We start from the raw sequence: 115343 nt of genomic DNA, 5'->3' as shown, positions 1-115343 counted from the left end.
ATTCAGACAGCGGAGACCGGGAGCGCTCGGTCACGCGACGCGTAGACGAGCTTCTCGAACGGATGACGTTGGAAGAGAAGGCGGCTCAACTCGGCTCGGTGAACGCCGAGAAGTTGCTCGACGAGGAGGGTACCCTCGACGAGTCGGCCGTCGAAGAACATCTCTCGTCGGGTATCGGTCACCTCACCAGAATCGGCGGCGAGGGGAGTCTCCCGCCACGGCAGGCGGCCGAACGGACGAACGAGCTTCAGTCGTATCTCCGCGAGGAGACACGTCTCGGCGTTCCGGCGATCCCGCACGAGGAATGTCTCAGCGGCTACATGGGTCCCGAAGGAACGACGTTCCCACAGATGATCGGAATGGCGAGCACCTGGTCGCCGGAGCTCCTCGAAGAAGTCACCGGCACGATTCGTTCCCAACTGGAGGCTATCGGCACGACGCACGCGCTCTCGCCCGTCCTCGACGTCGCACGCGACCTCCGCTGGGGCCGCGTCGAGGAGACGTTCGGCGAGGACCCGTATCTCATCGCGGAGATGGCCTGTGGCTACGTCGGCGGCCTCCAGGGCGACGGAGACGGAATTTCCGCGACGCTCAAACACTTCGTGGGCCACGGTGCCGGTGAGGGCGGGAAGAACCGCAGCTCGGTCGACGTCGGACGGCGCGAACTCCGAGAGACGCACCTGTTCCCGTTCGAGGCAGCCGTCCGGACGTCGAACGCCGACTCGGTGATGAACGCCTACCACGACGTCGACGGCGTCCCCTGCGCCAGCGACGAGTGGCTGCTCACCGACGTGCTCCGCGGCGAGTGGGGTTTCGACGGAACGGTCGTCTCCGACTACTACAGCGTCGAGTTCCTCCGGAGTGAACACGGCGTCGCCACCGACGAACGCGAAGCGGGCGTCGCCGCCGTCGAGGCGGGGGTCGACGTGGAACTGCCGTACACCGACTGTTACGGCGAACACCTCGTCGAGGCCGTCGAGGAGGGCATGCTGGCCGAAGCGACGCTGGATAGGGCGGTGGGGCGCGTGCTCCGCGCGAAAGCTGAGAGCGGTCTCCTCGACGACTCGACCGTCGACGCAGACGCGGCGGACGAACCGTTCGGCACCGACGAGGCGCGCGAACTCACGACGCGCGCCGCCCGCGAGTCGATGACACTCCTGAAGAACGAGGGCGACCTGCTCCCGCTCGTCGGCGACGAAACCGACTCCGTCGCCGTCGTCGGCCCGAAGGCGGACGACGCACTGGAGCTCATGGGCGACTACGCGTACCCCGCCCACTACCCCGAGGAGGAGGTCGAGTTCGAGGCCACGACGCCGCTGGACGCCGTCCGCACGCGAGCCGAGGAGTCCGGGTTCGAGGTCCTGTACGAGCGAGGTTGCACGACTACCGGCCCGGAGACGGACGGGTTCGACGCGGCGACGACCGCAGCCGCCGCCGCCGACGTGACAGTCGCGTTCGTCGGTGCGCGCTCAGCCGTCGACTTCTCCGACTCCGACCGAGAGCGCGTCAACGTGCCGAGCGTCGCCACCAGCGGCGAAGGCCGCGACGTGGTCGACCTGGGACTTCCCGGCGTCCAGCAGGAACTCGTCGAGACGCTCCACGCGACGGGGACGCCGCTCGTCGTCGTCGTGGTGAGCGGCAAACCCCACTCCATCGAGTGGATCGCGGAGGAAGTTCCCGCAGTCGTACAGTCGTGGCTCCCCGGCGAGCGGGGCGGCGAGGGTATCGCGGCGATCCTGTTCGGCGAACACAACCCCGGTGGCCACCTTCCCGTTTCCATCCCCCGCACCGTCGGCCAACTGCCGGTCCACTACAGCCGAAAACCCAACACCTCGAACGAGGAGTACGTCTACACAGAGAGCGACCCGCTCTACCCGTTCGGCCACGGGCTGAGCTACACCGAGTTCGAGTACGACGACCTCTCGCTGTCGACGGGGGAACTGCCGCCTGCCGGAACGATCACCGCGACGGTGACGGTCGAAAACACCGGCGACCGCGCGGGCCACGACGTCGTGCAACTCTACGCCAGCGCGGAGAACCCCGATCAGGCCCGTCCGGTTCAGGAACTCGTCGGCTTCGAGCGCGTCTCGCTCGACAGAGGCGAGTCGAAACGCGTCAGTTTCGAGGTCGCCGCTTCGCAACTCGCCTACTACGACCGGGACTTCGACCTCACCGTGGAGGAGGGTCCCTACGAGTTCCGCGTCGGCCACTCCGCCGCCGACGTCGTCTCGACTACACGGTTCGAGGTGACTGAGTCCAAAGAAGTGCCGTCGACCGGTCGGACGTACTTCACCGAGACGACGGTCTCGGACACCGACTGATCGGACGATAGCTAGTTTTCCCACCGGATCCCGACGACACGTTTCCTCGTGCGACGACTCGGTGGGTGCGACGATTCGGCTGCTTCACTACCCTAACTCGGGTAATGTCTGTGTCTTCGCCGCGGCGCGTCGTCGGTTCCGACGTGTCGTCGGCGCGTCGAACGACGACATCACGCGCGGCGTTTGGTTTCTCGCGACCACTGGGTAAGCACCTCGCTCAGACGACGACGGTGTCGTTGACGAGTCGCCCGATGTGATCGATGTCGATGGAGACGAGATCTCCTTCTTCGAGCGTGAACGACTCGGGTGGGACGAGCGCCGTCCCCGTCAGCAAGACGAGCGTCTCCGGGAGGGTGTTGTGTCGGCCGAGGTAGTCGACGAGACTCTCGCAGGAGGTCGCCATCTCGCTGGTCGACGTCGACCCCTCGTAGACGACCTCCCTGTCGCGTTCGATAGTGAGCGACATCGTGAGGTCGTGAGGGTCCTCGACGACGGCCTCCGTCGCCACGCAGGGACCGAGCGAGCAGCAGCGGTCGTACACCTTCGCCTGTGGGAGATAAAGCGGATTGTCGCCCTCGATATCCCGGCTGGAGACATCGTTGCCGATGGTGTAGCCGACGACGTCGCCGCGGTGGAGGACGACGCCCAGTTCGGGTTCGGGGACGTCCCACTCGGAGTCGCCGCGCACGCCGATCGACTCGTGCGGCCCGACCGTCCGTGACGGCGTCGCCTTCAGGAACAGTTCCGGTCGGTCCCGTTCGTACACATCGATGTACACCTCGGGCTTCCCGCTCTCGGCCTTGCGGGCCTCTTCGCTGATTCGGTAGGTGACGCCCGCCGCCCAGACTTCGTCCGGGACGACCGGTAAGAGCGCGTTCTCCCCGACGTCGCCCAGATTTCGGCGCTCCGCGTCCGGGATTCGGTCGCGAGCGATGGCGTCGACCGACCGGCCGCTCGCGTTCGCCGCGCGGGCGAGGTCGGTGAACGAACTCAGGTCTTCGGAGGCCGTCGTCAGGTCGTACGCGTCTCCTTCGTCGTCGATGACGACTAACGATTTGGAGAGCGATCGATGCTCCCCACCGGGAATTCGATAATAACGCATAATCAGTGATGAACAGAGGTCGTTAAAAGAGTATCGCCGCCAAGCGAACGACGCTCGAACGTCCGGACGTCGACGTGCCTTGCGTGGTGTCGTTTCGTTCAGTCGGACTGTACGCCGCGGTGCGTCACGTACCCGACGAAGCTACGCTCCGTCGAATACTGCCGAGCCTTGCTCGGCGAGCCCGATCCGGCTCATGCCGGATCGAACAGTTCCTCGCCGTCGACCATGTGCGCCTCGACGGCGTCCAAGTCGAGCGTCAGCCCGAGGCCGGGTTTCTCGGGAATCTCCATGCGACCCTCTTCGATGAGGCCGTCCTCCTCGACGAGGTCCTCCCACCAGCCGAGTTCGTAGGAGTGGTACTCGACGGCCAGCGAGTTCGGGATGGCCGCGCCGACCTGCGCGGACGCCATCGTCCCGATAGGCGAGGAGACGTTGTGCATCGCCACGGGGATGTAGTACATATCCGCGAGATCGGCTATCTTGCGCGTCTCGCGCATCCCGCCAACGCGCGGCAGGTCCGGCGCGATGATGTCGACCGCCTGCGGTTGGAGGAGAGTTCGTTGCCCGAACTTCCGGTAGACGTTCTCCCCGACGGCGATCGGCGTCGTCGTGAAGTCGGTCACCTTCTTCTGGACATCGTGGTTCTCCGGCGGCACGGGGTCTTCGAGCCACCACACGTCGTACTCTTCGAGAGCGACGGCGAGGCGTTTCGCGCTCCCGCCGGTGAACGACCAGTGACAGTCGAAGGCGACGTCCGCGCGGTCACCGACGGCCTCGGTGACGGCCTCGACGATCTCGACTTTGTGGTCTATCTCGGGGCCGCGGAGGTGGCGGTTCGCGCGGTCTTTCTCGTGGCCCGAGGGGACGTCGAGGTCGAACTTGATGGCGTCGTAGCCGAGTTCCTCGACGACGCGAACGCCCTCCTCGGCGCAGGCCTGCGGGTCGGCCTCGTTCTCGGTGTGGAGGTCGCAGTAGATGCGAACCTCGTCGCGGTACTTACCGCCGACGAGTTGGTAGGCTGGCACGTCGAGGAGCTTCCCGGCGACGTCGTGCAGTGCGATCTCGATACCGGAGATCGCGGAGATGACTTTCCCGGAGACCGAGCCCTCGCCGGACATCTTTTGGACGAGATGTTCGTAGAGCCGGTCGATGTCGAGGGGGTTTTCGCCGACGAGGAACGGCTTCATCCGCTCGATGATGGCCGCGTCGCCGCCGCCCCAGTAGGACTCGCCGGTGCCGACGACGCCCGCGTCGGTGTAGACGCGGACGAGAATCCACGGGTAGTTCCCGTCGACCATCGTCGTCTGGACGTCGGTTATCTCGGCGTCTCTGACGCCGCCGCGACTGTTCGTCAGCCCCATCGTCTCCGCGGAGAGGTCCCGCATCGTATACTCCGCGTTCGGGTCGCGGAGCTTCGCGTAGTCAGCCATTTGCATCCGTATATTCTGAAACTCGATAGTAAATCTTGCGCATGGACGACCGTCGGCCGAGCGGCGCCGGCGTATCGCTCGTCGTCGGTGTCTCGTTCGTCGTCGACACGGCTCGTATTCGTTCGTCGACAACGCAGGCGATCGACTGGCAGCCGTCGGACCTGCTGCTTCAGGAGAGGCCGAAGCCGAACGTATCTCGACAACGACACGTACCGTACGGCTATGTCCCCGATTTGTTGAAGCCGCTCGACGGTATCACGCCCGAGTCAATCAGTTCCGCCGATGTCGACAAGGCGAAGGCACGAGCCGCCCTGACTGCCTCGAGCCCGCTGGAGACGGCTCCGCGCAGCGACAACGCTATTAGTGAGCAATCGGGTAGAGTCGATAGTCATGAGCAAGAAACGGTACAAGCACGAGTGCGTGGACGGGACACTGGTGCTCGTCGCTGGGGACGACCGCGTCGAAGTCAGGACCGTCGACGACGTCGTAGCCGCCGTCGGCGGCGAGACGTACACTATCGAGTACGACGAACGCCAGCGGACGCAGCCGTGTCTGGAGATCGACGACGGGACTCTGGAGGTCGACGTCCGCGAGACGGCGACGACACTGTCTCACACCGAAGAGACGGTCTCGGAGCTCCGTGCGGCGACCGACGACGCGACAGCCGGCGGCTACTGGATCGACATTTCTTCTCCCATCTCTGCGGCCTCGTAGATGGCTGCGAGCGTGCGCATGTCGACGAGCCCGTGCTCGCCGTCCGGACCGAGCGGCTCCCCGCGCAGGACGCGGTCGGCGAAGTAGTCGAACTCCTCGGTCATCTCGTCGCCGAACAGGTCGCGGCGACCGTCGTCTATCACCGCCTCGCGCCCGTCGAGCGTCCGGTAGACGAGCCGCTGGGTCGGCTGCCCGAGGAACGTCTGGTCGAGCGAGAGTTCGCCCTCGGTGCCGACGACGCGGAGGTGCCCGGAGAGATAGCCGTGTTGGCTGGACGTGCAGGCAGCGTACGTGCCGTCGTCGAACCGGAACGAGAACGTCGCGTACTGGTCGGGGACGTCCCGGAACGCCTCGTCCTCGGAGTGCATCTGCGCGGTCACGCTCACCGGGTCGGCGTCGAGAACGAACCGCGCGGTGTTGAGCGGGTAGATGCCGAGGTCCATCACCGTCGCGCCGTAGCCGGCGAGCTCGGGGTCGAGACGCCACTGGTCCGGGTCGCCCGAGACGACGTCGAGCAGCTGCTGGCTCATGTGTCCGTGGACGGCCACCGGGTCGCCGACGGCACCGTCCGCGACGAGTTCGCGCATGCAGCGCACCTGCGGGTCGGTCTGCATGCGGTAGGCGACCATCAGCGGTACGTCCGCAGCGGCGGCGACGAGCTCTTCGGCGCGTTCGACGGTCGCCTCCATCGGCTTCTCGCAGAGAATCGCCTTCCCGTGTTCGGCGGCCGTTCGCGCGTGCGTGAGATGTCGTGCGTTAGGCGTGCAGATGTAGACGGCGTCGTACGCCTCGGTCTCCTCGCCGTCGGCGAACTCGTCGTACGTCATCGCCGCCTCCGCGTTCGTTAGCTCCGCCGCTAACTCCGCGGCGCGGTCACCGGAACTACTGACGAGCGCCGTCGTCTCACAGAACTTCGACGCCTCGACGGCGGGTATCGCCTGCTCGCGCGTCCACCATCCGAGACCGACCATCGCGAGGCGGAGCATCCCCGACTCCAGTTCCTCCCAATCGGGCTCTCGGACGCTGCGTAGGTAGTCATCGACTGACATGGTCTGAGGTTCAAGACGACCGGCAAAAGTGTAGTGGAGTGTCAGGGACGGAGCGGGCCGTGGCAGTTCTTCACAGAACCGTAAGAATAGTAAGCGAGAACCGAGAAGATTGCGTCGATGACGGAGACTAACGAGAACTACGTCCACGGAGAGTGGGTACCGTCCGAGACCGGCGAGACCATCGACGTGACGAACCCCGCGAATCCGAGCGAAATCGTGGCGAGTTACCAGCAGTCCAGCGCCGCCGACGCGACCGAAGCCGTCGACGCCGCGGTGGCCGCCGCGGAGGAGTGGCGGACCACTCCCGGCCCCGAGCGCGGGAGCATCCTCCGCGAGGCCGGGACGCTACTCGGCCAGCGCAAGGAGGAACTGACCGACCTGCTCGTCGCCGAGGAGGGGAAGGCACGCGCGGAGGCCGCCGGCGAGGTACAGCGTGCCATCGACATCTTCCACTACTTCTCGGTCAAGGCGGCGGACCTCGGCGGTACCGTCAAAGGCCCGAGCGGCCGGAACACGACCCTCTACACCCGGCGGGAGCCGGTTGGCGTCGCGGCGCTGGTCACGCCGTGGAACTACCCCATCGCCATCCCGGCGTGGAAGCTCGCCCCGGCGCTGGCGGCTGGCAACACCGTCGTTCTCAAGCCCGCGTCGCTGGCTCCGGGGGTCGCCCTCGAACTCGCGAAAGCACTCGACGAAGCGGGACTGCCCGACGGCGTCCTCAACGTCGTGACCGGCCCCGGCAGTTCGGTCGGTAACGAGTTCATCGAGAACGAGGGCACTGACGCTGTCTCCTTCACCGGCAGCAGTCAGGTCGGCGAGATGGTGTACGAACAGGCCACCGACGCTGGCAAGCGCGTTCAGACCGAACTCGGCGGCAAGAACCCGACGGTCGTCGCCGCCTCGGCGGACCCCGCGGAGGCCGCCGACATCGTCGCGACCGGCGGATTCGGTACCACCGGGCAGTCCTGCACCGCCTGCTCGCGCGCCATCGTCCACGAGGACGTGTACGACGAGTTCGTCGCCGAACTGGTCGATCGCGCGAAATCGATCGACATCGGCCCCGGGAATGACCACGAGATGGGGCCGCAGGTCAGCCAAAGCGAACTGGAGTCGACGCTCGAATACGTCGACATCGCCGAGGACGAGGGGGCGACGCTCGCGGCAGGCGGCGGCGTCCCCGAGGGCGACGACGTCGAGGAGGGGTACTTCGTCGAACCGACCGTCTTCACCGACGTCGACCCGGAGATGCGTATCGCCCAGGAGGAGGTGTTCGGTCCCGTCGTCGCCGTCATGAAGGTGAGCGACTTCGACGAGGGGATCGACGTCGCAAACGGCGTCGAGTACGGCCTCTCGGCTAGCGTCGTCACCGACGACCACACCGAGGCCAACCGCTTCGTCGACGAGGCCGAGGCGGGCGTCGTGAAGGTCAACGAGAAGACGACCGGTCTGGAACTGCACGTTCCGTTCGGAGGGTTCAAACGGTCGTCCTCCGAGACGTGGCGCGAGCAGGGCGACGCCGGGCTCGACTTCTACACCATCGAGAAGATCGTCTACGACAACTACTGACGACTCGGCTCCGACCGACCTGCCATAATTTTCTTCGACACCCGGCCTCGGACGCGCCGTCACCCGGTACCCCGCAGATGAGGAGCCGTACTTCCACGTGTCGAACGACCCCGCGGGCGACGCGGCGTTCGTTCGCGTCGTCGGCGACACGGTTCGGGGCGTCCACCCCATCGACGACCTCGATGGAGGTGTCACCCAACTTCCCTACAGGTTGGACGTCACCCTCCCCCCGGAAGCGGAGGCAGGGAACAGGCCGTCGTCGGTGGTGAGATCGGTGGACCTGACGGACACGAATGGGACGCGTACGAGTCGTTCGCGACGACGGCGCCGTCTCTCGTCTGAGGGCCTATAGCCGGCCGTCGTGACGGAGAGAGATGTGGACTGAGAACCGACCTCATCTCCGCGCGAACAGTGGGGATGAACGCTCCACGTTCGTCGAAGTTCGATTCGGGAGAACGAAGCCAGATGGACGGTCGATCGGCCGATGCTCTCACAAGAGTAATTGAATCGATGGAGACACAGAATGACAAATGATTTATCATTTCCGTCGTTGGAACTGTTCCTCCTCGTCGATCCGCCTCGGCGCTCCATCTCAGATGTGAGAGCGGACCTGTAGTGTTCATTCCCGTAGCTCTTCCCGTTCGAAAGGTCACTGACCGCTGGTCTCAGAGTCGTTCCGAGAACCACTCAGAGACTACCTCAGTATGACTCTCAGCGATTCTACAGCGGCCTCTACGCCGAGACATCGAACGGACACCGGAAGCGGGTCGAAAGCGCGAATATGAAAAAAGTGACAGTTACCCGTCTATTGAATAATCACAGGGCACTCGTCGCGAAGCCGCCGTCGACGGTCACCACCTCGCCAGTGACGTACGACGCGGCGTCGCTGGCGAGGTAGACGGCCGCGCCGACGATCTCCTCGCGGTCCGCGACGCGCGCGAGGGGCGTCCGCTCGTCGATCCGCGCGCGCTTTTCGGTCCCCTCGGCGTAGGTGTCGGCGTTCTGTGGAGTGATGACGAACCCGGGCGCGATGGCGTTGACCCGCACGTCGGGGGCGAGTTCTTTCGCGGAGGCGCGCGTGAACGCCTCGACGCCGCCCTTCGCGGCGCTGTACGCCGGCAGGTTCGCCATCGAGAGCCGCGCCGCCAGCGAGGAGATGTTGACGATTGACCCCCTATCGTCCATCGCGGGCGCGAACGCCTGAGTGACGCGGCGTACCCCGTCGAGGGCGACGTCTGTGACGAACTCCCACTCGTCGTCGGCTATCTCTAGGACCGACGCCCTAGAGATGGCCCCTTGGGAGGCGACAACGACGTCAACGCCGCCGAGTTCCTCGACCGCCGTCTCGCGGACGCGCGCGAGGGAGCCGGCGTCGGACACGTCGCAGGTGACGCGCGCCGTCTCGACGCCGCGTTCCTCGACTGCGACCGCTGTCTCCTCGACCTTCGCCTCGTCTCGGCTCGTCGCGATCACGTCCGCCCCCTCCGCGGCGAACCCGAGGGCGATGGCCTGTCCGATACCGCTCGTCCCCCCGACGATGACTGCCCGCTTGCCGTCGACAGTCACTGGCGAGTGCGAGTACGTACCCATACAGATGTCACGCTCGTCCACCGGCATGAGTGTTTTCATGGGGAGAGACGGCCGAACACCGGGGATGCCTCACCTGCCGCCCCCGACGATAGGCTCCCGTTGGTTCGCTCATGGGCCGTCTACGGTTTGTCCCGGGCGAGGACGAGGCCTTCCCAGTCGATGCGGACACGCAGTTCAACGACGTCATCGCCGACCCGAAGGGGCGGGTGTTCGGCGGGGCGATGCTGGAAGCCGACGAACTGGGCGACCGCTACCTTACGACCGCGCTCACCGACGGCGATCGCTCCGCAGAGGGCGCGCTCATTCGGGCCCCCGAGGTTGGCGTCGCGAGGGTCCCGGAGTTTCACTCGCAGATCGTCGTCGACTCAGCGGCGGCGTTCAGCCGTCTCGGTCGACGAGCGGAAACTCGGCGACCGCTCCGTGCGGCAGGCAGTCCCTTCGACGCCGCTCGTCCGGACGACGAATCCCACAGAACTATGCTTGCAGACGACCGAAACGAGCGCATGCGAGGACTCACCAAAGTCAGTCGTAGCCGTGGAGCCATGGAACTCGTCGACTTGGAGCGACCGTCGCCCGGACCGGACGAGGCGCTGATCGAAGTGGACTACGCGGGACTCTGCGGGAGCGACGCTGGCATCTACGAGTTCGAGTCGGCGTTCGAGCGAATGGAGTTGCCGACGGTGATCGGCCACGAGTACACCGGGCAGGTCGTCGAGACCGGTCCAGATGTGACGCGCTTCGCTGTGGGTGATCGGGTCGTCGAGCGCCCCATCCGGGGTTGCGGTCACTGTTACCAGTGTCAACTGGGGGAGGAGAACGTCTGTCAGAACGCCGTGATCACGGGCGTCGACCACGACGGTGCGTACGAGGGGTACGTCGCGGTCCCCGAGACGGCTCTCCACTCCGTTCCCGAGGGGATGGACCCCAGACACGCGGCGCTGGTCGAACCGACGAGCATCGGTGCCCGCGCGGTGATCGAGAACTCTCGCGTCCGGCCGGGCGACCGCGTGTTCGTCGCCGGCCCCGGTCCTATCGGCCTCCTCACCGCACAGATCGCGCGATCGCAGGGCGGGGAGGTCGTGGTGGCCGGCGTCGGCTCCGACACCGCCTATCGCCTGCCGCTGGCCGACGAATTCGGCTTCCAGACGGTAAACGTCGAGGCCGACGACCTCGACTCGCGTCGCGACGAACTCACCGACGGGGTGGGTTACGACGTGGTGTTCGACACGACCGGCCACCCCTCGGGGCTGACCTCCGCCGTCGAGGAGGTTCGCAAGGGCGGGCAGATCGTCCTCGTCGGCCAGACCGGCGAGACCACGATGCCGTACTCGCCGCTCGTGCGTGCGGAGATCGACCTCCAGTGCTCCTACGCGTCGATGTTCGAGGACTTCGAGCGCTCACTCCGGCTGATCGCCTCGGGCGACGTCGACCACGCGACGTTCCTCGACGACCGGTTCAGCCTGCTCGAAGCCGACGAGGCGTTCGAGGCGTTCCTCGCCGGCGAAACCTGCAAACCAGTCTTCGACGTCTCCGTCCTCCGCGACTGAAAGGAACAGTGCGCGTCGGTCGCGCGAACTCGCTGGCCATCGAGTCCCACTCCTACGAACTCGGCTGGTGGGAGGACCTCGTCGAGGAGGACCTGGCGGAGGGTGCGCGATGATCGACGAGGCGTGAGACACCCCGGAGCTGCGAGGCTCGACTTCGCGCCGCCTCCCGACGTGTAGTCTCGTCGAGTCAGCGAACCCCGGTTCGGGCGGTTCGAGCCAGCGACTCTCGTTCTCGCGGTGGTGCGTCGCGCGACCGCGTGCGTCACGTGACCGCGTGCGCCCAAGCGACGAAGGACGGCGTTCGCCACACGGCGGGAGTGACTCTCGGCGGTCGATCGACGCGTTCGAAAGAAGACCAGCGGCGAGGCGTCTTCAGGCCAGCGGGAGGATCGACGAGAAGATCAGCGTACTCAGCAGGCCGCTGATGCCGATGAGAGTCGTCGCGACCGTCCACGTCTTGAGCGTCTCCGCCTGCGTGAGGCCGCCGATTTCCTTGACGATCCAGAAACCGCTGTCGTTGTACCACGAGCAGAACGACGCGCCCGCCCCGATGGACATCACCAGGTACGCGAGGTTGACGTCGAGACCGCTCGCGAGGGGAGCCATGATCCCCGCGGTGGTGACGATGGCGACCGTCGCCGACCCCTGGACGAGGCGGACGCCCGCCGCGATCAGCCACGCCGTCACGAGGAGGCCGAGGCCGACCTGCTCGAGACTGCTCGCGATGTACTCGCCGGCACCGGCGGCTTCGATCATCACACCGAACGCTCCACCGGCCGCAGTGATCGCGGCAATGTTACCGCCGCTCTTGAGCGCGTCGGTGAGTTCGTCGGAGAACGTGTCGCTGTCGATGTCGCTCATGCGGTAGTACGTGATCGCCGCCGCCATCGCGGCCACCGTCAGCGCGAGGTTCGGATCGCCGAAGAAGCCGGTGACCGAAGCGACCGCAGCGTCCTCGCCGAGGAACGTCGTCACGCCCGTGTCGGCGGTGACGAGGACGACCGCGAGCAGGATCGGCAGCAGCGACTCGAACACGCCAGGAAGTGCGCTGGTCGGGACCTCGTTCTGCTCTTCGAGTTCCTCGACGGTCGTGCCCATCGCGTCCCGGAGCGGGATGTTGAGCCGCCGGTTGATCCAGTAGCCGTAACCGAGCCCCGAGATCAGCGCCGTCGGCAGGCCGACCATGAGCCCGATAGCGATCGTCTCGCCTAAGTTGGCGCCGAACTCCTCGACGGCGAGGAGCGGTCCGGGCGTCGGCGGGACGAACCCGTGCGTGACGACCCCCGCGGCACCCACCGCGACGATGAACAGGGTGTAGTTCTCCCCCTGCCGCGACCGGGCCGAGCGGGCCAGCGGCGCGAGCAGGTAGAACACGTTGTCGAAGAACACGGGGATCGACATGAAGAAACTGCTACTGAACAGCGAGATCTCCATGTTGTCGTCGCCGAAGAGACTCGTGAACCCCCGGACGATGCGATTCGCCGCCCCGCTCTCGACCATCGCCTTCCCTATGATCGCCGCCATCAGGATCGGGATACCGATGCCGGCCATCCCGTCCCCGAAGGCCGTCGCGAACTCGGCTGGTACCTCCGCGAACGGGATCGACGGCGCGACGATTCCGACCACGAACCCGGCGATCACGAGCGAGACGAACGCTGGGAGGTCGAGGACGACCAGCAGCAAGACGATCGTTACGATCCCCGCGAACAGTGCGAGGAGCGGTGCCTCTCCACCCGTCTGTAGTAGTGTTGGAACGAACATCGCATCACTCTCTATCATTAGTTGGAACGAACATCGCATCACTCTCTATCATTAGTTGGAACGAACATCGCATCACTCTCTATCATTAATGTATTTTATTTTTTCTCTTTATTGCCCGTCATATCTGATGGTGTGTAAAGAAGCGAGGGGAGCGAGCGCACCCGGCCTCGGCTCACACCTCGACGACCGGGTTCGAGAGCTCACCGATCCGTCGATCGCGATCTGGACCTCGTCGCCGGGCCGGAGCGTGAAGTCGTCGTCGGGGACGTGCGAGGTGCCGGTGAGCGAGACGCCCAGTTCGGGGACGGCGTCGTGGGCGCAACCAGTACTCGACCAGTTTGTCGCACGTCTAGGCCATCTCTCCGATCGACGTCCGGCCGTCGTAGACGACCTCGCCGTCGCGCGGATCGATATTGACATCGACATCGATCGATCCTGGGGGTCTCCGAACCCGTCGAGTCGGGGTTTGACCGCCGTCAGATCGTACGCTGTCTCCCCGTCGACGGTGCCGCTGCGCCAACCTATATTACGGGTCTCTCCGAAGCACTAGCCATGGACATGACGTTGATGCTCCCACCGCACCCTGACCGTCGGTGGACTATCGCGAGCCAGCTCGGACTCTCGACGGCGGTTGTCCGCTTCTAGGGCGAGACGGAGTGGTGGACGTACGATTCACTGCGCAAGACGCGAAACCGCTTTGCCGACCACGGCCTCTCGCTGGACGTGGTCGAAGACAGGCCGCCGATGACGAAGACCGTGCTCGGCGAACCGGGACGCGACGCGGAGATAGAGACGGTCAAAGAACTGCTCCGGAACATGGGCCGGGCCGACATCGGCGTCTACTCGTGAGTCTGGACCGAGAACCCCGTCGGCGTGATTTGGATCGCCGACTCGTGCCGCTCAGAGGCGACTCGCGGACGACGGCGTACAGCCACGAGCAATCAGAGCGGGCGCCCGACTACCCAGTCGACGTCACCGAGGACGAACTGTGGGAGAATCTGGAGTACTTCCTCGACGAAGTGATCCCCGTCGCTGAGGAGGCGGGCGTCGACCCCGCGCTCCATCCGGACGACCCGCCCGTCGACTCCGCTCGGGGCATCCCCCGCCTCGTCAACTCCGTCGAGAACGTCCGACGCATCCTCGACCTCCACGACAGTCCGAACCACGGGCTGACGTTCTGTCAGGGGAACTTCTCAGCGATGGGCGCGGACGTCCCCGAGACCATCCGTCGATTCGGCGACCGCATCCACTTCGTCCACTTCCGCGACGTCGACGGAACCGCCTAGGAGTTCGTCGAGACGTGGCACGAGGAGGGCCAGACCGACATGCTCGCGGCGATGCGGGCGTACCGCGCCGCCGGCTTCGACGGGCCGATTCGCCCCGACCACGTCCCTAGGATGCTCGGCGAGGCGGATCGCGAGAACACGATGTCGGGATACACTAACATGGGACGGCTGTTCGCCGTCGGCTAAATGAAGGGACTGCTTGAGCAGACGGAGCAGTCGTAGCGGCCGACCCGAACTCGTCGTCGAACGACCAGAGACGAACTTTTAGTACGAAATCCAAACAGCGTTGTGTATGGGATTTCTCGACAGCAACTATCTACTGAAGTCAGCGGCGGCGGTCGACCTCGTCGGTACCTTCGTCGGCTGTCAGGCCGCGGCTCGGCAGATGATTGACCAGAGCGACGGCGGGGCGATTTTCAACGTTTCGTCGCTATGGGGGGCCACAGCCTCCAGCTGTGGTCGCCGTACTGCGCGTCGAAGGCTGGCGTGAACAACCTCACGCGGACACTCGCCGTCGAGTGGGCCGAACACGGCATCCACGTTTGCGCGCTCGCGCCCAGGTTCATCTGGACCGGGATCGCCGCCCAGACGTAGGGTCGGCCGGGTACACCAACGACGACATCCGTGACCGCACGCCACTGAATCGGTTCGGCACCGTCGAGGAGATGGCCGAGTGTGTACTCTTCTTGGTCGGACGAAACAACTTCGTCACCGGTGAGGTACTGTACGCCGATGGCGGCTGACAGGCGTACGGGTGAGGCTCGAGCGACCAGTGGGGGAAGAACCCGACCGCCGTACCGAACGCCGTCCTCGAAACACCAACTTCTCGGGGTGTCGCCTCTCTCCCCCGTGGATAGCCGATTCCACGCGTTCTCGACCTTCTCACTCGGGTCGACGACCCCGCTCCATACCGACTCGGTGCCACCAACGGCGTTCTCTATATAAGAATAAATTGTCGGGATTTCCGCCATAGTATTACGAACATAGTAATGTAAGGAAAAAAAGGTGACAGGCGCGAAAGTGGACGCGGTCCGGGGGTTCGAACGGGTAGCTTCATTCCATCCCGTTCCAGTATAGAGAATGAAAAGAATCAGTAGTTGATGTTGAGCTCTACTACGTTCGCCGCGCTCAGGACCCTGTCGGCCAGTTCGCCGTGGAGATCGTCGTCGCTGACGCGACTGGCGGGCGCGGAGACGCTTATCGAACCCAGCACCGTCCCCGAAGACGTCTTGACGGGGGCGGCGATGCAGCGGAGTCCCTCCAGGCGCTCGCCGTCGTCGATGGCGTACCCCCGTTCGCGGACGGCTTCGAGCGTCTCGAACAGTTCGTCGCGCGTCTCGATACTCTTGGACGTGATCGGTTCGAGGCCGCGCTGGTCGATTATCTCGTCGACCCGGGATTCCGGCAGATACGCGAGAATCGCTTTCCCGAGCGCCGTCGTGTGGAGGTACGTGCGGAGTCCCGCGTACGTGTCGAGGTTGACGGCTTGCTCACCTTTCGAGCGCATCAGGTAGACGCCCAGCCCCTGTTCTTCGACCAGAAGGTTAGCGAGTTCGCCGGTCTCGGCGGCGAGCGACTTGACCTCGGGTTCGGCGACCTGATAGAACTCCATCGACTTCCGAGTGCAACCCCCGATCTCGAGGAACTTCAACCCCACTCGGTACTCGTCGCCCGTCTTCAGAACGTAGCCGTGTTTCCGAAGCGTTGTCAGGTGGTTGTGCACGGCGCTCTTGCCCATGTCCAGGTTCTGCGCCAACTCGGTCACGCCGCACGGACCTTCCTCCATCAACGCTTCCACCAAGGCGAGCGTCTTCTCGGTGGTTCGCACCGGGTGTTTGGCGTCCATGATTGGTCGTTAACTATCTTTCAGGATAAGCGTTCTGGTCTAGAGAACACGGATGGGTGATTGGCGGACAGTAGTCCGCAGTCGACAGTCGCAAAACGCTGGTGCCTGTCGGACGTGACCAGTTGCCATGGAATCCTCGAAACCCATGCTCCCCGGCTTTTCACCGGGATTCGAGTGTCTGTCGCGTCGGCGGTAGTAGTCAGTTCATCGCAACCGCGACGACCTGCGCGGCCGTTCCGCGCCTACACGGACACCTCGTCCGGCGAGAGATCTCTGAATCGCGCACCGAACTCGTCGTTCGCGTGGCCGTCCAGTGCCGTGACCGCGTCCGTCATTCCGGAGCAGTGTGCGTCGTCATCCTTGATTCGTCCGGTAACGTATGTCCGGACGAACGATTCGGCACCGGTCACCCTGGACGGGTAGAGCACCGGTGCGAGTGCAGCCGCCGTCTCGACGACGGCGGTACGCCCGTCGTCGATCTCACCGCCGTCGTTCGAATCAGTCCCTCGATCACCGTCAATTGCGACGAGATACGTGCCACTACCGACGACACCCGTGGCTGCGAGCGCCGCTATAGCGTCTCGCCGTGTCAGCTCCATAGCCAACTCGTTAGACGAACTTATCGAGGAACGGGAGTAGCGGATGTACTACGCCTACAAGTATCGTCTCAAGCCGTCCGACGCCCACCGCGAGGAGTTGGACCGTCACCGCGATATTTGCAGGCAACTATACAACCACGCTCTCTACCGCTTTAACCAAATCCCCAAGGACGTAGCCACGCTCAATCAACGCGTTCGGTCCATCCGAGACGAAATTCCGGCCCTGAAAGACTGGTGGGATGGACTCTCGGACGTGTACTCGACAGTTCTGCAAACAGCGGTCATGCGAATTGAGCAGAACGTCAAAGCACTCGGGAAACTCAAACAGAACGGGTACGGCGTCGGTCAACTCAAGTGGAAGCCACCACGCGAGTTCCGTAGTTTCACGTACAGTCAATCCGGCTTCAAGCTCGACAAGAAGGGCGGTCGGACGCTACTGTGCCTCTCGAAACTCGGCGACATACCGATACGGCTCCACCGCGAGATCCCCGACGACGCGACGCTCAAGCAGGTCACGCTCAAGAAGGAACCGACCGGCGAGTGGTTCGCTACCTTCGGCGTCGAACGCGACCGTGAGCCGCCGAAGAAGCCCGAGAATCCCGAGCAGTGCGTCGGTATCGACGTGGGGATTCTCACGTACGCTCACGACACGGACGGTCACGCCGTCGGGTCACTCGACCTTTCCGATGAACGCGAGCGACTTGAACGCGAGCAACGGAAGCTCTCTCGAAAGGAATACGGGTCGAACAACTACGAGAAGCAACGGGTGGTCGTCGCCCGCTGTCACGACCGTATCAAGCGAAAGCGCCGCGACTTCCTGCACAAGCTTTCGGACTACTACGCTCGGGAATACGACCTGGTAACGGTCGAAGACTTGAACGCGAAGGGGTTGATGGAACTCCCATCCAACAGCCGCAACCGGGCGTCGGCGTCATGGGGGACGTTCCTTCGGATGCTCGAATACAAGTGCGAACGCGAAGGCACGCACTTCGTCGAAGTCGATCCACGTGGAACGACCAAAGAGTGCGCGTCTTGTGGCGTTTCGAGCGAGAAACCTCCGTGGGTGCGCGAGCACTCGTGTCCGTCGTGCGGGTTCGAAGCGGACAGGGACGCGAACGCTGCATGGAATATTCTTTTCCGCGGACTCGCCGATATAGGAGTGGATCACTCCGAATCAACGCCTGTGGAGACTGCGCTCCCTGTGGACACCGTTGTGTCTGCAAAGGGCGTCTTGGAAGCAGGAAGCCCCGCCCTCAAAGAAGCCGCGAAGCGGCTGAGTAGGGCGGGGTAGTTCACTGAGGAGCATTGAACCAGGCAGCGAAGGATTGGAGCCAATTTTCAGCGGTTTGTGGCTCAACGTAGCTGAAACAGTTTGAGAACGAGGAGGTTCGTCGCTTGAACTCTCGAAAGATTCGTTCGATGGCGTCCCGATTTCCCGTTCGTTCGGGATGAAATCGAAGTCCAGATCTGGTCAACGCGGTTTGGAGGTGTTGAACGCCATCGACCAGAAACACGGCGGATTCGACATCGTGTTTCTGGCGGAGTTCGTGCAGAAAGATCTCGGTTAACGCGGTCGTTGTTGTGGGAAACAGCCGGAGATGCAGTCGTTCTCAGACAGACGGTCGTACGTGGGTACCGATCCGTCTCGACACTGGGTCATTTCACATGTTTGCCTACCGAAGACAGCTTCCACGCAGAAATAGTACGATCGACGCTATCAGTCGTCGGCGACCGGCTGGGCGGTGCGCTGGGCCTCGGCGAGGATGTTCGTCCCGTCCTCGGGGTGGAAGAGGTGGAGGTTCTCCTCGTCGAACGTGATGAACACCTCCTTGTTCTCCTCGGGCTTGACGTCGCCGGGGACTCGAACGCGGCACTCGTCGTCCCCGACCTGGAAGTAGAGGTAGTTGTCGGAGCCGACGGGTTCGAGCACGTCGAGGTACGCGCTGATGTCGTTGGGACCGCTGCCGTCGGCCAAGTAGATGTCCTCGGGACGGATACCCATCACGAGTTCGTCACCGTCGTCGACGTACTGGCGGACGCGATTGATGATCTCCGAGGAGAGTTCGTACTCGAAGTCAGGACCGACGAGCGTCGACCCGTTGAACAAGACGTTGAAGGTGTTCATCGACGGACTTCCGATGAAGTCGGCGACGAAGAGGTTGGTCGGGTGGTTGTAGATCTCGTCGGGAGTTCCCACCTGCTGGATCTCGCCCATGTCGAAGATAGCAACGCGGTCGGACATCGTCATCGCCTCCTCCTGGTCGTGGGTGACGTAGATGATCGTCGTTTCCAAGTCCTCGTGGATGCGCTGAATCTCTGTCCGCATGTGCATCCGAAGTTTCGCGTCAAGGTTGCTGAGCGGCTCGTCCATCAGGAACACCTCAGGGTCGCGGACGATGGCGCGCCCGGTCGCTACGCGCTGTTGCTGGCCGCCGGAGAGGCTGCCGGGCTTCTTGTCGAGCTGGTCGGAGATGCCCATCATGTCGGCGGCCTCCTCAACGCGCTCGTTGATCTCGGCTTTCCCCAGGTCCGTCGTCAGTTTCAGCCCGTAGGCCATGTTCTTCCGGGCGGTCATGTGGGGGTACAGCGCGTAGTTTTGGAACACCATCGCCGTTCCGCGGTCCTGCGGGCTGACGTCGTTGACCACACGGTCACCGATGCTGATCGTCCCGTCGGTGATACTCTCCAGCCCGGCGATCATTCGCAGCAACGTCGACTTCCCCGAACCCGAGGGACCGACGATGGTCATGAACTCGCCGTCCTGGATGTCCAGATCGATGTCGTCGACGGCGAGAATGTCGTTGCCGCCATCGTCGTAAACCTTTGATACGTTCTCGATGGTAACCTTACTCATACCCCAACTATTGCCGAGGTGATTTAAAAACGTTTTCGTGCTTGGGAACCGATCGCCGGAGCCACAGGTCATAAGTAGGAAATCATGAATCCGCGCCACTCCGCCATCGCTCGAAGACGTATGCAGGGAACGATCCGACGGGAACCAGAGGCATATACATTAGTTGCGGTATAGTACTAGTCTATTTTACGAACTTCCCAAGCTTCCATGCCACAACGACAGCAACCTTTATTAACATTAGGGCTAATCCGGTAGTGATGCCAACTAGTAGCAGTGACAGTAGTAGTGGTCCTAACCGTGAGTCGAACCGGCGAACGACTAAAGAGAGCCGTAGCCGTCGTCGATTCCTACAAGCAGCGGGCGTGACTGGTATCGCAAGTCTCGCCGGCTGTTTCGGCCTCGGCGGCGGTGGCGGCGGTGGCGGTAACGGCGGCAGCGGCGGCGACATGGAGCTGTCGTACTGGACCATGTTCGGGGGAGGCGACGGGAAGGTCATGAAGGCGATTATCGACCGGTTCAACGAGGAACAACCCCTCGGCGACAAGATCACGATCAACCGGCAGCGGGCCCCGTGGGACGACCACTACGACCGGCTGTTCACATCCATGACGGGCGGCGAGGCGCCGGACATGGTCATCTCGCACGCGACGTACCTGCGTCGCTTCCAGGATACGCTGATGACCATCGACGACTACGTCACGTCGGACGACTACGTCCAGTCGATCCTCGATTCGTGCATGCTCGACGGTAGTCAGTACGCAATCCCGATTGACTCACACCCGCTCGGGCTGTACTACAACATGGACGTTCTGAACGAGGCCGGCGTCAAGCCCCCGTTCGAGAACTTCGGTGAGTTCGAGGAGGCCTGCAACGCGATTCTCGAGAACACCGACGCCAAGCCGTTCAGTCCCGACCCGTACTGGGGTAATGGCGGCGGTTTCCGCCAGTACTTCATGGCGCTCAACCAGATGGGCGGGAGCATGTTCAACGACGATTACACCGAAGCCACCTTCGGGGACGACGTGGGACTCGAGGCGCTCGAGTACATCGTCAGCATCTCCGGCGAGCGCGACTGGGACGAGCCCGACATCTCCGATGACCGGGTCGAGCAGAGCTTCCGGAACGGAAACATCGCGATGACGGTCAACGGCACCTGGTTCGTCACCGTCTTGGGCGACCAGGACTACGAGTGGGGCTTCCAGAAGCCGCACTGGGTCCCGAACGCGGAGCAACTGGTGACGACGGCCGACAGCCACACGATCGTCTTTCCGAATCAGGAGGGCGCTAGCGAAGAGCGTATCCAGGCCTCCGTCGAGGCCGCGGAGTGGATCGCCCAAGAGAACCCCGAGTGGGGCGCGGAGGCGGGTCACCTGCCGGCGTACAACCCGATTCTCAACGGTGACGAACTACAGGAGGCCGACATCTGGGACAAGACACTCAAGAAATTCATGGAGATGGCGGAGGACGACCAGCTCGCCTACTGGCCCCAGCTTCCGAATGCGGACATGTTCGCCCAGAGTAACTGGACGTGGTTCACCGACGCTTACTCCCACAGTACTGCGCCCAAGGACGCACTAAAGCAGGGCGTCGAGACGTGGAACAACCAGCTGTCGTGAGCACACCAGTTTACGTACACAATGTCTGTTACTGACCGATTCGACGGGATAAAGGGGGTAATCAGTTCTGACAATCGCTCGCGCAAGGAGCTAATCGAGGGCATCCTCTTCTCGCTTCCCTATCTCGTCATCTTCGGCGTCTTTCTCCTGTACCCCCTGGTAATGGGCGGGTACATGAGCCTGTTCGACTGGAACGCCATCGATCCGACCCAGTCGGTGTTCATCGGCTTCGAGAACTACCAGCAGCTCATGAACGATTCGGACTTCTGGAACGCCCTGCGGAACACCGGGTACTTCACACTGCTCACCGTCCCCTCTATCGTCGTGGTCGCGCTGAGCCTCGCGCTCGGCGTCAACCGCGACATCAAGGGGAAGGGCCTGCTCCGGGCCATCTTCTTCAGCCCGTACATCCTGACCGTCTCCGTGACGGCGGTGGTCTGGGTCGACCTGTACTCGACCCAGTACGGGATGATCAACCACTACCTCGGGATGGTCATGGAGAACCCGCCCCAGTGGCTCCAGACTCGGCTCACTGCGATGCCCGCCATCGCGATGACGACCGTCTGGTGGCTCGTCGGGTTCAGCTTCGTCATCCTGCTGTCTGCCCGCCAGAGCGTCCCGGACTACCTCTACGAGGCGGCCAAACTCGACGGCGCGGGAACCTGGCGACAGTTTAGGGACGTCACCGTCCCCCAGATCAGACACGCCATCTTCTTCGTCGTCATTATCAACATCATTTGGGCGTTCCAGGTGTACGGACAGCCGTACGTGATGACCTCGGGCGGTCCGGGCAGTACGACGGAGACGCTCGTCATGTACCTCTACGAGTCGGCGTTCGCCCAGCGGAACTTCGGCTACGCCGCCGCCATTGGGTACGTCCTGACGGGCATCCTCGTGATGGTGTCCATCGCGAACTACTACCTCCTCGGAGGCGACAATGAGTGACTCATCAGCCACGGAAAATCGGTTCGAATCGTTCACGGTCGGCGACGTCTCCCTGCGGAACGTCGGCGTCCACGTCGTCATGTACGGCGCGGCGCTGCTGTTCGTGGTGCCGTACCTCTACATGATCACGACGTCCTTGCAGACCCAGCAGCAGGCCGTCGCCGAGGGGATGCACTGGATCCCGGACCCGATTACGTTCGCCGCGTTCACGGACCTGTTGACCCAGTCACTGATCGCGCAGTGGGCGATCAACACGCTCATCATCGCGTCGGTGACGACGCTGCTCGTGTTGCTCGTCGACTCGATGATCGCCTTCGCCCTGACCAGGCTCGACTGGCCCGGACAGCGTTACGTCCTGGCCCTGATCATCGCGAGCTTCATGGTCCCGGGCTTCGTCAACATCATCCCGCTGTACATCCTCATCTCGGATCTCGGGCTGTTGAACAACTACGCCGCCGTCATCCTGCCGTTCGCGGCGGGACCGCTCGGCGTATTCCTCCTGGCCCAGTTCTTCCGGGACCTGCCCTATGAACTTCAGGAGGCCGCACAGCTCGACGGCTTCTCGAACCTGCGGATCTACACCCACCTGATCCTGCCGCTCTCGAAGTCGATCCTGACGGCGCTCGCGCTGTTCATCTTCGTCTGGAGCTGGAACCAGTTCCTCTGGCCGCTGATCGTGCTCCAGAGCGAGGCAGCCTACACGCTGCCCATCGGGATCGTCGTGCTCCGGGACAACTTCACCTACCAGCCGGCGGTGACGATGGCGTCGGCGCTGATCGCGTCCGGACCGCTGTTCATCCTGTTCCTGTTGCTACAGGACCAGCTCATGTCCGCCGTCGAGATGCAAGGGGTAACATAGTTAACGCCCCGTCCCATTGCTCCGCGTCATGAGGGACGCGGACTCGAAATCGGTCTATCGCTCGTTCATCGCCGCGACGCGCTTCTTCTACGAGTACGGTCCGCGAATGGTCCTGCTGAGCGTCGCCTGGTTCGTCTGCTCGCTCCCGCTGATCACGGTCGGGCCGGCGACGCTCGGAGCCTACGCCGCAGTCGTCTCACTCCGGGAGACGTACGCCTTCGACCGGGAGCGGGTCGTCTCGGTCCTGAAGCGCCACGGCGTCTCGACGGCGCTGCTCTCCGGCGTCCCGCTCGTCCTCGCGGTCGTCTCCGTGCTGTACGCCCTGGAGTACTTCGTGAGTCCGTCGACGTTCTTGCTCGTCCTCTCGGTCGGATCGGCCTACGCCGCCGCGTACACGGCGCTCGTCCTCGTACCGACGTTCGTCGGCCTGGCCACGGGCGGTGATCTCGAATCGTCCGTCCGGGCCGGGTTTCGCTGGACGAGCGCGAACGCCGTTGGCGCCGTCACGCTCGCGATGGCGACGGTCGTCGCCTTCCTCGTCGCCGGCCTGCTGACCATCGCGTTCGCGCTCGTCTTCGCCGGATTCGCCGCCGCGTTCCACGTCCACGTCCTCCTTGAACCGCCCGAGCACGAGCAGGCAACCGAGCAAGACCAGTCGATCTACGCGTCAGCCGACGGCACCCGGGGTGCGAACTGACTAGTCTCGGTCGCCGGACCACCCGTCGCCGGACCGCCTGCGCCGGATCACCTGCCGCCAACCGCCGCGACCGGTTATTTTATAATCTGCCTGGATCAGTTCTACCTGTATGACAGACGCGAGCGTCACTGTCCACACAGAGGCTGGTATCGACCGGATCGAACCCGAACTGCACGGTCACTTCTCCGAACATCTCGGACGGTGCATCTACGACGGCATCTGGCACAGCCAGTCCGCGGACGGTGACGGGTTCCGCGAGGACGTCATGACACTGCTCTCGGACCTGGAGATGCCGGTGCTGCGCTGGCCCGGCGGCTGTTTCGCCGACGACTACCACTGGGAGGACGGCGTCGGTCCCCGCGAGGACCGTCCACGCCGCCGCAATCTTTTCTGGTCCCAGGACCGCTCGGAGGCACCTGAAGAGCCCAACACGTTTGGGACCGACGAGTTCTTGGAGTTCTGCGAACGCGTGGGGACGCAGCCGTACCTGGCGACCAACGTCGGCTCCGGCGACCCGCAGGAGGCGGCCGACTGGGTCGAGTACGCCTGCTACGACGGCGACACCGAACTCGCGAATCGCCGTCGCGAGAACGGACGCGACGAACCCTACGAGGTCCCCTACTGGGGTATCGGGAACGAGAACTGGGGCTGTGGCGGCCGGATGTCGCCCGAGCAGTACGCCCGCGAGTACCGTCGGTTCGCAACCTACGTCGGGTCCATGGACAACCTCATGGTCGACGACGACCTCGAACTGATCGCGTGCGGATTCAAGGACCACGAGTGGAACCACCGCTTCATGGAGGAGGTCGGCCAGTCGAGCTGGGGCGTCGAGTTCCCCCTCGACCACCTCACGCTGCACCACTACTACGGCCGGACGATGTCCGTCGCGGAGGCAGACGAGAACGACTACGACCAGTTCCTCGTCGAGGCCCTCGAGATGGAGGACCACATCGAGCGCATCGCCGCGACTATCGACGCCTTCGCCACCACCCGCGACATCGGCGTCATCATTGACGAGTGGGGCGCCTGGCACACCGAGGCCGTCGCCGAGAGCGGGCTCGAACAGCCGGGGACCGTCGTCGACGCCTTATCGGCCGCGGCTGTCCTCGACGTCTTCAACGACCACGCCGACGTGATGACGATGTCCAACATCGCCCAGACGGTCAACGTCCTCCAGTGTCTGGTTGAGACGGAGGGTGACGAGGCGTGGGCGCGCCCAACTTACCACGTCTTCGACCTGTACGCGCCCCACAAGGGTAACGAGGCCGTCCAGACGTCCGTCGAGGCGCCCACCCGCAACGTCGGCGATGACGAACTGCCGCTCGTTGGCGCCTCGGCCTCTGTCAGCGATGACGGCGAGACGTACGTCACCGTGACGAACCTGGACACCCGCAGTACGCACACCGTCGAAATCGGCATCGGGGGCGACGACGTGGCTGACGTGGACGCGAAAGTCCTGTTCGAGGATCAGGAGCCCGACCTCGTCGTCGACGCCGACAACGCTGACGAGTTCACCGCCGCCGACCTCGACGTCAGCGTCGAGGACGGCGTCCTGACCACGGAACTGGAACCGTCAACGGTTGCCGGCATCTCGATCCAGTAACCCGACCGACATCCGACCTCCTTTCGCACGCATTGACGTCCACTTTTCCGTCGACATTCGACCGTTCGCGGCGCCGCAGTTGCGGCCGGCAGGTCGAATTAACTAACTCGATAGACGAATGGCGCGTGACATCGACGTATCCGACCGCCTCGCACTCGTAATAGGTACCGGAGGCGATAACGGGAAGGCGCTTGCCGGAAAGATCGCGGACAAGGGGGCGACCGTCATCGTCCGCCAGCGACTACGCCAACGGACACGAACTCTGGGTCGATGACGGACAGTTTCTCATTGTCAGCGGATAAAATGACTCCCGGTAGCGACGACCTCATCGGTTCCGTTCTACCAAGTGTACCCACGACGGTAGCGATGATGTTTTCAGGGGTCCCGAGAACGTACGGGAGACCATGCCCCAGTTCGACGAGCAGCCGAGGGTGACAGCCCGGCTTGACGGCGAGTGGACGTTCGTGACGGACCCCGATGGCGCCGGCGACGAACGCGGTTTCCAGGGTCCGGACACGGACTGGCCGGCCGATGCCGAGGTGGTGTCCGTCCCCCACGCCTGGCAAGAAGAGAGGACCTATCGTGAGTACACCGGGACGGCGTGGTACCGAACGACCGCCGAGTGCGACGGCACCGGATAGCGCACCTTCCTTCGGTTCCGGGCCGTCGTCTACGTCGAGGGCAAACTCGAACAGACGCTCCCGCCGTACTCGCTCGTCGGCGTCGCTATCTAACTCGGGCGGATACTCGGCGGAGACCGCGGCACACGCGGCGGTACCGCTCGGATCGAACGAGAACGGATGTCCTTTCTCGTCCCGTCCGCCCGGGACCGCGGTCCCGGGAGATGTTTCCGAGGTGAGAACGGCGCGTCGGTTCGGGATCTCGTTCGAGGACGCGCCCGCACCGACCGGTTCTCCCACGAGCAGCGCGACCGGCCTCCAGATCGCGGGTGGAGATCCAGGGCGATCGAGGCGGCGATCGGAGGAAAACCGATCGATCCGAACGCGCGCCGGACGACGAATTCGAACGTGCCGAGACCACCCACGCCTCGTCGGGGCGCGATAGGGACGACGCACTCGAGGCGCTCGCTGCGCGCGCGGAAGTCGATCGGTCCACGCGTCCGGCGAGCGATCCGTTCTTCATATGAGAACGAAAAGCGAGGCCACGGCGGGACGAGACGGCCGTAGAACGGACGGCCGCTCGTCCGGATTCCTGTAAGGACGCGAAAACGGAACAGTTGACGATGTTTCGTTCCGCGAAAGCGGTTTTGCGACGCCACCGCCTACCCGTGACAGGCCCAATTCTGTAAGCCACGCCGAACGAATGGAGCGAGCGTCGCCGACGAACGACCGACGTTACCTTGCGATGGGCCGCTGCTCTCACCTGACGAACGAAGCGCTCGATCGATCGGAACGGAGCCACCCGCCTTCGAGTTCTGTGTGTCAGAACAAAGGGGACGAACCGAGCGTTCGGATTCGGGGGATGTACGAGTCCGTGACAGAGATAGCGCCGTAATATGACAGACGATCGGTCGCCGAGGGCCCTCAGAAGCGCGAGTAGCTCACGTTCAGCTCCAGTTCGTTCGAAATGTCGAGCAGCAGGTCGGCGATCCGCGTCTCGCGGTCGACGTTCTGGAGCCGATACGTGGGCCCGGCGACGCTCAACGCGCCGAGGACATCGCCGTCAGTGTCCGTAATCGGGACGGCGATCGCCTTAAGTCCCTTGATGTAGCCCTCGTCGGCGGCGAGATACCCGGTGGTCGCGGTCGACGACCGCGGCGAATCGGTGTTCGAACCGCAGTGGTACTACGAAACCGCGCCGGATCAGGCCGAGCGGCTGCTCGATCTCGACGTCGCGGACGAGCTGTCGGCTAAGGGCGTCCCGCTGTCGGCGGCGAGCCCCCTCGCGAAGATACTCGCGCTACGCGAGCGGCACCCTGGGCGCTTCGACGAGATCAAGTGGATCCTGGGCCCCGCGACGTGGCTCCTCTACCGTCTCCGGTACCCGGGCGGAGAGCGGTGGACCGACCTCGAAACCGACTGGACGAACGCGCTCAAGTTCGGCGCAGACGTCACCGGAACGACGCCGGGCTGGTTCGAGCCGTTCTTCGACGCCGTCGACGTGTCGACAGACCTGTTCCCGACGATTCGACCGCCCGGAACGTCCATTGAACGCGCGGAAAACGAGACGGCGGCGGACGTCGGTCTGGCGGACGCGGAGCTGTATCAAGGGCTCACGGACGGCAACGCCTCCGTGCTCGCTGCCGGCTGTCTGCAACCCGGTGACTGCAGCATCGTCTGCGGCTCCACGAGCGTCGTCAAGTACGTCTCCGATCGCGTCAACCCCCACGAGGCGCTGTACTACCACCGGCACCCGATCGAGGGCTATCTCCCCGGGGCGGCGTTCGACACGGGCGTCGTCCTGCGTTGGTTCTGCACGCACGTGCTCGGCGTGAGCGAAGCGCGCGGGCTCGAACTGGCGCGATCGATCGACGCGGGCGACGAACCGCGCGCGTACCTGCAGGGGAATCGGAGCCTCTTTTTCGACCCCGAGATGGGGACGGCGGTGTTCGACCTCTGACCGACGGGCGACCACTCGCCGGAGGTGACGCGTGGTCGCCTCGTTCGCGGGATCGCGACCGCGATCGCGCTCTCGGAGTACACCTACTTTCCGCTCCTCGAAGAGCACTTCGGGCGGGACCTCGACCGGATTCGCCTGGTGAGCGGCGGGGAGCTGGGAAGCGACGACCCGTTCAGCTGGTGGAACACGCTCAGGGCGTCGGTCTGGGATCGCGAGGTTGTGAAGATGGAGCCGCGGACGACGGTCGGGGCACTCGTTCCGGCCGCGCTCGCCGCGTCCGTGTACGCCGACGTCGACGAGGCCAGTGATCGGTTGTTGCGCTCGCACGGACAGGTACCGCCGGACGAGCACCTCCGCGATGCGTACGCGCCGGCCAAAGACGAGTTCGCGGACGAGTGACGGGCGGTGAACGACCTGTATCGGCAGTTGGGTCGGTGACGAACGCTTCGCCGCGTCAGCGGAGGGTCGAAGTCGCCGTCGCGGAGTCGCGCCGCGTTAGTGATTCTGGCCGTAACCCGCGAACTTGGCCTGGAGGCGTTCGATCTCCTCGTCCGGGATGACAGTCGGTTCGCCGATCGCCCGCGCCTGAAAGTGAATCCGCGCGCAGTATTCGACCATCAGCGCCGTTTCGAACGCCGACGCGACGTCGTCGCCGACGGCGAGGACGCCATGGTTTTCCAGCAAGCAGGCGTCGTATTCGTCGCCGAGCGTCTCGACGGCGGCTGCGCCGAGCGCTTCAGTGCCGTAGGTCTCGTACGGCGCGACCGGCACCCGATCGCCGGCGAACGCGATGAGGTAATGTGACGCCTCGATGGGTTCGCTGATGCTCGCGAAGGTGCTCGCGTACGGCGAGTGGTTGTGGACGACGCCGCCCACGTCGTCGCGCTCGCGGTACACTTGCGCGTGCATCGAGTGCTCCGCCGACGGCTTCAGCGAGCCGAACACCTGCGTGCCGTCGAAATCGAGGATCGGAACGTCGTCGTCGGCGATCTCCTCGTACGGGACGCCCGAAGGACTGATCGCCATGTACTCGTCGTCGACGAGGGCGCTGATGTTCCCACCGGTTCCCTTTGTGAGCCCCTGATCGAGCATCTTCACGCCGTAGTCGCTTATCGATTCGCGCGCGTTTCGCCCGTCGGATGGATCGAACTCCTGATTACTCATGTGTCGTGTGGATTGGTGTGGTGTCGTACTGCTTTCGTCGATTCCGTCGGTTGTGGCCGCAAGACGTCGTCATGGGAGCGCCTCGTTGTTCGCGACGTGGATCGGCTCTTCCCCCGAGAGCAGCGCCTCGATGTCGTCGACGAGCATCTCCGAGTGTCGTTCGACGACCTCCGCCGCCGCCCCGGCGAGGTGTGGCGTCGTGACGACGTTGTCGAGTTCGAGCAGCGGGTGGTCGTCCGGAATCGGCTCCATGTCGTACACGTCGAGCGCGGCACCGCCGAGTTTCCCGGAGCGGAGCGCTTCGAGCAGCGCGTCCTGATCGACGATGGCACCGCGCGCGTTGTTGATGAAGTACGCGCCGTCTTTCATCATCTCGAACTCGTCTGCCCCGATGAGACCGCGCGTTCCGTCGGTGACTGGGACGTGAAGGGTCACGATGTCACTTTGCCGGAGAAGTTCGTCGAGATCGACCTTCTTGGTATCGTACTCTGCCATCGACGCCGCGTCGATGTAGGGATCGTACCCGAGAGGGTCAACTTCGAAGCCTCGCGCGCGCTTTGCGACCTCCCGTCCGACGGCGCCCATGCCGACGATTCCGACGGTCTTCCCGCTCAATTCGCGCCCCTTGAGCGTCACGTACGGCGAGTCTCGTCCCATCCCCCACGTGACGTCTTCGCGATTTCCGCCGGTCGCCGCGTCGGCGCGGGGGCTACCGGTGTACGTCCCGGTGTGGAGCAAATGGTGGCCGAGCGCGATGTTTCGCATCACGCCGAGAATCTGTCCCCACGTGAAGTCGCCGACGCTGACCGCATTCCGGCCCGGCGCGTAGAGAACCGGGATGCCCCGCTCTGTCGCGGCGTCGATGTCGACGTTCGCGTCAGGTCCGCCGCGGGGACAGGCGATGATCTTCAAATTCTCGGCTTCCGCGACGACACGCTCCGGGACACCCTCGTACCCGACGACGAGGATGTCGACGGGGCGAACGAGTTCCAAGAACTCATCCTCGGGAAGCCGCCCATCGCGATTGGCGATGGGCGCGTACTCGACGTCGATCCCCAGATCCTCTCGCAGTCGATCGAGCGCTCGTGGATCGAAGTTCGCTGTTACCAGTGCTTTCATAGTGTCGTGTATCAGTCGTCGTACGGCCGAGGCGATCGTCGTCTCTCGCGAACCGGACGGCTTTCCCGTCTCTCCGAGGCCGCAGACGGCGATTGCCGCTCGCCGTGCCGGCCGGTCCCGTGATCGAGACATGCAGTACCACACCGCATGATGCGTCGACCGGGGTCATATATTTATCGGGGGTGCAGAATACCGGGGATATTCTCCGATTCAGGCGAATTCAATACTGGGATGATTGATCATCATCAATCATGGAGCAGGTACTCATCGGCGTAGACGCCGGTACGACTATGATCAAGACCGTCGCCTTCTCGCCCGACGGCGACGCGATCCACCGGAGTAGCGTTGCAAACGCGGTGAAACGCCCCGAGTCGGGGTGGGCGGAGCAGTCGATGGTGACGACGTGGAAGAAGACCGCCCAGACGATAAGCGAGGTCGTTGACGAGCTGGACGACTCGTCCAAGGTCGCCGCGCTGGGCGTCACCGCCCAGGGCGACGGCTGCTGGCTCGTCGACGCCGACGGAGCGCCCGTTCGGCCGGCGATCCTCTGGTCTGACGGCCGCGCGGGCGAGTACGTCCGGGAGTGGCAGACAGAAGGGATCACGGATCGGGTGTACGACGTCTGTGGAGGCACACAGTTCCCGGGGAGTAGCCTTGTCATCCTCCGCTGGCTCCGAGAGCACGACCCAGAGAGCTACGAGGCGGCGGACACCGTCTTCTTCTGCAAGGACTGGCTGAAGTACAAACTCACGGGCGAGCTCACGACCGACCTCAGCGACGCGTCCCTCCCGTATCTCGACGTCGAGACGGGCGAGTACGCCGACGAGGTACTCGACGCCGTCGGGATGCCCGAGGTGGCCGACATGCGGCCGCCGTTAGCGGAAGGGACGGCGGTCGTCGGCGAGATCACGGACGCCGCCGCCATCGAGACGGGACTCGACGTGGGAACGCCGGTTGTCTCCGGGTTTATCGACGTCGCCGCGTCGGCGTTCGGGAGCGGCGCGGCCCTGCCAGGCGACGGGTCATCCGTCGTCGGGACGACGTCGCTGAACCAGACGATCCTCGACGAACCGCCGTCGGACGGCGCGCGGGCCGGCATCACGCTCGCGCTCGGGGAGGGCCTGTGGACGAAGTTTATGGCCTCGATGACCGGGACGCCGAACCTCGACTGGGCCATCGAGGAGATCATGGACAAGAGCGCCTTCAACCTCGTCGAAGAAGAGGTTGAGTCGATCCCGATCGGCTCCGACGGCGTCCTCTACCACCCATTTCTCAGCTCGGCCGGCGAACGTGCGCCGTTCATCAACCCGAACGCCCGCGCACAGTTCATGGGCCTGACCCAGGAGCACACGCAGGCGCACCTCGTTCGCGCGGTGTACGAGGGGATCTCGCTCGCCATGCGCGACTGCTACTCGCACCTCCCGTACGACGCCGACGAGATCTACCTCAGCGGCGGCGGGGCCAACTCCGACTTCTGGTGTCAGATGTTCGCTGACTGCCTGAACGCCACGATCGTCGTGCCGCGGGGGTCAGAATTCGGCGCGAAGGGTGCGGCGCTACTCGCCGGCGTCGGCGTCGGCGCGTACGGCGACCTCCCAAGCGCCGTCGAGGAGACGTCCGCCGTCGAGCGGTCCTTCGAACCGCGACCGGAGAAGGTCCAACAGTACCGCCGGTGGTACGACGTATACAGAGACGCCTACGAGGCGACATTCGACGTGTGGGACGAGCGGTCGGAGGCCCTCGCCGACCTGCGGTACATGTCCGGGTCCGGCCCCTACCAGCCGAAGAAGAAGTCTGTGACCGGGAAGGACACGGCCGGTGGTGGCTGAGCGCCGTCCCGTGGATTATTTGTCTTCGCCGCTCCACGCCCATGCATGGAGAGCAGAGACACAGTCGCGATCGAGGCCGTACGGACAGGGGCAGCGTACGCGAGCGAGCACTTCCGATCGGATCTCGCTGTCGAGCAGAAGTCAAGCAAGACGGATGTCGTCACGGAGATCGACCGATCAACCCAGCACCGAATCATCTCGGCAATCGACGAGTACTTCCCCAACGACGCGATCGTCGGAGAGGAAGAAGACGAGCGCAAAACCGTTCCCGAAGATGGATACGCGTGGATCATCGATCCGATCGACGGGACACAAAACTACGTCCGGGGCATTCGGGCATGGGTGACGAGCGTCGCGGTCGTCCGTGATGGTGAACCAATCAATGCAATCAACGCTGCTCCAGCGCTTTGCGACCATTACCGCGCTACGCCGGACGGCACGACGCGTAATGGATGGTCAATCTCGGTTAGCACCCGAACCGACCCGGAGACGTTCGCCGTCGCACCAACACTTCGGTGGACGCGCGCGAACAGTGCAACCGTCGGTGCGCTCGCCGACGAGATCGTTAATCGATTCGGTGAACTCCGGCGGATCGGCTCTGCCCAACTTACACTTTCCCTCGTCGCGAGCGGTGCTATCGACGCCGTTGTCGCGTTCGATCCGGAACCGAATCCGTGGGATACCGTCGCCGGTGCGTACCTCATTGATCGGGCGGGCGGTACCGTGACCGATGTTCACGGAGACGAGTGGACCCCACATAGTCGCGGCCTCGTCGCTTCGAATGGCGAGGCGCACGACGCCCTGCTCGACGCGGTGCGCACCGCGACCGATCGGTCGTCCGTTGACGAACAGTAACCGGCGAAAGTCCAATTATTTCCCTTATCGGATCGTGCGTCATCATCGTTCATACCGTTGAATAGAAAACACACGCTTTCAGAATGATGCTTTCGGCCCCCAAATCATTGGGTTTTTATCGTTCACTAGCAAGACAATATACAGGGGTCAAGACGACCAGAAGTACTTGGTCAGATGAGTACCAATCGTTCGATCGATAACGGAGATTTTCGTTTACCGCATTCCGTGATCGATCGCTTATGATTTCTCTAGAGAAAAAGCAGCGAGAGTTCCACGGGTCACCTGACCCGTGGATGAATCGCGTCCGCTCACCGCCCACCCGCAAGGATTACGGGATTGCGCGCCGGTATTTCGTACGGAAGCCACCGTTACCAACCTCTCAAAATCCCGCTGCAACAAACCGGGTGAGACGAGTGGTGTCGGGTGGTGAGTGAAGCCGCCGACCCTCACGGGTTGGTGAGGTCGCCGTCGGACGGAAGTGGCGATACGACCGACCACACCAAATCGGGTGTTCTCGATCCCATGCAACCGCCGAACGGCGGAAGCGCGAGGGGAAGTACATCCGCCTGCGGTGATGTAGTCCGCATTGGACCCACAGCCAAGATGGCAAAGCCACGGGTCACCAGACCCGTGGTACTTCACGCGGTGCCTCTCTTATCACTCTAAAAGTAGGCGGGCGACGCCGTCGGCAGGGAGATGAGCCAGAGGCTGATCGCTGTATAAGCGATCATCACCGCCACGAAGGGGTACTGACTCCGAATCGCTTGCAAGCGACTGGGGAACAGGTCGTATGCGGCAGAGTGGGTCACCCAGACCGCGAGAAAGTGACCCATGAGGACGAATGCGATACCCAGCGCGCCGAACCAGCCGGGCAGCGTCAGGACGAGCGGATTAGATGGCGGCTGAAACGGCGACACGAGCGCCGCGGCGAGAGAAGGGCTCAGTGAGACGAAGAAGCCGAAGTAGTGCGCGAGGTGGTAGCCGGCGGCGATCGCGAGAATCGAGGGGGCGAACCGGAGCGCGAGCGTCTCGGCCGTGAGGTACGTCGCAATCGACCGGACGGCGACGCGCGAGGCGGCAACGTACGCCGCGAGGAAAGCCGCGTAGCCGCCGAGAAAGAGCGCGAGGTACACCGCGATCGGCGGGAGACCGACGTCGACGAACGCGTTGACGAAGGCGACACCGACCGTCGTCGTGACGAACCCGCTGAACGTGAGTTCCCAGACGAGCGCGATGACGAACGCGATGTCGTCAAACCCGTCGACGACGCCGTCTTCGACGAGTCGCATCCCCGGGAGGCGAAGCGAGAGCCCCCGTTCGTCGCGGACCAGCAGGGCGACCTGCCCGTACAGCCGGAAGAGAACGGCGATCGGATCGGCATTTTCGAACCAGGGCCTCGGACCGAACGCCAGCGCGCCGACCATCGTCAGGATGGAGTATCCGACGATCGCCCAGGCGAGCGCGGCGGGGCGCGTCGTGACCCCCGTCGTCGTCTCGACCCAGACGAGCGCGAGCAGTCCCGCGACCGCGGGCCACCGGCCGACTCGTCGGGGGTATTCGACGAATCCGTGCGGGAGGCGCTCTGTCAGAGCGCGCCACGGGTTCAGCGCCGGCCAGACGTTTCCGAGCAGATATGTCGCCATCGTGAGCCCCGCACGGAGGCCGACGAAGACGAAGACGATCGCGAAGTTCACCGTCGGCACTTGCGGACCAGCGATGCCCCAGTAAACCACGAGACCGAGAACGACCAGCGCGAACGCGCGGAGGACGGTCACCGCCGTCCGCGGCGCGCGATCCGCGGTAAGGTCCCGTCGCCAGCCGTGGACGCGTCGGATGAACGCCCGATCCGTGACGAAGCTCGCGAGCAGCGCGGACACGCCGATCGTCGCCCCGCCGGTGGTGACGTACAACCACCGCGGCACGTCGAGGGAGCTACCCGACGCGTCTTGCAGGCCGACGGCGGCGTTGCTCGCGGCGACTACTTCGATCAAGGTCAGAAAACCCATGCCGAAAAGCGCGTACAGAAAGAACCGTCGAAAAGCCCGAACGAGACACGTTCTGGCGTGGGACATCACGTCGATAGCTTCGCGAGGATGGGTTATGTAGCCGTCGGAACCGTCCCGCGATCCGACTCGCGACGCGCATCGAGTGACACTAACATAAAATTTTGTATTACATTCTACCGGTCAATATAAGAACGAGTTATTAAATATTGCCTATTAAAGACGTCATAGATATTATCTCCCGACGTTTACCATCTTCATTATAACGACGGGTACAGCCGTATCCGCCCCGAAGGAAATGAGAGAAATAGTCAATCGACGTAAGTTTATCGCAGCGCTCGGTGCCGCGGGCGCGGCGTCGTTCGCGGGATGCGCCGGGTCGGGAGGTGAGACTCCATCGAACGAGGAGACGCCCGGTTCGGACGACGACTCGACGGGGACCGATGGCGAGCAGCCAGGAGGGGAGTCCCCGTTCACGCGCGGCGAACTCGTCGAGGACTTCGAAGACTTCGAGAACGCCAACTGGGGGATGATCCGCGGCGATGCCACGTCCGATTCGAACGAGGTGTACGCCGGCTCCCAATCGCTCAGTCTCGAGAACAAGAACGGCGAAGTCGCCGGAATCTACAAAGCATTTCCGGAGGGCTTGGATCTCACGAAGCACGATCTATCGCTCGCGGTTAAACTCGACAAGCCAGCCGCCGGCTACGTCGCGGCTGAAATCATCGCCCCCGCGCGCAGCGACATGCTCACCAGTCGGCGCTACATCCCTCAGGAACTGAACGGCTGGGTCCGCATCGACTTCGGATACACCGAGCGTCGGGGCGAGCCGATTATGAGGGGCGTTCAGGAACTCCGCCTCATGGTGCTTTCAGACGAGGGAACGGCGATCCAAGCTCGGATCGACGATCTACGGCGGATCCCCAAGCCAGAGAAAGGGAAGGTCATCTTCCAGTTCGACGACAACCACATCTCGCAGTACGAGACCGCCTTCGACATCCTCAAAAAGGAAGATATGCCCGGAAGCGTCGGCGTTATCCCCGACTCGGTCGGCTACACCGACAAGCTCACGGACGGCCACATGCGCGAGATGCGCGACGCGGGCTGGGACATGATGGCCCACCCGCAGTCGAGCGAACCGCTCCCGGCCTACCCGGCGGACAAGCAGCGCGAGATGATTCAGAGCGCGAAGCGCTACCTTGAGCTCAAGGGGTTTCCGGACGGCGCGCGACACTTCGTCGCGCCGTACAACCGCGTGAGCAACGAGACGCTCGACATCGTGAGCGAGTTCCACGAGACCGGGTTTCTCCAGGGCGCGTGTCCCAACAACGCCGTCGCGCCGAGTTCGATGCACACGATCTCGCGCGTGAACGGCGAGGACGTCGAGGGCGTCCAGCAGATCCTCAACATCGCCGAAGATACCGGGCAGATGGTTGTCATCGCGTATCACGACATCGGCGACGGCGACGACTACGAGACGACGACCGATCAATTCGAATCCATCGTGAACCACGTTGCCGGGCAGGACATCGACGTCGTTACGCCCACCCAGTTCCTCGACGGCGAGTAACGTACTCGCTGACGACCCGCTCGATTTCTGAGGCGACGTCGGTTCCGACACAATGTCGATTCCAACGTGACGTACCGCACCGGCGAAACGAGGTTCGAACGCGATCAGACCGCGAACGTCATCGGCGGCATGTCGAGGAACGCCGTCTCGTACCCGTCGTGGCGCGCGATCTGCGGCGGGGCTTCGACGGCGAGCCGAAGTTTGTCGCCCGACCGGATGGAACCGATCTCGATCCCGTAATGGTATCCCAATTCGGGATCGAGCGTCCGCCGGAGCCGACCGGCGAACGTCCGCTTCCCGTCGCGCACGATCTCGGCGCGCAGCCCCATCGCGGGGAGGACGAAGCCGTTGTGCGGCGACCGTGCCGTGACGTAGAGGTACGTCCGATCCGGCGCGGCAAACCGGGACGCATCCGAGAGCGAGTAGGCGTGGAATATGGCATCACCGCTTGTCTTCCGCCCGAGTCGCTCGCCGGGCAACGACTTGGGGTCCGGCGCTCGTCCGACCGGGTGCCCCATGTCCATCGGTTCGACCGCGCCACGCGTCCCCGCTCGCTCCGGCAGTTCGGTGAGCGGGAGGTCGTACATCTCGTCCGAGTCGAACTCGAAGTCGAAGGTCGCCGTTTCAAGGCGGTCGAATCGACCCTCGAACGCGCCCGTCTGGCGAAGTTGCGTGCCGCCGACGCGGACGCGAGCGGTGTACTGGCCGTTCCCGTCGAGCGCGTAGTTGTCGCCGTAATGTACGCCCATCTCCTGAGAGAGCATCGGATAGGCGACCTCCTCGGTCACGAGGTCGCCGTCGCGGAGGATCTCGATGGTGACCTCAGAATCGGGGATCACCGTCTCCGAGTGGTGGTCCCAGATCGACGCCATCAGGTGGAGAGAATCCTCCGACTCGACGATGGTCTTCTCGCGTCGATCCCCGACAAGCGTCCAAAAGCGGTGGGGGTACGTGTACGAAAGCATGACGCCATAGGATTCGGTATGGGCGTGCCCGTAGTGGCCCATCCCCTCCGTGACCGCAGGAACGTACACCGCCCGCGGACGGTCTTCCACGACCGGTGGGTCGCGCCACGCTGATCGAGTGTCGAAACCGAGGTCGTCGAGACACCCCGCGAGCGCGCCTATTGCACCGACGCCGAGCACTCGGAGAAGATCCCGACGGCTCGGACTCCGGAGGGTACCAGGTCGTCGCCAGCGCCGAGCCTCGGTGGATCGTCGCTCTCGCCGGACATCGTCCGATCGGTCTCGGTCGGTCGGCGATCGGTCAGCGTCGGCAGTCGAAAGCGAGTCAGGTGTCATTGCTCATCGGGTCGCGGGTGCGGAAGCGATCGATACGGTCGCGGCGGGACGAGGAAGTTCCCGCGGTTCTGCACGAAGATGTACTCAAGAATACCGTTGTTGACGCGCGGGCTAATCGTCGGCGTCTTCCGCACGACGTCCATCCCGTTCATCGCCCGCTGGACGGCCTCGAAGTCGCTGATTCCGCGCTGGAGCGACGGGAAGTGCAGGCCTGCCTCGTCGTCGTCAGTCGACTCGATGTGACGGCGGAGCAGCCGGACGTTCCCCTCGTCGTCGCGGCTCGCCCGGGCAGCCTTCTGGGCGTGGCCGACACGGCCGTACTCTCGGGCGTCCGTCTCGATCCGTTCTACGATCTCCGCCGTGACGCCGCTGTCGTCACCGAGGTTGTCGCCGACGCCCTCGACGAGCCCCCTTCTCGCGTGCGTCGGGCTGAACAGTTCCGCCACGCGATCCTCGAAGTCCTGCTCGACGTACCAGTCGTCGAGGCGCTGGCGGAGCTTAGCGACGTGCTTTGTCGTCCCGCCAGCGAACGGTCCTTCGTCAAGGGTCACGTACTCTTCCGTCGCCTGGTTCCGCTCGAAGCCGGCTTTAAAGCCCATAAAGAGCGGCGCGGCGTCGGGGACGGGCTTCGAGCCGGGGATTCCCTTCACGTCCTGACGCTCCGCGGGCATCCCAGCGCCGACGAACCCCGTCCGCCGACTGTCGACCGACAGAATGCCTGAGAGGCCGACCTCGACTGGGACGCCGTTCGCCCGGTCGCGGTCACCTATGAGTGCTTCCTCGGCTTCTAAGACGACGTCTGCCCGGTCACTCGCAAAGTGCAGGAGCATATCCTGCGTGTCGAGCGTCGGGTGCTCAAACGGAGAAAGTGCCCGCGGTGGGGGCAAGTCAATGGCATCAGGCAGCGGCTCGTCGAATCGATCGAAGTACGTCGGGGAATAGGCAGCCGAAAAAAGGAGCCCCCGGTTACTCCGCTCGTATGCACGGTCGAGCGTAGATAGCGCAGTTTCGACTGTTCGGCGAGCGTTCGAACCCGGAGGCCCAGCGGTTTTCAATGTTAAGTAAAGAAGAATTTGATGATTGGGAAGGAGAGAGTTGCCGTGCGTATCCTTTCGGATCACATCCCGCCAAGCGTGTTGGCGCACGGGTAGTGAATTTTCATTTTTCACTCCATGAGGGACTGGATCGGCCTGTGTCTCTTGGAGCCGGTTAAGACACGCGCTAAGCGCGGCTGCACCACCAGTTGCAACAGCAGCCTTTAGAAATGACCGCCGTGGAAGTGCTGAATTCGGACCCTCCGCCATTATCTTGGGTTACGGTTCTAAGCGAAAGTCAGTTCTGGTTCAGTTGTCTCACGGCGGAGTGACCCTCGTTGTGCACTTGGTCACGAAGCTCAACCAATAATGTCGGAACACCAATTTATATTCGACTCGAAATTGTATACCATATACTATATTGTCAACAATACGGCAAAAATAAATATACAGTCTGATGATTATTTACCAAATCGAAATGCACAATCTAACTGGGTTTCAGCGAGACCTCTTATACGTAATTGCTGGCTTTGATCAGCCCCATGGACTCGCGATCAAAGATGAAGTAGAAAAGTACTATGAGAAAGAAGTTAATCATGGTCGTTTGTACCCTAACCTTGATACGCTCGTGAACAAGGGCCTTGTTGAGAAGGGTGAAATTGACCGACGAACGAATTACTACGCGTTAACGACGCAGGGACAGCGTACGATTGCGTCACGCAACAAATGGGAAGCTCAGTATACTGATCAGACAGCCAAACTTTCAGTGTCAACTATTTCATAATAAACGATCGGCGCCTTAAAAGCAGAACGCTCCTATATTATCTGGAATACAGGCGTTAAACCCCCTTCAGTGCGCGGGGAAACCCCCGCCGGTTACAGTGGGGAGGATGTCACAGATCTACCTGTTGGTAGCGGACGATCCCGAAACCGAGGGGCACGAGAAGCCACGCGAGGAGAACGGCGAGGCTGAACCAGCCGCTGAAATACACCGCGTCACTCGCGGGAACGAGACCGGCGGGGAGCTGCGCCGATCCGGGGAGAAGCTTCAGGATCGCGTTTCCGTACGCCGCGCTCGGAGCGAGTTGTGAGACGAACTGGGCCCATTCGGGCAGTTGTCCGTTCGGCGGCAACGAAAATCCGTTGGTCACGAAGACAATAGCCAGCGGCACGACTCCCCAGAGAACCTCCAGGATGACGAAGAGACTGAGTGCTCCTGCGAGCGCTTTGCTCGTGGAGCGAGTCAATGCGGATACGGAGACGATCAGCCCGACGTAGACGAACGCGAACAACACGGTAAGAAGGGTGAACCCCAGGTAGTCGACTGCGGAAAACTCCGCGTAGAGCGCGAGCACGATCGCGAGAGCGACCCCGAGGCCGACGAGGAGCGGGATGACCAGGACGGCCGTCCGCCCTGCGATCTTTCCGACGAGCACGTCTCGACGGGTGTGCGGTAAGCTGAGCAGCAGTTTGCCGCTTCCGCTTTCGGTTTCGCCAGCGATAGATTTGTAGCAGATGACGATCGCAGCGATCGAAACGAACAGCGTTACCGGTGAACTCAGGAAGACGAGGAGGCCGATCGAGTCGGCCTCCCCGGTGCCCACGCCCGCGGGGGCGAGTCGCGTGTACGCGTACGCCATGGCACCGCTGAACAGGACGAACAGGGCGGCGAGTACCCACAACCCCCACGAGAGACGCGCGTCGAGGAAATCCTTCTTGGCGACAACAGTCCACGTCATCGGGCCGCCTCCCGGGGACCAGCGGACGGCGCCCGAGTCGGAGAGGGCGAAACCACCGATCGATCAGCGCCCGTGTAGCCGATGAAGAGGTCTTCGAGCGAGGCGCTCACCGTTTCGAAATCCCGAACGCCAGCCTTGGACTCCTCGATAGCGCGAAGAACTGCGGTCTTCCGTGCGCCTTCACAGGCTACTGTGACGGTGGTTCCGTCGGCGTAGACGCTCGTTACGCCCGGGAGACGGTTGATAGAATCGAGCAGACCCGCGGGAACTGACTCGACTGTGATCGTGAGGGTCGTATCGGCACCGCGAGCGGCACGGAGGCCAGCGATGGTGTCGACGGCGACGAGTTCTCCCGCGTTCAGAATCGCAACTCGATCGCAGACGGCTTCGACCTGTTCGAGGACGTGGCTGGAGAAAAACACCGTCGCGCCGCGATCGCGTTCCTCGCGGATGATTCGGCGCATCTCGCGGGCTCCTGCGGGATCAAGGCCGGTCGAGGGCTCGTCCAGGATGAGAAGCTCCGGCTCGCCGACCAACGCCATCGCGAGCACGAGTCGCTGTTTCATCCCCTTCGAGTATTCGCCTGCCTTCCGGGCAGCAGCGTCGCCGAGACCAACGCGTTCGAGGAGCGCTTCCGGGTCATCGGCGACACCTTTTGAGGCGATCGCGAACTCGAGATGTTGTCGACCCGTGAGGCGATCGTACACGTGATACCCGTCCGGAAGCACTCCGGTTCGCCGGCGGACGGCCAGACTGTCCGTCTGTGCGTCGAGTCCAAGCACGCGAACGCTTCCGTCGGTCGGTCGGACGAAGTCAAGAAGTATGTCGATCGTGGTCGACTTTCCAGCGCCGTTTGGACCGAGGAATCCGAATATCTCTCCGCTTTCGATGGTGAGATCAAGATCTTTTAACGCAATGACGTCGCCGTACTGTTTCTGGACTCCGCGGAGTTCGATCGCTGGGGAAGACGTTCGGGAAGAAGTTCGACTCATATAATGATCAATGAACTAATGGGAGTATACTATAATAAATATATCTATATTTCGGGTTTTCGAGTATCAGGGAGACTCGCGAACAACAGAGATTTCGAGCGCATGCCCGCATCTTCATGCGCGGGAGGATGTCAATGGTCGAGCGATCGCGTCGAGCCTCGGTGTGTCGGTGGCGGCTTTTAGCTTCTGCGGTGAGGTCGCTAAGCCCCCCTTTCTCTACGGAGTGAGCGAAGCGGACAGAGTAGGGAGGGGAGACAGCGCCCGCACGGGTCACGTTCACTGTCTGCGGCATCTTTACCTGCGTCGTATTCTCTCACAGTGAGTCGGGCGGGGAAACACCCACGAGCGATAGGACGTGCCAGTTTTGGATAGCGGACTTCTCACTGTGGCAGAAGTACCGGTGTGACATCCTCCTACGACTGAAGTCGTGGGCTTCCCACGCCCACCACCGGGCGGTTCGTTGTTCTCTTCGGGTTTCCGACCCGACGTGCCGATGGGAGTGTCGCGCCCCCATTACTTCTCTCCTGTACAGGACTCGGAGGTACCTGAATATTTAACGTCGGTTCCGTTGTCCACGGGCTTACGTTTTGATGAGGCACACACCGAGTCAACTGCCAGTTTGTGGACTGCCGAGAGTCGATGGGGTCCATCGTCCCTACTTCCACAGATACGCAGTGTGGGCACTCAAACCGTGCGGGTTCGGCGTTTAAGCACTGTGCGGCGATTCACCCCACCACTGAAGTCGTGAGTTTCTCGCCTGAATCTTATAACCATGATCTACGAACGAGTTCGTTGGCACCTCCTGCATCTGTCTTAATCGTCTGTTGAACATACAACCTCAATATAACTATTTTGGCTCTTGTATGACCGAAAACTATAATTATATGAAAGAGAGTATGTATAGAAGGCATGTACGACCTGACAGGCTTCCAGCGCGACCTGCTGTACGTGATCGCGGGCCTCGACCAGCCCCACGGTCTCGCGATCAAGGACGAAGTGGAAAGCTACTACGAAAAGGAGGTTCACCACGGACGGCTGTATCCGAACCTCGACACGCTCGTCGACAAGGGACTCGTCGACAAGGGCGAAGTTGACAGGCGGACGAACTACTACGCGTTGACCTCCCGCGGACGGCGCGAGATCGAAGCGCGCGCCGAGTGGAAGCGCGGGTACATCGGCGAATCCGACGAGATTTCGGCGTAGGAGCCCACTTCTCGATCGGTTCGGCGATTCCGTGCGGTCGAGCCCAACGCGATGAATGTGCCAGTCTGTTTCGAATCCGAGAAAATCCACCCGAGTCGACGAGCACCTGACCCGGGCAAACGACGAACCGATTTTCTCGGAGCGAGTAATGTGCGTCAGCGGCCGCTTATCGCCAGCGGGAGAGGTCCGCTGCCTCCCCCTTCGGAACCGCGATCCACGCGTCATCGCGCGCGACGTCCGCGATGATCGCCTTCGCGGACGCCGTCTCGTCACCCTCGTCGACGGCGAAGACGATCTCGACGGACTCGTTGCCACCTCGCTTTCCGGTATCTGTCCTCGATTGGGTCATTATGTGTCGCCTCAAGCGTTGACCGTTGACGTTCGTTTGACCGGAACGTTACAGGTGATCCATTGGATCGATCTATAAAATGGATTCTGACCATTTCATCGAATCAGCCATCTCAGCGGTTGTACTCCTCTATTTCGGCATAAGCCATTCGAGAAGCCACGAAAAATCAACGAGACCGGATCCTATGCCGCTTCGGTTCGACCAGGGTTTGCGCGTTCACCAGTCAACATGTGACTGGCGGCGGATGGCACGTTCGGCGGCAGCGAGGACACCGCGGTCGCGCTACTCGTCGCTCACGCCGACGAACTCCGGGAGGTCCTCATTCTGTAACGCCGCACGGACGAACCCCTCGAAGAAATCCTTGTGCTTTTCAATGCCACCGTTCCCTGCAAGCTTCGATTTCGCGTCGAGTTCGTCGTATGCGCGCTGAATCTCCTCGCGGAGGTCGTCCGGGAGGTACATGGCGACCTGCTTTCGCTCGCGGACGCTCGGCTCGCCTTCGTCCGCCCGATCCGCGTCAGCGGTCCGCTCCGACGAGTCCGAACCGCCCGAATCGGGCTCATCGACGTTTGTCGAGTCAGTCACGCCGGTCGCGTCCGCTTCGTCCGCCGATCCGGACCGCGACCGAGCGCGGTCGTTGCGGCTCTTGAATCGGTCCCGGAGGCTGTTACTCGGGTCTTTTTTATCACTCATAGTAGTTCTCAATGTGGGTGACGAGTCGATCGAAGACGTCGCGCACGTCGCTCACGTCCCGCTCGTCGTACTCGTAGATCGTCTGTTCAGCCTCCCAGGCGTACTGAAGCGCGACGCGGAACGGGATCTCGAAGACGTTCTCTGAGCCGAACTGTTCGACGTACCACTCGCGCATCTGGTCCGACATCCCGTCGTTTCGAGTCTGATTGATGACCGCCCCGACCATCCCGACTGGAACGTCGTATTCGAGTTCGAGCGTCTCAATCTGATCGAACAGCATCTTCAGTGCGTCGATCGAGGAGGTGCGCGACTGGCCCGGAAACAGGACATCCTGCGCCGCGAGAATACCATTGTCCGTAAGCGGTCCAAGGTTTGGCGGTGTATCGATGACGACGAAGTCGTAGGAATGGTCGAGCCGCTCTAACGCCATACTCAGTCGTTCCTGTGTACGTGATTCGAACCAGAGTTCGCGCTCCAGCTGGAACGCGTCGATGTGCGAGGGGAGCACGTCGAATCGGTCGCGTCCGACCACGATCTCGTCGATCCTGTCGAAGGATTTCACGTCGAGGAGCACGTCGGCGACGTTCAACTCGTCGGCTAGATACGCTTCTTCCAATCCAAGCGACTTTGTCGCGTATCCCTGTGGATCAATGTCGATGAGGAGCGTCTCATGACCACGGTCGGCCAACCCGTCTGTCAGGTTGACCGCGACGGTCGTCTTGCCGACGCCGCCCTTCTGCATTCCGATAGCGAGGGTGTTCGTCATGGAGCGTTCACCGTCTCATACGGCTCATACGCATCGTTCGGATGGCATGTGATGAGCGCATAGTGCTTCGAATTCGTATGATACGTCCAGAATATAAGAAACTACGTCAGACATGAAGACGACGAATCCGTATAATTCGAACGTGTCGTTCCATACGAATCATTCGTAGTATACGGGTGGCAGAAGTGAGACATCCGTCGCGTCTTACCACAGCCCGTCGACGGCCTTCGCGTACACCGTCTCCGCGCGATCTGCCACGCTGTCCCAATCGTATCGGCGCGCGCGGGTCAGCGGATCGACGCTTGGCTGCTCACCGGCCAGTGCCCGATCGAGTGCCACGGACAGCTCGGCCTCCTTAGGGGAGACGAGAAAGCCCGCGTCGCCGATCACCTCGTCGGCCGCGGAGTCAGGGTGATCCGCGGCAATGACGGCGCAGTCGGCCGCCATCGCTTCCGCGAAGGTGATGCCGAACCCCTCGCGCGTGGACGGTGAGGCAAACACCCGCGCGGCGCGCATATGTCCGAGGACGTCCGCGTACTCGTCGAGAAAGCCCAGAAACGTGACGCGGTCTGCGTGATCAAGCCGCTCCGCGCGGGAACGGAGTCGGTCGGCCTCCGGGCCGTCGCCGATGACGCCGAGCGTGGCGTCGTGGCGCCCCGCGACCGAGTCGAACGCCGAGAGCAGCAGGTCGACGTTTTTGTGCTCGACCAATCTTCCGGCGAAAAGAACATCGTAGTGCTCTTGGCCGTTTTTTTCCGGGAGAGACACGTTACGTACTTGTCCCGCGTCGATACCGATCGGAACGACTTCGATGGAGTCGCGCGCCGGACCGATTGCGGCGAGCCGATCAGCTGTGAGCTCCGAGATAGCGACCGGATGCTGCGGAACGCGTGCCGTGAACCGTTCCGTGAGTTTGCCGAATGGGGCTAGGGAACCGAGATACTCGTCCCAGTATGCGCGCCAAACTTCCAGCCACGTCGTGACGAGAGGCGTATCGGTACCGAGCGTGGCTAGCTTCGAAGAAATGACCGGGAAGTAAGGAAAAACGGACGCGACGACCAGATCGTGATTGGAGGTGTCGAGGCGACCCCGGAGAGGCGGCACGAGGCGGGTCGAAAAACCGATGGCTTCCGTGATCGAACGACGGTCATCGGTGTACAGTTCGGTTGCCGGCGCGACGGCCCTGAGCGTCATTCCGTCGTGATCGATCTCCGGCGGTCCCTCCCAGTAGTGTCGACCGTAGACCGTAATGTCGTGCCCGCGATCGGAAAGTCGAGTACCGATTTCGTGTATCCGTTTTTCTGCGCCCCCCTTGACGAAGGGATAGATGACGTTCGAAACATAGGCGATGTCCATCTGTACGTTAGTCTTGACCGAGGCTACGTAATTAATTTTCAGGTCTTAATTTTTGGCCATATAGTAGAACCCAAAACGATTTATCACTGAGTGATTTGGTGATCAATAATGAGCGAGCGTACTCGAAACATCATCCTTCTCAGCGCTGATGCGCTGCGCGCAGATCACCTCTCTTGTTACGGATACGATCGAAATACGTCACCAAATCTCGATCGATTTGCCTCGGAAAACGTCCAGTTCGTAAACGCGTACAGTGCGAGTTCGCACACTCGCGAGGCGGTCCCTGCGCTGTTGACCGGCCGGTACCCGGACGACGCAATCGACGAGAAGTATCAACTGGACGCTCCGACGGTCGCCACTTATTTGAAATACGAAGGGTACGAGGCCGCAGGATTCCACTCAAACCCGTTCGTGTCGCGTGCATACGGGTACAATCGTGACTTTGACGTATTCGACGACGACCTACATCTGGGTAGACACAAGATCGTCGCCCTCGCACAACGGGCGCTAGACAAACTCCGTAATCGTCACTACGCTCGGGCGGCCGAAATCAACGAACGATCTCTCAATTGGATCGACTCGCTCGACGAGGGGCAGCCGTTCTTCCTGTGGAATCACTACATGGATCCGCACGGGCCCTACGAGCCGTTCGACACATACCGAGAACGGTTTCACGACGAGTCCGTATCGGACAAGCGCGCTCAGATCCTCTACAAGCGTGCGATTAGTGACCCGAAGTCGATAAGCGACGAGGAACGGAAGACGCTCGTCGACCTCTACGACGCGGAGATCCGCTACACGGACGAGCACGTCGGTGCGTTCTTCAACGCACTTGCGAACAGGGATCTCCTCGACGACGCTATCGTGATTTTCACCGCGGATCACGGTGACGCGTTCGGCGAACATGGGTACTACGAGCATCCACGCTATCTGCACAACGAACTTACTCGTGTTCCGCTGTTGTTCAGACACCCAGACGAGAGCAAAGCAACCGTAAAGTACGCCGTGAGTACTGTCGACGTGCTTCCGACGATACTCTCTTGGGTGAGCGTTGATCCGGAGGGGCTTCCCGGCGATCCGCTGGTTCCGCCCACTTCCGAAGCGTTCGAGGATCGGACGGTCTTCTGTCAAGCTCGTGGCGAAGGACAACATAGCGCCGTTCGGAGGTTTCGAGCGTGCTCTACCGCTGGATCGGCGTTCGCAGAGGCCCGATTGTCGGGCAGCGAAATCGAGCTTACGAACCAAAAGGGTAACGCGGTACTGAGCGAGAGACTGTCCGATCACATCGCTTCGCGCGTTTCCGAGTTCAAATCGGTTGAAAAGCGTGCTGAGAAACAGGAGACGAAAGCAATTAGCGATCGGCTCGAAGCGCTAGGATATAAAGAATGATTAGGGTCGGCATCAACGCAAGGACTTTTTCTGTGGACGAACCCGGAGGAGCGGTACAAGCCGGTATTAACGTGACCAAGGAGATAATCTCGGACGAGTCGGTGGAGGTAGTCCTCTTTGGACACGAGTCCGTGTCGAGCCTGTTTCCCGACACACCGGTGGACAGTAGCATCTATCATCGAGATTCTCAACTCTACGGGTTGCTCTGGGAGCGAACCGCTATCCCATATCTCGTAAAAAAACACGAGCTCGATGTGCTCTACTGTCCGAACGGCAACGGCCCCTTCCACCGCGTATCTTGTCCCGTTGTAATGTCCATAATGGACGTTAACGCGCAAAAAGGAATGTCGAGCGGCGTCCACCAGCTGTATCGGAAACTAGCCGTTCCCCCTGCCGCACGAGCGGCAAATCACATCATCACGATCTCCAATTTCTCGAAACGAGAAATCGAAAACTCACTGGACCTACCGTCGTCGAAAATACGTGTTGTGTATCCCGGTTTAAAATCCGTCTACCTCGACGACGTCTCTGCCGTTAAATGTGATCTTCCGGAAGAGTACATCCTGTACGTGGGTGCGTTAAATCCGCGAAAAAACGTCTCAGGGCTCATTCGCGCATATCAAAGACTGAAGAACGAAATTCCGCATAAGTTAGTGCTCATCGGACCTGGAAATCAGGCGATATTTAAAAATCTTGATGTTGAAGAATCGGACGATATCATTCGCCCGGGATACCTCTCCGAACGGGAGCTGAAATTCGCGTACGCTAACGCGGACGCTTTCGTTTTCCCGTCACATTACGAGGGGTTCGGACTACCACCCTTAGAAGCGATGGCGTGTGGGACACCGGTAGTCGCGTCGCGGGCTACAGCGTTACCCGAGGTGTTGGGTAACGCGGCAGAACTGGTCGATTCGACCAGTACAGACTCTATCGCAGAAGGCATCACGCGGGTCCTTGCTGACTCTGAATACTCAGAGCTGCTCGTCGAAAAGGGACGAGAGCGCGCGATGCTGTACACATGGGAGAAGGCAGGTCGCCAGACGTTGGCCGTACTAAAAGCCGCGCAAAATAAATAGGGTACGTCACTATATTTGACTTCGGGAACGAACTCTCACTCAAGGTATCCCAGGTTGCGAAGATCGCCCCACACGGGGCAGAGAGTTCGGCCGAAACCGTCGGTCGGTCCTTGCCTGCGTTTTCAGCCGCTCTATCTCACGTTTCTCTTCCTTGCGCAAACAAGGCGGAGATCCGCGCGAGAAGTACATAGGACGGTAGGACGAAACAGACGAAAGCATGAATTCGGACGAAATGACGTTTGACATCTCTCGATAGCCTATCAAGAACTCGACGGACCGTGTGAATCCGGAAGGATTGAATGAGTATTACTCTCACCCGTTATTATTCTATAAATTTATATCTAAATATATCCTAGATCTTCTAATCGTTGTTTACTTTCGTCATTTATTTTAAATGATTCGGTCTCAAGATGTCGGACGCTTTGGAATTTTTCTTCAAGTATACCACGGAACCGTTCTCGTATTTCGATATTCTTAGCGTGATCTTTGGATTCATGTTGTTCTATGGTGAGGTCAAATAATTCAATGGAACCATCAGAGTACTCAATATACTTCCATCGTTTGTTACGAACGGATTGGATACTTCGATCCAATTTTTGCGTCGGAAAATCGGTTCCTATCTTCTCCTTTAACGACTCCATAGTTGGCTGTGGTGTCACATACTGAGCAAGCACGTATTCGCGTGATCGGTTGGGGAGTGATATTTTTGAGACAGTTTCAGGCAGTGCCTCTGTTGAGACCCCGGCAACATCGAGTAACGTAGGATAAAGATCTCTTGTTTCGACCAAATTATCGCAGATATCTGCTTCGAACCGCTGGGGGTATCTGATTATTAGCGGGACGTTCAAGAGCGTTTCATAAAGACAATACTGATGGTCCATCAACCCATGTTCACCAATGTTCTCCCCGTGATCACCGACGACCACGATCATCGTCTCTTCCAGTATGCCTTTATCCTTTAAAATGCTGAAGAGACGTGAAAGTTGTGTGTCAAGATAGGATAGTTCGGCACGATAAAGGCCACGTAGAATTTCAAAATCGTGCTCCTCCATATCGATAGTTCCAGCGATGTAACCCCACGGATCTTGGTTTGTTTCAGCGATTCGCTCTAGACTTACGTTTGGTAGTTGCGTTTTTATATACTCTTGAGGGGGATCGTATGGTAGATGCGGCTCAATGTAATTAAGAAATAGAAAGAATGGTGCGCTTCCTTGGTTCACCTGCTTTATCCAATTTACCGCGCGATCAGTAATTCGCTTGGCTCCGTCATCATTTTCACTGCTCATCTTTCTCTTGACTGCTGAGAACATGACTGAAGGGAAACTCGCCATAGTTGACTGCTCCCAAAGGGCTTTAATTTTATCAACCGGTGACTCAGCCCTTACGGCAGCGGTCAAATCTACTTCGCTCCATCCGGCGTTCCACCTCATCGAGAAGTTCTCGAAACCCCGATCAAAATTAAACACGGGACTAATCCACGGATTAGCCGAAATACCAGCTGTTCGGTATCCCTCCCGAGAAAGCTGTTCCGCCACAGGAGTAACTGATGGAACAAATTCACGAGAGTTAGCGTGTGTCCCGTGATCACCTGTATACTGACCTGTGAAAATTGACGCATGAGAGGGTAGTGTCCACGGTGCAACTGAACTGGCGTTCGTATAAACCGTTCCTTCATCAGCGATGCGCTTCAATGCCGGCATTAAGCCGGATTCGATCCCTGACAGGACTGTTTTCGATCGAGCAGTGTCCAATACTATAAGTAGAACATTCGGTACAGGCATGAGTAGCCGTTCAACACCGCTGTCCTAAGTATTTTCGTTGTTGATTCTGCCCCATTGATTATTGGTGACCTAGCTTAATTTTTTAGTATCATTATTAGATTAAAAATAATATATTATTTGGATGGCTAAAGATTGAATTTGAGCTGTTCAAATCACTGCAGACAAATGCTCGATCGAGCGTGAGAAACTTGATTCTAAAATGAAGAAAAGACTAAGTGCAGAAGTCCACGAAATAGAGTAAACAGATGGTAAAGGTTTGTCTTATTAATTCGTTATTTCCGCCAGATATGCATGGAGGTGCCGAGAACTACGTTTTACGGACAGCCAAAGAGCTTCAACGGCAAAACCACGATGTATCAATAATCACTACAAAGTCATTTGAGAGCGTAAATTCGTTACAACCTGAAAAGACACAACACGAAGGAATTGTGGTTTGGAGGTTTTATCCTGCGAATCTCTCTCATCGGAGTAACGGTACTGGTAAAAGCGTCTTTGCAAAAGGTATTTGGCATCAAATCGACACACTGAATCCTCATTCAACGTACACCGTTGGCAAACTTCTTGACCGTATTAATCCAGACGTTGTTCACACAAATAATTTGGTAGGAATATCACCTAACGTAGCTCAGCCCATTCAAAAGAGAAACATTCATCACGTACACTCACTTCATGATTACAGCCTTCTCTGTCCGAAAAGCAACTTGCTTCGTGAACGCACGGCGCCCGGCGACGAACTTGTTGTCTGCGATGACCCTCCGTTGCCTTGTAAAGCACTCGCAAAAGAAAAAAAGAACGCCGTTGGATCGCCAGATGTCGTAACCGGCCCAAGCAACCACGTTCTTGAGGTTCATCAAGCACATGGTTTCTTTAAGGGTACAAAATCTGTACGTGTGAGACTCGGAATTCAAAGCGTCGAACCGAAACCTCCGGGAATGCCGGAGCGACCGTCCGTACTCTACGTGGGAAAGCAATTACGAGCCAAGGGCCTTGATGCCCTATTCGATGCCGCAAAGGAGTCACCTACCATTACAGTTCACATTTGTGGGACAGGCCCATACGACGATGTTGTTAAGTCGCGTGCAAAAGAGAGCCGTAACGTGATCTACCATGGGTTTGTTTCCGACGAGAAATTAAATCATCTCAGAAGGAACGCTAGCGCTGCAGTCGTTCCGTCGATTTGGATGGAAAATTCACCTATGACCATCTATGAGAGCTTCGCGGCGGGTCTGCCAGTTATTGGCAGTGATATTGGCGGCATTCCAGAGCTAATTTGCCAAGGGAAGACAGGATATCTCTTTGAACCCGGGAACGCTAAACAACTCGGTGAAGCAATCAACACTCTCGTCTTCGAGACAGATAAGCTTGAGGAAATGCAACTAAGTGCAATACAATGGGCACGAGATCATACAGTTGAGTCCCATGTTAAAAAGTTGGTTGATGAGATCTATGAATCTTACTGAAGATTGGTTTAGAAGAGCAAATTGTCAATAACTGTCTTGGCCTCGTTCGATTCTGGATGATAGTTGGAAGAATAACTCCTGTAGACCATTATAGATATGCTACTCTGATTGCCTAGAAAGTTCTAAAGGGAGCGCGGGATATTATTCCGTATGGGAAAAGTAACAACGTGGGCGAACGATTCAATCGTTGCAATTAGAAAGCGTGGTATCCGGGGATTAGGCGACGCAGCAAGGCCGGTCTATAGGAAGGCCCTTCATCAGACGCTACCATTATCAGGGGGAGAACCGATCTACGCTAGAGAGTGGGACCTGCTCATCGTTCTCGATGCGTGCCGTCTCGATCTGTTTCGAGAAGTTGCACATGAGTACGATTATATCCCGTATGTCGATGAGTTCCGTTCGCTTGAATCGATGACGAAACACTGGATGTTGCGAAATTTTACACCAGCTCACGCAAACAAGATGAAGGAGACCGCCTATGTTTGCGGTAACCCGTTTTCCGAAGAGGTCCTAAATGCCTCTGATTTTGCTCTTTTGGATGAAGTTTGGAGATACGCATGGAATTCTAATCTCGGAACACTGCCTCCTCGTCCGGTCACGGACCGAGCGATTAAGGTAGCTCGTGAACACGAGCCAGCCCGAATAATCGCACATTATATGCAGCCCCACTGTCCATTTATAGCGTCTGATAATGAATATCAACAAAAGAGCGTCGAGAAATGGGGTTCTCAAGGAAGAGATGTCTGGCACCAGCTTGAAGCCGGAGATACCGACCGAGAAAAAGTGTGGCACGATTACCGTCAGAATCTAAGATATGTACTAGATGACCTCAAATTATTATTAGAAAATATCGACGCTAACAAGGTGGCGATCACATCAGACCACGGTAACGCGCTCGGCGAGTGGGGACTCTACGGTCACCCAATTCATATGCCGTTTAGGTGTTTGCGAAACGTCCCTTGGGTTGAAACCACCGCTGAAGACGCAGAAACTCATGTTCCAAGAGCTTATGGTAAAGGTGAAGTCGAAGTAAGCACACAGGAACGGCTTGAGTCACTCGGATATCTCTAAGAGACCCGTGGTTTCCTATACATTCTTCTGTGATTAAAATATAATCTAAATAATTAAAATTTAAACAAAGCTGAGCAATTTGTTTTCATTCATAATTTATAGACAACAAACATGGACGCTGTTGGCCGATGCGGATAATAGTGTAAGGGAACCTCCAAGTATGCAGATCGATGGGATGACCACCACAGAGATTGATAATAGGTGGACGAGATGGTTAAGCACCAACCCATAACAGCACGAGAGAGCCCATTCATGTAACCTTAACAAGGATAATTTTAAGTATTAGAAGGACCATTCGAAATTGTGAGCGAGGAGATAGTCATACCTGACGAAATAATAATCAAAATAGAGGAAAGAATAGAAAAAACGGATTTTATGACAGTAGAGGACTACATTAATTATGTTCTGACGGAAGCAGTCTACGCAGCTGAGAGAGCTAAAAACGACAATGATCAATCCATCGAACACGCTGATATCAAGGATCGGCTAAAAACTCTCGGCTATTTGAATTAGTGATTATCAATGGAGAACAAAGAAGATCATCAGAATATTTTGTTAGTGACTACAGATAGCGTCAGAGCAGATTACTGTAGTTATTTAACTCGTGGACGTAATACTACACCTTACTTAGACTCGTTAGTGAACGAAAGTGCGGTATTCACGAATGCTATTTCACCGGGACCTCGTACCCCATCATCAATGCCAGTAATATTCACTGGAGAGCACTATAGATCTACACCGACGCAAGAAGACTTCGGCTCGCGGTATAGCAGGATAGCAGACCATATGCGCCGATACGAGACGATTGCACAACTGCTTTCCAAACAAGGCTATGCTACAGCAGCGTACACAGCAAATCCATGGACTACAGAGGCGACATTATTCGATCAGTCAGTTGATTGTTTTCGGATGATTGGTTCAAAGCACCAGCAAATAAATGACAATCTTGACGGTGATAGAAACATAAATCTATATGAAAGATTATCACACATTGGAGACCAATGGTTGAAAAAAACGGATTGGTTTTCTCAATGGCCTGCATTTTATGAAGAAATTCGGTCAGCGATTAATCAGTTAAAGGAACCTTGGTTTATCTGGGTCTTTCTTCTGGACACCCACAGCCCCTATATCGTCCCAAAGAAGTTCAGAAATGAAATATCAGGACCGGCGATGTACTACAGCGCCATACGCCATAACTACACGATTATGCGTAACGGCCATCACGAAAACCCCCCGAACCACCTCGTGTCCTTCCTAGAACAAAGCTACCGCGACTCAATACGATCAGTCGATGGCTTCATTGAAGCACTTGAAGCAGATGTGAATTATGATAATACAACGTTAATTTTTCATTCGGACCATGGGGAAGCGTTCGGAGAACACGGAACTTACGGTCATCAGCCAGAACTATTCGAAGAGAATATCAGGGTTCCGTTTCTTATTAAAGGAGGCGTAGAGCCAAGTTGGATAGATAGACCGATATCATTAATAGAACTACCTAAAATAATTGAATATATAGTAGAATCTAGAATAATTTCTCCCAATGACTTTACAGATGACTTCGTAGTTTCGAAGACAGAATTTGGTGAAGAGACTGCAGTTCGAGGAGAACGATGGAAGTACATCCAGAAGAGAGACGGCGCAAAGCTCTTCGATCTTAAAAACGATCCCGGTGAACAGATTGATCTCCTTGACCAAGAGCCGGAGATAGCCGAGAAGCTTCAAGAAACACACAAAAGACACGAACGAACGCGACGAGAAAAAACAAAGATAGGTGAAAAAATGCGTGAAATAGCTGCGAGGATTTGAGAATAATCACCTTCTATCCAGTGCTTATTACTGAAATGCAACAAACATGACCTCAATAACCGACACACTAGAGGGATTGGCCAAGAGCGCCGCCGTCATCTTCCTCGGCTCCGTCATTGGACGAATAATCGGTCTATTCGGGGAAGCTATAATCGTTCGCTCTCTTGCACCGGGGCAGTTCGGACACATCGCATTAACGTATACGATAGTAAGCTCATGTGGCAGTGTTGCACTTCTTGGTGTTCCAGAAGGAGTCACTCGTCTTTTGTCTTCAGAAACAAATTCTAAAAATCAACTAAAAATTTTAAAATCTGGATATTTAATCTGCATTTTCTCTGGGATTCTTAGCGCTATCACGATTTATTTCTTGAGATATAGAATCTCTGCCGTCATGAATGATGAGTATCTTCAGCACTATATTGTCCTGTTCTTGCCGTATCTATTGATTTTTCCATTGGCTAATGTTTCATTTGCGGCGCTCCGTGCTCAAAAGCGATCATTCGACGCGGTTATTTCTAAGAATTTAGGCGCTAGAGTGCTTGCACTGTTCTCGCTGGGGATCTTGTTGGCCGTTGGTCTTCCGTCCTTTGGGGCTGCTGTTTATTGGGTTTCTGTTCCGTTTTTTCTTGCGCTCTTGGCTACTCGTTTCGTAAATCACGACTTCAACGTATGCTCGGTTATCGACGAAAAAATCACTCAAAGTGCAATATTGAAATTATGGTCTTTTTCCTGGCCACTAGCTTTCGGATCAATGATATTTTTGCTACTATCAAACCTGGATATTTTGATGATAGGGTACTTTCTGGAGCCGTCAAGTGTAGGATATTACAGAGCTATTCAACCATTACGTCAGCTTCCAACGTTTGTACTTACTGCATTCACGTTCTTTTACCTCCCGGTAGCGACCGAGCATTTCGTTAACAATCGAACATCGGAACTCAACTCACTGTACCGCGTGTCCACCAAGTGGATAATATTAGTGACTTTTCCCCCGATCCTAGTATTCGCTCTATTCTCTTCCAGTGTTGTTCAAGTGTTCTTTACGGCAGAGTACCTCCCTGCGGCACCAGTACTAAGTATCCTAACGGCCGGTTTGTTCTTCCGTGCGATTGTCGGTTTAGACGGAGATATGGTAAAGGCGATAGACAGACCGCGAATCGAACTGGTATCGGCGTTGATCGGCATGACGGCTAATTTCCTACTTAACATCATGCTTATCCCAAGATTGGGAATAATCGGAGCCGCAGTCGCAACGGTGATTGGGTACTTCATTTACAATATGGTCGAAGTCAGCGCAATTTACTATTATACGGGAATTCATCCGTTCGCACTGAAGAATTTGAAACCAATAGTGCCGACGCTCGGGGTCGCAGTTGCGCTTATGCACATGACATCCGGAATCGATTTAGGAGCTCTTGGTCTTGTTATTGTAGGTATACTAATATCAATCGCACAGATCATTTCCCTTGTTTTAACTCATAGTGTCGAAGAAGCCGATTTATTCCTGATCGAGAAGGCAGAGAAGCAATTAGGCCGGAATTTTACCTGGGTGAAATCGACACTCGAAAATTTCTCGGGATAATGACATATGATAGAATATATACACGATAATTATCATAGTTTGGAATGAAAATGACTCGCCACTCTCACTCAGCTATTGCGCTGAGGAAAAACGAGCTAAAAAAGATCTGTAGTCCCAGAACCATCGCGGTTAGAGCGACGACGTCGCCCATCAAGAAAGGTAATTGAGTGAAATCACTCGCAATCCAGCGGATCGCTAGAACTCCAGCGAAGCCGGCACCAACGCCGAACAGACACAATCCGAACGTCGCGCCGTGTTCTAACTGAACCTTCTGCGTGAGATATTCGGTTACGGGATCCTCGGGGGCTCGAATCGGATCCCCCGCAACCGTCGCAAATGCGCCGAGGCTCACGACCTGAGTCCCGACGATGGTGAAGAGACTGCCAGCGATCACCGAGTGTACGCCCAGGGAAATCCCGTTGATTGGGACGCTGAAATAGGCCAGAGCCATGACGAATGCGCCAAACAAACTGAGTACGAACCCAGGAACTGAAAACAGATATCCGGGCGCGTTCACAAGCATGAATTTCACGTGCCGCCACCCGTCGCGGAAGCTGTCGAGCGTCGCCTCGCCCTCGCGCGGATGGTACGTGATCGGCAGCTCCTCGATAGTGAGACCGCGAGCGCCGGCGTCCATGATCATCTCGCTCGCGAACTCCATTCCGTCAGTTTTCAGATCTAGTTCCTTCAAAGCGTCTCGCGAGATGACGCGCATTCCGCTGTGGGCGTCGCTCACGCCCGCACCGTAGAAGACGTTCAGAAACTTGGTGAGGAGTGGATTGCCGATGTGCTGGTGAAGGGGCGGCATCGCACCCTTTTTAATCTCGCCGTCGAGGCGGCTGCCCATCGCCATGTCGGCGTCGCCGTTCGTCACCAGTTCGTAAAGCTTCGGCAGCTCCTCGAAGTCGTACGTTGTGTCGGCGTCGCCGATCGCGATGTACTCGCCGCGGGCGTGCTCGAAGGCGTACTGGTACGCGTACCCGTACCCCGGCGCGTCGGGCTCGACGACGACCGCACCCATCTCGCGGGCGATCTCGGGGGTCCGATCGGTTGAACTGTCGCTGACGATGATCTCGCCGGGCACGCCGAGCGCGCCGAGCGCGTTCTTGATCCGGTCTATGCACTCGGCGATGCCCTGTTCCTCGTTCAGCGTCGGCATGACGACGCTGAGCGTCGGCGTCTGCTCGCTGTCCTCCTGGAGAAGGAGCGCGTCGCCCGGGTCGGTGCCGATGACCGTGGCTCGGTCCCCGTTGGTCGACGCCGCGTTGACGTCGTCGACAGTCTGTTCAGTGGTCATACGTCGTCCTTAGTGAGGTTGCCGCGCTTCGGCCCGCTTCGGGCGACGCAGCCGTCGTCGAGGACACAGAGCGTGTCGACGCGTCCAGGGGGACTGCACTGATCGGAGGTGACCGTCCGTCTTTCCGATGAGTGACGCTGTGAAGATAGTGAGTCATCAAATAGATACAAGCACATCCAACAATAAAATTTTTACTGTATCAAATATACAATATTTTAATTAGATACGATAATACTACATCTACTGGGGTTACGTAGGTGTGTGATACAGTTGGATTATACTTTTCGTCGGAAAACGTCGTACAGCGGCACCTCAGATCACCAGATACCGTGTCCACTACGACGAAGGATCCGAAACGTTGACCCAGAGGTGAAGTTCTTGATCGGCGTTTTCCACGGTGGGATCCGCCGGCGGAGAGCCTTTGTAGAGGAGGTACGACAGCCGGAGCCGCTCGCCCTCGATCGGAGGCACGATCGTGTGCTGGATCCGCCACGTCTCGTTGTGACCCAAAGTCGGCTCGAAACGATGCAGCTCCCGCTCTTCGAGGACGCGCGTCGAGTTGTTCTCCGTCTCGACCCGCTGTAGCTCCACGACGACGATGTAATCCAATGTCTCGTGTTCCTGGTTGGTGACTCCGACGTGCAACGATTGCCCCTCGCCCTGAGTGAAGTTGGTCGGGTAGTCGTCGGCCACGAACTCCCCTTCCTCGTTTTCGGTCAGGAGGTAGAACTCGGTGAATGACTCGCCGTCCTGTGGAGTCCAGATCGCGTACGCGACGCTGCTGACCGCGAGCAGCAAGCAGACGACGAGAACGACGTTCAACACCGCGTCCGCCCGCGTCTCGGGATCGCACGTCTCCGCACGAAGTCTGGCGGCCCAGTCGCGGTACGGGACGACGAACCGCCGCGATTCGGGGACGCGCTGTCGCCGAAGGGCGGCGACGGACGTCGTCGCGAGCGTGAGCACGCTCAGTGCAACGAGAATCGGCACTAGGCGGATCCCCCACGGGGTGAAGTTCAACAGGAGTCCGACGAGCGCAACGACGGCGATGCTCGTCCCGAACGAGAACGCCACGCGTTCGAGTCCGTCGATCCCGGAACGAGCGGAACCCGCTCCCGATCCGTCGGAGCGTTCGTATTCGTCCTCGGGAAACAGCGCGGAGATGAACGCGTACCCGGGGATGAAGAGAACGAACGGAAGCCCGAGGACGACCCGAATCTGGGTGTCGCGGACAGCGGGAAGCAGAGCGGCCGCGTCAACGAGGACGACGAGACAGACGACGGCGGCGAGGTCGGGTGGAAGCCGGCGGAGGGACGCCGGAAGCAACAACCGCCAGTTCCTCTCTTCGGACATATTTCGTCCAATACTGCCAGATTATAAAAAAGGGACGGTATCACGGATTGAACAGCACCGGATGTTCGAAAAGTAGTAGTTCAATGTCGATCAGTGAAGGGGCGATCCAGACCACCCGATCCGATGGCCCCGTTCGTCACCCGAGCGTCGACGGTGCCTTCGGAGATAATTACACCTACAGATAGACCAGAACTTACAACTACTTTGGAGTGAAGTGATCCTTATGCACGTGTCACGCCGGTACTGGGCCAACGCGACCATCGCCGCGGCGCTGGCCGCGCTCTCGATCGTCACGGCCAGGCCGGTACTCCTGCTCGGCGCGGCGGGTTTGGGGGCGTGGCTGATCGCCCGCCAATACGGGTTCGTCCGGAGCGCGACGGCGGTCGACGATCGGCTCACGGTCGATCTGCGGCCGTCGCGAACGGAAGTCGTGGTGGACGAACCCGCGCACGCGACGCTGACCGCTCGCGTGACCGGTTCGGCACCGCTCGACGTCTCGATAACCGCCCCGGAGCCGCTGGCGGGACGAGCGACGTCCGAGGACGATCGGAGCGTGTCGATCACGCGAAGCGATCAGGAGGTAACGACCTTGTTCGAAGCATCGTTTCCGACGGCCGGAACGTTCCGGTTCCCGCAACCCGCGGTCACGCTCTCGGATCCGTTCGGCCTGTTCGAAGAGACGACACGGCGCGGTCCCGCACCATCGATCACCGTCGAACCGCGTGCACCGCGCGAGATCCACGTCGGTCGAGGTGGCGATCGTCTCGCGGCGGCGTACGGAGAGCACGCGACCGATCGCGGCGGATCCGGCCTCACCGTCGCGGAGATCCGCAAGTACGTCGCCGGCGACGCGGCGAACCGCATCGACTGGAAGGCGACGGCTCGGCTCGGCCGCCCGTACGTCAGGGAGTTCGAAACGGAGACGGACAGGCGGACGGTGCTGGTTTTCGACCACCGCGGGACGATGGCTGTCGGCCGCGAGGGCGAGACGATGCTCGATTACGCACGCGAGGTCGCGCTCTCGTTCGTGGACAGTGCCCGAGAACTCTCGGACCCGCTCGGGCTGTACGCCGTCGGCGACGGGGGACTGACCGTTCGGCTGCGACCGAGCACCGAACCGGCGAACTACTCGACGATCCGACGGACGCTCCACGACTTCGAACCGACACGGTCGGAGGGAGAGCCGTCGATCGGCGGTCGGGGGAGCGCGGTGAGCCCGGCGGCCGCTCACACCGCCGCCGTCCGGCTGAAGGGGGACGACGCAGCCTTCGGGACGACGCTCCACCCGTATTTTCGCGCGGGGGAGCGGTACGTCCAACGGATCGACGGCGACCCCCTCTTCGAGACCGTCCGAACCGAAGTCAACCGTCTGCGGGGAAGCGTCTGGACCATCCTCGTAACGGACGACAGTGCGCGCCGCCACGTGCGCGAGACGGTCAAGTTGGCGGCAAGAAACGACGATCGTATCCTCGTCTTTCTCACCCCGCGTGTGCTGTTCGAGCCAGGGGGGTTGGCCGACCTCGAAGAGGCCTACCGACGATACGTCTCCTTCGAGGAGTTTCGCCGGAAACTCGATCGTCATCCGCACGTCACCGCCTTCGAAGTTGGTCCTGGAGATCGTCTCAACGCGTTGCTCGGCGCGCAACGGCGACGACGGGCGCGATCTTAAAGCCGGACTCCGGACGCCCGTCGAGTTTGAGTCGGCGAGGACGTCGAGACCACCGGCGGCCAACGCGCGACGGTCGTTTTAACCCGAACTGTTGTTCACGTCGATGAGTAAGTAGAAATAAAAGGAAGCTCCACGTAGGGGGAGGAGAATGTCACGTCCAACGAACGGTGAAGCGAGCTCCCTCCGTCAGCCGACATCGCGCCGGCAGCGCGTTCTCAAGTGGGGTGGGCTCCTCTCGAGTACCGCCGCCCTGAGCGCAAGCGGCGGCACGATCGGGGGCGGCGTCGGTGCCGCGTTGCTCCTGTTCGGACTCGTCCTCTCGGAGGAACTCCTCTTCGCCGTCGCCCATCTCGGTCTTCTTGCCGTCTTCCCGGAAGGACCAACGACCGCGCAGCTCGCGCTCGTCGAACTCGGGCTCATTCCTGTGCTCGTCAGCCCGTCACTGCGAAGCCCGACGCCGGGTCGGATCGCCACGGCGACGGTCGTCCTGTTCGCCGTCCTCGGCGCGGTTACCTGGGAAACGCTGACGTGGTTAGAAGAGCCGCTGCCCGTCGCCGGTGTCCTGCTACTAATCTGTGCGGCGATCGCCTACGGTCTCCACCGGTCCGAACTCGTCGCGCTCGGCCTCGCGGAGGAGGCCGCATGAGCAGCCAGCTCTCGCGCGACGACGCCGACGGCCGGAGCGAGACGGAAGGAGTCGACGACACGGACGGGCGGATCGCCGAGGACAAGGTCGACGAGGTGGATGAACAGCCCGATCCGTCCGACCTCGTCGCCCAAGTAGACCTCCTCCGGGCGGAGAACCGTCGCCTCAGACAGGAGTACACGCAAGCAAAGCGGACACAGTACCGCCGTACTGCGCTGGGGCTCGCGTTGGTCGGCGCGCTGGCCACGGGGGCCGCCGCCGTCTTCCCGAGCGCGCAAACCGTTTTCCTCGTACTTGGCGGAACGGGGCTCTTTTCGGCGGTATTAACGTACTATCTAACGCCCGAGCGGTTCATCGCGGCCAGCGTCGGCGAGCGCGTGTACGGGGCGCTGGCGGACACGCACGCCGCGGTGACGGTTGAACTGGGCCTGCAGGACGCGCGCATCTACGTGCCGACCGGGGGCGACCCTGTCGCGCGGCTCTTCGTCCCGCAGTACGGCGATCACGAACTTCCGGATTCCGAGGAACTCGACTCAGTCTTCGTCGCCTCCGAGGAGGAACGGCGGCGCGGCGTATCGTTCGTTCCGACCGGGAGCGCCCTCTTCGTGGAGTTCGACCGGACACGGACCGGCAGTCTCGGGGAGACGCCGACGGAGCTGGCCGATCAACTGGTCAACGCGCTCGTGGAGGTCTTCGAGCTCGCTGACGGGGCGGCGGTGGACGTCGACTCGAAGGATGGACGCGCCACGTTCCGTGTCGACGCGAGCGCCTACGGCTCCGAGGTACGGTTCGACCACCCGGTCGTCTCGTTCCTCGCCGTCGGACTCGCAGTCGGGCTGTCGGAGCCGGTGACGTCCGAAGTTCACGATGCGGACGCCGCCGACTTCCTTGTCACCTGTCGGTGGGGGTCCGTGAAGTCGGAAGAGGCGGCGACGTAGCCGGATCCTGGCGGGCAGCACACCGGTTCGTGTTTAAGGCAACCGCCAGCCGTTCGGCGAAGACGGCTACGTTTGGGAGAGGTCGCTCCTGTCGGAGAGGGGAACGCCCTCCGAGGGGAGAGAAGAGCCCTCCGGCGGTTCGACCCGGTCGAGAATCTCCTCGACGACCTCAAAAACGCTCTGTCCGCTGAGCTCCGCGTCGGCGGTGAGAGCGAGCCGGTGTGCGAGGACCTTCTCGGCGAGGGACTTCACGTCGTCCGGGATGACGTACTCGCGGCCGCGGATCGCGGCGCGAGCCTTTCCCGCGTTGAGGAACGCCAGCGTCGCCCGCGGCGAAGCGCCGTACTCGACGGCGGGCGACTCGCGCGTCGCGGCCACGACGCCGAGGATGTACTCTTTCACCTTCTCGTCGACGTGGACGCGGGTCACGGCCTGTCGGGCGCGGATGACGTCTTCGGGGCGTATCACCTGTGTGACGTCGTCCGGGCCGAGATTAGGGCTCGCGTCGAACCGGTTCAGGAGCTCGCGCTCCTCGTCGACGGTCGGCAGGTCGACGGTCAGCTTGAACTGGAAGCGGTCGCGCTGGGCCTCCGGCAGTTCGAAGGTTCCCTCCATTTCGATTGGGTTCTGCGTCGCGATCACCATGAACGGGCTCGGAAGCGAAAGAGTGTTACCCTCGATCGTGACGTGCCGTTCCTGCATCGCCTCCAGCAAGGCGCTCTGCGTTTTGGGCGTCGCGCGGTTGATCTCGTCGGCGACGACCAGGTTGGCGAACACCGGACCATGCTGGAGTTCGAACTCGCTCGCGTTCTCGCGGTAGACCTGCGTTCCGGTGATGTCGGCGGGCAGGACGTCCGGCGTCATCTGAATCCGGCGGTACTCCAGTCCCGTCGCGCGCGCGAAGAGGTTCGCCATGGTCGTCTTCGCGACGCCGGGAACGCCTTCAAGCAGGACGTGACCTTCCGTGAGCAGCGCGACGGTGAATCCCTCGACGACGTCCTCGTTGCTGATGAGGACCTTCTGCGCCTCGTCGCGGATGTCAGTATAAATTTCGTTTACTCTATCCATTGCCATCACTATTATTTTCTTCGGATAAAACACCTGCTATGACGCGGTCGACTCGGCGGTCGTCCCAGTCGGGGTGCTGTCGGCGGAGATACGCCGCCAGTTCATCCCTCCGCGCCGCATCAGTCCTAACTTCCTCGCGCGCGTCCCCGCGACGAAGGCGGCCGAGGAGCCCCGGTCGCTCCGCCCAACCGACGACGGCCCCGAGTCCGACCGCGCCGACGAGCACCTGCAGTACCGGCGAACCGCGAACGAGCAGGAGCGCGACGGCGAGCGGCGGCTGGCGGCCGCTGTGCGAGTAATCCAGGATCGCGCGCTCGTGACCGTCGAAGATCGCCCGGACGAACGCCTGGTTCCCAGGGCGGTCGAGCATCGCGTTGATGAACAGGCTCGGGTCGCCGACGACGATCACCCGACCCTCCCCGACCGATTCGACTGTCACGATGGGGTGCTCGTCGAGCGATTCGTTCGCGTCGAGTTCTCCGTTTTGATTCTCGTCGAAGTAGGCGAACCCGGACGTCGTCGCCCGAACTGTGGCACCGTTCGGTCGGACGGCAGTCCCGTAGTTCAGGGTCAGCTGATCCACGCCCTCTACGATCGAGGCGTTCGGGTCGTTCGAGACGTTCGTCGCGACGGGCATGTTCGGCGAGCGGTAGTTGTGTCGCTCGTCGCGAAGCGGCCGGCCGTCGAATCGGGCGTCCGCGTCGATGTCCGCCAGGAGCGCGTCGCCGTGCCGGCCGTAGTCGTCCGCGACGACGAGCGTCCCGCCGTTTTGAACGAAGGTCCGCAGTCGCTCGCTATCCTCGCGTTCGTAACGCGTCTCGGGTGAAAGGACGACCGCGACGGTCCCGTTCGCGGGGACGTCTCCGTAGGCGCTCGTGTTGAGGACGATCTCCGACTCCGTGCCGACGGCGTCGGCCTCCGTCTGGAGCGCCGATGCGCCGTCCCACGCCGAGTTGTAGACGCCGAACGCCGCCGTCGACGTGCTCGCGGCGACGATCGCCGCCACCGCGAGGAGGACGGTGAGTGCGGCGAGGAGCGCGCGCGGGTAGCCGATCTCGGAGAAGTCGAGCCGCACTCAGAACACCTCTATCGGAAGGATGGAGAGGACACGACGGATCGCGACGTACCCGAAGGAGACGAGACCTGCGAGGATGAGCCACTTGAGCCGCATCCGCCACTTGGGAGTGACCGAAAACGGTGCCGTGAACTCGACGACGATAAGAAAGCCGAGCAACGAGAGTACGAAGAACAGTTCGAGCGTCAACACATCTAAGAGAGCCAACGTCAGCGCTGCGGCGAGCATCCACGCAGTCTGGGCATGGACGAATTTGCGTCGACGTGCTATAGCCATCGAGTGGTGCTATGATCCCCTTCCTTACTAACCTATTGGCTGAAGAAATGAAGGCATCCTACGAAGACGACCCGCCGATATGGGTAATCCAAACCCGGTGTAAATCTACCAGAGAATAGTCACTTGAGAATCGTTCTACACACTACTGTAAATGCAGCCGTTAATCGATTTTATTATATATTATAATTATTTTCTAAATTTTTATATTTATATTATTTTAAAGAAGATTTTTGGTGAGAGAGATATTATGGTTCTTTGAGGATGAAGAAATTAACGCGACGAGGAATTCTTTCGGGCCTGGGGGGCGGTTTAGCATTGAGTACCAAATCGAGTGCTATGCCAACCAAAAGGAGAGAAACCCAGAGAAAGACCTCACAAATAGAAGAAAGCAATATGGAAACATCGTACGTAAAAATATATCGGGCGGATAGTAGAGAAAACCTGCCGGTACCAGAGAACACTCCCGCACTCGGTGTCACCTCGGACGGTTTCTATGAATGGCTCGCAGGAGACCTAGAGTGGGAGTATATTCTTGAGTCATTATCACTAGAAGAGTTCAATAAGATCCAAATTGTCTTCCCCGAAGAGAACTGTTCGGGTATTCAACAAGCCATTAATGCATTACCTGATACGGGTGGCAAGGTGATTTTACTTGAAGGAACGTATGAAGTGGAAGATGGGAAGGCAGAAGAGGCGGCGATATTTGTCAATAAAGATAATGTAACTATCGAAGGTCAAGGCCACTCGACGAAAGTATTTCTTCCAGATGGGATTACCGAACCGGGGAAAGGAAAAGCGATTTTGGACATCGGTCGGCCGGCGTCTAGAAGTGATCCTCTTGTCGTCAACGGATGCCTTCTAAAGGACTTTCTCATTGACGGAAATATGCAAAATCAAAATCCAGATGAAATAACGGATTTGAGTGATATGCATAATATCGAGGTGGTGGGTAGCGATCATAAATTCTCTAATCTTTGGTCGGTTAATTCTACAGGTGATGGGTTAGAATTGACAAGCAAACAGGATCCTCCGGTTACAACCAATATCACAGTCGTGAATTGTACTTTTCACGAGAACAACGAACACTGTATTCACTTTCATGGCTGTCAGAACGTTACCGTTTCTAACTGTATTCTAGATGGGGAACGACAGGCTACCGTTGTATCCACATGGACAAATAAAACAGATAATAAGGATATCACCCTAGACGGGTGCCAAATCCTTAACGGAAAAGGAAGAAGCGGTGTCGAAATCAAGGCAGATACGTCACAAATTGTCGATGGAAATCAGTGGAAAACGCGTGGTTTTCGCATGAGCGATTGTTTCATCGCCTATAATGATGGTCTAGGATTGATGATCGATGGGCGTTTCTCAGAAGATATCGAAATCAAAAACTGCACCTTCCTCGAAAACGGAACAGAAAAAAACACGCACAACGTGAAACTTGAAGGAGGAAAAGATGTCGAAATTATCGATTGCTCGATTAAACACGGTTGGATGGATGGCTTACTAATGTCGACTGCGCGGAGCGAACTTACAGATGTAGTAATCAAAGGGGGAATAATTAAAAATAATAATCAGAAATCTGGATCCTTTCCGAGCGGGATCGCTGTTGAAGTCGCAGGAAACGATATAACACGATTGCGTGTAACGAACTTGGATGTTGTCTCAAGTGATAACGCTCCAAGTCACCACTACGGTGTTCGAATTATAGAGAGATCACCTGCCGTTTACACTGACGTGGATTTTTCCGGACTCTACATTAAAAATGTGAAGAAAGAAGAGTGGTATAACGTAGATATTATCGCAGATTATCTTCGTGATAATACTCCTACGAAACCAACTGATGTTCGACGGTTGAAACAGGAAGTAGGGAACCAAGCTTACCACGATGGAAGCGGAGGAAATACAGCTGGGCCCGCATTCTATGATAGTAGCGTGAACACATGGACATCGCTTGTTGATGGCACTCCTATTAAATAGATATAATAATATATTCTATAAGTTTTCATTAATACGAGAATGGTATAGGATTCAGTCGAAGAAAAAGAGAAACTATTAGAGTGAATAGTAGCTCAAATAATATAGATTCCAAATCATTCAATATACTACTGGAATTTTATTCATTGATCTACCAAAACTCTCCCAATCATTCAAATTCGTTTATTCCGATAGATTAAAGTAATAAGCTTTTTATTAAAAATTCAATGCCGTCTGCGCTAATAACCGGAGTGACGGGACAGGATGGAAGTTATCTCGCCGAATATTTGGACCGCAAAGGGTACGATGTCCACGGGCTGGTTCGCAGAACGTCGTCGAAGAATTACTGGCGGATAAAGCATCTCGTTGAGGACGATTCGATCGAGCTCATCGAGGGAGATTTGGAGGATCAGGTTTCGCTTAACCATGCCGTCGAAAACGCCGAGCCTGACGAAGTGTACAACTTGGCGGCGCAGTCATTCGTCGGAACGTCGTTCAAACAACCCCTGTACACTTCAAACGTTACTGGATTAGGGGTAACCCGGTTACTCGAAGCGGTACGCCAGCACGCGCCCGACGCCCGGTTCTACCAAGCGAGCACCAGTGAGATGTTCGGCGAGGTCGACGAAGTTCCCCAAACCGAGGAGACGGACTTCCACCCCCGATCCCCGTACGGCGTCGCGAAATTGTATGGATACTGGTCGACCATCAATTACCGGGAGGCGTACGACATGTACGCTGTCAACGGCATCCTGTTCAATCACGAGAGCCCGCGTCGAGGCGAAGAGTTCGTCACGCGGAAGATTACCCTCGGGGCGGCGCGTATTAAGGAAGGGCTTCAAGACGAACTTCGCCTCGGGAACCTAGATGCAAAACGAGACTGGGGTGACGCGCGGGACTACGTGAAAGCGATGCACCACATGCTGCAACAGGACCTCGAAAACCTTCGCGATTACGTCATTGGAACCGGTCAGACCTACACCGTTCGTCGGTGCGCGGAGGTCGCGTTCGACGAATTGGGACTCGACTACGAGGACTACGTCGTCGTCGACGAACGGTTCTACCGGCCTGCGGAAGTGAACGTGCTCCAGTCCAATCCCTTGCGCGCCGAGAACGAACTAGATTGGTCCGCGGAAGTTTCATTCGAAGAGATGATTCGAGATATGGCGCGGACGGACCATCAACGCGTCGAGCGAGGAGACGAGCGATGGGTTAATCCCACGGCCGGCCTTCGGTTACAACCGGTAGTTGAGTAGGATTACCACCATGTCATCGAACACCTCCCTCGAATCGGTCTTTCTTACCGGCGGTACCGGCTTTCTCGGCGGGCACCTCCGGAACGCACTGGCGAGCGAAGGACTCGACGTCACTCTACTCGTTCGTCCAGCAACCGATGTACAAGCGCGTCCGAACGAATCCGTCCAACGCGGCGACATCACAGCGCCAGAGAGCTTCGAACTGGGAAAGACTGATGCGATCGTTCATCTCGCCGGGCAAACCAGCATCGACGCGGCCATCGAATCTCCTCGAACGACGTGGGAAATAAACGCGACGGGAACGCTCAACGTTCTCGAAGCCGCGCGAAACGCGGACAACGCCAGGTTCGTCTGCGCGAGCACGGCGAGCGTGTACGGTCCTCCAGAGAGTCTACCGATTGCCGAGGACCATCCGATGTATCCGGCGGAGCCCTACGGCGGAAGCAAAGCGGCCGCGGATCGACTCGTACACGCCTACCACCGCACGTACGAACTCGAAACAGTGACGGCGCGGATTTTCAACACCTTCGGACCGGAGCAACCGACCCACAACGTCGTTCCCGCGATTATTGAGCAGGCGTTGACAAGCGAGACCGTCGAACTGGGTAACCTCTCACCGAGCAGAGACTTCCTGTACGTGGAAGATACCATAAGTGCGCTTCTGGCGTTATTGAAGGGAGGCGAGAGCGGGGAAGCCTACAACGTCGGACGGGGCGAAGATACCGAAATCGGAGAGCTGGCGGATCTGATACTCGAGTTGATCGACAGGGACGTCAGGCTCGTCTCGACCGCCGATCGGCAGCGTGACGAAGGAGTCGAGATCCCGAGACACGTTTCTGATCCGTCCAAACTTCGTGATCTCGGATGGTCGCCCGACTACGATCTCGAATCGGGCCTCGGAGCGACGATCGACGCGTTCGGTTCGAAAAAATCGTAGCCGTGCTCGAAAATCCTCGGTAAGCGACGGACGTTCAGGACGAGATCATCACGTCGGACCTACGGTGCTACCTCCGTTCGAGGGAAAGCAGACGGAACGAACGAGTGATTAAAAGAAGTCTCCCTCATCCAGGTATCTGATAACGTACTTGTGCAGCGCCGAATCGATTTCGGTGATAAATCGATAGTCGTCGTGTTGGCTGTCAAGTGTGATGTCTTCGGCATCGCTCTTCGAGTGAGCACGGTACACGACGTTAACGGTATGGGTTGTCTCCACGTTGGGTAGATCACCCGTGTTCCAAAAGTGGTTATAAACCCCAAGCATTCCGCGCAACTGGACCTCAATGCCAAGTTCTTCTCTCGCGAGCCTTTTCGCCGCTTGATCGAACGCCTCACCTTTGTACAGCCTCGTTCCCGGCCAAAACCATTCTCCTTTCGCCGGTTCGTTGCGTCGCCGCAGCAGGAGGATTCCTCGATCGAAGGATATCACTAGCTCGACGCTCACTTGCGGCATCGAATTCAGGAAGCGTTCGAACCGTTCTGTGGGGATGCGTTCATCGTGTACCTTCATATAGAATCACTTCTGACACAGTGTATTAAATACGTGGGTGAAAAATGATCAACTATCGTAGAGAACGTGATTTTTATCGGAGCAGGTGGCAGTATCGTACTCATTGGAATCTAAGAGGATAATCCGAACGTGGTCGTTTTACCGATACTGGGGTACCTGCTCCCAAAGCCGCTCACTTCGCGGCAGAGTTTAAGTCCTGAGATTCAATATCACATTCGTATCGACGATCTCGCCAGTAGTAAAGCGCCAGAACCTCCTCGCCCAAAATACATTTATAAATGAGTGCTTGAACACACTTTGATTGTATAAAACTCTATGGATATTCAATCTATACTATATGATTCATAAAAGAAATAATTACTATTTTATCCTAAATAAAATTATTAAGATAGCAGTATAATATTCGTATAGATGTCTGATAAAATAACTCGGCGAGAAATTCTGAAAGGAACGGTCGGTGCGGGCACAATCATCCTCGGAAGTCAAGGAGCAAAAGCCAGTAGCACACCTCACCCAGATCGATTTATAATCGGAACATCGACGGAAGAGGCAATGGAAGCGGTACAGACGGAAGCGAGTGAGGTCCATCAGACGATCGACTTCGGCCGCATCGGAAGGGCGATTGTCGGTACGTTCGCTCCCGAGAGTTATACCGCTCTCAACAGCCATAGCGATGTCCGATACGTTGAGCCGGATGGTATTCTCGAAGCGACGGGGCACGAGTCTACCGGAACCCAGACGATCCCGTGGGGCGTCGATCGGATCGACGCCGACGAAGCACAGCACGACGGCTACACCGGAAGAGGCGCGGACATCGCGATTATCGACACCGGCATTGACTCGGACCACCCCGACCTCCAAGCGAATCTCGGGGAGGGTAACGCGTACATTCCGTGTGGAATGGCCGTTTCGGGTGAACCGTGTGCGCTGTCCAACGGAAATGAGTGCCTCCAGCCCTGGGACGACGACAACGATCACGGGACGCACGTCGCCGGTACCGCAGACGCGGCGAACAACGCAGAGGGCGTCGTCGGCGTTAGCACCAGAGCGACCCTCCACGCGCTAAAAGCACTCGACTGCAACGGTCAAGGATACTACTCGGACGTCGCCGCCGCGATCGCCTATACGGCCGACCAAGGATGGGACGTGGCTGGTCTAAGCTTGGGCGGCGACGTCGGCTCGCAGACGGTCCACGACGCCTGTAAATACGCCTACCGCAACGGCGTGCTGTTGGTCGCAGCAGCCGGGAACGACGGGTGCGACGGCTGCGTCGACTACCCAGCCGCCTACCCGGAGGTTGTCGCTGTGAGCGCGACGACGCGGGACGACACCGTCGCGCCGTTCTCGTCGACGGGTCCCGAAATCGAACTCGCCGCGCCCGGTGCCGAGATCTACTCCACTGTCTCCGGGAGATACGCCACCTTCTCGGGGACGTCAATGGCAGCACCTCACGTTGCCGGTGCGGGCGCGCAGCTGATGGCGGTCGGGTTCAACAACGCGAACAACGTCACGTACGACGAGAGCGGCGAGCTCTCGCAGGACAGTTACGGGAACCCGGATGGCGCTCGCAGTCGCCTGCGCCAGACGGCGGAAAATATCGGTCTGTCCGCCAATGATCAGGGATACGGATTAGTCGACGTCGAGGCCGCACTCTCTATCGGTGAAAGCGGTACCGTCTCGGTCAATCAGCCGGACCGAGACGCGTGGCGTACTGTCTCGCTCAGGGGAGCATACGACAATCCAGTCGTGATCATGAAGCCAGTTTCCTACAATGGAATTCATCCTGCTCACGTGAGACTGCGGAACGTCCGAAGTGAACGTTTCGAGTTTCAGATCGAAGAATGGACGTATCAGGACGGTAAGCACGTAGAGGAAACAATTCAGTATATCGTCATGGAATCTGGTGCGTATATTTCATCATCGGGTAACCGGATCGAAGTAGGGACGACGGCGACCGATCATCAATTCACCAGACGTGATTTCGTGCAGAATTTCACCACTACGCCGGTCGTTTTCGCTCAATCGCAGACACGCAACGGCCCGTATCCAATCGTAACCCGTCAACGGAACACCTCGAGCACCGGTACCGAGATTCGCCTCCAGGAAGAAGAAGGATTAGATGGGATTCATGTATCTGAGACGGTAGGGTACACGGCGATCGAACCGGGTACATTCGATATTAACGGTACACAGTTTGAAATCGGACGAACGCCCAATATTGTAACTGACTCCTGGCACAATGCTTCTTTCTTGGAGAACTATGAAGCACCTTTGTTCCTAGCTGACTTACAAACGTTCGATGGTTCTGATACAGCGAGCCTCCGGTATCGCAACCTCACCAACTCTGGGGTAGAGTTCCTCGTCGAGGAAGAACAAAGCAGAGACGGGGAGACAGACCACACGACAGAAGTAGTGGGATACGCAGTAATTGAAACAAGTGGGCTTATTTAGAACGTAAAACGGAAAATCGCTACAGTATTTACCCGTCATTATCTGGTTTAGCACCGCCTTGACTAGCGTTTTCCTCTATGACTATCAACATATTTGTAGTAATGCGTTAATTATTTTAATTCGTATAGTTTTTCTAGTGTACATAATAGTTACACGAACCCTGTAACGATCGATGCGAATAGTCACGGTATGAAATTTCAGAATTCTTATTTAACTGTTATTTATGGTCCAAAGCTATACTCTGAGAATGCTAAACACTAAAAGTTGACAAATAACAGCGGATCCCTGAACGAACACCCAGTTACGGGGAGTCGGACAGCACCGTTGATCAGGGGTTCATTGGTCGCTCACGTTCCCACCATTCTTCTAAATTCATTGAAAAACGCTCACCGAGCAGGTCTGTGAACCTCTTTTCCAAGAAACTCAACAGCTCACTACTTAAACTAGCAGATCTATACGGTGCTAGTTTTCGAAATACCTCACGACAAAGTTCAGATCGTAGTCCCTATTACAACACTCGGGCTGATATCGAGCCTTCGAAAATAGTTGAAGATACCTGTACCGATCGTTGAAGCACAAATATAATCACATCTAATTAGAAGTAGTATCTCGTGTCACCATAGAACTCATATTTGTATTAGATAGGGAAATGAAGATGATATTTGTGTAACACAAATAGCATCTAAATGAGAAGCGGCAGTTTTTAGTTGTCTATGGATCTTAATGCATTATATAATGAAGTTAAAAATAGCCACAATACTCAGTACTCTTTCCTTCTCTGCTGGAGTTCTTGCGACGCATACAGCGAATTCACTGTATCCTTGGCTCCCAGTCGGCGCAGCTGGCGCTGGGATAGCCCTTCTCTGGGGTATTCTCTCGATTCAGACACAGAGAGATGGCTATACTATCGCCATTCTTGCGCTGCTGTTGGCTGTCAGCTACCGGCTCTACTCGTTCGCATTTCCCGCCAGTATGATAGGATTCGACCCGGATGCTCACGCCGTCAGAAGCCAAGTTATCATACAAAATGGCGGCACGGAGCAGCTCACCGGTTTATTTTATTCAAAAGCGTATCTTTTCCATATCCTCGGGGCAGAGACCGCGCTCATCACTGGCCTACCGATCGACACTGCCTTTGGGATCTTTCCACTTATAATTGGCTGCGGGCTAGTTCTCTTCGCCGCAACACTCGCCCACCAACTCCAGCGGTCATGGGGTGTCGGAGAGGCCGTCTCAGGGAGGATAGTTGCCGTGGCGGCATTGGTTGCGGCGGTTGGAGGGTCAACAATCCGTTACAGTATCGCGCCCATCCCCACTACACTCTCCGCAGTTCTCCTCGCAGCCTTTGTCTGTACGTATATTGTCTACCGAGAAACGGGCTTTGACACACGGTCGTTTCTCATACTCGCGTTACTGACTACGTCGTTCTTGTACCTCCACAAGGTTTCAGTGCTTATTGTCTTCGGCATCCTTCTCTTCTTAGCATTGCTTTCGGGCATCGACCGGAGGTTGGCGCCGCAACGCCCAGGGCCATACGTCTCCGGGACGGTCCTCGGACTTCTAGGAGTGGTAATTTCTGTACAGTGGCTATTTGTCACTGAGTATATTAACCCCTATACGGGGATCGTGGCAATTGTTGCCGCTCTTGCCAACCCTGATCTGATTCTGGCAGCACAGCCGCCCGAGTATGCAGCTGCGACGCAATACACCGTACCGCTTTGGCGCGCATTTCTTAATTCAAGTTATATCCTTGCCATGCTTGGCATGGGCGGAGTAAGCTGGCTCATCCTCTTTGCCGGCCAACGCGGGAATGTCCCGACACGCGCGGTCCTTGCTGCATCGGGAATGACGGTGGGGTTCGCCCTCCCGGGGTTAGTCATTGGTGCTGCGCCGGGGTTCCGCCGCCAATTCGCCATGGCGAGCGTGTTCGTTGCCGTTCTCATCGGAGGTGTCTACGGCCGCACAGTCTCCCGTCACTCAAACGACCATAACACCCATAATCGAGAGAAGCGTGCAGCAATAGTCAGCGCCCTTTCCGTTTTTTTTGTGGCGATACTTATTCTCACTCAGTTCAGCTCCCCGCTCGCAGCCCCGGATCATCCAGATATGCACCGTCAGTATCTGACGGAGGGAGAAACCGACGCGAAGCATTTCTCAAGTCAGTACGTTGAAGACCTTGTTCGGGCCGAGATGTATTACGGTGATGAGGCCGTCGACTTCCCGCGTGCAGCACGAGGGGGTGCAGTCCATCAACAGACGGTGCCAAATCCCCAGTGGCGTCCCGGGTTGTTAAATATTGAATTATTGAACGCTACGCTCGTCGAGCAAGAGTATGAATACGTCGCAGTGCGGCCGCGAATCGAGATTTACCGTTTTACTGATGGACGCTACCTATTGGAGTGGGAACCGCAATCCGAACTAGAAAACTCCTATCACCGTGTGTATGCAAATGGCGAGGTAGACGTCTATCGACACGCCGATGATTGATAACGAGGGAATAATAGAGATAGCTCTTGACCTCCTCCCACGAGCGACGGCCCGTTGAGGTGGGATGGGTACGGTTCGCACACCGACGAGGTGCTGGCCGGGCCAAGCGGCCGGTACTCCTATCCTCGACACGTCCGGTCCCGTCGTTTCCCGTCCGGTCCCGTCGTTTCCCGTCCGGTCCCGTCGTTTCCTCGGGGCTTCGGGCGTGCGTCGACGGATTCGGAGGTACTTGGGTATGTAGCGTCGGTACCCGACGTGAGGTATCCTGACGGGGTACCGTCGAGTCTCGGTCGGGGGTCCGAATGTGGCCGATTGTCCCGGTATGGGCGCGGGCATGCCGCGTCGGATACACAGAGAACCGCGCGGAGAGCACCTAAGACTATGCCACACACTGAAAGTAGACGATGACGGCGATTCATCCCACGACTCAAGTCGTGGGCTTTCTCGCCTGAATTCCTGTAAGTGGAGCATCTCAAAAACGTAGCCGGCGTCTGGATCTTCTGTCTCTTAGGATAGAGGCTACTCGTCGGCTCTGTCGTCCTTCCAGGCCTTCTCCAGATAGGAGCACATATTTTACCCTTTCTCTCACATCGCTGTGTATCTCGTAACATTTTTAGCCCTTCTTGTTATTTTCCTAAATCCAGGTGCTTAGGCCCCTTCCTACTCGCTCCCTTCAGTCGCTCGTTGAGGAAGGGGATACAGCGTTCACAAGAGCGAAGCTCTTGCGTGCGAACGAGACGCGCAGCGTCTCGTCAACGTCACCAGAAGCCGTAGGCTTCTGGTTGGCAGCCAGAACGCTTCCGCGTTCTGGCGACGCCCGCACAGTTCTCAAGCACGTTCGACGCTCGGCCCACAGGCCTACGCAATCGAAATCTTATTTGTGTATTTTGCCCACTGTGTGGTGTGGCAACGCGCAAGAACATCTCTATCCGCGACGACCAAGCCGAGTGGATTCAGAAAAACCACCTGAATCTCTCCTCGTTCGTCCAAGAGAAGCTCGACGAACTCATCGAAGAACGCTCGTAGATGAACTACAACTACAGGTATCGGCTCCGACCGTCCGACGCGCTCGCAGAGCAGTTAGCGTGGACTGTTGATACTTGTAGGCAGGTCTACAACCACTTCCTCCACTGACTCAACCGAACTGACAACACCTCGGCGTACTCCGAGCAGAAACTCCTGCCGAGTCTCAAGAAGTGGTGGAGTGACCTGAAACACGTTCACTCGAAAGTTCTTCAGAAAGCCGTTCAGCGGTTGTACGACAACCTCCGGCGCTTCGGGGCGCAAAGAGAACGGCTACCGCGTCGGCACCCTCAAATGGAAAGCACCAGGCGAATACCACAGTTTCACCTACAGCCAATCCGGCTTCAAACTCAAGAACACGAGCGGGCGGACGCAACTGTGGCTCTCGAAACTCGGTGAGATACCCATCACATTCTACCGTGACCTCCCCGACGACGCCGAGATAAAGACCGTCACGGTCAAGCAGGAACCGACTGGCAAGTGGTACGCCATCCTCGGCGTCGAGACTCCCGACGACCCACCGGAGAAACCCGAGAAGTGTGTCGGCATCGACGCGGGGATTCTCAAGTACGCCTACGACACCGATGGTACGGCGGTCAAGTCGCTCAACCTATCCGACGAGCGCGAACGGTTGGAACGCGTTCAACGCAACCCCTCACGCAAAGTACACAGCGCTGCAAATTTGGAGAACCAGCGTCGAGTCGTGGCCGAGCGACACGCTGACCTCAAACAGAAACGCTGGGACTTCCTGCACAAGCTCCCGAACTACTACGCCCACGAGTACGACCTTTTGACGGTCGAGGACTTGGACGCGAAAGGGTTGGTCGAACTACCGGGCAACTCTCGAAATCGGGCGGGCGCGGCGTGGGGAACGTTCCTTCGGATGCTCGAATACAAGTGCGACCGCGAAGGAACGTACTTCGTCGCCGTGAACCCGAGAGGGAGGGTCAAAGAGTGTGCGTCGTGCGGCGTTTCGGCTGACAAGCCGCTGTGGGTGCGTGAACACTCGTGTCCGGCGTGTGGGTTTGAGGCGGATAGAGACGCGAACGCGGCGTAGAATATTCTGTTTCGCGGTATCAAGCGGTGAGGAGCGGGACGCTCTGAATCAACGTCCTCAGAAACGCTTCGCGTTTCTGCGGGGCTGCGAAAATCACGTAGTGATTTTCGAACGCCTGTGGATACGTCCAAATCTGTTAAGCGCGTCGTGGAAACAGAAAGCCCCACCTTCAAGAGCGATGGCGTCAGCCCGAGTGGGAGGGTGGGATAGTTCACAAACGTCCCAAAGAAGCGCATACAAACCGGAGTAGCCGTGAGGAGAAAGTCGCTCGCATGGTGGTCCAGCAGAAACTGAAACTTCCAGCGAAAGGATTTCCGCGCCTGTAGGCGCAGGGAAGATATCAAGATTAAGACCGACGATCGTCATCGAGGATCGCTGACGCGGTGCAAAATCTCCTCTGACGCGAGATCCCAAACCACGATTGCAGGCCCGCAACCGGCGCTTATCCGCCTCCTAAGCCAAGATACCGACGTGTCCTACACCCGGTCGTTGGAGGGAGGAAGCCTGAAAAACGCCCGACTACGGCGTGATCATCAAATCCATCACGCCGAAAACCGGTCGGAATCGGCGACCGTTCCGTTAGCCCGCGTATAATAATGGGTATATCAGCAGTACCGACTGTCACGGAATCGCAGCCTCCTCGCTTCGGGAGGCGCGAAGGAGAACGTGAACGCGAAACTATGATTCGACCGGGCTTGCACGACCGAACGGGTGGCGGGACGCCCGCCGAGAAAAGCACGAAACCGACGCAGGAGGGGTATCGCTGATGTGCGGAATCATTGCGTGCATCGGGTCCGACGACGCGGTCGGCGAGCTACTGACCGGCCTCGAAAACCTGGAGTATCGCGGATACGACTCCGCTGGAATCGCGGTCCAGAATGGGACGGGTATCGCCGTCCGCAAGAAGGCCGGCAAGATCAGCGAGCTGAAGAACACGATCGCCCGCGACGTACCGAACGGGACGGTCGGCATCGGCCACACGCGCTGGAGCACGCACGGCCCGCCGACGGACGCGAACGCCCACCCTCACACGAGCCGCACCGATCGGGTGGTCGTCGTCCACAACGGCATCATTGAGAACTACGAGTCGATCCGACGGCGGCTGGCGGCCGAGGGCTACGAGTTCAAAAGCGAGACCGACACCGAGGTGATCCCACATCTCGTCGAACACCACCTCGACGAGGGGCTGGACGTCGAAGACGCGTTCAAGACCGCCATCGGCGAACTCGACGGCAGTTACGCAATCGCGCTCATGATCAACGGCACTGACACCGTCTACGCTGCTCGGCAGGACTCCCCCCTCGTCATCGGCGTCGACGATGATCGGTACTATCTCGCGAGCGACGTGCCCGCCTTTCTCGACTTCACGGACGAGGTGATCTACATCGAAGACGGCGAGTTCGCGAAGGTGCGACCGGGTGAACTGATGCTCACGGACAGGGAGGGAAACGTCGTCGATCGCGACGTCGAGACGGTCGAGTGGAGCGCCGAGGAGACCGGTAAGGGAGAGTACACCCACTACATGCTCAAGGAAATCAACGAGCAAGCCGACTCCATCGCGAACACCATCGCCGGACGGATCGGCGACGATGGATCAATTCACCTCGAAGAGTTCCCGCCGGGGACGTTCGAGGACATCGACGAGGTCGAGTTCGTCGCCTGCGGCACCTCCTACCACGCCGCGCTCTACGGCGTTCAGTTGCTCCGACGGGCGGGAATTCGAGCGCACGCGAACCTCGCGAGCGAGTACGACACGACGACGGTCACGGATCGGACGCTCGTCGTCGCCGTGACCCAGAGCGGCGAAACCGCGGACACGATGAGCGCGCTCCGGGCCGCGCAGGACGCGGGGGCCGAGACAGTCGCCGTGACGAACGTCGTCGGGTCGAGTGCCGCTCGCCAGGCCGATCACGCCCTGTATATCCGAGCGGGCCCGGAAATCGGCGTCGCCGCGACCAAGACATTCTCCTCGCAGGTCGTCACGCTCACGCTGCTCGGACACCGGCTCGCGGAGGATCTCGAACGGGGCCGCCCCCGCGAGGACGCCGCGGAGTTCTTCGCCGAACTGCGGCGACTACCCACCCACATCGAGAAGGTGTTGGAGACGACGCGGGCCCGGGAGATCAGCGAGAAGTACCTCGACAAGCGCTCGTACTTCTTCATCGGCCGGGACAACGAGTTCCCGGTCGCGCTGGAGGGAGCGCTGAAGTTCAAGGAGATCACGTACGAACACGCCGAGGGATTCGCGTCCGGCGAACTCAAGCACGGCCCGCTCGCGCTCGTGACCGACGAGACGGCGGTGTTCGCGCTGTTCACCGGGACGAACGGCGAAGAGACGCGAAAGAACGCCGAGGAGGCGCACACCAGGGGCGCAAACATCGTCGCCGTCGCGCCCGACGGGACAGACGTCGGTGACGTCGCCGACAGTGTGCTGTGGGTGCCGAAGACGCACCCCGACCTCGCGGGGTTGCTGGCGAACGTCCAGCTCCAACTTGTCTCCTACTACACCGCGAACCTCCTTGGACGCGAGATCGACAAACCACGGAACCTTGCAAAGAGTGTTACAGTGGAGTAACCGCAGCGGAGGCGATCGACACTACCGACGATGAGGAACGAACTGTTCGGCGTGTTCGGGGATCGGGCACAGTTCACGCGGTTCTGTAGCCCGCACCGCTTCGGCAAGGTGGTGTCCACGGAGCACGCAACGGTCGGAATCAGAGATCTCGGGTACGGACTGCCCGGCAGGAGCGACTCGTATCACGGCGACGAGGGGAGCTGCATCATCTGGGGCGAACTCGTCCCGGAAAAGCAGATCGGCTCCCCGGCGGAGCGGTTGTTGCGACGGTACGCGGAGATCGGCGAGGAGGCGTTCGATCGACTCAACGGCTCGTATTTGGTGTTCGTCGAGCACGACGGCGACGCGAAGGTCGCGACTGACGCCATCCGCTCGTGGGAGTGTTACTACACGGACGCGCCGGGCGTTCGCGTGTTCGGGACCGACGCCTCGACGGTCGCACAGACGATCCCCGATCCGACACTGAACGGCCGGACGCTCACGGAGGTCACGCACTTCGGCATCGCGTTCGACGACAGGACGGCGTTCAAGGAACTTCACCGCGTTCCATTCGACGGGTATCTCACAGCCGGCGGGACTGGCGAGCTCCGGCGGTTCGTCTACGAGCCCCGGGAGTTCGACTACGCGGACGAACTCGCTCGGCGGCTCCGGCGGGCGATAAAGCGCCGGATCGACCTCCCGGGCAGGAAGGGGTTGCTCCTGAGCGCCGGCTATGACTCGCGGGCGATCCTCTCGCAGCACCCGCGGATCGATATCGGGTACACGATCGGGCGGCCCGGCTGCGCGGAGGTCGACGTTTCGAGGAAGCTGGCCGCGCAGTACGGGATCGACCACCGGACGCTGGCGGTGACGAACCGCTATCTGGATACGCGCCCGGAGATCGTCCAGTACTCGCAGGGGGTCCGCGAGTCGCTCCACATTCACCACCGTGGTAACGTCGACGAGATCGACGTCGACACGATCTATCACGGGATGCTGTTCGACACCCTGTTCCGCGGCTTCTTTCTGCCAGGGAAGGGGTTCGAGCTGTTCGATCGAACGTTCCCGCTGCGAGGGCTCGAAGCGAACCCCGACGTGTCGAAGCACTTTTCGACGAAGTTCGGCTTCCTCGGCGACGACGACGTGCTCTTTTCGGGCTGCGGCATGATCGACGCCGACAGCGCGGAGGAGTTCGCACACGACGTGATCCAGCCGCAGTACGACGCGTGCTTCGATCGGACCGACTCGAAGTACAACGCGATGGACCTTTTTGCGATCAAGCAGAAACCGACGCTTCCGTTCCGCGAGCACCTCGCGGACAACTACGTCGAGAGTTTCGTCGCCGTCGATCGCGACCTCATCGACTGGCACCTGCAGACGCCGCCGGAACATCGGAACAACCGGACGTTCCTGAAGGCGCTTCGGAAGCTCGACGACGACATCCTCAGGTACCAGCCGCCTGACCGTCCACACGACTCCTTCCGGCTCAACCAGATCGAGAAGTTCCTCCGTGAGAAGATCCCGGGCGTGCCGGCATTCGAGAGCTCCTGGCCCGACAAGCAGGAGATCTACGACCGGAACAACCTCGACCAGAAGCTGTTCCCGGGCTACGAGGAGGTCCACCGACTCCCGCCGCGCGTCAAGCTTCGAATGAACGACCTCACGACGTGGATCGAGTTCGCGACCGGCGAGTCGCGCTGTACGCCCGATCAGATCCTCTGTCCGCCGCAGTACGAGCTCAGAGAGCACGACGTCACCTCCGACTGACTGTCGAATTGACATCCTCCCACGTCTTTAGACGTGGGATTCCTCCGATCGGGGTCTAAGCGCCGACGAAGGTTTTTTGCTGGTGCGGGCGGATCTCGTTCGGACGAGAGTGTGGTGACTCCGCCCAGGTGTGGGCGTCCTACTTGAGGCGTACGGGACGTGCCATCGCCCCTACTTCGTTGCTCATTTACCGATTCAGGAACGTCTCTGACGCCGTGAGGTCCGCGTGGCCCTCGAAGCCACACGGACACATGAGCGTATCGCGGTGGTGAACAGTCTCGTCGCGTTCGCCGCAGTCGGGACACTCTTGGGAGGTCCACGCTTCCGACCGTGCTTCGACGGTGATACCGTATTCCTCGACTGTGTATGCAAGCCGGTTGATGAACGCGCGAAACGCCCAGAAGTTGTGCGTTTTCGCGTTTACTTCGACCGACCAGTGGGTTTCGAGAACACTCGTGAGGTCGCCGACGAAGACGGTCGAAACGCCTTCGACGTGAAGGCGCTCCATCAAGTCGCGGGCGAGTGCGTCCATCGCATGGTCTCGCCGGGCCATTCACTTCCGATACAGTCGCCGTATCCTGTTGGTCGAATACCGTCCTTCGTCACGATTGACGAGCGACTGATACTTGGTGATTCGTTCCGTCGTCTCGCGGAAGTGGGTGAACACGTCCCTCCCTTCGTACAAGAACTGTTTGCAAGTGGTCGTACTGCACGCGACGATGTTGTTCGCGCCCACGTCCAGAGCAGTCGTTTCGTCGACTAATGGTGAATCCTGCCGAGAACAGTTTTTAACAGGTTGGATGGCCCTGAATTGGTCGGAACGCTCGTCGTAGAAAAGTTCGAGTTGACACTGGTCGCCCGTCCACTTCGGTTCGCCTCGCACTTCGAAGCGGAGCCGTTCGCGGTGCCCGATGTCGAACTCGTCTTTCAGGTCTTTGCCGACCGATATTTCGAGTATTGACTGGTTGCTGCTGCCGGTAGCCCACCGAAGTCGGTACTGGTCGCTGCGGATGTACGACCGAAGGTCGCGCCTTTCTTCCTCGTTGCCCCAGTAGCCGAGAAGTCCGCTCACTTCTCGCCGGATTCCTTGCGCTTGAAGAACGAATGCCACGCTTGGTCGTTCTTTCGAATCACCTGTTGAGCCATCGCACTGCCGAGAACTCCGACATACTGTTTGCGGTAGTCCTCGGTTTCCCATACCGACTTGTCGATTTCTGGGTCGGTGAAATTCTGCCGACGCTCGTAGTTCAACTGATTCCAAAGGCTTGCCGAAGCGTCCAACACCCGCCGAAGGCACTCAACGTCCGCGTCGGAACGGGGAACGACTCGGAAGGTGTTGACGCGCTTCATTGGCCTGTTTGCGCCTCGGTGTATTCCTCGATGATTTCGTCCGACACTGTACCGGCAGGGGACACAAAGTAGCTTCGGGTCCACACCGACGGCAAACCCATGCTTCCGAACTCATCGCGGAGAACGCGCGACTAGTAGCCTTTGACCTGCTGGATGATTTTGTTCGGTGCAAGCTTCGGGTTGCCCTCGATGAACAGATGAACGTGGTCGGGCTGGATGGACAAACTGATGATGGCCACGCCGAGTTCGTCCGCCTTTTCATGGATGAGAGCTTTGAGACGGTCGTGTACGTCGTCGGTGAGCACTGCCTTGCGGTACTTCGGGCACTAGATGAAATGGTAGTGCAGGTTGTGGATTGAAGTCTATTCCCTGCTGTATCCACGAGGCATTGGTGACATCCTCCCCGCCGTAAATGGCGGGATTCTCTCGCTGATTAAAGATAGAAGTCATATACCCGCAACTAGTGCCGTAGGCTTTCTCGCCTGAATCCGGTAATCGGTCATCAGCCAGCCATCGACGACTGCTTGACTCCCGCCGGCCACCGAACGATCGTCGGTCGATCAGTTCGAAGGTCTGTCGAACAGTTGCCACATCGTCAGTATCGAGAACAGTCCGAGGATGGCGGCACCGATCGCGAGGTCGGAAACGCCGGCGAACGCGGCGGGACTTAATCTGACGGCGGTGAGGAGAGCGATGCCGATACCCGTCGCGCCGAGGTAGTAGCCGAGCCAGCGCGTGTCGTCGGCTCGCGCGGGGACGGGGCTATCACGCTCTGACTCAATCGATCGTTCGGTCGCGTCGGCCGGGTCAGTCGCGGTAGAGGCGGCCGGTGCGCTCGACGTCTCGGTCCGGGCGGTCGCGTCGAGATACGGATCGAGTTGATCCGCGAGCGAAGTACGGACGACGTGACCACGGGACTGATTGTACTCGATCACGCCTTCGTCGGCGAGTTTAGGCAGGTGACACTGATACAGCGAGATGTACACGCGCTGGCGCTCATCGGTCGTGAGCGCCTGCACGGTTGTCTCGTGTTCCCAAGCGGCGACCTGCTCTGCGACGTCGCGCATCCGGACCTGCTCGTCGCGCCCTTGCAGGTATCGGAGCACATATCGTCGCCGCTGGTTCTGTAGAATGTGAAACAGCTCATCCTTCGCAAGCTCGACGGGTCGAGCCGATTCCTCCTCCCTGGTAATCGTCGCGGGGGACGTACCACCAGACTGCGTGGCAGTCATGTGTAGTGCCATATTTACAGGACGGATATTAAACTAATCGCACTCTCCCGATCGTTACAGACTGTTTCATCAGATCCCTGTTCAGGTGAACAATCCGCCGCCGTCTGTTGATAACCGTTTATTGGAAGTCGAAACAATTTGTTATCTGATATTGGTGTGACTCACGTCAGACGATCGGAACTGGTCGTGGAGACGTTCGTTCGACGTGTGAAGTAAATTAAACTTTTTCGGTCATGTCTCGAGATATCACCCATCAATACGCACTCGACAGGTGCTAATCGCCGCGTGAGTTGACACGTCCCCGTAGTGCCGCGGCCTTCGAGGAGACCGGTTCGGGGAACGATCCGAGGATCTCGAAGATCTCGTCGAGTGAAATCGCGCCGGTGGCGATCGCGAGCGCCGAGTAAGCGACGAAGCCGACCGGCGGGACGACGAGAAGCGCGAGCAGCGAGTTGTCAATGAGGAGCGAGAGCCCCACGATCGGGACGGCCGCTCCGAGCGACGTCAGCGCGATGCGGCCGAAGCGGATGTCCACGAACGGGTTGTACCCGAGGTGTCGTCCGACCCACACCTGGAGGAACGGAAGCGAGCCATACCCGCACGTAGTCCCGATCGCCGCACCGACGGTCCCGAAGCGCGGGATGAGCAGCACGTTGAGTGTCAGGTTGATCGCCGCCGCGATTGTCACGGCGAAGATGACGATCTTCATCTCACCCTTTGCGAGGTTGATCGACAGGAGCGGCCGCGCGATGGCGAACCCGATGGTTCCTGGGAGCAGTACGAGAAGCGGCGGGACCATTTCTGATGCGTCCGCACCGTAGTAGAGCGGAAAGAAATCGCCCGCAAGTGCGCCGAGTCCGATACCCATGAGCGTCGTGAGGAGAAGCGCATACCGGGTCGATCGGGAGGCCAGTTCCTGGATGCGCTCGATCTGGCCCTGGTACCACATGTTCGACGTGGAGTGGACGAGGATCGACTGCACCGTTTTAGGGGCGAACCAGAGGAACTCAACGATCACCAGCACCGCCTTGTACGCACCAACCTGTTCTGAGACGATCATCATGTCGAGGAGGACCACGTCAACGTGGTACATCGACGTGAGCAGGAAGTAATAGAGCGTGGAGTAGTGGTTGAAGTTGAATAACTCTCGCTTCGGAAAGTCGTCGGGAATCGGCTTAAACAACCGCCTGAGCGAGATATACTTCCGAAGGAAGAACATCGAACAGAAGAAGACGACCAGACTGGAGATGATGTACCCGAGAATCACGCCGACGACCCCGTAGCCGAGCCACGCCAGCCCGACGGCCGTAACGCTGAACGTGATCTGATAGAGGAAGTACATCCCCTCGCCGAGGTGTTCGAGCTTCAGCCCCAGAAGCGCGCGTCGGCTGTACTCGCGCAGTTGGGCCGCGAGCATGAGGATCGAAAGCAAGTAGAAGTACAGGGTGTAGTCCGCGCTCATGAGATCGGACAGGATTCCGGTGTACGCGCCCACCGCCAGCGAGAGCGCCGCGAGAAGCGCCATCATGAGGGCGATGCGGAAGTAGTATGCGAAGACGAAGTCCTTCCACGTGTCCGACTCGCGCTCTTCGGAGATGTACTTGCGGACCCCGCCGTTGATCCCCGAACTCACGAGGATCATGAGGATGTTGAAGATGGCGATGACCGATCCGTACTCGCCGTACTGTCCCTGCCCGAGGAAACGGAACAGAAGCGGTGCGGCGAGAGCGGAGACGATGAGGGCGAGAACCCGTCCGCCGGCCATCCACGTGAACGCGGTGACTAAATTTCGTTGCACGATGTTTCGCGGGGTTGATAGTCCTTTTAGGGCGTGGTAGCCCTCAGTCGCTTCGTCAACGGTCCCTCAGCACCGTCTCGCCGGGCAGCGTCGTCGCGCCCGAAGAGAGGGTCAAACCCGGGTTGAGGCTCGTGTTGATGCCGGTTTTCGCGCCGTGGCCGGCGACGACGCCGAACTTTCGGCGGCCGGTCGAGACGCGCTCGCCTTTCACCGTCAGCGTCACCGGCTCGTCGTCGTGACGGAGGTTCGCGACGTTCGTGCCGGCACCGAAGTTCACGTCCCGCCCGAGGAGGCTGTCGCCCACGTACGAGAGGTGCGAGACGTGCGCGCCCGCCATCAGGACGCTGTTTTTGACCTCGACCCCGTGCCCGATGCGGGCGTCCTCGCCGACGAGGGTCGCCCCCCGGACGTACGCGTTCGGACCCACCTTCGCGCCGGCGCGGACGAGCGCCGGCCCCTCGATGACCACACCTGGTTCAACCGTCGCGCCCTCCTCAACGACGACCTTCCCGCGCAGTTCCGCGTCCTCGGAGACGTCGCCGACGAGGTCGCGCTCCAATTCGCCCAAGAGGAGTTCGTTGGCCTCTAAAAGCTCCCAGGGACGACCGACGTCGAGCCAGCGGGAGAGGGTCACCGCCGTCACGTCGTGTTCGCCGACAACGCGCTCTACGACGTCCGTGATCTCGTGCTCGCCGCGCTCGCTCTCGGGGACGTCGAGATATTCGCGCGCTTCCTCAGGAAAGACGTAAGCCCCGGCGTTCGCGAGGTTCGTCGGCGGGTCGGCCGGCTTTTCGACGATGGCGGTGACGGTCTCGCCGTTCGTCGAGAGTACCCCATAGTTCGTCGGGTTCTCGACGGTGTATGCGCCGATGCTCGGGGCGCGGTCGAAGAGCATCGCGACGCTTTCCGGGTCGTAGAGATTGTCGCCGTTCAGCACCGCGAACGAGCCGTCGATCCACTCCCGGGCGGTGTTGACCGCGTCGGCGGTTCCGAGTTGATCCTCCTGTTCGACGTAGCGAGCCGGCACGCCGGCGTATTCCTCCCCGAAGTACTCGCGGACCTGCTCGTTGAGGTAGCCGACGACGAAGATCAGCTCGTCCGCACCGCCCGCGACGGCGGCGTCGGCGACGTGGGCGACGATGGGACGGTCCGCGACGGGCAGCATCGGCTTCGGTATCGCGTCTGAGAGAGGTCGAATTCGGGTTCCCTGGCCAGCCGCAAGGATAACTGCCTGCATAGTCTAAGTACCAGGACGGTACTACTCATGCGCCCATTATTATGGGCCCGCTAACGGATTCTCGGCATCGAGTTGAGACGAAACCGATAGATGGAGCTGACTTAAGCTGGGTAGCACGGACCTTAGTGCGTGTTTCACACGATCGGGGAGGGGGAGTCTCGTTCGAAGGTCGAAACCCCCAATCGACAGTCACACCGAGCGGCGTGGCTCCGTGCCACGACACTGCCATTCGTGAGTGAACTACCCCTACCTACTCGCGCCCTTCGGGCGCTCCTTGAGGTCTGGGCTTCCTGTGTTTGCGTCGGCACGTGCACTCGAAGGCACAGCGGTTCCAGACTCCGCAGGCGGTTCCCTTGCTGGGCGGGTCGGAGTGAACCACTCTTACCGTCTCGACACTCGGGCCACAACCGCCGATGCACGCTTCTTGTCGCGTTTGAACGCCAGTGGAAACGTGATAAGGGTCTTACTTCCCGCTCGACTGCACGGGTAGTAAATATGCCCAGACAGTGAACGTGAACTGTGCGGGCTCTGTATCCCCTCCCTACTCGCTCGCTCGGTAAGGAAGAGGCCTTCGTGTCTCAATTCAGGCAAATATCTTCTAGCGAGCGCGTTCCACGAACGCCGCCGCCCGATCGAGCAGTTCGTCCGCCCGCTGCTCGCTCCGGGCCTCGGCCGTGAGCCGGACGATCGGCTGAGTTCCACTGGCGCGGATCAGGAACCACCCGTCGTCGAAGACGACATGGACGCCGTCGATCGTCGTCAGCCGGTCGTCGTCGTACTCGGCGACGATCGCCTCCTCGACTCGGTCCATCACGCCGTACTTGTCGTCGAGTTCGACGCTGCCGCGGCGGAGCGGGTACGACTCGATCTCCGAGACGAGCGCGTCGAGCGACCCGCTCTCAGCGGCGAGAGTGGCGAGCTTGCAGGCCGCCAGCGGGCCGTCGGGGCAGAGCGTCTCCTCCGGCCAGATCCACGCGCCGCTGGACTCGCCGCCGAAGACGACGTCCGATTCGGTCGCTCGCTCGGCGACGAACACGTCACCGACGCGCGTGCGCACGAGCGACGCACCCCTCGCCGCCAGTTCGTCGTCGACCGCGAGACTGATGTTGACCGGAGCCGCGACGCGCATGCCCTCGTCGACGACCGAGCGCGCGAACAGCGCGAGCTGGACGTCTCCCTGGATGAATCGGCCGGACTCCGTGACGGCGCGCATCCGATCCGCGTCGCCGTCGTGGGCGATGCCGAGGTCCGCGTCGGTGCTCGCGACGAACTCGCACAGCGCCCGGCAGTTCTCCCCTGTCGGCTCGCTCGGACGGCCGGGGAATCGTCCGTCGGGTTGCGCGTTGAGCGTCGTCACGTGCGCGCCGAGCGCCGAGAGCGCGTCGACGGTGAGTCCGCCGGCACCGTTGCCCAGGTCGACGGCGACCGAGAGGCCCGAGAGCGGTCCGTTCTCGTCTCTCCCCGTTAGACTTCTCTCGAACTTGTCCCCTGTCTGAATCGCCGCAACGAGTTCGTCGACGTGGCGCGCCGTCGCGGCGTCTTCGAACGATCGCTCGCCGAGTTCGTCCCATGGTCGAAGGGCGTACTCGCCGGCTTCGATTCGCGCTTCCATCGCGGCACGCTGGTCGGTGTCGAACGCCTGGCCCGACGGATTCCAGAGCTTCAATCCGTTGTCCGGCGCGGGGTTGTGCGAGGCGGTCACCATGATCCCCGCGTCGGCGTCGTACCACCCGACGCTCCGCGCGAGCGTCGGCGTCGCCACTACGCCGAGATCGACAACGTCGGCTCCGCACTCGCGCACGCCGGCCGTCGCGGCGTCGGCGAGCATCCGTCCGCTGTCGCGCGGATCGCGCCCAACGACGATAGTCCCTGCACCCTCAGAGGCGATCGCCCGGCCGACAGACAGCGCTAGCTCGGCCGTCACGTCTTCGCCGACGGGTCCCCGGATGCCGCTCGTTCCGAACAGTGTCATTGCGTGTACGCTGACGATCCACCGCCTTGGTTATGGCAATCGTAATGCGCCCAAAATCGCAGAGAGTGACGGACTACTCCCCGACGTATCGGTCAGTCGCGTCGCATTCGCGTTCACCGGAGTTCGTCGACCGCGACGAACGACCGTCGTTTTCCGGAGATCCAGCGCGTGCCGATACCCCTCCCTCCGGGTTCGAAAATCACGACTTCGTCGGGATCGAACCGATCTTCGAGCGTCGAGTCCCGCGGGTTGAACGTGAACTCGAGCGCGAAATCCGGCCATTCTTCGGTTCGTGCCTCGTGGATATTCTGGCTCATGTCGTTCACCCCCTCGCGTGCCGCCCGTGCCGCTCCTCCGGCCGGACGAGGTCAATCTGATCGATGCGCTGAGTCGAAGCTGTCGTATCTACTTCTACGACAGGAACGGCTTAAACCTTCGGTGCTATTGAGCCGGAATCGCGGCGTTTAGGGCGATTGTCCGCCAAATTTGGGATTCGAGCCGAATATGAAGTTCCGGTTTGAAGACGGAACTGTACTGAGAGTGAAATGAATAACAATGACATCCTCCCCAACGCCGATGACGAATTCTCTATTTCAACGGGCGGTAGTGAGGAATTCCCTTCCTCACCGAGCGGCGACGAAGGAGCCGCGAGGAGGGAGGGGAGGAATCGCGTTGCAAAGCAGGACGAAACAGTGAGTATCTGCTGGCCCGTCGTCTTCTGTAGTCCATACCGGGCTTCAGACAGCCCTGCAAAGGGTGCCGATACCGATAGTGCGGGAGGCAAAGGGACGGTATCTCGGGATGGACAGGCCGCCGTCACCCGGCCCCAAAGGACGGACCGACGACGCGACCGCTCCGAGCCGACTCGGCCGGCCGCGAAGTCGCCGAAGTCACGTCCAATTAAAGTGCCTCTGCCGACCGACCGCATCGGCACACAAGTCGGTCCGGGACCACAACTCCCGACCCAAGCCACGCAAGCCTCGTCCTCAGAGCGCTGAAGGCGCTCAGGGCGGGGTAGTTGACGAAAAACACGATATCGGTAGTCTGCTGTTCGAATCCGTCGAATGCGAACCTGTATCGAGGTCGTACTGCATTGGGTTCGGTAGTTAGTACGGCACTCTAACGCAAAAAGTTACCAATTGCGTGGGCCTATGGGACTGCTACCGAACACGTTTGAGAACTGTGCGGGCGTCGCCAGAACGCGGAAGCGTTCTGGCTGCCAACCAGAAGCCTACGGCTTCTCGCGACGTTGACGAGACGCGCAGCGTCTCGTTCGCACACAAGAGCGAAGCTCTTGTGAACGCTGTCTTCCCTCCCTACTCGTGCCTTCGGCGCTCGGCGAGGAAGGGGGCTTAGCACCTCGGTTAAGCTAATCGTTGAATGTCGGACTCGGGTCTATCGAGACCCCCGTGTCGTTCCCCAACGTATCGTTCGATCCGCCGAAGAGCGTACTATTCGACCCGTCCGAGGAGCTGTCTTGCGTTGGTTCGGCGGTCGTAGTTTGATCGTTGGAGGAACCGTCGTCACTGTCGTCAGTGTCATCTCCGTCGTTATTTCCGCCGTTTGTGTTGTTACCGTCGCTATTGTTCCCCTGATTCGGCGGGTCGAAAATCGAGGAATTGTCCTCGGTCGTCCATTTCGGGGTTTCGGTAGACGGTTCTTCGGTAGACTGGGTTCCAGTAAACGGTTCTTCGGTAGACTGGGTTCCAGTAAACGGTTCTTCGGTAGACTGGGTTCCAGTAAACGGTTCTTCGGTAGACTGGGTTCCGGTAGACGGCTCTGGCGTCGGAGTGTCGGTTTGCGTTTCTGGCGTCGCCGTCTGCGTTGCTGTCTCTTCGTTCTCTCCCCCCGGCGTTTCCGATTCTTCCTCTGGCGTTGAGGTGTTGTTCATGTCGGAGTCCGTCTCCGGAACCGGGGTCGCGTCGTCGGGACCCGGAATCATTCCGGATGAGCCCGGAATACCTATCACGACCGCGACGGCACCGATAAAAAACAAAAGGCCCGCGACGAAGAGACCGGCCTGAATGAATCGGTCGTCACTGCTGAATCGACGCGGAAGGCGACCCCAGAAGGATTGTTCGCCAACCGCGCGGCTCCGCGGTCTCCCCCGTACCCACACGTCCGTTCGTGAAACTGCGGTCGGCATGGTTTTCCTTGTTCCGACCTTGCACGACAGAGGTCTTTATTAGACGGTAAATAAGTCGAAGCCGACGCGGTCTCTCGACCCGACGCGTAAGTGTTCTCGAAAGGCCCTGCTCGTTCGCAGAACCCGCTTCTTCGGTCGGTGCTACCTGCGAGAACGCGATCGATGAGCCGGTCACGCGCGGTCGAGTCGGAAGGCGGGAACTGCCGGGACGCAGATGGCGGATGCTCGAATCGATCGTCGCACCGTCGCTCTGAGCGAAAGAGGACTCACTACCGAGTTACATTTATCCCGTGAAGTTTGACGAGCGACGCATCCGTTTCATCAGACACAACGGGAGAACCGTCCGAGCATGAGGACACCGATAGTGCGCCTTGGGCGGTGATACTGAACGACGCGAAAGACTGCGAGAAACGGTACGGGTGGGAGGGAGGGGAGGTGGCTGGCAAGGGGTGGGAGGTAGGGCCCCTCTTGTTCCGTCTCGACCCGTGCAGTCTGACACCCCTCTGAACGAGAGGCGTCAATTTACTCTCCGGGTGCTAGTAGCTTAGTTACTAGGTGAATAAACCGATCAACGACACAAAATGGCATTCTAAAATCGGCTTTGATTAGGATGAAAATATTCTGGACTGAAATTCGATGTGAGGATTATTTTACCTTGAATTTTGCACAACTCAAGCGATGTGGAAATACGTAGTGTCTTCTCGACACTATTCGTGAGTGCGTATTGGGAGTGATCGAATTGCCCATCCACGCTCCACTCGGCAGCGTCTCGCGTTGAATCTGCCGGAGGGTCGTGAACATCTCTTTGCGGAGATGTCGTGTGCGTCCACCGTTGTAGATATGGGACTGGGTCGGAGTACCGTCTCGATAGGCACAGCCTGTCAGGAGTTTGGACTCTCCGATGTTAAATCCAATCAACGTCGGATCGTTCGGCACCTCTAGTTCCGCGATCGTGTGCTCGACGGTGATACATCATGTGAGCGCATACCCGCGTCTTCAAGCGCGGGTCGAGCGGTAGGCATAGTGCGTCCGAACCACGTTGCTACGACCGGCTCGATTTCCTACGCTATTCGGTAGTTTTTAGGTGTCTTCGCACCATAGTATGCAATATGGAGGAAGACCACACGGCACGTGACCTACAACCTCAACTACCACATAGTGTGGTTGCCGAAGTACCGTAACTCGGTACTGGTAAACGAGGTCGCTGACCGTGTGCGCCGAATCCTCCACGAGATCGCCGACGAGAAGGGGTTGGAGATAATTGACCTGACTATCCAACCCGACCATGTTCACCTGTTCGTCAGTAGCCCACCGAAGCACGCTCCGTCGCCTCTTACCAACTGGTTCAAGGGTATTTCCTGGCGGAAGTACAACACCGCTGCGCCGACCACGACGGCGAGAAAATCAAGTGGGCGCGTGGACACTACGCAGGAACAGCGGGGCACGTCTCAAGCGAAACGGTTCAAGACTACGTCCAGCGCCACGAGGAGGGTGAACAGTGACCGAACTCACAGGATTGCAGGGCGATTCCTCTCACGACTTTAGTCGTGGGCTTCTTCGCCCTGCAATCCTGTGAAAGGGCCTTCTTCTCGATGGCTATCGCGCACTCGGCACCGATGGAGCGCAGTAGGTAGATAGACAGCTAAATGTCGCATTCCTCTCCGCTCCATGGGACGGGGGTTCCTGCATGTTGAAAGATGGCGAGTGAAAAGTCGGCTCGTTCGTCCGCCTCAGACGTCGAAGAACACCGAAAGATATACGATGTCGGTTTATAACGGCTCAGCCGTCGATCAGTTTCGACGGCGTGATGACGTCGATGTCCTGCCCAGCGACGTGGTTCACGATGCTTTTAAACTGGTCGGTCGTCGTCTCGTAGTTATTGCCATTGCCGATGTCGTGATACGCGATGACGACCATCTGCCCGGTGTCCTCGGCGATGTTGAGGATCTGCTGGACGCCCTCGACGTCCGCGCCGTTCACGCGCGAGATCGTGTGCATCGAGCTGGGCTCGGTCGCGTTGCTGGGGCACGCGCCCTGGAGGAACCCAGTCTCGTGGAACTCGCTCACGATGTCGAGCGTTTCGTTGCTCACGCGGTTGTACGGCGCGACGAAGTGCCGGGCACCCTTCTGGAACCCCTTGAGTTCGAGGTAGCGCTTCGCGCTCTGAATCATCTCGCGCTGTTTGTTCGCCGGGTAGGCCGGGAGCGGTTCGCTCGACTGCGGGTGGGCCATCATGTCCCAGCCCGCGTCACGCATCTCGCGCATGTGGCCATCCGAGAGTGCTTCTTGGCCGTTGACGGTGTCCGGGATGACACCGACGCTGCCTGGCATGTCTTCCTTTTTGAGGATGTCGAAGGCGGTCTCGTATTGTGAGATGTGATTATCGTCGAATTGGAAGATAACCTTCCCCTTCTTTGGCTTAGGGATCTTCCGCAGATCGTCGATCCTAGCTTGGATAGCACTTCCTGGATCCGATATCACCATGAGACGGAGTTCCTGAACGCCCTTCAGAATCGGCTCGCCCTGGCGCTCGGTGTATCCAAAGTCGATGCGGACCCAGTCGTTCAGTTCTTGAGGAATGTAGCGCCGACTGGTGAGCATGTCGCTGCGCGCAGGGGCGATGAGTTCGGCTGCGATGTAGCCAGCGGTCGGCTTGTCGAGTTTAACTGCGAGCGACAGGTCGTGCTTCGAGAGATCTAACCCCTCTGGGAATGCCTTGTACAGGCCAGCGACTTCGCCGTTCTTGTTCTCGAGACTGAGCGATTGGGAACCGGCGTACACCTCCTTGGAGTCGAGTTTCACGTTGCCCCCAATTATTCCCCAATCGGCGTTGTTGATGTTCTTAAAGCCCTCGAAGTCCTCGACGAGTTCGCCGCGCGTGAACGGAGACTCGTTTCCGGACTGTTCGCTGGTCATCTCCTCTCCGCCCGACGTCTTGGCGTCAGTCGGTTCTTTGGTCGTGGTATCCGTCGATTCCGACGACTCTCCGAATACGTCGGTACAGCCCGCGATGGAGACTGTTCCGGCGGCGCCGAGCGTTGCGAGGAAGCTACGGCGGGTCGATGGTCGCTTCATATTCGTGCTTCGCCTCTTTCGTTCAGGTCCTCATTATAATACGGACGCTAAGAATGGCCTTAGCAGCCATATAAGCGGCTGAATACCGAGAAATCGGCCGGTACGGGGCCCCCTCCGTCGGATGGGGACGAGTCCGACGTCTGGGCAAAAGTCACCTCTTTTCACTTGTAACTGGCAGTCGAAGGATGAACCGTTCACCCCTCATGAAATGACCAAAACGCCCGGGGCTCTTTCGTTCGAAGCTACCGTCTAGTCTTTCGAGCGGATCGGCCCCGCGGTTCGACTGGATGAACAATCCGTGGAAGGAGACTCGACTGCCGGCGAATCGTCGCCGCCTGTACCGGTACTCGTTATGAGCTACGCACTGTTTCGACGGGCCTTCGTCCGAAGCGGACGGTGCTACTGATGGAAAAAACGTATTCGGGTGCGTTTGCGCAAACATTTGCTTCACACGTAACTCTTCGTCAGACGGGGTTCATTCTGATCCTCTGTGAGAGATCGAATCCGATCGTCTACGGGTACGGTTTGGCCCCTGCGCTCTACGCACATGAATCCGTTTTCGGTTCCGGAGTCGGATTCGTTTCGTTTCCATTTCCGTTTTCGTTTGTACGCTGGAACCGACGAGCGACCGGTCCCGTCGCCCGTAATGTATTCTTCTCTGATATTTCAAGGAGAGAAACCGTCGACAGGCGCCTGAAAGGTTGATATCGCCGACCACCCACCTATCAGCTATGGGTGAATTGCTCGGGGAACGTTCTCGAAGCGCACTAAGCGATGGTCACGAGACGGCCGGTGCGATGGTTCGGGCTGCCCAGAAGGATCTCCGAAAAGTATTCGTCGTCTTTCTCATTGGATTCGTGGGATCCTTCTATGCGTTTCGACTGTACGTCTGGGACGCCCTACAGAGCGCGACGGTCGCGGGGATGAGCGCGCCGGTCCGCTCTGAGGTCGAATTTATCGCCGTGACGCCGTTCGACGTCGTTCTCCTTCAGGCGAAGATCGCGCTCGTCGCCGGCCTGTTAGTCGCTGCTCCGTGGTTCATTTACTATGCGCGTGAGGCACTGCAGGCGCGCGATCTGTTGCCGCGGCCGGCGGTTCCACGCGGGAAGCTCCTGTCGATCGGGCTCCTCTCGGCCGTCCTCTTCGCGCTCGGCGTGATCTACAGTTACCTATTCTTTTTTCCGCTCCTGTTCGATTTCCTGGCGGGAAACGCGGTGAGCGCGGGCTTTCAGCCCGAGTACTCAATTGTCGAGTGGGCCGAATTTCTCTTGCTGCTGACGTTCGTCTTCGGCTTGGCTGCGGAACTCCCGCTCGTCATGACCGGACTATCGTATACCGGTATGGTACCCTACGCGACGTTCCGTGAGAGGTGGCGTCACGCCGTCGTCGGCATCGTCGTGATCAGTTCGATGGCGAACGGCTCGCCCGATCCCTTTTCGATGTCGCTCGTCGCGATCCCACTTGTCGCCCTCTACGGCGTCGGCCTCGCGTTCTCGAAAGTCGCGACCATTGCTGGTCGCGAGCGCACCGGCGATCCGGCCGCGCTCAACCTCCGAACGCTTGACGCGGCGGGCGTCCGCGCCGCGCCCTCGGAGGCGTTCGACGTGCTCTCTGAAGCCGACGCGCTGTCGTATGCCGACGCCGCCCTCGAAGACGGTGATCACGAGAAGGCACGAGCACTCCTCGATCGGTTCGATGACGCTCACCATCGTCGCACGGGAACGCCCGTCGACGAAGCACCCGCGAACGATCCGGAGAACTCCGTTCGCGACCTCGAAGACAGAACTGTTCGCGCGGGCGACGCGTTCCTGCGTGAGCTCGCCGATGGTCCGTCGGACGACGACGTCGGCGGGTACTACTGGGACCTCCGGTTCGTCTTCGACAGCGTCTCGGCCCGGGCGTTCCGTATCGTCGCCACGTTCGGCCTGCTCATGGCGGGGACGTTCACGTGGCTGTACTCGGGCGGGATCGATGGGGTGACGCGCGACTTCCTCGGTCGTCTCCCCGCCGGCGTCCGATCCAATTCACTCGAAATCGTGACGCTACACCCCGTCGAAGCGCTCGTGTTCGAGATGAAGTTCTCCGTCCTCGTCGCGCTGCTCGGGACGCTCCCGGTCGTCGCGTACTACGCGTGGCCGGCCCTTCGAGAGCGGGGGTTCGTCCGCGGTCGTCGACGCGTCATCTTCGGGTGGGTCATCGCGCTCTCGGTCGGTCTCACTGGCGGGTTCGCACTCGGGTACGCCTACGTTGCGCCGGCGGTCATCTCCTACCTCGTCGCCGACGCGGTCCGCGCGGACATGCTCATCAGCTACCGCATCTCCGACTTCTTCTGGCTCGTCTTCTACACCACCGCCGGAATCGGCCTCCTCGCGGACGTGCCGGTGTCGATGCTCCTCCTTAACACCGCCGGCGTCCCCTACCGGTCGATGCGAAACCGCTGGCGGGAAACCATCGTCGGTATCCTCGCGTTCGCCGCCTACTTCACGCCTGGCGGCGCGCTGACGATGCTGCTCGTGGCGGTTCCGCTCGTCGTCGCCTACGGAGTCGGTCTCGCCGCCCTGTTCGTGCTCACGCTTGGCGGTCGGCGCGACCTCGCGCCGATTTGGGCGTCGCGAGGGTGATTGAACTCTGAAACACGTAAATTCGATTAAATATATGTTTGGGTCAACAGCATCTAACTGGCATGGAACAGGACTTTCCGCTCATCGTGCTATTGGTCATGGGATCCGGGATGGTGATCCGCGGTCCATTCTTCGGTATTATCGGTGCTGCACTCGAGAGCGTCTCTGCGATAGCTATCTACATGTTTACTGTGAATAATGTAGATGAGGGTGTCAACTACCCCGCCCTGAGCGCCTTCGGCGCTCTGAGGACGAGGCTTGCGTGGCGTCGGTCGGGAGTTGTGGTCCCGGACCGACTTGTGTGCCGGTGCGGTCGGTCGACAGAGGCACTTTAATTTGACGTGACCGCAGCGATTTCGCGGCAATTCGAGCTTGCTCGGAGTGGTCGCGTCGTTGGTCCGTCCCTCGGGGCCGGTTAACGACGGCCCGTCCGTGGCGAGGAACCAAACCTTTCCCGCCCGCAATGGTGGTTCGGCACCCGTCGCAGGGCTGTCTGTTGCCCGCAGCAGGACCACGTAAGACGTGTCGGACGATACTAACTGTTTCGTCCTGCTTCGCCACGCGCTCCTCCCCTCCCTCCCGCTCACTTCGCTCGCGGTTGAGAAAGGGGACTCCGCGCTACCGTTTAGTTGAATGTTAGCGTCGAATCCGTCTTTTGTCTAGGTGGAAAAACGAACTCCCTCTCGACGGCGGCGACGCGATCTCGTGGCCGTCGCGGATTCGACGTCGGCTTCGGATACCCCGTGTGCGAAAGGACCGATCTAAGCCGGTAAAGAAGACTGACAGAAGGCCGCAGGAGGCGTTACTCTAGGTAACCGAGGTCCGCAAGCCGGTCCTGAACGCCGTCGCCCGCCTCCGATACCGCTTCGAATTCGTCGTAGGAATCGTACTCGTCCGATCCGATGTCGGAAACGATCGGCAGCACACGGCCGTCCATCCGATCGCTGTAGGGAATGCCCAGTGCCGACATGATGGTCGGTGCGACATCGAACAGGTGCGCACCCTCGATCGAGGCCGCGGTGTCGATGCCGACGCCTTTCGCGGCGAACACGCCGTCGAGCTTGTGGTTCCACGGTTCGGTCGGCGGCGCGAAGTAGCCGTCGAGGACGTGTGCCGAGAGGAACTGCTCGAAGTTGTTCGGCACCGTGACGATGTCGACCGCCTTGTCGAGGTACGGGCCGTGGAAGTACTCCTCACGCGGTGCGACGTCCTCGAACATCGGATCGCCGTCCGGCGTCGAGACGCCGCGCAGGTACTCGATGAGGTCCGCGCGGATGGTGTCGTACTCCGACTGCGGAACGACGCCCGCGGGCTCGCGCCCTTCGAGGTTGATTCGAACGCCGAGTTCGGTCCGCGCGCGCATGTACGCGATCGAGTTAGGGAAGTCGACCTGCTCGTTGGCGGTCCGCGTGACATTCTCGGGCGCGTACCGACGGGCGATGTCGTCGAGGCCGACTGTCTTCAGGCCCTTGCCGACCCGCTCCGCCGTGAGGCCGAACTTCGCCGCATAGGCGGCGAGACGCTCGGCTGTGCTCGGTTCCCACGTGTTCTCGTCGTGTCCCTCGCGGAGCCGATCCCGGATCGGGTTCCACGAGGGCATGCCTTTGCCTCCCTTCGTGATCTCGACGTACCCCTTGTCACGAAGATACTCGTTGATGCGGAACTCGTACTTCTCGTACGGTCCCATCCCATGATCGCTCGCAATGAACACCTGCTCGGGATCGAACTCGTCGAGGATTCGTCCGATCTCCTCGTCCGTCGTCCGGTAGACCCGTTCAACCTTCTCGGGATCGCCGTCGAACTCGTGGAAGACGGTGTCCGTCTTCTGGAACTGGACGAAGCCGAAGTCCGGTTCGTGCTCGTTCACGAGATATCGGAACGCCTCGCTGCGCATCCCAACGAGGGCGCAGTACTCGTCCATCTTTTCGGCGTCGGTGACCTCCTTGTCGCCGCGCGAGTACGCCGGGTACACCCGATACTCGCCGAGTTTGCGCCGTAGCTCTTCGAGGGTTCCCCTCGGATGACAGGTGGGGTCCTCGGGGCCGATGAACCCGGGAACGATTGCGCCGTCGATCTCGTCCGGCGGATGGGTCACCGGCACGTTTACCACCACGCTCGACATGCCGTGCTCGTCGAGCAAGGACCAGAGGGCGCGCTCTTTCACGTCGCCGCCGCTGACGACGTGCCAATCGTAGCCGTCGTAGTCGACGAACCCGTAGACGCCGTGTTTACCTGGATTGACGCCCGTGTACATCGACGGCCACGCGCTCGGCGTCCACGGCGGGATCTGTGACTCCAGCGGTCCGGAGATACCTTCCTCACAGATCCTCCTGATGTTGGGGATCGCATCTGCCTCGTATAGCCGTTCGAACACCGACAAACATCCGGCGTCGATGCCGATGAGTAGCGCTTTCATGTCGTCTTTCACGTCCATCGTCCTCCGTTCTGTCGTCCGATTTCGTCCAGTTCGCAGTCGATTTTGCCAGGTCTGTAGTCGGTTCTCGCCGCCGTACGCGGCAGCGGACCGTTCAGAGCGTAAACACTGCTTCGCCCCTCCGCTCTCATTGCTTTCGACTTTCGACCGTACTCCTTTTGTTATGACCTCTATAACTGTCGGTACCGGTTAATTTCTAAACAGTAGAAATTCAAATATACTGACTAGAAGTTCCTCGCGGCGGGATGCACGAGAATCCGATTTTTCTCCGATTCCCGTCGACCCTGCACCCAGATCCTACCTGACTCAGGGAGAGAGTCCCACCGTTCATGGCGTTGACGAGACGCTTCGCGCCTCGTTCGCACACCAGAACGCTCTGAGTTATGGGGACGGGCGTGAATCCGACAATTGTGGAACAACCGCCGACGCCGCTCAGTCCGGGGTATCCAAGTCGTTGGCCGCGTAGAGCAACATCCCTTCCCACGTCAGGCCGTGTTCCTTCTTAATTCGGTCTAACCGCTCATGCACGTCGTCGTCAACCACCATGTGGATGTTCTTCGCCATACAGACAGACAAAATACAAACATACATTAGCTTTCGGGTACAAGAAGTAGTTGATGAAGCGGACCAACACGTTCGACGTGGTTCCTCAGTCCGACGCGGACGAGGAGTTGCTTCAGCGCCTGTTGGACGCTTCTGCCGCACTCTGGAACGAAATCAACTACGAGCGCCGCGAGAACTACGCCGACCCAGACACGTGTGAGACAGCAGCGAGTATCGCGGGCGCTATGGCGGCACGCTCGGGGCTTCGACCGTTCAGCAAATCGAACGCAAGAACCGCGAAGCGTGGCGATCGTTCTTTACGCCCAAAAGAAGGGCGAAGCCAACGGCAAGCCCGGCTTCTGGGGCAACGTCGAGGACGGCCGCGAACTCCGCACGTACATCCGAAACACGTCGTACTCCGTCGAGTGGGGCGAATACTCCCGGCTCGAAATTCTCGTCGGCCACGACCTGAAAGACGAGTACGGGCTTGGACGACAGGAACGCCTCCGGGTCGAAGTCCGAGGCGACCCCAACTGGAAGGAGTACGACAAACAGGGCCGGTTAGAACTGTACTACGACGAGAACGCACAGGCATTCAGGGCCTTTCAGCCAGTCACTATCGACACTTCTCGACTGGCACACCCACTGGCGGACGAAACCGCCGCGCTGGATATTGGTGCGAACAACCTCGTCGCCTGTACGACCACGACCGGCACGCAACTGCTGTACGAAGGACGCGACCTGTTCGAGCGGTTCCGCGAGACGACGCGAAAAATCGCCCGGTTGCAGTCGCTCTTGGACGACGGCCGGTACAGCAGTCACCGGATACGCTCGCTGTACCGACGACGGACGAGACGCCGCGACCACGCCCAAGACGCACTCGCCCGCGACCTTATCGAACGGTTGCACGCCGAAGGCGTCTCCACGGTGTACGTCGGGGCGTTAACGGACGTACTCGATACGCATTGGTCGGTCGAAGCGAACGCCAAGACGCACAACTTCTGGACGTTCCGAGCGTTCATCGACCGACTCGCGTGTACCGCCGAGGAGTACGGTATGACGGTCGAAGTTCGCTCGGAAGCGTGGACAAGCCAAGAGTGTCCGCAGTGCGGGTCGACCGACCGGACGACGCGCCACCGAGACACGCTGACGTGTCCGTGCGGTCGTTCGAAAGGCGCGGAGCGCCTTTCGTGATGACGAGAGACCTTTGGTCTCTCGAACCACTTCGAGGGCCACGCGGACCTCACGGCAAGCAAGACGTTCCTGAGACGGCAGACGGACGTAGCACGGCCGATGGAACGGCCTGTGCGCCTCAAGTGGAACGACCACGACTGGTCAGAGTCACCACGCTCTTGTTCCAACGAGGAGCGCACGAACCCGCAAGTTGCCTTCGTGGGTCGATAGTCAATACCCCCAGCGCGAGGAAACCCCGGCGTAAACGCCGGGGAGGATGTCATCCGGTGACTGTACAGGTCGTTACCTCGCCGTTGTCGTACGTCACGTCGCGCGGTCCGCCGCACATCCGCTCTCGGTCGACCGGCGGCGTGTACGCCGGACCCTCCGGATGGTTGAAGTACGCGGCCCCGCTGGACTGATAGTCCCGGTAGATGAACGTCTCGTTGGTCGTCGTCCCGTTGTCGACGACGGCGGCGTCGGTCGGCGTCATCTGCCACCGGTCGAATATCGTCTGGTACGGGTGGTCACTGTGGATCGTCTCGTCTTCGCCCAGCCTCGTCGTCTCGCCGATCGTCTGGGCGGCGGTCAGTTCGGCGTCGGTGTAGCTGTACCGCGTCTGCGTCCCCTCGAACGGCGGGCTGTCGATAGTGCCGTTGCTCGCCAGCATCGAGACGGTCGGGAACGCGACGATGAACACGAGCAAGATCACCGCCGCCCCGCGCGGACCGATGCGCTGGACGAGGAACGCCAGTCCGAGCGCGCCGATGATCGCCATTGGCGCGGTGAGGAACGCGAACCACCGCCCGGGGACGAACGTCTCGATGCCGAACATTGGGAACCCGAAGACGAACACGAGCATCACGACGGTCGCGACGACCCCCGTAAATGTCGCGTGAGAGGCGTTCTCCCGCCGGAGGATGTAGACGCTTCCCACGATCGTGAGAAGCAACAGGAGTAGAAAGCCCGTCACGTCGAGGTACTCCACGAACTGGTCCATGAACGTGGGCTGAGCGCCGATTCCGCCGCTTGGCGCCTCTTGACCGACGCCACTGCCGAGGCCGCCGCTCTCGACGATCGTCGTCTGGAGATAGCTGAAGATTGTCATGAGGAACGTGTCGCCCTGGTACGGGGTTAGAGACCACATAAAAGTGATCAACCCGAGGTCGAACGCTAGCAGTCCCGAGAGATTCACCGTGTCCTGCGAGTCGAATTTGAGGGGATTCGACATTCGGGGGTTAAACAGCCCGATGCTCAGCACGAACTGCGCGAGCAGTCCGGCTCCGGTGAACGCGAGCATGATGAACGCCGACACTTGGTGGGTGAGGATGGTCGCGACGCTGAAGAGGACGACCAGCGCGAAGTCGCGGAAGCGGTAATCGAGGTGCAACACCCGAGTCAGGGTGTAGAGGATCGCGAGGAAGAAGATCAACCCGAGGCTCGTTGGGATGAGGTGGATGCCCCACTCGATGACGTGGCTCGAAACGGTGAAGACGGCCGTCGCGAAGACGGCCCAGCGGACGCCGACGAAGTAGCGCGCGGTGGCGTAGACGAAGAGCACCGAAAGCGGCATCGCGACCCCTAGCGTGAGGTACAGCGCCTCCCGTATCGGCAGGTCGAGAAGCAGGCTCGCGCCGACGACGAGGAGGTGATACAGCGGCGACGCGTAGTACTTGTCGTTCGAGATCGGTTCGAGTGATCCCGCTTCGAGGATCTGTGCCGACCACGTCGGTGTGTGCGACCAGACGTCGATGCCGATGTACCCCGGGGTGGTAAATAGCGCCGCGAAGCGGATCACGAGCCCGAGGAGGATGATCTGCAGCAGGAGAAGAACCGGTGAAAACTCCCGCTCGCCGGTGAACAGGATCTGCGCGAGCAGGAGCATCGTCGTCGCCGCGGCGACGTCATAGAACAGGAGCGTCCGGTCTCCCTGGACGATTCCGAGCACCACGAGCAGGGCCATACAGAGGATGGTGATCGCCGGGAGCGCCTTTGCGACGTTCGGCGAGATGGTGGTGATGGCCCGCTCCTGCTCGTGTCGAACCGCGATGAGGTACAAAAGCGACGAGGCGGTGAGCACCAGCGGCAGCGTCTGGATGTACACCTGCGTGAGGATCAGCTGAAGCGGGAGGGTGGCGAGCCCGATCAGGAGCACGAGGGCGGCACCGATCACGTCTAGCCGACCCTCCCGGAGCATCCCGATGAGCGTGTTCTTTTTGGTCGTCCTGGGATTCATTGGATAGCTTCGGTCAGCGGTCGTCGGTCAACGGTCGTCGGTTCGTGCGTCGTTCTCGTGCCCAGCGGCCGGCCTCGCTCGGGCGCGGTCGTCTTCGAATCGTCTCAGTCATCGTCGGCCGTCGCGAGACCTTCCGGTTGACGCTCGTCGGTCGTTCGAAGCGCGTCCGTCGCCGTGTCGTCGGCCAGTTCAGGGTCGACCTGCACCTCCTTGTCACGGTTTTCTTCCATGTCGAAGACCATCGCGAACAGGAGGAGCGAAACGCCGAGGAACAGCGACAGCAGCCAGCTTCCGGTCGCCTCGTGGCGCTTGCGGAGCGTGCCGACGATACCGGCGAGGCTCAGCGCGGAGACGCCCGCACCGAAGTAGTACAGAAGCGCCAGCGGGTGGAAGTCGCGCACAAGGTACTTCCGATTCAACCGCCAGAGGAAGTTCCGGAGCAGCATCGCCGACACCTTCGGGATATACTCGTCGTACTTGATGTGGCTCTTCCAGTCCGTCTCATCGTACACCGTGTCGGCCGAGTGAGCGACGTCGGCCACTCGCAAGTTCTCGGCGTTGAGCTTCACGAGGAGGTCGTTGCAGTACCCGTAGTACTCGTACATATCCTCGATGTCGATCCGTTCGAGCGACTCCCGCGAGATTGCCGTATACCCGTTCTGCGGGTCGGCGATCTTCCAGTAGCCGCTCGCGATTTTCGTCAGGAGCGACAGGAGCGCATTGCCGACGAGTCGGAACCGCGGCATCGCGTCGAGGTCCTCGCTGCGCATGAAGCGGTTCCCCTTGGCGTAGTCGGCCGTCCCATCGACGACGGGGTCGAGGAATTTCGTGAGGACCTCCGGGTCCATCTGTCCGTCGCCGCCCATCACGGCCGTCACGTCGATTCCGTCGTCAAGCGCGCGCTGATAGCCCGTCTTGAGCGCGCCGCCGACGCCGCGGTTCTCCTCGTGTTGCAGCGGGACGATCCTCGCTTCGTACGCGGGCGTTTCTGGGGGGTTCGACCCGTTGTACGCCTCGGCGTGTCGTTGAATCTCCCGCCACGTGCCGTCCGTTGAGCCGTCGTCGATAACGTACACGCGGTCGACGAGGTTAGGCATTGTGTCGATGACCCTCCCGACATAGCCCTCCTCGTTGTACGCTGGAACGACGACCCCGATCGTGTTGTCCTTGTACATCGTTGATCGTCGTCGGGTCAGTCACACGACCCGACTGTCGGTCGTACTGACCGCTCTTTCCCACATCCGCTTTATAATACACTACCTAAGCGGGGCTCGACGGACATATGGACCCCATAGAATCCTGTGCGGCCGTCCCGTCCGTGTGAACGACGCTCCCGACGGATGTCAACATGTGTCGATCTGCGCCGATCCGCAACGGAATGTATAGAATCCACGATAATACATAAAAGAAGATCGTTTAGTTTAAGGGTACTGTCTAGCTAGTAAATATCATCTGAATTTTGATGCTCACCCTGAGGCCTGGGGTTTTGGCCTCATAGAATCTGCTAACCGGCACATAATAATGCTCTCTGGGGGTGATTCCGGTTGTATGATCGCGCGGAACGACGGGACGACGAACCCATGGGCCGGCGAGGTACCGGTGCAGCGGGTCGAAAGGGAGCCGACGTGGCAGTGCAAGAGGGGATCGGTGTGACGGAGCGCCTCGACGTCGGGTTCGTGCCGGCCGAGTGTCCCGGCGCGGCGGGGACGGGTGCCGTCCGAACGTCGACACTGCTCGTCGAGCGTCTCTCGCACCACCACGACCTGACCGTGTACGTGTCGAGTCAGATGGACGCCGCCGATGCCGACCTGCCAGCCAAGGACCGCGTTGAGTACGTGCTCCACGACGACCTGCCGAAGCTTCCACACCCGATCGTTGCGAAACACCGGGCGCTCAGAGGGGAACTCGACGCGATGGAGCGCCACGATCTCGTCCACTCGTACTCGTCGGCGTTCGTGCCGGTGCTCGCGGAACTCGACGTGCCAACCCTCTCGACGCTGAATTCCTACGTTCCGGTGTGTCCGAAGGGCGATATGATGTACCATGGAAAATGCAAGTGTACCGGTCCATCACCGGCCAAGTGCGCGGGCTGCGTCACCGCAACCGGGCTGACGCGCCGGCAAGGGCTCGAACGCGAGCTTCGCAGCGCATACTCGTCGCTCGGCAAGATCGACCTCGTGCGGAAATCGATGGCCTACGCCGACCAGATCGACGCATACCACGCGCTCTCGCCGCACATGAAGGCAGACTACGACGCGCTCGGGTTTCCCGGCGACCGGATCACGGTCATCCCGCATTTCTACGACGAGGCGTTTCGACGGACGTTCGAACGGTCGGTCGGCGTGAGCGGATCGGTCGACGTAGATGGCCCGACCGGCGCGGGTGACGGAGCCGGGCGCGACGGATCGGACCGGCGCGACGACGGGCCGTTCACGCTGCTGTACGTCGGCGCGCTGCAGGACATAAAGGGTGTTCACGTCCTCGTGCGGGCGCTACCGCACATCGTCAAGCGCGGCCACGACGTACGCCTGCAGGTTGCGGGCGCAGGGCCGTACGGCGATCGTCTGCGGCGGCTCGCCCGCGAGGTCGGCGCGGACGAGCACGTCGAGTGGCTCGGCTACGTCAATCACGGCAACCTCCCAGAAATATACGGCTCGGCGGACGCGTTCGTTTACCCGGGGCTCATCGACGAGCCGTTCGGCCGCGTCGTCCTCGAAGCGCTGTCGACCCGGACGCCGATCCTCGTCTCCGACGTGGGCAGCATGGACTACATCGTCGGCGGCGCGGGCGAACTGTTCGCGGCGGGCGACGAGCGCGCGCTCGCCGACGCCTTCGACCAGCTCGTCGCCGATTACAAGGCGTACCTTGACGCGGTGCCCGCTCAGCTGGAGAACTTCGCTCCGGAGACGGTGATCGGAAAGTTCTCCGAACTCTACCGGCGGGTCGCGTTAGGTGGCGTAGGAGCGAGGCAGGCGGCGTCGACGCGGTAGGTAGCATTCTGAGGCCGCTCGGACGACGATGCGGCACGCGGCCGACGCATCGAGTCCCACCGTCACCCGAGTTGTCGTTTGCGTCCGAAGTTTCGGTCACTGTGCGTCCTCGTCGCGGCTCTCGCGGACGATTCGGTGACTCGCTCGTATCCGTCGGCCGCTTGTGTTTGCCTGGTGAATTCTCCCGCACCGACGGCTGTGTCCACCGCACCGAGGAAGGAACGATGGCCGAGTATGGGATGGATTGAATTCTGTTTTGAGATCCCAATTATCTTGTAAAGCTATTTTAATCTATACTAACGAAAGAGCACAAATCTCATATTCTATAAATATAACTGAGCGGGTCGCTCAAATCATATTTATCTCCTGAAAAACAACCATGATATCATATTAGTTTCCTAACGGTTCGGCGCACCGTTCCGACTCCGGGGGCGCCATCGACGAGCCAGAGGACGAACGCCGCGGCGAACGGTCCGAAGTACACGAGTAGCACGCCGGCCTGCTCGGACGCGGAGAGGGATTCGAGAAATCCCGAGAGGTAATAGTTGACTCGCTCGAGCAGGGTGTATTCCGAATCATAGCTCGGAAGCGTAATCAGCGGCCAGAGCACCCGTTCGAACGAGGGCGCGTCGCCCCGCAGAACCGGCGAAAGCACGTCGCCTGCGAGGTGCGACCAGTAACCGACGGCGAAGCCGATACCAACGTCGATTCGCCGGAAACGCGCCCCAAGACCGATCACAAAGAACCCGACCGGGATAGCGACGAGTACTGAGTGCGCGACCGCGTAACCCTGCGGGAACCAGCCGAGTCCCCACGCGAGCGGTTTGTCAACGAGGTCCGGGAGCTGCGTCGCGAAGAGCAGCGCGAGCACCGCCGCCCCCGTCGGCGGCCGGCGGGCGATGGCCCGGCATCCGAGCGAGTAGAGAACGTATCCGAAGGCGGCGTGGCCCCACGGCCACATTACGCCCGGTCCTCCGGCGGGGAGAGCCAGACGTGCGTGGTCCGATACGCGGCGTCGCGATCGGCCTCGCCGTCGGGTTCGCCCTCGAAGAGGAGGAACGCGATTCTGGTCCGTTCGCCGTCGGACGACGCCGAAACGTTGTAGGGAACTCGCTTGGTCTCGCCAGCGTTGACGTCGGTGCTGAAGCGATCGAGCTCCTCCGCCTGCGAAACGTCGCCGTTATCGCCGACGGTTTCGAGTTGAACGACCGTCGTGTACGTCAGATCTTCGCCCTCTTGGTTGCCGATGGCGACGTGCACCGTCCCGCCGTCGCGGATCGTCCCATTAACGTTCTCGCTCGTGAATTCCCCGTCGTTTTCGGTGACGAGGTAGTACTCGGTGAACGGATCACTGTCGACGGGTGCGACGCCGGCGTACGCGCCGGTCGCCGCGAGGACGAGGAGACTCCCGACGAGCGCGAGGCTGTAGACGCCGCCGCCGCCAAACACACCTTCGGTACTCACTCCGAGTTCGTCGAACGCGTCGTACCTGTCCTTCGGATCGACGAACGCCCGCCGCAGGCCTGCGAGCGCGAGACAGATCAGCGTAAAGCCCGTGAGAACGAGCAACAGCGGCTCGGCGAGGAGGGCGAACGGCGAGAAGTTCAGGCCGAAAAGCGCGAGCGGAATGATCGCGAGCGTTAGCGCGACCGAGAGGACGAGCCGCTCTGCGGTCCCGATCTGGAAGTACTCTCGCCCCCGCGGGCCGATCACGCGAGCCCTGTCGAGCGAGCGCAGCGCCCTCGACGAGGAACGCCGTTCGGGAAAAAGAACTGCGACGAGTGCGTATCCCGGGATGAATAGCATCATCGGCAAAAGCAACGCGATCCTGAGCGGACCGCCGAGGCCGAGGACGAACACCGCGCCGGTCGCTGCGAACGTCGCGAACGCGACCAGTACGAGGTCCCCGACCCACCTGTGCACGGCTGTCATCAACCGGTAATTCCGGTGCGGCGGATAAAAACCCTCCAGACTGTTTAGCGTGCGAACGTACGATCGGCCCGCCTAGACTGATCCTAATTGCGATCCCTGTTGGATGCGGATGCGTACATCGCGCGGGACGTGCGTTCGTGCGATTGAATACGTAGATTCGCGCGACTACATAGCCAATGCTCGCCGCGACTCGCCCGCTTAGCGAGCCGATAATAAAGCGGTCGGAGGTCGCGGGATCTAGTTGATGCAACGACTGGGTCAATCGGGCGCACTCCCGCCCCGCCGGCGACGCACGTTAGCGAGGCGGCGCGGCGCTGCACCGACGACCGGGACGGGAGGGAAGCGGCGAGGAGACGGACGGACAGTGAGGGGAGCATGAGCGTTCCCATCGCTGCTCCCGACATCGGCGATGCCGAGCTCAAGGGTGTCGTCGACGTGCTCGAATCGGGCATGCTCGCCGACGGCGACGTCGTTCGAACATTCGAAGAGCGCTTCGCCGACTACTGCGGGACGGACTACGCGGTCGCAACGTCGAACGGAACGACTGCGCTGCACGCCGCGCTCGTCGCAGCCGGCGTTGGGGAGGACGACACGGTCGTGACGGCCCCCTTCTCGTTCGTCGCGACTGCGAACGCGATCCTCTTTTCCGGCGCGACGCCCGCGTTCGCCGACGTCAACCCGGAGACGTACAACCTCGATCCCAGCGCCGTCGAAGAGACCATTCGTGCTCGCGACGGCGACGTCGACGCCATCATGCCCGTCCATCTGTACGGGCTGCCGGCCGAGATGGACCGCCTCCGGGAGATCGCTGACGAACACGACACGGTTCTCATAGAGGACGCCGCGCAGGCCCACGGCGCGACCCACCGCGGGCGTCCCGCTGGCTCGCTCGGCAACGCGGCCTGCTTTTCCTTCTACCCGACGAAGAACATGACGACGGGCGAGGGCGGCATGATCACCACGGATGACGAGGAGATCGCGGCGGCAGCCGCCCGCTTCGTCAACCACGGACGCGGTGACGGCGCGTACGTCCACGTCGAGCACGGACACAACTTTCGCATGACGAACCTCGCCGCCGCGATCGGACTCGGCCAGCTCGATCGCCTCGACGAGTTCGTGGAAGCCCGCCGATCGAACGCCACCTTCCTGACGGAACATCTCTCCGACACGCCGGCAATCACGCCCGTGGTCCCAGAGGGTCGCGACCACGCCTACCACCAGTACACGATCCGGTGCGGCAACCGCGACGCGCTTCGGAAGGCACTCAATGAACGCGGGGTGGGGAGCGCGGTGTACTACCCGACGCCCATCCACCGCCTCAACGCGTTCGAATGGTACGACGGCCCGCCGATGCCGGCCAGCGAGATGCTCGCGGGGCAGGTGCTTTCGCTCCCTGTCCATCCCAACCTCTCCGAGGAGGATCTCGAAACCGTCGCCGGCGCGCTAGCGGATGCGCTCATCGAGCCGGTCAAGACGGACCCTACCGCGACGGAGGTGCGCCGTGTCTGAGTGCGAACCCCTCCGCGCAGGCGTCATCGGCGTCGGCAGCATGGGCCAGAACCACGTCCGGGTCTATCGGGACCTCCCCGGCGTGGCGCTCGAAGGCGTCTACGACGCCGACCCGGCGCGAGCCGAAGAGATAGCCACCGAGTACGGCACGGAGGCGTACGAGCTCGACGACCTGCTCGATCGGATCGATCTCGTGTCGATCGCCGTTCCCACCCAGTACCACTACGACGCGGCGCGCGAGTGCATCGACGCGGGCGTGCACGTGCTCGTCGAGAAGCCGTTCGTTGAGGACCCCAAGGACGGCCAAACGCTCATCGAGTTCGCGAACGAACGCGACGTGACCCTCCAGGTCGGTCACGTCGAGCGTTTCAACCCGGCTGTGGTGACGCTCATGGAGCTCGTCGACGACCTCGACATCATCGCGATCACGGCCGAGCGACTCGGCCCGCCGCTGGAGCGCGAGATCGACGACACGGCCGTCATGGATCTTATGATCCACGACGTCGACATCGTGCTCGCCATCGTCGGCGACGAGGTAACGGACGTCAGCGCCGTCGGTGCACGCGGCGGCAGCTACGCCGCCGCGAACCTCCGGTTCGGCTCGGGCGTGGTCGCCGAACTCACGGCCAGTCGGGTGACTCAAGAGAAGGTTCGGAAGCTCACGATCTCGGCGGCCGACTCCCGCGTAAAGGTAGACTACATCGGCCAGACCATCGAGATCCACCGCCAGTCGGTGCCTGAGTACGTCAAGGACAACGGCGACGTCCGCTACCGCCACGAGAGCGTCGTCGAACAGCTGATGGTCGACCGCGGTGAACCGTTGAAAAAAGAGCTTGCCTCGTTCGTTGAGGCGATTCGAACCGGCTCGGACCCCGTCGTGTCCGGCGAGGACGGTCTCCGGGCGCTTGAGATGACGCGGCGGCTCGACGAACTCGTCCTCTCAGCCGACGATGTGGCTGACTGTCGTCGGAAGGTCTCCCCGGAATCGGCGTCTTCCCACGATTGACGTCGCGCTCTCGCCGCCGCTCCCGAACGATCACCCGAAACCGCGATCGCTCCCTCGCTCCGAGGGCTTCCGTTCTGCGTCCTCTACTCCCGACCCCAATTATATCATCTCAGATATTTTTAAAACCAATACTGACGAAAGGTGGCTTTAGAGCGCGGTAATCGGGGTCTAACACGAAGTTAGATACTATCTTCTGTTCGGTAATTCATGATTAGCCAACACTCAGTTCATTGATGCGTTTCGTATGCTGTGTAACCGACGGGCCCTCCTCTGCGGCCTGCTGACGACGATGGCCGGGTGTTCGATGGGACCGATTTCGCGGGAGGACGCGCCAGTGAACTCGTCGACGCCGGGACCGAAGACGTCGGATCGGGCGTTCGAGCACACGGGAGCGACGATTCCGACGTACCCCTACGCGGACGGCGAATTCGAAGCGGGGCCGTTTGCGGCGGGGCCCGCCCCGGACGCCGTCGAGGCCGTCCTCATCGCTTCCGACGTGACGGACTTCGGTGACGTCGACTATGTCGCAGACCCGTTCATGTTCGTCGAGGGGGACGAGTGGCACATGTTCTTCGAGATCGTCAACGAGGATCGGGATCCCGACGCGGCGATCGGCCACGCGACGAGCGACGACGGACTCGACTGGACGTACGAGGGAATCGTCCTGCAAAAAACCACCACACGTCGTTCCCGCTGGTCTGGAGGTGGGAGGGCGAGTACTACATGTGCCCGCCGACGGGGCGGCGGGTCGAACTGTGGAAGGCGACCGACGTCCCGGCGGCATGGGAGCACGTCGGCAACGCGATCGAGGTCGATTACTACTCGCACGACCCCGCGTTCTTCCGCTACGAGGGGCGCTGGTGGCTCGTGACTGACCGCGGCAACGACGAGGTGATGGTGTACTACAGCGACGAACTGGAGGCGACCGACTGGACGCCGCACGCGGAGAATCCCGTCGTCGCCGATCGGATCACCGCGGCCCGACAGGGCGGTCCTCCGATCGTCACCGACGACGGGGTCTTCGTTTTCTTTCAGGACCTCCGCGACCAGTACGGCGACAAGGTCCGCGCCTACCGGGTGACCGAACTCACGCCAGAGACGTACGCCGACGAGGAGCTTCCGGCGTCGCCCGTCGCCGCCGAGTTCGGCACCGGGTGGAACGAGACCTCGATGCATACGTTCGATCCGTGGTACCTCGGGCCCGAAGAGGGGTGGCGCTGCGCGGTCGACGGGACGCGCGCGTCCGGCGAGTACGCCATCGGCATCTTCGACGCGCCGGCGACGTCTCCGAAACTAGCGTCTGAGGCGCTCGTTCGAATGCACGGCGTCGCCGTGTGGTACGACTTCGACCACGTTGCCGGGGGGACGGTGTACGACCGCTCCGGGAACGGACGACACGCGATGGCTCGCGGCACCCGAATGGTCGACTCGACGACGTTCGGGGTGGGGCGGGCGTTTCCCTCCGACGGGGACCGAATCGTCATGCCGCATGACTTCGCCGACCTGTTCCGCGCGGACACGTTCTCTCTCCTCCTCGCGGTCTCGGCAGACGGCGCACCCGAGGCGACCGCGCTCGACTACGGGAAGCTCGCGAGCGACCGCGGCCTCGTCGTCGAGGCCGCCGGCTCGTCGTGGCGGGTGACGGTGAGCGACGGACCGCGGAAAGAGACGACCGAGGGTGGGAATCCATCACGGACGACGTGGCTCGCGCTCGTCCGCGGCGGTGACGAGTACCGGGCGTACGCGGACGGGACCGACCTCGGATCCGCGTCGGGGATCAACGGTCCCGGCATCACCGCCGGGTACGCCGTCCTCGGCGACGCGATGGTGGGGGGACGCCGCTGGCCCGGCGAGATCTACGGCTACTGGCTGTTCGATGGGGTGCTTGACGCGGAGGGACTCCGACGTTTCGTGGGCAAGATCACCTGAACGGATCGTCGACCGCGTTGAGGCAGTCGAGTCCCTCCACGGCGTCGAACGAGTGGAGGGACTCGATGCTCTCCCGGCGCGCGGACGCAGCGATCTTCGCGTCCACGAACGAGAGCGCGGCGTACCGGCGAAACAGCGGCTACGCCGCGTTGAAGTCGGCGTGGGCGCTGGCGGCAGATAGAATCACGCTAGATCGGTTCGAATCCGCACGGTTCGAATGTATTCTATCCCTTCGAAATCGTCGTCCGCCCCGACAAGAAGCGCCGCCTGCGTTTCGAGCGCGGTTGCCAGGGCGAACGCGTCCCCAATGTGACGGAGTACTCACCTTTGAAAAACGCGGTGTCGTGCCACACCTCGGCGCAGTCGACCGGCCGTATCCCGTACTCCCGGAGCCGTCGGACGAAGTCGTCTACGGTCGTCACTCGGGCGTGTCTGTACCCGACGTACGTTACCTCCGTGAGGGTCACGTAGCTCACGTACCTGCGGTCGATCCGTGTGAACCACGACTCGGCGACGTCGACCCTGGGTTCGTCGAGCAGGTACGCGAGCAACACCTCCACCCGAAGCGGAACGGGAGAAAGTCGAACGTGTTCTCGCTTCGAAACCCATTCATCCCGCGGACGCGGCCGTCATGCGGAAAGCCGGCCACCTCTCGGGCGAGCTGGCGAACGAGGGGAGCGCGGTGGACGACGGAGACGTCGTTATCGGTGCAACGGCTGGAACCGCGTCGGTCGACGCCGCAGACTGAAATCGCCCTGGCCGCGGCTCGCGAATCGGCCGAAGGAACTACCGCAAGAACCCTAATAGTCGCCTAAAACGGCGTTTATCCCGCCTATAATAAAGCCTCCTCCTGCACAGCGTTCAGCCTGAAACCGCGGATACCCGCAGTGATTCATCCATGAACGGGAAAACCAAACTCCTCGTCGCGGTCTGTCTTCTCACCCTCGGTCTGATGGCGATCGGCTTCGCCGTCAGTCGAAGAGGCGATTCGGTCACCGAAACCGACGCCGAAGACGGTTCGGAAGGCGACGCGGATGCGAGGACAACAGGGCGCGTGGAGGCGTAGCGCATGGGTCGGTACCACGCCGGAACCGACTGCGAAATAGATGACGGCGCGACGGTGGGCTACCGTCATCGGGAGGACGCCCCGCCGACCGAGCTGGGCGACAGGGCGCGGATCCGGCAGGGAACGATCGTCTATGCCGGCGTCCAGATCGGCGACGACTTCACCACCGGGCACAACGCACTGGTCCGGGAGGATACGACGATCGGCGACAACGTCGTCGTGGGGACCGACGCCGTCATCGACGGGACGACGACCGTCGGCTCGCACGTCAGCATGCAGACCGGCGTGTACGTCCCGACGCATACGACGATCGGGAGCAACGTCTTCCTCGGACCGAAGGCGACGCTGACGAACGACCCCTTCCCGGTCCGACGTGACGTCGAGATGCAGGGGCCGACGATCGAAGACGGCGTCTCCGTCGGGGCGAACGCGACGATCCTCCCGGGCGTCACGATCGGCGAGGGGGCGTTCGTCGCCGCCGGCGCGATCGTGACGAAGGACGTCCCGCCGGAGACGCTCGCGGTCGGCGCGCCGGCGACACACGAACCGCTCCCGGACGAACTCGCCACGGAGAACACACTCGCGTGACGTCCTCGCCCGCCGTTAACGACGGGGCTTCCACCTCGGTGATTAGATGAGCAGCGCACGGATACACGAAACCACGGCACTATACGGCAGCGACGCATCGACCGACGAACAACGAGACGCGCTCACGAGCGGGGAGGTCCCGGTCGCCGTCTACGGACTCGGCAAGATGGGACTCCCGCTCGCGGCGGTGTACGCCGACGCGACCCGCAACGTCGTCGGCGCGGACGTCGACGAGTCGGTTGTCAAGTCGATCAACGCCGGGCGGAGCCACATCGCGGGCGAACCCGGCCTCAACGAGCTGGTCCGCGACCTCGTCTCGGCGGACGCCCTCCGGGCGACGGCGGACACCGTCGCGGCTGCGCGCGAGGCGCGGATCCACGTCGGCATCGTCCCGACACTCGTCGACGCCGACGGCGCGCCCGACCTCTCCGTGATCGAGTCGGTCATGCGGGACGTCGCGGCCGGGCTCGCCCCGGGCGACATGGTCGTCGCGGAGTCGACGCTCCCGCCGCGTAGCTGCGTCGACCGCTTGCTCCCCCTCCTGGAGCGCGAATCCGGCCTCGAACTCGGCGAGTTCGGGCTGGCGTTCTGTCCGGAGCGAACGTCGAGTGGCCGCGCGCTGGAGGACATCCGCGGCGCGTACCCGAAGATCGTCGGCGGCGCAGACGCGGAGAGCACGCGCGTTGCGGCACTCGTCTACGAGCAGATCAACGACAACGAGATCCTGGCGGTGTCGGACGCGACGACCGCGGAGGCGGTGAAGGTGTTCGAGGGGATCTACCGCGACGTGAACATCGGCCTCGCGAATGAACTCGCGAAACACGCCGCTGAGATGGGAATCGATGTGACCGAGGCGATCGACGCGGCGAACACCCAGCCGTTCTGTAACATCCACACGCCCGGCGCGGGCGTCGGTGGCCATTGCATCCCCTACTACCCGCAGTTCGTCATGAAGGCGTTCGAGACCGAGACGCCCGTGATGGCCGCCGCTCGGGCGACGAACGACGAGATGCCCGTCTACACGGCCGAGCACGCGCTCGACGGCCTCCGGGCCGAAGGCGTCGATCCCGCCGACGCGGACGTGCTGGTGCTGGGCCTGACGTACCGCCCCGGCGTCGACGAGATCCGAGCGACCCCCTCGTTGCCACTCATCGAACGACTGACAGACGAGGGCGTCCGCGTGACGGCTGTCGATCCGGTGAACACGCACCGAGAGCCGTTCGAGGAGGCGGGTGCGACGCTCGCCGAGCTGGACGAGCTGGACGACGCGTACGACGCGGTAGTGCTCGTGACGCCGCAGGAGGCGTTCACCGACCTCGATCTTCCCGCGTTCGCTCCCAATGGGGATCGAAAGCTCGTCGTCGTCGACGGTCGGCAGGCACTCCGGGCGCTCCGCGACCACGACGCGATTCACTACAGGGGGATCGGCATCAATGTCTGAAGCGAGCGCGAAGCGAACCGAGTCCGAGACGTGCGCCAAGACCGCCCACATCTGCGTCGTCGGTCAGGGGTACGTCGGACTCCCTCTGTCCGTTGCGTTCGCCGACGCGGGCCACGAGGTCCTCGGCTACGACATCGACGAGAACAAGATCGTGACGCTGTCGGGCGGCACCGACACCACCGGCGACCTCGGCGACGACGCCGTCGCGGAGAGCGGGGTCGACTTCACGACCGACGCGGCACGGATCGCCGAGGCCGACTACGTCATCCTCACGGTTCCGACGCCGGTCGACGAGATGAAGAACCCAAACCTCGCGTTCATCGAGGGGGCGGCCCGAACCGTCGGCGAGCACGTCTCGCCGGACACGACGGTCGTGCTCGAATCAACGGTCTACCCCGGCGTCACGCGCGACGTGATGGGCCCGATACTCGAAGCGGAGTCCGGGCTGACCGTCGGCGAGGACCTGTTTCTCGGCTACTCGCCCGAGCGCCTCGCACCGGGAACGGATAGGACCCTCCAGGAAGTGGTGAAGATCGTGAGCGGCTCGGACGACGA

Annotated in this window: 89 protein-coding genes and 8 pseudogenes (2 of these 97 cut by a window edge); 53 read left to right on the top strand and 44 right to left on the bottom strand. The window is 60.3% G+C overall.

The window, feature by feature from the left end:
* Positions 1-2321, top strand: the 3' portion of a protein-coding gene (locus C3L37_RS15120) for a glycoside hydrolase family 3 N-terminal domain-containing protein (RefSeq protein ID WP_228546258.1). The gene continues 10 nt to the left of window position 1, outside the view; 2321 of the gene's 2331 nt are visible here — the last part of the coding sequence; its start codon lies beyond the left edge, outside the window; it ends in the stop codon at positions 2319-2321.
* Between the two features lie 217 nt (positions 2322-2538).
* On the opposite strand, the gene C3L37_RS15115 is transcribed toward C3L37_RS15120, so the two are convergent.
* Together C3L37_RS15115 and C3L37_RS15110 are read right to left on the bottom strand one after the other, a co-directional pair.
* On the bottom strand, positions 2539-3423 hold the full coding sequence (locus C3L37_RS15115; RefSeq protein WP_129115439.1) for a fumarylacetoacetate hydrolase family protein: 885 nt from the start codon (positions 3421-3423) through the stop codon (positions 2539-2541).
* Between the two features lie 191 nt (positions 3424-3614).
* Positions 3615-4853 (bottom strand): mandelate racemase/muconate lactonizing enzyme family protein, encoded by a 1239-nt coding sequence (locus tag C3L37_RS15110; protein ID WP_129115438.1) that lies wholly within the window; start codon positions 4851-4853, stop codon positions 3615-3617.
* A 390-nt stretch (positions 4854-5243) separates the two neighbouring features.
* Between C3L37_RS15110 and C3L37_RS15100 the strand changes: the two genes are divergently transcribed.
* Positions 5244-5567, top strand: coding sequence for a hypothetical protein (locus tag C3L37_RS15100; RefSeq protein WP_228546257.1), 324 nt, complete (start codon positions 5244-5246; stop codon positions 5565-5567).
* On the opposite strand, the gene gfo6 is transcribed toward C3L37_RS15100, so the two are convergent.
* Positions 5525-6616, bottom strand: coding sequence for a D-xylose 1-dehydrogenase Gfo6 (gene gfo6, locus C3L37_RS15095; protein ID WP_129115437.1), 1092 nt, complete (start codon positions 6614-6616; stop codon positions 5525-5527). The two genes, C3L37_RS15100 and gfo6, sit on opposite strands and share 43 nt — an antisense overlap.
* 117 nt (positions 6617-6733) lie before the next feature.
* On the opposite strand from gfo6, the gene xacF reads away from it, so the two are divergent.
* Complete coding sequence (gene xacF, locus C3L37_RS15090; RefSeq protein ID WP_129115436.1) at positions 6734-8182, top strand: 2,5-dioxovalerate dehydrogenase; 1449 nt, start codon at positions 6734-6736, stop codon at positions 8180-8182.
* An 816-nt stretch (positions 8183-8998) separates the two neighbouring features.
* Here the strand turns inward: xacF and C3L37_RS15085 are convergent.
* The gene (locus C3L37_RS15085; RefSeq protein WP_129115435.1) at positions 8999-9772 is read right to left on the bottom strand and encodes an SDR family NAD(P)-dependent oxidoreductase; all 774 of its coding nucleotides are present in this window, start codon (positions 9770-9772) and stop codon (positions 8999-9001) included.
* Positions 9773-10275: 503 nt separating this feature from the next.
* On the opposite strand from C3L37_RS15085, the gene C3L37_RS15080 reads away from it, so the two are divergent.
* Positions 10276-11319 carry a zinc-dependent alcohol dehydrogenase gene (locus C3L37_RS15080; RefSeq protein ID WP_129115589.1) on the top strand — a complete coding sequence of 348 codons (1044 nt, stop codon included), beginning with the start codon at positions 10276-10278 and terminating at the stop codon, positions 11317-11319.
* A gap of 372 nt (positions 11320-11691) precedes the next feature.
* Here C3L37_RS15080 and C3L37_RS15075 read toward each other — a convergent pair whose 3' ends face one another.
* The gene (locus C3L37_RS15075) at positions 11692-13098 is read right to left on the bottom strand and encodes a GntP family permease (RefSeq protein ID WP_228546256.1); all 1407 of its coding nucleotides are present in this window, start codon (positions 13096-13098) and stop codon (positions 11692-11694) included.
* Positions 13099-13207: 109 nt separating this feature from the next.
* On the opposite strand from C3L37_RS15075, the gene C3L37_RS24405 reads away from it, so the two are divergent.
* From C3L37_RS24405 to C3L37_RS25800, 4 genes and pseudogenes are all read left to right on the top strand, one after another.
* The gene (locus C3L37_RS24405) at positions 13208-13630 is read left to right on the top strand and encodes a hypothetical protein (RefSeq protein WP_164974762.1); all 423 of its coding nucleotides are present in this window, start codon (positions 13208-13210) and stop codon (positions 13628-13630) included.
* A 2-nt stretch (positions 13631-13632) separates the two neighbouring features.
* Positions 13633-14552: pseudogene (locus C3L37_RS24920) on the top strand (mannonate dehydratase).
* Positions 14553-14798: 246 nt separating this feature from the next.
* Complete coding sequence (locus tag C3L37_RS25805; RefSeq protein ID WP_394345797.1) at positions 14799-14960, top strand: SDR family NAD(P)-dependent oxidoreductase; 162 nt, start codon at positions 14799-14801, stop codon at positions 14958-14960.
* 71 nt (positions 14961-15031) lie between these two features.
* A complete protein-coding gene (locus C3L37_RS25800) occupies positions 15032-15109 on the top strand; it encodes a hypothetical protein (RefSeq protein ID WP_394345800.1) in 78 nt (25 codons plus the stop codon).
* Positions 15110-15456: 347 nt separating this feature from the next.
* On the opposite strand, the gene xacR is transcribed toward C3L37_RS25800, so the two are convergent.
* Both xacR and C3L37_RS15050 read right to left on the bottom strand, forming a co-directional pair.
* Positions 15457-16212: an HTH-type transcriptional regulator XacR gene (gene xacR / locus C3L37_RS15055; protein WP_129115433.1), complete on the bottom strand. Its 756-nt coding sequence runs from the start codon at positions 16210-16212 to the stop codon at positions 15457-15459.
* A gap of 242 nt (positions 16213-16454) precedes the next feature.
* The gene (locus C3L37_RS15050; protein ID WP_129115432.1) at positions 16455-16817 is read right to left on the bottom strand and encodes a hypothetical protein; all 363 of its coding nucleotides are present in this window, start codon (positions 16815-16817) and stop codon (positions 16455-16457) included.
* A gap of 37 nt (positions 16818-16854) precedes the next feature.
* Between C3L37_RS15050 and C3L37_RS15045 the strand changes: the two genes are divergently transcribed.
* Entirely contained in the window at positions 16855-18102 is a 1248-nt protein-coding gene (locus C3L37_RS15045; protein ID WP_129115431.1) for an RNA-guided endonuclease InsQ/TnpB family protein, read from the top strand.
* Between the two features lies 1 nt (position 18103).
* On the opposite strand, the pseudogene C3L37_RS15040 reads toward C3L37_RS15045, so the two are convergent.
* Both C3L37_RS15040 and C3L37_RS15035 read right to left on the bottom strand, forming a co-directional pair.
* A pseudogene (locus C3L37_RS15040) lies at positions 18104-18415 on the bottom strand (IS6 family transposase); the annotation flags it as partial.
* Positions 18416-18528: 113 nt separating this feature from the next.
* Positions 18529-19665, bottom strand: a complete 1137-nt coding sequence (locus C3L37_RS15035) for an ABC transporter ATP-binding protein (protein WP_129115430.1) — start codon at positions 19663-19665, stop codon at positions 18529-18531.
* Positions 19666-20027: 362 nt separating this feature from the next.
* On the opposite strand from C3L37_RS15035, the gene C3L37_RS15030 reads away from it, so the two are divergent.
* The 6 genes from C3L37_RS15030 to C3L37_RS15005 all read left to right on the top strand — a co-directional run bounded on the left by C3L37_RS15030 (position 20028) and on the right by C3L37_RS15005 (position 26026).
* Positions 20028-21281, top strand: a complete 1254-nt coding sequence (locus C3L37_RS15030) for an extracellular solute-binding protein (RefSeq protein WP_164974761.1) — start codon at positions 20028-20030, stop codon at positions 21279-21281.
* Between the two features lie 21 nt (positions 21282-21302).
* The gene (locus tag C3L37_RS15025) at positions 21303-22226 is read left to right on the top strand and encodes a carbohydrate ABC transporter permease (RefSeq protein ID WP_129115428.1); all 924 of its coding nucleotides are present in this window, start codon (positions 21303-21305) and stop codon (positions 22224-22226) included.
* The gene (locus tag C3L37_RS15020; RefSeq protein ID WP_129115427.1) at positions 22219-23085 is read left to right on the top strand and encodes a carbohydrate ABC transporter permease; all 867 of its coding nucleotides are present in this window, start codon (positions 22219-22221) and stop codon (positions 23083-23085) included. The genes C3L37_RS15025 and C3L37_RS15020 overlap by 8 nt, the downstream gene beginning before the upstream one ends.
* Before the next feature lie 28 nt (positions 23086-23113).
* On the top strand, positions 23114-23782 hold the full coding sequence (locus tag C3L37_RS15015) for a hypothetical protein (RefSeq protein ID WP_129115426.1): 669 nt from the start codon (positions 23114-23116) through the stop codon (positions 23780-23782).
* Positions 23783-23891: 109 nt separating this feature from the next.
* Positions 23892-25385 (top strand): alpha-N-arabinofuranosidase, encoded by a 1494-nt coding sequence (locus tag C3L37_RS15010; RefSeq protein WP_129115425.1) that lies wholly within the window; start codon positions 23892-23894, stop codon positions 25383-25385.
* 404 nt (positions 25386-25789) lie between these two features.
* Positions 25790-26026 carry a hypothetical protein gene (locus C3L37_RS15005; RefSeq protein WP_129115424.1) on the top strand — a complete coding sequence of 79 codons (237 nt, stop codon included), beginning with the start codon at positions 25790-25792 and terminating at the stop codon, positions 26024-26026.
* Positions 26027-26929: 903 nt separating this feature from the next.
* Here C3L37_RS15005 and C3L37_RS15000 read toward each other — a convergent pair.
* A complete protein-coding gene (locus tag C3L37_RS15000) occupies positions 26930-27094 on the bottom strand; it encodes an IclR family transcriptional regulator domain-containing protein (RefSeq protein ID WP_267195329.1) in 165 nt (54 codons plus the stop codon).
* Between the two features lie 46 nt (positions 27095-27140).
* Between C3L37_RS15000 and C3L37_RS14995 the strand changes: the two genes are divergently transcribed.
* Positions 27141-27965, top strand: a complete 825-nt coding sequence (locus C3L37_RS14995) for a hypothetical protein (RefSeq protein ID WP_129115422.1) — start codon at positions 27141-27143, stop codon at positions 27963-27965.
* Positions 27966-27989: 24 nt separating this feature from the next.
* Entirely contained in the window at positions 27990-28364 is a 375-nt protein-coding gene (locus C3L37_RS14990) for a hypothetical protein (protein WP_129115421.1), read from the top strand.
* A 96-nt stretch (positions 28365-28460) separates the two neighbouring features.
* Here the strand turns inward: C3L37_RS14990 and C3L37_RS14985 are convergent, their stop codons facing one another.
* Both C3L37_RS14985 and C3L37_RS14980 read right to left on the bottom strand, forming a co-directional pair.
* Positions 28461-29129 carry a class II aldolase/adducin family protein gene (locus C3L37_RS14985; RefSeq protein WP_129115420.1) on the bottom strand — a complete coding sequence of 223 codons (669 nt, stop codon included), beginning with the start codon at positions 29127-29129 and terminating at the stop codon, positions 28461-28463.
* A gap of 69 nt (positions 29130-29198) precedes the next feature.
* Positions 29199-30248 (bottom strand): 2-hydroxyacid dehydrogenase, encoded by a 1050-nt coding sequence (locus C3L37_RS14980; RefSeq protein ID WP_129115419.1) that lies wholly within the window; start codon positions 30246-30248, stop codon positions 29199-29201.
* A gap of 251 nt (positions 30249-30499) precedes the next feature.
* On the opposite strand from C3L37_RS14980, the gene C3L37_RS14975 reads away from it, so the two are divergent.
* Together C3L37_RS14975 and C3L37_RS14970 are read left to right on the top strand one after the other, a co-directional pair.
* The gene (locus tag C3L37_RS14975) at positions 30500-32077 is read left to right on the top strand and encodes an FGGY-family carbohydrate kinase (protein ID WP_129115418.1); all 1578 of its coding nucleotides are present in this window, start codon (positions 30500-30502) and stop codon (positions 32075-32077) included.
* Between the two features lie 45 nt (positions 32078-32122).
* On the top strand, positions 32123-32932 hold the full coding sequence (locus C3L37_RS14970) for an inositol monophosphatase family protein (protein WP_129115417.1): 810 nt from the start codon (positions 32123-32125) through the stop codon (positions 32930-32932).
* 662 nt (positions 32933-33594) lie between these two features.
* On the opposite strand, the gene C3L37_RS14965 is transcribed toward C3L37_RS14970, so the two are convergent.
* Positions 33595-34938, bottom strand: a complete 1344-nt coding sequence (locus tag C3L37_RS14965; protein ID WP_228546254.1) for a hypothetical protein — start codon at positions 34936-34938, stop codon at positions 33595-33597.
* Positions 34939-35233: 295 nt separating this feature from the next.
* Here C3L37_RS14965 and C3L37_RS14960 point away from each other — a divergent pair, with 295 nt between their 5' ends.
* The gene (locus C3L37_RS14960) at positions 35234-36505 is read left to right on the top strand and encodes a polysaccharide deacetylase family protein (protein WP_129115416.1); all 1272 of its coding nucleotides are present in this window, start codon (positions 35234-35236) and stop codon (positions 36503-36505) included.
* A 104-nt stretch (positions 36506-36609) separates the two neighbouring features.
* Here C3L37_RS14960 and C3L37_RS14955 read toward each other — a convergent pair whose 3' ends face one another.
* Both C3L37_RS14955 and C3L37_RS14950 read right to left on the bottom strand, forming a co-directional pair.
* Positions 36610-37560, bottom strand: coding sequence for a DUF7350 domain-containing protein (locus C3L37_RS14955; RefSeq protein ID WP_228546253.1), 951 nt, complete (start codon positions 37558-37560; stop codon positions 36610-36612).
* A gap of 242 nt (positions 37561-37802) precedes the next feature.
* Positions 37803-39110: a DUF7405 family protein gene (locus C3L37_RS14950; RefSeq protein WP_129115414.1), complete on the bottom strand. Its 1308-nt coding sequence runs from the start codon at positions 39108-39110 to the stop codon at positions 37803-37805.
* 208 nt (positions 39111-39318) lie between these two features.
* Here C3L37_RS14950 and C3L37_RS14945 point away from each other — a divergent pair, with 208 nt between their 5' ends.
* Positions 39319-39624 carry a PadR family transcriptional regulator gene (locus C3L37_RS14945; RefSeq protein WP_129115588.1) on the top strand — a complete coding sequence of 102 codons (306 nt, stop codon included), beginning with the start codon at positions 39319-39321 and terminating at the stop codon, positions 39622-39624.
* 109 nt (positions 39625-39733) lie between these two features.
* Here the strand turns inward: C3L37_RS14945 and C3L37_RS14940 are convergent, their stop codons facing one another.
* The gene (locus C3L37_RS14940; RefSeq protein WP_129115413.1) at positions 39734-40579 is read right to left on the bottom strand and encodes an ABC transporter permease subunit; all 846 of its coding nucleotides are present in this window, start codon (positions 40577-40579) and stop codon (positions 39734-39736) included.
* Entirely contained in the window at positions 40576-41571 is a 996-nt protein-coding gene (locus C3L37_RS14935; protein WP_129115412.1) for an ABC transporter ATP-binding protein, read from the bottom strand. Before C3L37_RS14935 ends, C3L37_RS14940 begins: the two co-directional genes overlap by 4 nt.
* 909 nt (positions 41572-42480) lie before the next feature.
* On the opposite strand from C3L37_RS14935, the gene C3L37_RS14930 reads away from it, so the two are divergent.
* Positions 42481-42774: a PadR family transcriptional regulator gene (locus tag C3L37_RS14930; protein WP_129115411.1), complete on the top strand. Its 294-nt coding sequence runs from the start codon at positions 42481-42483 to the stop codon at positions 42772-42774.
* Between the two features lie 166 nt (positions 42775-42940).
* On the opposite strand, the gene C3L37_RS14925 is transcribed toward C3L37_RS14930, so the two are convergent.
* The 4 genes from C3L37_RS14925 to C3L37_RS14910 all read right to left on the bottom strand — a co-directional run bounded on the left by C3L37_RS14925 (position 42941) and on the right by C3L37_RS14910 (position 45938).
* Positions 42941-43123: a DUF7556 family protein gene (locus C3L37_RS14925; RefSeq protein WP_129115410.1), complete on the bottom strand. Its 183-nt coding sequence runs from the start codon at positions 43121-43123 to the stop codon at positions 42941-42943.
* A 282-nt stretch (positions 43124-43405) separates the two neighbouring features.
* Entirely contained in the window at positions 43406-43816 is a 411-nt protein-coding gene (locus tag C3L37_RS14920) for a hypothetical protein (protein WP_129115409.1), read from the bottom strand.
* Positions 43809-44582 carry a ParA family protein gene (locus C3L37_RS14915; RefSeq protein WP_129115408.1) on the bottom strand — a complete coding sequence of 258 codons (774 nt, stop codon included), beginning with the start codon at positions 44580-44582 and terminating at the stop codon, positions 43809-43811. Before C3L37_RS14915 ends, C3L37_RS14920 begins: the two co-directional genes overlap by 8 nt.
* A gap of 204 nt (positions 44583-44786) precedes the next feature.
* The gene (locus tag C3L37_RS14910; protein ID WP_129115407.1) at positions 44787-45938 is read right to left on the bottom strand and encodes a glycosyltransferase family 4 protein; all 1152 of its coding nucleotides are present in this window, start codon (positions 45936-45938) and stop codon (positions 44787-44789) included.
* 108 nt (positions 45939-46046) lie between these two features.
* Here C3L37_RS14910 and C3L37_RS14905 point away from each other — a divergent pair, with 108 nt between their 5' ends.
* Both C3L37_RS14905 and C3L37_RS14900 read left to right on the top strand, forming a co-directional pair.
* The gene (locus tag C3L37_RS14905; RefSeq protein ID WP_129115406.1) at positions 46047-47327 is read left to right on the top strand and encodes a sulfatase; all 1281 of its coding nucleotides are present in this window, start codon (positions 46047-46049) and stop codon (positions 47325-47327) included.
* On the top strand, positions 47324-48403 hold the full coding sequence (locus tag C3L37_RS14900; protein WP_129115405.1) for a glycosyltransferase family 4 protein: 1080 nt from the start codon (positions 47324-47326) through the stop codon (positions 48401-48403). The genes C3L37_RS14905 and C3L37_RS14900 overlap by 4 nt, the downstream gene beginning before the upstream one ends.
* 341 nt (positions 48404-48744) lie before the next feature.
* Here C3L37_RS14900 and C3L37_RS14895 read toward each other — a convergent pair whose 3' ends face one another.
* The gene (locus C3L37_RS14895; protein WP_129115404.1) at positions 48745-50184 is read right to left on the bottom strand and encodes a sulfatase; all 1440 of its coding nucleotides are present in this window, start codon (positions 50182-50184) and stop codon (positions 48745-48747) included.
* Between the two features lie 245 nt (positions 50185-50429).
* On the opposite strand from C3L37_RS14895, the gene C3L37_RS14890 reads away from it, so the two are divergent.
* From C3L37_RS14890 to C3L37_RS14870, 5 genes are all read left to right on the top strand, one after another.
* On the top strand, positions 50430-51644 hold the full coding sequence (locus C3L37_RS14890) for a glycosyltransferase family 4 protein (protein ID WP_129115403.1): 1215 nt from the start codon (positions 50430-50432) through the stop codon (positions 51642-51644).
* Between the two features lie 150 nt (positions 51645-51794).
* Positions 51795-52715, top strand: a complete 921-nt coding sequence (locus C3L37_RS14885) for a sulfatase-like hydrolase/transferase (RefSeq protein ID WP_129115402.1) — start codon at positions 51795-51797, stop codon at positions 52713-52715.
* Positions 52716-53018: 303 nt separating this feature from the next.
* Positions 53019-53228, top strand: coding sequence for a hypothetical protein (locus C3L37_RS14880; protein ID WP_129115401.1), 210 nt, complete (start codon positions 53019-53021; stop codon positions 53226-53228).
* A gap of 9 nt (positions 53229-53237) precedes the next feature.
* Positions 53238-54524, top strand: a complete 1287-nt coding sequence (locus C3L37_RS14875) for a sulfatase-like hydrolase/transferase (RefSeq protein WP_129115400.1) — start codon at positions 53238-53240, stop codon at positions 54522-54524.
* Positions 54525-54570: 46 nt separating this feature from the next.
* On the top strand, positions 54571-56106 hold the full coding sequence (locus C3L37_RS14870; protein WP_129115399.1) for a flippase: 1536 nt from the start codon (positions 54571-54573) through the stop codon (positions 56104-56106).
* Positions 56107-56170: 64 nt separating this feature from the next.
* Here the strand turns inward: C3L37_RS14870 and C3L37_RS14865 are convergent, their stop codons facing one another.
* Both C3L37_RS14865 and C3L37_RS14860 read right to left on the bottom strand, forming a co-directional pair.
* Positions 56171-57403: a glycosyltransferase family 2 protein gene (locus C3L37_RS14865; RefSeq protein WP_129115398.1), complete on the bottom strand. Its 1233-nt coding sequence runs from the start codon at positions 57401-57403 to the stop codon at positions 56171-56173.
* Positions 57404-57739: 336 nt separating this feature from the next.
* Positions 57740-58756 carry a DUF1616 domain-containing protein gene (locus C3L37_RS14860; RefSeq protein WP_129115397.1) on the bottom strand — a complete coding sequence of 339 codons (1017 nt, stop codon included), beginning with the start codon at positions 58754-58756 and terminating at the stop codon, positions 57740-57742.
* 223 nt (positions 58757-58979) lie between these two features.
* Here C3L37_RS14860 and C3L37_RS14855 point away from each other — a divergent pair, with 223 nt between their 5' ends.
* From C3L37_RS14855 to C3L37_RS14845, 3 genes are all read left to right on the top strand, one after another.
* Complete coding sequence (locus C3L37_RS14855; RefSeq protein ID WP_129115396.1) at positions 58980-60425, top strand: DUF58 domain-containing protein; 1446 nt, start codon at positions 58980-58982, stop codon at positions 60423-60425.
* Positions 60426-60573: 148 nt separating this feature from the next.
* Complete coding sequence (locus C3L37_RS14850; protein WP_129115395.1) at positions 60574-61071, top strand: hypothetical protein; 498 nt, start codon at positions 60574-60576, stop codon at positions 61069-61071.
* On the top strand, positions 61068-62009 hold the full coding sequence (locus C3L37_RS14845) for a hypothetical protein (RefSeq protein WP_129115394.1): 942 nt from the start codon (positions 61068-61070) through the stop codon (positions 62007-62009). The genes C3L37_RS14850 and C3L37_RS14845 overlap by 4 nt, the downstream gene beginning before the upstream one ends.
* Before the next feature lie 66 nt (positions 62010-62075).
* Here the strand turns inward: C3L37_RS14845 and C3L37_RS14840 are convergent, their stop codons facing one another.
* From C3L37_RS14840 to C3L37_RS14830, 3 genes are read right to left on the bottom strand one after another with little or no spacing between them, the layout of a single operon-like run.
* A complete protein-coding gene (locus C3L37_RS14840) occupies positions 62076-63077 on the bottom strand; it encodes an AAA family ATPase (RefSeq protein ID WP_129115393.1) in 1002 nt (333 codons plus the stop codon).
* Positions 63070-64152 carry a DUF4350 domain-containing protein gene (locus C3L37_RS14835; RefSeq protein WP_129115392.1) on the bottom strand — a complete coding sequence of 361 codons (1083 nt, stop codon included), beginning with the start codon at positions 64150-64152 and terminating at the stop codon, positions 63070-63072. Before C3L37_RS14835 ends, C3L37_RS14840 begins: the two co-directional genes overlap by 8 nt.
* Positions 64153-64428, bottom strand: coding sequence for a hypothetical protein (locus C3L37_RS14830; RefSeq protein ID WP_129115391.1), 276 nt, complete (start codon positions 64426-64428; stop codon positions 64153-64155).
* Between the two features lie 261 nt (positions 64429-64689).
* On the opposite strand from C3L37_RS14830, the gene C3L37_RS14825 reads away from it, so the two are divergent.
* From C3L37_RS14825 to C3L37_RS14815, 3 genes are all read left to right on the top strand, one after another.
* Positions 64690-66411, top strand: a complete 1722-nt coding sequence (locus C3L37_RS14825) for a right-handed parallel beta-helix repeat-containing protein (protein WP_129115390.1) — start codon at positions 64690-64692, stop codon at positions 66409-66411.
* 224 nt (positions 66412-66635) lie between these two features.
* Entirely contained in the window at positions 66636-67664 is a 1029-nt protein-coding gene (gene gmd / locus C3L37_RS14820) for a GDP-mannose 4,6-dehydratase (protein WP_129115389.1), read from the top strand.
* Positions 67665-67674: 10 nt separating this feature from the next.
* Positions 67675-68601 (top strand): NAD-dependent epimerase/dehydratase family protein, encoded by a 927-nt coding sequence (locus C3L37_RS14815; protein WP_129115388.1) that lies wholly within the window; start codon positions 67675-67677, stop codon positions 68599-68601.
* Positions 68602-68709: 108 nt separating this feature from the next.
* Here C3L37_RS14815 and C3L37_RS14810 read toward each other — a convergent pair whose 3' ends face one another.
* Positions 68710-69171, bottom strand: coding sequence for an NUDIX domain-containing protein (locus C3L37_RS14810; protein ID WP_129115387.1), 462 nt, complete (start codon positions 69169-69171; stop codon positions 68710-68712).
* Positions 69172-69582: 411 nt separating this feature from the next.
* Here C3L37_RS14810 and C3L37_RS14805 point away from each other — a divergent pair, with 411 nt between their 5' ends.
* The 6 genes and pseudogenes from C3L37_RS14805 to C3L37_RS14785 all read left to right on the top strand — a co-directional run bounded on the left by C3L37_RS14805 (position 69583) and on the right by C3L37_RS14785 (position 80510).
* A complete protein-coding gene (locus C3L37_RS14805) occupies positions 69583-71622 on the top strand; it encodes a S8 family peptidase (protein ID WP_129115386.1) in 2040 nt (679 codons plus the stop codon).
* Between the two features lie 735 nt (positions 71623-72357).
* Positions 72358-74109 carry a hypothetical protein gene (locus tag C3L37_RS14800; protein WP_129115385.1) on the top strand — a complete coding sequence of 584 codons (1752 nt, stop codon included), beginning with the start codon at positions 72358-72360 and terminating at the stop codon, positions 74107-74109.
* Between the two features lie 903 nt (positions 74110-75012).
* Complete coding sequence (locus C3L37_RS25350) at positions 75013-75135, top strand: hypothetical protein (RefSeq protein WP_267195324.1); 123 nt, start codon at positions 75013-75015, stop codon at positions 75133-75135.
* Positions 75136-76399: pseudogene (locus tag C3L37_RS14795) on the top strand (RNA-guided endonuclease InsQ/TnpB family protein). It abuts the gene before it with no gap.
* Positions 76400-76955: 556 nt separating this feature from the next.
* Positions 76956-78764: a glutamine--fructose-6-phosphate transaminase (isomerizing) gene (gene glmS, locus C3L37_RS14790; RefSeq protein WP_129115384.1), complete on the top strand. Its 1809-nt coding sequence runs from the start codon at positions 76956-76958 to the stop codon at positions 78762-78764.
* 30 nt (positions 78765-78794) lie between these two features.
* A complete protein-coding gene (locus C3L37_RS14785) occupies positions 78795-80510 on the top strand; it encodes an asparagine synthase-related protein (RefSeq protein ID WP_129115383.1) in 1716 nt (571 codons plus the stop codon).
* A 55-nt stretch (positions 80511-80565) separates the two neighbouring features.
* Here the strand turns inward: C3L37_RS14785 and C3L37_RS14780 are convergent.
* From C3L37_RS14780 to C3L37_RS14745, 8 genes and pseudogenes are all read right to left on the bottom strand, one after another.
* A pseudogene (locus C3L37_RS14780) lies at positions 80566-81860 on the bottom strand (RNA-guided endonuclease InsQ/TnpB family protein).
* Positions 81857-82216: pseudogene (tnpA, locus tag C3L37_RS14775) on the bottom strand (IS200/IS605 family transposase). Before tnpA (C3L37_RS14775) ends, C3L37_RS14780 begins: the two co-directional pseudogenes overlap by 4 nt.
* A 204-nt stretch (positions 82217-82420) precedes the next feature.
* Positions 82421-83092, bottom strand: coding sequence for a DUF7344 domain-containing protein (locus C3L37_RS14770; RefSeq protein ID WP_129115382.1), 672 nt, complete (start codon positions 83090-83092; stop codon positions 82421-82423).
* Between the two features lie 274 nt (positions 83093-83366).
* Entirely contained in the window at positions 83367-84890 is a 1524-nt protein-coding gene (locus C3L37_RS14765; protein WP_129115381.1) for an oligosaccharide flippase family protein, read from the bottom strand.
* A 55-nt stretch (positions 84891-84945) separates the two neighbouring features.
* Positions 84946-86127, bottom strand: coding sequence for a bifunctional sugar-1-phosphate nucleotidylyltransferase/acetyltransferase (gene glmU, locus C3L37_RS14760; protein WP_129115380.1), 1182 nt, complete (start codon positions 86125-86127; stop codon positions 84946-84948).
* Between the two features lie 598 nt (positions 86128-86725).
* A complete protein-coding gene (gene glmM / locus C3L37_RS14755; RefSeq protein WP_129115587.1) occupies positions 86726-88093 on the bottom strand; it encodes a phosphoglucosamine mutase in 1368 nt (455 codons plus the stop codon).
* A 119-nt stretch (positions 88094-88212) separates the two neighbouring features.
* Positions 88213-88416, bottom strand: coding sequence for a hypothetical protein (locus C3L37_RS14750; protein ID WP_129115379.1), 204 nt, complete (start codon positions 88414-88416; stop codon positions 88213-88215).
* Positions 88417-89468: 1052 nt separating this feature from the next.
* Positions 89469-90068 (bottom strand): hypothetical protein, encoded by a 600-nt coding sequence (locus tag C3L37_RS14745; protein WP_146333928.1) that lies wholly within the window; start codon positions 90066-90068, stop codon positions 89469-89471.
* A gap of 1284 nt (positions 90069-91352) precedes the next feature.
* On the opposite strand from C3L37_RS14745, the pseudogene tnpA (C3L37_RS14735) reads away from it, so the two are divergent.
* Positions 91353-91747, top strand: a pseudogene (tnpA, locus tag C3L37_RS14735) (IS200/IS605 family transposase).
* Positions 91748-92024: 277 nt separating this feature from the next.
* Here tnpA (C3L37_RS14735) and C3L37_RS14730 read toward each other — a convergent pair.
* Positions 92025-93161, bottom strand: coding sequence for a polysaccharide deacetylase family protein (locus C3L37_RS14730; RefSeq protein WP_228546252.1), 1137 nt, complete (start codon positions 93159-93161; stop codon positions 92025-92027).
* Between the two features lie 890 nt (positions 93162-94051).
* On the opposite strand from C3L37_RS14730, the gene tatC reads away from it, so the two are divergent.
* Together tatC and C3L37_RS14720 are read left to right on the top strand one after the other, a co-directional pair.
* Positions 94052-95941, top strand: coding sequence for a twin-arginine translocase subunit TatC (tatC, locus tag C3L37_RS14725; RefSeq protein WP_129115376.1), 1890 nt, complete (start codon positions 94052-94054; stop codon positions 95939-95941).
* A 62-nt stretch (positions 95942-96003) separates the two neighbouring features.
* Positions 96004-96276 (top strand): hypothetical protein, encoded by a 273-nt coding sequence (locus C3L37_RS14720; RefSeq protein WP_129115375.1) that lies wholly within the window; start codon positions 96004-96006, stop codon positions 96274-96276.
* 467 nt (positions 96277-96743) lie between these two features.
* Here the strand turns inward: C3L37_RS14720 and C3L37_RS14715 are convergent, their stop codons facing one another.
* Positions 96744-98375, bottom strand: coding sequence for an alkaline phosphatase family protein (locus C3L37_RS14715; protein ID WP_228546251.1), 1632 nt, complete (start codon positions 98373-98375; stop codon positions 96744-96746).
* A gap of 432 nt (positions 98376-98807) precedes the next feature.
* Positions 98808-98939: a hypothetical protein gene (locus tag C3L37_RS25345; protein ID WP_267195323.1), complete on the bottom strand. Its 132-nt coding sequence runs from the start codon at positions 98937-98939 to the stop codon at positions 98808-98810.
* A gap of 53 nt (positions 98940-98992) precedes the next feature.
* Here C3L37_RS25345 and C3L37_RS14710 point away from each other — a divergent pair.
* A pseudogene (locus C3L37_RS14710) lies at positions 98993-100322 on the top strand (RNA-guided endonuclease InsQ/TnpB family protein).
* 49 nt (positions 100323-100371) lie between these two features.
* Here the strand turns inward: C3L37_RS14710 and C3L37_RS14705 are convergent.
* Positions 100372-102327 (bottom strand): hypothetical protein, encoded by a 1956-nt coding sequence (locus tag C3L37_RS14705; RefSeq protein ID WP_129115374.1) that lies wholly within the window; start codon positions 102325-102327, stop codon positions 100372-100374.
* Positions 102328-102431: 104 nt separating this feature from the next.
* Positions 102432-103502: a glycosyltransferase family 2 protein gene (locus tag C3L37_RS14700; RefSeq protein WP_129115373.1), complete on the bottom strand. Its 1071-nt coding sequence runs from the start codon at positions 103500-103502 to the stop codon at positions 102432-102434.
* Positions 103503-103952: 450 nt separating this feature from the next.
* On the opposite strand from C3L37_RS14700, the gene C3L37_RS14695 reads away from it, so the two are divergent.
* Positions 103953-105317, top strand: a complete 1365-nt coding sequence (locus C3L37_RS14695; protein ID WP_228546250.1) for a glycosyltransferase family 1 protein — start codon at positions 103953-103955, stop codon at positions 105315-105317.
* Between the two features lie 385 nt (positions 105318-105702).
* Here the strand turns inward: C3L37_RS14695 and C3L37_RS14690 are convergent, their stop codons facing one another.
* Both C3L37_RS14690 and C3L37_RS14685 read right to left on the bottom strand, forming a co-directional pair.
* Entirely contained in the window at positions 105703-106278 is a 576-nt protein-coding gene (locus C3L37_RS14690) for a metal-dependent hydrolase (protein ID WP_129115372.1), read from the bottom strand.
* Positions 106278-107249, bottom strand: a complete 972-nt coding sequence (locus C3L37_RS14685; RefSeq protein WP_129115371.1) for a DUF1616 domain-containing protein — start codon at positions 107247-107249, stop codon at positions 106278-106280. Before C3L37_RS14685 ends, C3L37_RS14690 begins: the two co-directional genes overlap by 1 nt.
* Positions 107250-107624: 375 nt before the next feature.
* Between C3L37_RS14685 and C3L37_RS14680 the strand changes: the two genes are divergently transcribed.
* The 3 genes and pseudogenes from C3L37_RS14680 (at position 107625) to C3L37_RS14670 (ending at position 111693) form a co-directional block, all read left to right on the top strand.
* Positions 107625-108758, top strand: a complete 1134-nt coding sequence (locus tag C3L37_RS14680) for a DegT/DnrJ/EryC1/StrS family aminotransferase (RefSeq protein ID WP_129115370.1) — start codon at positions 107625-107627, stop codon at positions 108756-108758.
* A complete protein-coding gene (locus C3L37_RS14675; protein WP_228546249.1) occupies positions 108751-109764 on the top strand; it encodes a Gfo/Idh/MocA family protein in 1014 nt (337 codons plus the stop codon). The genes C3L37_RS14680 and C3L37_RS14675 overlap by 8 nt, the downstream gene beginning before the upstream one ends.
* Positions 109765-110008: 244 nt before the next feature.
* Positions 110009-111693 (top strand): annotated as a pseudogene (locus C3L37_RS14670) (glucosamine inositolphosphorylceramide transferase family protein).
* A gap of 224 nt (positions 111694-111917) precedes the next feature.
* On the opposite strand, the gene C3L37_RS14665 reads toward C3L37_RS14670, so the two are convergent.
* Positions 111918-112253 (bottom strand): hypothetical protein, encoded by a 336-nt coding sequence (locus tag C3L37_RS14665; protein ID WP_129115367.1) that lies wholly within the window; start codon positions 112251-112253, stop codon positions 111918-111920.
* Positions 112254-112591: 338 nt separating this feature from the next.
* Between C3L37_RS14665 and C3L37_RS24400 the strand changes: the two genes are divergently transcribed.
* The 4 genes in view from C3L37_RS24400 to C3L37_RS14645 are tightly spaced (at most 46 nt apart) and all read left to right on the top strand, a layout consistent with a single transcriptional unit that may run on beyond the window.
* Positions 112592-112759: a hypothetical protein gene (locus C3L37_RS24400; protein ID WP_164974760.1), complete on the top strand. Its 168-nt coding sequence runs from the start codon at positions 112592-112594 to the stop codon at positions 112757-112759.
* Between the two features lie 3 nt (positions 112760-112762).
* Positions 112763-113347: an acyltransferase gene (locus C3L37_RS14655; protein WP_129115366.1), complete on the top strand. Its 585-nt coding sequence runs from the start codon at positions 112763-112765 to the stop codon at positions 113345-113347.
* A 46-nt stretch (positions 113348-113393) separates the two neighbouring features.
* Positions 113394-114788 (top strand): nucleotide sugar dehydrogenase, encoded by a 1395-nt coding sequence (locus tag C3L37_RS14650; protein WP_129115365.1) that lies wholly within the window; start codon positions 113394-113396, stop codon positions 114786-114788.
* A protein-coding gene (locus tag C3L37_RS14645; RefSeq protein ID WP_129115364.1) for a nucleotide sugar dehydrogenase crosses the window boundary here: on the top strand, positions 114781-115343 show its 5' portion. Its footprint extends 763 nt past the window's final position; only the first 563 of its 1326 coding nucleotides appear in the window; it begins with the start codon at positions 114781-114783; its stop codon lies beyond the right edge, outside the window. The genes C3L37_RS14650 and C3L37_RS14645 overlap by 8 nt, the downstream gene beginning before the upstream one ends.

The organism is Halegenticoccus tardaugens, assembly GCF_004116405.1.
In the GTDB taxonomy this organism is placed as follows: domain Archaea; phylum Halobacteriota; class Halobacteria; order Halobacteriales; family Haloferacaceae; genus Halegenticoccus; species Halegenticoccus tardaugens.
This window is presented reverse-complemented; position numbering and strand designations above follow the sequence as displayed.

Excerpts from the sequence above, each read along its gene's own strand:
- C3L37_RS15115 (WP_129115439.1), bottom strand. The coding sequence starts at position 3,423 with ATGCGTTATTATCGAATTCCCGGTGGGGAGCATCGATCGCTCTCCAAA.
- C3L37_RS15110 (WP_129115438.1), bottom strand. The coding sequence starts at position 4,853 with ATGGCTGACTACGCGAAGCTCCGCGACCCGAACGCGGAGTATACGATG.
- C3L37_RS15100 (WP_228546257.1), top strand. The coding sequence starts at position 5,244 with ATGAGCAAGAAACGGTACAAGCACGAGTGCGTGGACGGGACACTGGTG.
- gfo6 (WP_129115437.1), bottom strand. The coding sequence starts at position 6,616 with ATGTCAGTCGATGACTACCTACGCAGCGTCCGAGAGCCCGATTGGGAG.
- xacF (WP_129115436.1), top strand. The coding sequence starts at position 6,734 with ATGACGGAGACTAACGAGAACTACGTCCACGGAGAGTGGGTACCGTCC.
- C3L37_RS15085 (WP_129115435.1), bottom strand. The coding sequence starts at position 9,772 with ATGGGTACGTACTCGCACTCGCCAGTGACTGTCGACGGCAAGCGGGCA.
- C3L37_RS15080 (WP_129115589.1), top strand. The coding sequence starts at position 10,276 with ATGCGAGGACTCACCAAAGTCAGTCGTAGCCGTGGAGCCATGGAACTC.
- C3L37_RS15075 (WP_228546256.1), bottom strand. The coding sequence starts at position 13,098 with ATGATAGAGAGTGATGCGATGTTCGTTCCAACACTACTACAGACGGGT.
- C3L37_RS24405 (WP_164974762.1), top strand. The coding sequence starts at position 13,208 with ATGGTGTGTAAAGAAGCGAGGGGAGCGAGCGCACCCGGCCTCGGCTCA.
- C3L37_RS25805 (WP_394345797.1), top strand. The coding sequence starts at position 14,799 with ATGGGGGGCCACAGCCTCCAGCTGTGGTCGCCGTACTGCGCGTCGAAG.
- C3L37_RS25800 (WP_394345800.1), top strand. The coding sequence starts at position 15,032 with ATGGCCGAGTGTGTACTCTTCTTGGTCGGACGAAACAACTTCGTCACC.
- xacR (WP_129115433.1), bottom strand. The coding sequence starts at position 16,212 with ATGGACGCCAAACACCCGGTGCGAACCACCGAGAAGACGCTCGCCTTG.
- C3L37_RS15045 (WP_129115431.1), top strand. The coding sequence starts at position 16,855 with ATGTACTACGCCTACAAGTATCGTCTCAAGCCGTCCGACGCCCACCGC.
- C3L37_RS15035 (WP_129115430.1), bottom strand. The coding sequence starts at position 19,665 with ATGAGTAAGGTTACCATCGAGAACGTATCAAAGGTTTACGACGATGGC.
- C3L37_RS15025 (WP_129115428.1), top strand. The coding sequence starts at position 21,303 with ATGTCTGTTACTGACCGATTCGACGGGATAAAGGGGGTAATCAGTTCT.
- C3L37_RS15020 (WP_129115427.1), top strand. The coding sequence starts at position 22,219 with ATGAGTGACTCATCAGCCACGGAAAATCGGTTCGAATCGTTCACGGTC.
- C3L37_RS15015 (WP_129115426.1), top strand. The coding sequence starts at position 23,114 with ATGAGGGACGCGGACTCGAAATCGGTCTATCGCTCGTTCATCGCCGCG.
- C3L37_RS15010 (WP_129115425.1), top strand. The coding sequence starts at position 23,892 with ATGACAGACGCGAGCGTCACTGTCCACACAGAGGCTGGTATCGACCGG.
- C3L37_RS15005 (WP_129115424.1), top strand. The coding sequence starts at position 25,790 with ATGCCCCAGTTCGACGAGCAGCCGAGGGTGACAGCCCGGCTTGACGGC.
- C3L37_RS14985 (WP_129115420.1), bottom strand. The coding sequence starts at position 29,129 with ATGAGTAATCAGGAGTTCGATCCATCCGACGGGCGAAACGCGCGCGAA.
- C3L37_RS14980 (WP_129115419.1), bottom strand. The coding sequence starts at position 30,248 with ATGAAAGCACTGGTAACAGCGAACTTCGATCCACGAGCGCTCGATCGA.
- C3L37_RS14975 (WP_129115418.1), top strand. The coding sequence starts at position 30,500 with ATGGAGCAGGTACTCATCGGCGTAGACGCCGGTACGACTATGATCAAG.
- C3L37_RS14970 (WP_129115417.1), top strand. The coding sequence starts at position 32,123 with ATGGAGAGCAGAGACACAGTCGCGATCGAGGCCGTACGGACAGGGGCA.
- C3L37_RS14965 (WP_228546254.1), bottom strand. The coding sequence starts at position 34,938 with ATGGGTTTTCTGACCTTGATCGAAGTAGTCGCCGCGAGCAACGCCGCC.
- C3L37_RS14960 (WP_129115416.1), top strand. The coding sequence starts at position 35,234 with ATGAGAGAAATAGTCAATCGACGTAAGTTTATCGCAGCGCTCGGTGCC.
- C3L37_RS14950 (WP_129115414.1), bottom strand. The coding sequence starts at position 39,110 with ATGGCGGAGGGTCCGAATTCAGCACTTCCACGGCGGTCATTTCTAAAG.
- C3L37_RS14945 (WP_129115588.1), top strand. The coding sequence starts at position 39,319 with ATGCACAATCTAACTGGGTTTCAGCGAGACCTCTTATACGTAATTGCT.
- C3L37_RS14940 (WP_129115413.1), bottom strand. The coding sequence starts at position 40,579 with ATGACGTGGACTGTTGTCGCCAAGAAGGATTTCCTCGACGCGCGTCTC.
- C3L37_RS14935 (WP_129115412.1), bottom strand. The coding sequence starts at position 41,571 with ATGAGTCGAACTTCTTCCCGAACGTCTTCCCCAGCGATCGAACTCCGC.
- C3L37_RS14930 (WP_129115411.1), top strand. The coding sequence starts at position 42,481 with ATGTACGACCTGACAGGCTTCCAGCGCGACCTGCTGTACGTGATCGCG.
- C3L37_RS14925 (WP_129115410.1), bottom strand. The coding sequence starts at position 43,123 with ATGACCCAATCGAGGACAGATACCGGAAAGCGAGGTGGCAACGAGTCC.
- C3L37_RS14920 (WP_129115409.1), bottom strand. The coding sequence starts at position 43,816 with ATGAGTGATAAAAAAGACCCGAGTAACAGCCTCCGGGACCGATTCAAG.
- C3L37_RS14915 (WP_129115408.1), bottom strand. The coding sequence starts at position 44,582 with ATGACGAACACCCTCGCTATCGGAATGCAGAAGGGCGGCGTCGGCAAG.
- C3L37_RS14910 (WP_129115407.1), bottom strand. The coding sequence starts at position 45,938 with ATGGACATCGCCTATGTTTCGAACGTCATCTATCCCTTCGTCAAGGGG.
- C3L37_RS14905 (WP_129115406.1), top strand. The coding sequence starts at position 46,047 with ATGAGCGAGCGTACTCGAAACATCATCCTTCTCAGCGCTGATGCGCTG.
- C3L37_RS14900 (WP_129115405.1), top strand. The coding sequence starts at position 47,324 with ATGATTAGGGTCGGCATCAACGCAAGGACTTTTTCTGTGGACGAACCC.
- C3L37_RS14895 (WP_129115404.1), bottom strand. The coding sequence starts at position 50,184 with ATGCCTGTACCGAATGTTCTACTTATAGTATTGGACACTGCTCGATCG.
- C3L37_RS14890 (WP_129115403.1), top strand. The coding sequence starts at position 50,430 with ATGGTAAAGGTTTGTCTTATTAATTCGTTATTTCCGCCAGATATGCAT.
- C3L37_RS14885 (WP_129115402.1), top strand. The coding sequence starts at position 51,795 with ATGGGAAAAGTAACAACGTGGGCGAACGATTCAATCGTTGCAATTAGA.
- C3L37_RS14875 (WP_129115400.1), top strand. The coding sequence starts at position 53,238 with ATGGAGAACAAAGAAGATCATCAGAATATTTTGTTAGTGACTACAGAT.
- C3L37_RS14870 (WP_129115399.1), top strand. The coding sequence starts at position 54,571 with ATGACCTCAATAACCGACACACTAGAGGGATTGGCCAAGAGCGCCGCC.
- C3L37_RS14865 (WP_129115398.1), bottom strand. The coding sequence starts at position 57,403 with ATGACCACTGAACAGACTGTCGACGACGTCAACGCGGCGTCGACCAAC.
- C3L37_RS14860 (WP_129115397.1), bottom strand. The coding sequence starts at position 58,756 with ATGTCCGAAGAGAGGAACTGGCGGTTGTTGCTTCCGGCGTCCCTCCGC.
- C3L37_RS14855 (WP_129115396.1), top strand. The coding sequence starts at position 58,980 with ATGCACGTGTCACGCCGGTACTGGGCCAACGCGACCATCGCCGCGGCG.
- C3L37_RS14850 (WP_129115395.1), top strand. The coding sequence starts at position 60,574 with ATGTCACGTCCAACGAACGGTGAAGCGAGCTCCCTCCGTCAGCCGACA.
- C3L37_RS14845 (WP_129115394.1), top strand. The coding sequence starts at position 61,068 with ATGAGCAGCCAGCTCTCGCGCGACGACGCCGACGGCCGGAGCGAGACG.
- C3L37_RS14840 (WP_129115393.1), bottom strand. The coding sequence starts at position 63,077 with ATGGATAGAGTAAACGAAATTTATACTGACATCCGCGACGAGGCGCAG.
- C3L37_RS14830 (WP_129115391.1), bottom strand. The coding sequence starts at position 64,428 with ATGGCTATAGCACGTCGACGCAAATTCGTCCATGCCCAGACTGCGTGG.
- C3L37_RS14825 (WP_129115390.1), top strand. The coding sequence starts at position 64,690 with ATGAAGAAATTAACGCGACGAGGAATTCTTTCGGGCCTGGGGGGCGGT.
- gmd (WP_129115389.1), top strand. The coding sequence starts at position 66,636 with ATGCCGTCTGCGCTAATAACCGGAGTGACGGGACAGGATGGAAGTTAT.
- C3L37_RS14815 (WP_129115388.1), top strand. The coding sequence starts at position 67,675 with ATGTCATCGAACACCTCCCTCGAATCGGTCTTTCTTACCGGCGGTACC.
- C3L37_RS14810 (WP_129115387.1), bottom strand. The coding sequence starts at position 69,171 with ATGAAGGTACACGATGAACGCATCCCCACAGAACGGTTCGAACGCTTC.
- C3L37_RS14805 (WP_129115386.1), top strand. The coding sequence starts at position 69,583 with ATGTCTGATAAAATAACTCGGCGAGAAATTCTGAAAGGAACGGTCGGT.
- C3L37_RS14800 (WP_129115385.1), top strand. The coding sequence starts at position 72,358 with ATGAAGTTAAAAATAGCCACAATACTCAGTACTCTTTCCTTCTCTGCT.
- glmS (WP_129115384.1), top strand. The coding sequence starts at position 76,956 with ATGTGCGGAATCATTGCGTGCATCGGGTCCGACGACGCGGTCGGCGAG.
- C3L37_RS14785 (WP_129115383.1), top strand. The coding sequence starts at position 78,795 with ATGAGGAACGAACTGTTCGGCGTGTTCGGGGATCGGGCACAGTTCACG.
- C3L37_RS14770 (WP_129115382.1), bottom strand. The coding sequence starts at position 83,092 with ATGACTGCCACGCAGTCTGGTGGTACGTCCCCCGCGACGATTACCAGG.
- glmU (WP_129115380.1), bottom strand. The coding sequence starts at position 86,127 with ATGCAGGCAGTTATCCTTGCGGCTGGCCAGGGAACCCGAATTCGACCT.
- C3L37_RS14750 (WP_129115379.1), bottom strand. The coding sequence starts at position 88,416 with ATGAGCCAGAATATCCACGAGGCACGAACCGAAGAATGGCCGGATTTC.
- C3L37_RS14730 (WP_228546252.1), bottom strand. The coding sequence starts at position 93,161 with ATGACCAGCGAACAGTCCGGAAACGAGTCTCCGTTCACGCGCGGCGAA.
- tatC (WP_129115376.1), top strand. The coding sequence starts at position 94,052 with ATGGGTGAATTGCTCGGGGAACGTTCTCGAAGCGCACTAAGCGATGGT.
- C3L37_RS14720 (WP_129115375.1), top strand. The coding sequence starts at position 96,004 with ATGGAACAGGACTTTCCGCTCATCGTGCTATTGGTCATGGGATCCGGG.
- C3L37_RS14715 (WP_228546251.1), bottom strand. The coding sequence starts at position 98,375 with ATGGACGTGAAAGACGACATGAAAGCGCTACTCATCGGCATCGACGCC.
- C3L37_RS25345 (WP_267195323.1), bottom strand. The coding sequence starts at position 98,939 with ATGGCGAAGAACATCCACATGGTGGTTGACGACGACGTGCATGAGCGG.
- C3L37_RS14705 (WP_129115374.1), bottom strand. The coding sequence starts at position 102,327 with ATGAATCCCAGGACGACCAAAAAGAACACGCTCATCGGGATGCTCCGG.
- C3L37_RS14700 (WP_129115373.1), bottom strand. The coding sequence starts at position 103,502 with ATGTACAAGGACAACACGATCGGGGTCGTCGTTCCAGCGTACAACGAG.
- C3L37_RS14690 (WP_129115372.1), bottom strand. The coding sequence starts at position 106,278 with ATGTGGCCGTGGGGCCACGCCGCCTTCGGATACGTTCTCTACTCGCTC.
- C3L37_RS14685 (WP_129115371.1), bottom strand. The coding sequence starts at position 107,249 with ATGACAGCCGTGCACAGGTGGGTCGGGGACCTCGTACTGGTCGCGTTC.
- C3L37_RS14680 (WP_129115370.1), top strand. The coding sequence starts at position 107,625 with ATGAGCGTTCCCATCGCTGCTCCCGACATCGGCGATGCCGAGCTCAAG.
- C3L37_RS24400 (WP_164974760.1), top strand. The coding sequence starts at position 112,592 with ATGAACGGGAAAACCAAACTCCTCGTCGCGGTCTGTCTTCTCACCCTC.
- C3L37_RS14655 (WP_129115366.1), top strand. The coding sequence starts at position 112,763 with ATGGGTCGGTACCACGCCGGAACCGACTGCGAAATAGATGACGGCGCG.
- C3L37_RS14650 (WP_129115365.1), top strand. The coding sequence starts at position 113,394 with ATGAGCAGCGCACGGATACACGAAACCACGGCACTATACGGCAGCGAC.